Genomic DNA, 112,981 nt, shown 5'->3' with positions numbered 1-112,981 from the left:
GCGGTGCAGGCCTATCGCGCCGAGGGCGCGCACGAGATCGGGCTGGTGGTGAACATCGAGCCCAAGTACCCGGCCAGCGATTCGGCCGAGGACGTCGCAGCCGCCCGCCGTGCGCATGCGTACATGAACGAGCAGTTCCTGCATCCGGCCCTGCTCGGCCGCTACCCGCCCGAACTCAAGGAGATCTTCGGCGAGGCCTGGCCCGAGTTTCCGCAGGACGATTTCAGGCTGATCACCCAGCCGCTCGATTTCGTCGGCATCAACTACTACACGCGCAGCGTCACCGAGGCCAACGACAGCTACCCGCTCAAGGCCGGTGCGGTGCGCCAGCCGCGCGGCACCTATACCGAAACCGGCTGGGAAGTATTCCCGCAGGGCCTGACCGACCTGCTGCTGTGGTTCAAGCAGACCTACGGCGACCTGCCCGTCTACATCACCGAGAACGGCGCCGCGTTCTTCGACCCGCCCGTGGCCGACGCAGGACGCGTGCGCGACCCGCTGCGAATTGATTACTTGCGAAAGCATCTGACCGCGATCCACGACGCGATCGCAGCCGGCGTGGATATCCGCGGCTACATGGCGTGGTCGCTGCTGGACAATCTGGAGTGGTCGCTGGGCTATTCGAAGCGGTTCGGTATCATCCACGTGGACTACGGGACGCTCGAGCGCACCCCGAAGGACAGCGCCCGCTGGTACTCTGGCATCATTCGGAGCCACGGGCGTGGCCTGTCCGAACCCCTTCCCTACTGATCGCAATGCGGGCGTCAATGCACGACTCACTCCTGTTGTTCGGCGCCACCGGCGACCTGGCCCAGCGCTACCTGTTCCCCTCCCTGCTGCACCTGCTGCGCGACCGGCTGCTGCCGGATGATTTCCGCGTGGTCGCCATCGGCCGCACGCCGCACGATGACGACGGCTTCCGCGCCTGGCTGCGCGAACGCATCGGCGGCGACGCGCGCAGCAACGGCGCGCTCGACAACCTGCTTGGCCGCATCCACTACCACCCGCTCAACCTCAACGACGTCGAGGGCATGGCGGCGACGCTGTCGCGCTATGCCGACCGTCCCGCGGTGAGCTACCTGTCGACGCCGCCGAACCTGTTCGAGTCCGCCTGCCTGGGCCTGAAGGCCGCAGGCCTGCTCGAGCCGCCCTCGCGCCTGGTGCTTGAGAAGCCGATCGGCCACGACCTGGCCTCGGCACGCGAGATCGATGCCACGCTCAAGTCGGCGCTGGACGAATCGCGGATCTTCCGCATCGACCATTACCTGGGCAAGGCGCCGGTGCAGAACCTGCTGGCGCTGCGCTTCGGCAACACCCTGCTCGAGGCGGTGTGGGACAACCGCTGCATCGAGTCGGTCGACATCCTGGTTGCCGAGACCGCCGGCGTGGACGGGCGCGAGGGCTACTACGCCGACTACGGCGCGCTGCGCGACATGGTGCAGAACCACATGCTGCAGCTGCTGGCACTGATCGCGATGGAGCCGCCGGCCGCGCTCGATGCCGACAGCATCCGCGACGAGAAGCGCAAGGTGCTGCGTGCGCTGCGCCCGATGACCGCCACCGATGCCGCCACCGACAGCATCCGCGGCCGCTACACGGCGGGCGTGGTGGACGGCTCGGCTGCGAAAGGTTTTTTGGCTGACAGCGCTGTCGAAACCTTTGTCGGACTGCGCGCATGGATCGACAACTGGCGCTGGGCCGGCGTTCCGTTCCGGCTGGTGACGGGCAAGCGCATGCCGTCGCGGACCACCGAGGTGCTGGTGAACTTCAAGCCGGTCACGCACTGGGTGTTCGACCGCCCGGACCGCGAGCAGGCGCGCCCCAACAGCCTGCGCATGCGCCTGCAGCCGGAGGAAACCATCGAGCTGGGCCTGATGGGCTCGCTGGCCGCGCCCGAATGGGGCGCGACCGAGCTGCTGCCGATGTCGCTGGACCTGGCCTTGCTGCCGCCCAAGCGCCGCATCGCCTACGAGCGCCTGATGATCGACGCGCTCAAGGGCGACCAGACCCTGTTCGTGCGCGACGACGAAGTCGAGGCGCAGTGGCGCTGGATCGACAGCATCAGCGCCGCCTGGAAGGAAGCCGGCACGCCGGTGCAGGACTATCCGGCCGGCTCCTGGGGCCCCGCCGGCGCCGCGGGCTTCCTGCCGCGCACCGTCGGCAAGGCCGGCAGCCGCGGATGAGCGCCCAGGCCCGGATCCTGCTGGCGGACATCGGCGGCACCAACGCCCGCTTCGCCCTGGCCGACCCGTCGGCGGACGCGCCGCTGCTGACCGACAGCGTGCAGCGCTTCGCCGTCGCCGACTTTCCCTCGCTGGCCGATACCGCGCGCCACTATCTGGTCGAGACCGGACAGATCGATGCGGGCATCCGCCACGGCGTGTTCGCCGTGGCCGGCCGGGTCGACGGCGACGAAGCACGCATCACCAACCATCCATGGGTGATCTGCCGGCGCCGTACGCTGGCGCAGCTGGAGTTCGACCGGGTCAGCCTGGTCAACGATTTCGCAGCGCAGGCGATGGCGATCCCGCTGCTGCAGGCCAGCGACGTGGTGGCGATCGGCGGCGCGAGCTGGACGCCGGAGCGCAATCCGCACAATCGCACCTACGCCATCCTCGGCCCCGGCACGGGCCTGGGCGTGGGCGCGCTGATGATCCGCGAGGGCCGCCATTTCCCGCTCGAGACCGAGGGCGGGCACGCCAGCTTCCCGCCCGGCACGCCGGAAGAACTCGCGATCCTCGAACGGCTGTCGGCGCAGTTCGGGCGCGTGTCCAATGAACGCCTGATCTGCGGCCCGGGCCTGGTCAACATCCACCGCGCGCTCAGCGAAATCGCCGGCGAGGACCCCGGCCCGCTGCAGCCGGCGGACGTGACCGCGCGCGCGGCGGCAGGCGATCCGCGCTGCATGCGCGCGGTCGACGTGTTCTGCGCGGTGTTCGGCGCGGTCTCCGGCGACCTGGTCCTCACCCTTGGCGCCTGGGACGGCGTGTTCCTCACCGGCGGCGTGGTGCCGAAGATGCTGGACGCACTGCAGCATTCGGGCTTCCGCCAGCGCTTCGAGCACAAGGGGCGGTTCTCGCCCGCGATGGCGAGCGTGCCCTCGCTGGCGGTGCTGCATCCCAATGCCGGCCTGCTCGGCGCCGCCGCCATCGCGCGCCGCGAGGCGCTGGAGACGCAGACGACATGAGCACCCACGACACCCGCCCCGAAGCCACCGAGTCCGCGCCGGCGCCAAACGTGCATATGCACGCCTACGAATCGGCCACCCAATGGACCTGGGGGGCGGCCGTCGCGATCTCATCGGTCCTGTCGCGCGAACTGCAGGCCAAGCCGCGGACGCGCCTGCTGCTGTCTGGCGGCAGCACTCCGGCACCGGTCTACGAGGCGCTGGCCAAGGCGCCGCTGGACTGGGAGCGAGTGGATGTCGCCCTGGTCGACGAGCGCTGGCTGCTGCCCGACGACCCCGACAGCAATTCCCGCCTGATCCGCGAATCGCTGCTGCACGACCGCGCCGCCAATGCGCGCTTCGAGAACATCACCCGCCCCGGGCGCAGCATCGAGGAAGCCGTCAACGCCGCCAACCTGCATGCGCAGGCGCCACCGGGCGTGGTCGTGCTGGGCATGGGCGAGGACGGCCATACCGCCTCGCTGTTCCCGCGCATGCAGCACCTGGAAGCGGCGCTGCAGGCGCGTGCGCCCTACGTGTCGGTCGACGCGACCGGCTGCGCGGGTGCGGGCAAGTTCCTGCGCCGGATCAGCCTGACGCCGGCCGGCCTGGCGCCGGCGCACACCCGCCTGCTGCTGATCCGCGGCGAGAGCAAGCGCAAGCTGCTCGAGCGCGTGCTTGGCGGCGACGATCCGCTCGAATACCCCGCGCGCATCGCGTTCCTGACCCCGGGCGCGCCCCTGCACATCCACTGGTGCCCGTGACCCGCGGTCGCGACCCCACAGACACGCACAGCAATGAGCCCATGAACCTGCATCCCGTACTGCACGACGTCACCGAACGCATCCGCCAGCGCAGCAGCGCCTCGCGCGCGGCCTATCTGGCCGGCATCGAGGCGATGCGGGCGGCCGGCCCCAGCCGCTCGCGCCTGAGCTGCGGCAACCTCGCCCACGCCTTCGCCGCCTGCGGCCCCTCGGACAAGTCGCGCCTGCGCGGCGGGGTTTCGCCCAACCTCGGCATCGTCACCGCCTACAACGACATGCTCTCGGCGCACCAGCCCTACGAGCCTTACCCCGGCCTGATCCGCGCCCACGCAAGCCGCCTGGGCGCAACCGCGCAGGTCGCCGGCGGCGTGCCGGCGATGTGCGACGGCGTCACCCAGGGCCGCGCAGGCATGGAACTGTCGTTGTTCTCGCGCGACGTGATCGCGCAGGGCACGGCGATCGCGCTCTCGCACGACATGTTCGACAGCACCGTGCACCTGGGCATCTGCGACAAGATCGTGCCCGGCCTGCTGATCGGCGCGCTGGCCTTCGGCCACCTGCCGGCGGTGTTCATCCCGGCCGGGCCGATGACGCCGGGCATCCCGAACAAGAAGAAGGCCGAAGTGCGCGAGCGCTACGCCGCCGGCGAGGCCACGCGCGAGGAACTGCTGGAAGCCGAGTCCTCGTCCTACCACTCGCCTGGCACCTGCACCTTCTACGGCACCGCCAACTCCAACCAGGTGCTGCTCGAGGCCATGGGCGTGCAGCTGCCGGGGTCGTTCGCCAATCCCGAAACCGCGGTGCGCGAGGCGCTGACCCTGGCGGCCACCGAACGCGCGCTCGAGATTTCCGGGCTGGGCGACGACTACCGTCCGCTCGGGCGCCTGATCGACGAGCGCGCCATCGTCAACGCGATGGTCGCACTGATGGCGACCGCCGGTTCGACCAACCACACCATCCACTGGCCGGCGGTCGCCCGCGCGGCCGGCATCCTGCTCACCTGGGACGATCTGGATGCGCTGTCGCAGGTGGTGCCGCTGCTGGCCCGCGTGTACCCCAACGGCGACGCCGACGTGAACCGCTTCCAGGCCGCGGGCGGGATCGGCTTCGTGTTCCGCGAACTGCTCGACGCCGGCCTGATGCATGGCGACGTCGAAACCGTCCTGCCTGGCGGCATGCGCGCCTGGTGCGAGGAACCCACGCTCGCAGGCGGCACGCTCGGTTTCGTTCCGGCCCCGGCCGCAAGCGGCGACGAGGACGTGGTGCGTCCGGCATCCGCGCCGTTCGAGGCACAAGGCGGCCTGCGGCTGCTGCGCGGCAACCTGGGCCGTTCGCTGATCAAGCTCTCGGCGGTGAAGCCCGAGTTCCGCACCATCGAGGCGCCCGCCGTCGTGGTCGACGACCCGCGCGCGCTCAATCGCCTGCACGCGGCCGGCGCGCTGCCGCGCGATTTCATCGCCGTGGTCCGCTACCAGGGACCCAAGGCCAAGGGCATGCCGGAGTTGCACTCGCTGGCGCCGCTGCTGGGCATGCTGCAGAACCAGGGCCGGCGCGTGGCGCTGGTGACCGACGGACGCCTGTCGGGCGCCTCGGGCAAGATTCCCGCGGCCATCCATCTCACCCCCGAAGCCGCGCGCGGCGGCCCGATCGCGCGCCTGCGCGAGGGCGACATGCTGCGCCTGGACGGCGAGGCCGGCACCCTCGAGGCGCTGGTCGACGCCGGCGAATGGGCCGAGCGCGACATCGCGCCCGACACCTCGCACTGCGCCTGGGACATCGGCCGCAACCTGTTCGCCTTCAACCGCGCGATGGTCTCGCCTGCCGACCAGGGCGCGCTCTCGATCTCCTGCGGCCCGCCTGCGCGCGACGGCGGCCAGTGGGAGTACGACCAGGAATACCAGCTGGGCGACGACCCGAAGGCGGCCGCGCTGGCGCCTCACGAGCATCGCGACGCTTGAGAGGCCGGGACCCCGAACACCGAAGCAATTATCCCGGTGCCGGGTTCCATCGCGATAACGGATTCTCATCCTGACAATGACTGTCATCCCGAGCGCAGCGAGGGATCTGCCCTTCAGCGACGAGTCCCGATGCCCGCTCCACCGAAAACACCCATCGCCCGTCCCCGCCATCCGGACAGCCATCCGCCCATGACCATCGAATCCCTCCAGAACCGCGCCGAACAGTTCCTGCGTGAGGCCGGCATCCTGCCCGTCATCACCGTCGACAGCGTCGACCAGGGCCGCCGCATCGCCGAGGCCCTGCTGGAAGGCGGACTGACCTCGCTCGAGCTGACCCTGCGCACGCCCGCCGCGCTGGAAACGCTGGCGACGCTGAAGAAGGAACTGCCGCACATCGTGATCGGCGCTGGCACCGTGCTGACCGAAGAGCACATCCGCCAGTCGGTCGACGCCGGCGCCGACTTCCTGGTCACGCCGGGTACGCCTGCGCCGCTGGCCGAAGCGCTGGCTCGAGCATCGATCCCGGCGGTACCCGGCGGCGCCACGCCGACCGAGTTCCTGCAGCTGATGGCGCACGGCTTTCGCTGCTGCAAGCTGTTCCCGGCCAACGCGGTCGGTGGACTGGCGATGCTCAAGGGCCTGGCCGGTCCGCTCGCCGGACTGAAGCTCTGCCCCACCGGCGGCATCAGCGAAGCCAACGCCGGCGAGTTCCTGGCGCAGCCCAACGTGCTCTGCATCGGCGGCTCGTGGATGGTGCCGAAGGACTGGCTGGCCGCCGGCGAGTGGAACAAGGTGCGCGAAAGCGCGGCGAAGGCAGCCGCGATCATCGCCCAGGCGCGCGCATAACGCGGCGCGCCGGAACCGCTGCCTCGTTACTCGAGTACCAGTTTCGCGCGCACGCGCCGCCACCAGGCCGCGTGCAGCAGGTACCAGGCGGCCAGCAGCCAGCCCAGCTGCCATTCCAGCGCGTTCTCGATCCGGTCCTTCAGCCAGGCATCGTCGACCACGGCCGTCGCCGCGACGTTGCCCACGCCGAGCAGCAGCATCAGCGCGCTGACCACCGTCATCGCGCGGATGATCCGGCGAGTCTCCGTGCCGCGAACCGCACCGTGCAGGAACCGCAGCTGCGCGAGAAAGCCGAAGCCGAAGAAGCACACCACGCCGTAGCGGCGCAGGAAGCGGTAGGCCTCGCCATCGGTGCCGAGGAAGGTCGCATATACCGCCAGCGCGAGCGCGGCGATGGCACCAAGCCAGGCCACGTCGCGCCAGCCACGTCCGAGCCAGCGCGCCACCATCCACCAGTGCACGCCCACCAGCAGCGCACAGGGCAGCACCAGCAGCCGGAATATGTGGTTGGCAAGACCATGGCGCGCCGCGCGGCTGATCGACGTGCAGCCTTCCAGCACCGGCACGCAGGCTTCGATGTAGCCGTCACGGATCGACAGCCACAGACCCAGGTGCGCGGCGCCGGTGAACAGGACCGCGATTGCGACTGGCAGCGGCCAGATCGGAAACGGTTGTGCGGGTGAAGTGGGCATGCGCTCGAGGTGGGCAAGCTTCGCACGGCAGGCTACACACCTTGACGCGAAGCGACCGTCAGATCCCTCACTGCGTTCGGGATGGCAAGCGTGTCGGCGCCGCGAGGTCGCTGTCCTGCCACTCCGAGTGTTGCGCCTGACACTCCGAGTGTTGCGCCTGTCATCCCGAGCGCAGCGAGGGATCTTTCGAAGCGGCAGCGAGTCCGCCGCATGCCGCGCACAGGGCACAGGCATACCTCCTGCGTCCGGGTGCCAAGCCCTCTACCGCCGTGCCTCGACACGCACGCGCGCAGGCAGCGCCCTCACCCTCAGCTCGGATCCATCGAGGCCGGCCTCGCCAGACTCGACCGTCACCCCGGCCGGTTCCCCCGCCAGCGGCCAGGGAAGTACCAGCCCGCCTGCCGGCAGCTGCAGGCCGGTGTCATCCACTTCCAGCAACAGTCCCTCGCCGTCGCGCCGCAGGCGATAGGCCAGCGTGCCCGACGCGGTACGCAGGCCGGAGATCCCCACGCCAGCGCCATCGAGCCATTCGGCGGGCACGCCAGCGGCGAGTACCAGGCTGTCGTCGCGCTCGCGGGCGTAGGCGAACATGTCCAGCGCCGAGCGCACGAAGTCCGAGGCCACCCAGGCATGCGGCAGGTCGCCGAGGAAGAACGGCTTGCGCGGCGTGCGCGAGACCACCTCGCCCCACTGGTTCCAGGCCGGCGGCGCGCGGTCGGCGAAGAACCAGTCAACCGCCTCCTGCGCCCGCCCGCGCCAGCCCAGGCGCACGAACGCGCCGACGTTGCGCCATTCGTAGGGGGTGTAGTCCTTCCACTTCAGCGTCCCGTCGCGCCGCGCCACGAAGCGCTCCCAGTACTGCTCGAAGGTGTTGTGCAGCAGGTCCTGCGGCAGCCGGTCCAGCTCGCCGCCGGGCGCCAGCGCGATCGTGGTCGAAGTCGGGTCGAAGTCGCCCAGCTCGGCCGCGCCGGGCAGGAAGTCGATGTCGTGGAGCCTGGCCGCGGCGCGCAGCGAATCCATCAGGTCGCCATGGAACTGGTCGCGGGAGGCTGCCATCCGTCGCGCGTCCTCATCGCGGCCCAGTGCTTCGGCGATCTGCACCGCATCCTTGTACCCGCGCAGCGCCCAGAAATTGTCCCAGTACGAATGCATCGGCTTGGCCGAGTAGCCCTCGTGGCTGATCGAGGCCGGCATCATCCCGTAGAAGGCTCGGTTGAGGCGGCGGTTGGCGGCGGTGCGCTCGGACAGGCGCAGCTGCTCCATGTAGCGCCAGGCGGCTTCGACATGCGGCCACATCTTCTCCAGGAACACCTGGTCACCGCTGTAGCGCCAGTATTCGGCAATATTGAAGATCAGCTGGCCGTGGCTGTCGTTCTCCGGCACCGGATCGCTGCCGCGGTCGTCGACGCAACACGGCACCTTGCCGCTCTCGAACTGGAACGGCGCGTACCACTCGACGTACTCGCGCACCACCTCGGGCCGGCCCATGCGCAACAGGCCCTCGGAGATCATCGCGCCGTCGCGGATCCAGCTGCGCGAATACGAACGCGTCCCCGGCTGCAGGCGCGGGCCGACGCGCGAGATCAGCATGTGCGCCAGCGAGGTGCGCAGCGTATCGGCCAGCGCCTGTCCCTGCGGCGGTACCTGCAGCACCACGCGATCGAGCCGCTCGCGCCACAGCGCCGCGGTCTCGTCCTGCAGTTGCCCCGCATCCCACCAGCGGCGCGCGAGCGCCGCGGTGCCGGTCATCGGCACCATGATGTCGATGGTGCGCGTCTCCCACGGCGCCAGCCGCATCCGGTACAGCAGCGCGCCGCTGGCCAGTCCCGTGTCGTCCACGACGCTCTTTGCCGCAGGCGCGCGGCGCGCGGCCAGGTGCGTGACCGCCATGCCCGCGTCGAAGCCGGAGACGAACGCGGCGCCGGGCAGCTGCTTGGCGAACACCCTGGGCCGTCCCTCCACCGACACCGTGCCGCCGTCGACGGACAGCGCGCGGATCGGGCTGACGCCGCCTCGGGTATTGAGGAACTGGCTCGGCGGATTCACCTGGAACGGCTGCACCGCCAGCGCCAGTGTGTAATCGCGCGCGGTGCCACCCGGGTTGGTCAGGCGATAGCGCGCGACCAGGCGCGAGTCGGCGGGTTCGCCGTGCGCAAACGCGGTGATGTCGAGCTGCAGATCCTCGCGCGCCCAGTGCACCGATGGGATCGGCAGGTAGCCGTCCTGCAGCGACTGGCGCGTGCGCACGTCGTTCCAGGTCGCCAACGCGCCGTCGACGAGCACGAAGGGCTCGATGCTGAAGCCACCGCGCGCGACCTCGATCGCGCCGTCCTCGCCGATCAAGCCCTGCTGGGTGCCGCCATCGAGGCCGAGAATGGTCCAGTACGGCTGCTCGCCGCTGAAGCCGCGCGGAAACAGCCCCTTGCGCGCCTGCGCGGCGATCGAGCCGATGAAGTCGTTGGGCGTGGCCGCGAACGCCAGCGGCTCGACGGTCACCTCGGCCAGCGCGAAGCGGCGGCCGGGACCGTCGATGAAATCAAACGCGATGTAGCGCGCTTCCGACTCCGGCAACGCGATCCAGTCATCGCCGCCATTACCCTGCTCCACGCGGCGCACGTCGCGCCAGGCCAGGCCGTCATCCGACAGCCCGACCCGGTAACGCGATGCATGCGCGCCGCTGTCCCAGCGCAAACGCAGCCCGCCGAACTCGCGCACGCTACCCAGGTCAAGCACCAGCCGCTGCGGCAACGCCAAGACATCGGCGCTCCATGCGCTGGCGATCCTGCCGTCGACGGCAAGCGCCGCGTCACCGGCCGTCGCCACTGCCGTGGCCGCCAGCGGGCTGTGGTCCTCTGGCGCCAGCGCCTCGAACGTCAGCGTGTCGAAGCACACGCTGCCGCGCCCGCCCGCATTGTTGTAGATCGTGAACTCGAGCTTCGCGCTGCTGCGCAGGACCGGGTCCGGTTCCGGTCCCCAGGCCTTGTCGATATGGCGGCGCCGGTACTGCACGGGAGTCCACTGCCGCGGGAAGTCGTAGCGCGGCCGGTTCACCCACCAGACGTTGTCGCCGCTCGCGTCGACCAGCTTGAACTGCAGGTCGTTGTCCGGCGAATCCCCACGCAGCTGGAACGAATAGCGGTAGTTGCCCGGGTACTCCATCGCCAGGTCGCGCTGGATGCCGGCGTGGCCCGACACGCCGTTGAAGTCGTAGTCCAGGCACAGCGCGCTGCCCTGCTCGCCCGCGACCATGCGCAGGCTGCCGCTGACCTGGTCGGAGGTCACCACGCGCCAGGCCGAGGCATCCTCGAAACCGTCGAGCAGGCGCGGGGGTTCTGCGAACGGCTCGACGTGCATGGCTGGCTGCGCGCCTGCGGAGATCGGCAAGGCCAGCACCATCGCCAGCGCCCCGGCAGCGCTCCACTTGCAGGGACTTCTCATCAGCCTTTTACACTCCCCAGCAGCAACCCCTGGATGTAGTAGCGCTGCAGCAGCAGGAACAGCAGCAGCACCGGCAGCACGGTCACCACTGCGCCGGCCATCATCATCTCCACGTCCATGATGTGTTCGCGCGACAGCGACGCGAGCGCGACCGGGAGCGTGTAGTGCTGCTGGTCGGTCAACACGATCAGCGGCCACATGAAATCGTTCCACGCGGCCATGAACGTGAAGATCGCCAGCGTCGCCAGCACCGGCTTGAGCATCGGCAGCACGATCTGGAAGAAGATGCGCAGCTCGCCGGCGCCATCGATGCGCGCGGCCTCGATCAGCGCGTCGGGGATGCTGCGCGCGTACTGGCGCACCAGGAAGATGCCGAACACCGTCGCCATGCCGGGAAGGATGACGCCCCAGTAGCTGTTGACCAGCCCCAGCTGCTTCATCAGCAGGAACAGCGGCAGCATCGCCACCTGCGCCGGCACCACCAGCGCCGCCAGCAGCAGCTGGAAGATGCGCTCGCGGCCGGCGAAGCGCAGCTTGGCGAAGGCGTAGCCGGCCATGGTGTTGACCAGCAGAGACAGCGCGGTGATCGCGGCCGAGATCAGCAGGCTGTTGGCGAAGTTGCGGCCGATGCCGGTCGTCGCGAACAGCGCGCGATAGCTGTCGAGCGTGGCTGCCGATGGCAGCAACGGCGGCGGGAAATGGCTGGCCCCGCCGCGCGGCATGAACGAAACCGACAGCATCCACAGCAGCGGCGCCAGGCTGAGCACGGCCAGCACGAGCAGCGCGCCGTTGACCTGCAGCGCCCGCCAGCGGGAATGGCCGATCCGGCTCATACCAGGCCTCGCTTGCGCCCGGCGCGCAGCAGCAGCGCGGTCACGCCCAGGATGACCAGGAAGAGCAGGAAGGCCACCGCCGAGGCGCGGCCCAGGTTCCACCATTTGAAGCCTTCCTCGAACATGTAGTACAGCACGCTGACCGTGCTCTGCAGCGGATCGCCGCGGGTCATGACATAGGGCTCGGCAAACAGCTGGAAGTAGCCGGAGACCGTGATCACGCCTACCACCAGCAGCACCGGCCCCAGCTGCGGCAGGGTGATGTGCAGGAACTGGCGCCAGCGCGAGGCACCATCCATGCGCGCAGCCTCGTACAGGTCCTGCGGGATCGCCTGCAACCCGGCCAGGAAGATCACCATGTTGTAGCCGAAGTTCTTCCACACCGCGAACAGCATGATCGTCGGCATCGCCCAGCGCGGGTCTCCCAGCCAGTCGACCGGCGCGATGCCGACGTGCCCCAGCGCCCAGTTCACCAGCCCGTAGCCGGTGTGGAACAGGTAGCGCCAGATCACCGCCACCGCGACCAGCGTCGTCACCACCGGCGCGAACAGCGCGGTGCGGAACAGCGCGCGCATGCGCGCCAGCGGCGAGTTGAGCAGCAGCGCCGCACCCAGCGAGACGGCGATCGACAGCGGCACGCCCACCGCGACGAAGTAGGTGGTGTTGCCCAGCGCCTTCCAGAACATCGGCGTGCGCAACAGGTCGAGATAGTTGCCCAGCGCGACGAAGCGCAGATTGGCCGGGTCGGCCAGCGCATAGAGATCGAAGTCGGTGAGGCTGAGCAGCAGCGCGGCGACCACCGGCAGTCCGAAGAACACGCCGAGCACGATCAGCGCCGGCGTCACGAACGTCCAGGCCGCCAGCCGCGCGTTCGGACCGGACATCATTCCATGCGCTCCTGGTCGCGCACCCAGCGCCGCTTCTCCAGGATCGCATCCACACGCGCATCTAGTTCCGTCACCGCCGCGTCCTGCGACTGTCCGCCGCGCACCACGCGCTCGGTCGCCAGCCGCATCTCCTGCGCAATGCGCTCCCACTCCAGCACCTGCGGGGTCGGGCGCACCCGCTCGAGCTGTTCGCGGAATGCACGCGACAACTCGTCCTCGGCCAGCGCCGGATGCTCCCAGGTGCTGCGACGCGGCGGCAGGTCGCCGATCATGCCGTGGAAGCGCTGCTGGATGTCCGGGCGCGACAGGAACTCGACCAGCTTCCAGGCGGCATCCTTGCGCTCGGACGAGCGGAACAGCACCAGGCTGGTGCCGCCGGCGATGCCCGCGCCGGGCCCGTCGGGCCCCGGCAGCGGCATCGTGCCCCAGGCGTCGGCCAGCTCCGGCGGCTGGCGATCGCGGAACTCGCGGATGTTCCAGGGCCCCGACAGGTAGAACGCGTAGGAACCGCGGAAAAACTCATCCCACACGTTGGAGATCTGCGTGTCCGATACCGCCGGCGCCCAGCCGCGCTCGAAGATGCCGGCGTAGAAGGCAAGCGCCTTGCGGAAACCGGGACCGCTGAAATTGCCGCGCCCGTTGTCGTCGCGGAGCAGCGGCTCGCCCGTCTGCAACGCCAGCGACAGCTGCGGCTCGAACTCGTTGACCGGCAGCAGCACCGCATGCCGTCCGGGCGGGCCGGTGCGGACGATGGCCTCCATCGCCCGCTCCCACTCGACCCAGGTGCGCGGTGGCGCGGCGATGCCAGCCTCCGCCAGCAGGTCCTTGCGATAGAACAGCAGGCGCGTGTCGACATACCAGGGCACGCCGTACAGCACGCCATCGACGACGTTGGTGGCCCAGATGCCGGGGAAGTAGTCGTCCTGGTCGATGATCCGGGATGCGTCCACCCTGCCCTGCACCGGCTCGAGCGCATCGAGCGTCGCGAACTCGGCGATCCAGGTGTTGCCGAGCTGGCAGATGTCGGGCAGCCCGTCCGCCGCGAACGCGGTCAGCAGCTTTTCGTGCGCGGCGGTCCACGGCACCTGCTGCAGCTCCACGCGGATGCCCGGATGTTCGTGCTCGAACTCGCGCAGCAGCTCCGCCACCACCTCCGCTTCCCGGCCCATCGCCCAGAAGCGGATCGTGGTGGTGCCCTCGTCGCGCGCACAGGCGGTCAACACGAGGCACAGCAACAGCGGCAGCAGCATGAGGAAACGGGGGCGCATCGGTCTGTTCGCGGGCGTGACTGCGGCGACCTGCATTGTCGCAGACACTATTGCGGCGGATCCGAAGCCCTCGCCTCCGCTGGCGGTTTCTCCTCGTCATGCGGGCGTGACTGCGCCATGCCGATGTCGCTGGCCGCCGCAGCTTCCGGATCCGGCTCGCCCGAGGTCGTCGGTTCGCCCGGAGGCGCCAGCCAGCCGCCGGTGAAGCCGGCGCGCTCCAGTCCCTTGCGGATGTGCGCGTTCTCGCGCATCACCTTCCACACGAATTCGTTGCGGTAGTTGGCGATCATGGTGAGGATCGGCCCCTGGTCGATGCCGATGTAGTCGCTGGCCACCCAGCCACGTCCGGGGACGAGGCGCCCGGTCTTGAGCGGCACGTCGTACTTGAAGCTCGGGTTGACCGCATCGAGGAAACCGTAGCTGGAATACAGGTACTCGCCGTAGCGCTCGTACAGCTCCTCGGTGGCGGGAATCACGATCTCGGGCGCGAAGGCGATCGAGCCGATCGACGCGGTCGGTGCGATCGTGCCATCGTCGAAATGGTCCGACAGGCCCGCACCCCGCGCACTGTAGTGGCGGAATTCGCGCTGATCGCCCTTGAACTGCTGCGAGGTGCGCTGCGGCCCGTCGCTGGCGGTCAGGCCCCAGATGTTGGGGCCGTAATCGTCCCAGCCCATCGGGTTCTCGATCGCGTAGGCGCGTTGGGCGTAGGTCGCGCGGCGGCTGTTCTCGAAGTAGTCGATGCCGCGGTTTTTCATGTATTCGTCGCGGATGCCGCGGAAGTCGACCCACACGTGCGTGTACTGGTGGCCGAAGTGCGGGCCGAAGCTCAGGTACTCCTGGCCCTGGAAAACGCCCCAGTCACGCTCGTATGTGCGCGTCCACGCCTCCCACGCATCCGGCTCGATGGGATGCGTCGGCGAGCCGAGCGCGAGGATGTAGACCAGCATCGCCTCGTTGTAGCCACGCCAGTCATGGCTGATGAAGCCGCTTTCGGGATACCAGCCCATCGAGATCAGCGGCGCGCGCTGCTGCAGCCACGGCCATTCGATGCGCGCGTAGATGCTGTCGGCAAGCTTGCGGATCTCGACCTCGCGCGGGTCATCGCCCGTGTAGTACGACTGCGCGAACAGCACGCCCATGATCAGCAGGCCGGTGTCCACGCTCGACAGCTCCACCCACGGGGCGTAGCGCGCCCCGCTCTGCATGTCGAGGAAATGGTAGAAAAACCCCTTGTGGCCGCTGCGCCCGGTGGCCTGTGGCCCCATCCGCGCACCGTCCAGGAACTGAAGCGTGGTCAGGGTACGGTCCACCGCCTGGGTGCGGCTGACCCAGCCGTTCTCGATGCCGATCGGATAGGCGGTGAGCGAGAAGCCGACCGACGCAATGCTCGCGAAGGGGCGCGACGGAAACCGGTCGGGCGTCAGTCCGTTGACCTCGCTGGAGGTGTCCCAGAAGAACTGGAACGTGCGCCGCTCGATGTCGCGGAACAGCGGCGGCAGCTCCGGCGGACCCGGCGGCTCCTCGGTGCGCGGATCCGGCTCGGGCAGCACCACCTGCGGGATGGGGCCGGGCTTGGGCGGCGCGACCGCGGACTCGGCCGGCTGCGGCGCTTCGCGCTGGCAGGCGGCGAGCAGGAGCAATGCCACTGCGATCGACCATAAGGGTCGGCCCCTCGGAACAGAGCTGGATCGCATGGCTGTCAAACAACTCCGAGAGCGCCGGCGGCGCGCTGTTGGGCCGGGCGGCCGCCTGGGCGACCACCCGCGGGCAAGATCACCAGTTCAGACCGAACGACAGCTTGAAAGTTCGGGTCGGCAGCAGCTGGCTGTTTGGCTGGCCAAGGTTGGGATTTGGGTTACCGGGCTCCCCGAACCAGTCATTGCGGCCATCGTAGTTGACCCAGTTGAACACGTTCAACACGTCGCCCCGCACGTAAAACGACAGATCCGTGCCCGTGTCCCACGTCTTGCTCGCCGCGAGGTCGACCTGCTTGAATCCCAGCGTGTCGTCGGGCGTGTAGTAGTCGAAGTAGCAGTCGTCCCAGCCGGGCAGGCAGTTGTCGCCGTATCGCGGGCTGGGAGTAGCCAGGGAAACCTTGCCGGACAGCACGATGCCCCACGGGGCATCGTAGATGCCGGTGGCCACCAGCCTGTGTTCCGGCACGCCTTCGGTCGGCACCCACCCGTAGTAGCCCAGGTCCGGATACCGGAACGCCCCGCCGGACGTGGTGTCCGCATTCTGCTCGGCATCCGTGTACGTGTAGGCCACGGTGACGCCCCATCCGGAGTTCTCCGTATAGGGCTTGTCGAACTTGATGGCCAGGGTGTTGGCGTGGGTCTCGATGCCGTTGGTACCGATGATCAGGCGACCAAAGCCCGGCACACCGAACGCGCCGTCGTCCCAGGGCTGCCCCCACGTAGTGCCGGGCGCGAAAAAGTCACCCCCGGGCCGGCGGTTGCCGAGGTGGAACACGAGTCCGTCGTGGCTTTCGATGCGGGACAGCGTGACTTCCGTCATCCAGTCGCCCAGCGCATTGCGCATGCCAATGCTGAACTGGTCGGAGTACGGTGTCTTGAGATCGTTGTGCAGGATGTAGCGTTCGGCGCCAAGGTTCGGATTGGCCGCGGTGAGCGCGTACAGCGCCTCCGGGTCGTAGTACGCCGGGTCCCATGCCAGGCAGCTCGGCGCCGTCGGATCGCAGGGGTGCCCGGGCGCATCGAACGAAAAGGTATAGGGCGGGAACGTGTAGCGGATCGACTCGAGCGCCAGCTGCGAGAACAGGTTCCGGTCGTAGGCACGGCCGGCGCCGCCGAAGATGACGTGGCGCTGGTCGCCTTGGAGATCGTAGGAGAACCCGACCCTCGGCTGCCAGGCATCCTTGAAGTTGCTGCGCTCGGATCCCGTGCTGATGTAGTCACCCACCGCGATGCCCGAGCCCGGCGCATTGATGTTGGGCCAGCTCTGCAGGGCGGTGACGAAGTCGCCTGGCGTGACGTAGTCGGTATAGGCCGGATTGGTCTCGTAGTCCCAGCGGATGCCGAGGTTGAGCGTCAGCTTCTCGTTGACCTCCCAGTCGTCCTGGATATAGAGGCCGTACTGCTTGCCGGACGTGGTGATGCTGCCCGTTCCGTCGCCGGCCAGCGGAGCGCCGAAGCGGACCTGGAAGGGGACGGTGAGGCTCTGGCCGATGTCGTAGCGGAACTGCGGGTTGTAGGGGTCCTGCTGCAGGGAACTGATCTCGATGTCCTTGAACTTGACCCCCGCCTTGATCGTGTGGGCACCGGCGTAGAACGTGAAATCGTTCTGGATGGCGATGCCCTTCTGCCCCTTGTCCTGGTAATCGGGCCCGCCGCCCGCCTGCAGGATGACATTGTCCGGGTTGCTGGTCGTCAGGATGTAGCCCGGCGCAAGCGTGGCCGGGCGCGGCCGCCAGAACGCGTCCTCGTACGTCACATGCATGTCGTTGAGGAAGCGCTCGGCGCTGTACTGGTAGCGCAGGTCGAAACGCTTGTCGGTGTTCTCCTTCAGGCTGCCGTACTGCGCAGTGCGGGTGCCGTCGAAGTTGCCGAGCTCGTCCTCCTCGCGGATCTTCGTGGTGAGTTCGACCAGATGGGCGTCGCCCGGCGTCCATGTGAGCTTGCCGAAGAACATGTCCTGCTTGAACGGCGAGCTGAACGTGCCCACCAGTGGCTGCAGTGCGGCCGGCAGCTCCTCCACGCGGCTTTCAAAGCCCTGCCCCGGCGTCACGACGCGCGGCGACATGTACTCCTTTGCCTCGTAGGCCAGGAAGAAATGCAGGCGGTCCCGGATGATCGGGCCTTCGAACGAAGCGCCGTACTGCTCTTCCTTGAATTCCGCCTTCTCGCCGCTCTCGTTCTCGGACTCCGAGGCCGCCCGCCAGTCCGTGCTGGTCCGATCCCAGAAAAAACTGCCGCCGAACTCGTTGGATCCCGATCGCGTCGCGGCCACGATGGCCGCGCTGCTCAGCTGGTCGAATTCGGCCTTGTAGTTCGAGGTGATGACCTTGTACTCACCAATGGCCGACTGCGGGAATGGATTGCCCCGGGTCGAATCCTGGCCGCTGACGCCACCGGCCAGCACGTAGTTCTTCTGGCCGACGCCATCGATGAACACGTTGATCGCATTGGCGGTCTGCGCGCCCGACCGCAGCCGCGTCGAGCCGTCGCCGCCCTGCGTGAACTGCATCCCCGGCACGGTGTCGGCGAATGCCAGGAAGTTGCGGGTTCCCTGGGGCAAGGATTCGATCTGCTTCTGCGATACGTACGTGGCCACCTCCGAGGTCCTGGTCTCCACGAGCGCCTGCGCGGTCACCACCACCGCGTCCAGGTCAGTCGCCTCGCCTACCCGGCCGGTCTCGGCAACGCCGCCGACGCCGAGATCGAGGGTCGCGGTCTGGCCGACCGCCACGGTGACGTTCTGCGAGCTCGCCTGGCCGTTGGCGTTGACGTCGATGCGATAGGTGCCCGGCGGCAGGCCGACGAGGTTGTAGCTGCCCTTGGCGCCGGTCTGCACGCTGCGGGTCAGGCCGGTGGCGAGATTGGTGGCGGTGACCTGCGCCTGCGCGGCAGGCGTGGAGTCGACCATCACCTCGCCACGGATGGTGGCTGCGGTGGACTGGGCGAATGCGGGGGCCGACAGCAACAAGCCGGCAAGGGCCGCGCTGAGCAGGCTGCGTTCCAGCGTGCGTGACGGGAAACAGGGCTTGCGCTTCATCTTGATGCCCCTCCCAGGGCGGTCCTTTCGTCGTTGAAACGGGGGATGACGCGGGCTTTGCAGCGTCGTTTTCAACTCCAGCAACGGACGGGCGACTGCTTTGATCACCTCATCCGGTAGTCCCTGGCACCCGGCTCGACTTGCGGACCACCAGGCGTGGCTGCAACAGCTCCGGCGACACCGCGAGAGCCGCCGCACCGGACTCAGCTTCCAACAACAGCTGGATGGCCCGCGCACCAAGCGCGGCGATCTCGACACGCATGGTCGTTAAGGGCGGGTGTACATAGCGCGAAAGGGGAATGTCGTCGAAACCCGCAAGCGCGATGTCGTCCGGCACGCGCAGGCCACCTTCGTTCAGCGCGAACAGACAGCCCAGCGCCATCATGTCGTTGGCGGCGAACACCGCGTCGGGACGCTGCGCGCTTTCAAGCAGTGCCTGCCCGGCGTCGTGTCCGGAGGCCTCGTCGAAGTCGCCGGGCAATATCCACGGATCGATCCCCGGCGCGCCCTGCGCGAGCGCGTCGCGATAGCCGCGCAGGCGCTCGCAAGCGTCGAAGTTGTCTTCTGGCCCCGCGATGAAGGCGATGCGCCGGTGCCCGGCCGCGAGCAGGTGGCGCATCATCGCCATCGCGCCGCCGTGGTTGTCGACGCCGATCGACGCATGCCCGGCAGCGGCCAGCGCCGGGTTCATCAGCACCACGGGCATCGGTGGCAGGTCGGCGGCCAGGGCTTCGGCGCCGGCGACGAAGGGCGACATCAGCAGCAGGCCGTCCACGCGCCCGCGCATGGTGCGCAGCGCGGCGCCCTGCTGCTGCGGGTTGCCGTGGTAGCTCGACACCAGCAGATGCAGGCCGCGCTCGCGCGCGACCTGGTCGATGCCGCGCATGAGCTCGGAAAAGAACTCGCCGTACAGGTCGGGCAGCACCACGCCGATGGTCTGGGTGCGTCGACTGCTCAGGCTGCGGGCGGCGTGGTGCGGGCTGTAGCGCAGCTGCTCGGCCACGGCCAGGATGCGCTGGCGCACGTCTTCGGCCACGTTGGGGTGGCCATTCAACGCACGCGAAACAGTCGCCACCGACACGTTCGCGTGTCGTGCCACGTCCTTGATCGTGACGCTCACGGCGCCACCACTTCGAAGCGCGCCGACTGCGCCGCATCCGAGCTGCCGCCCGTGAACACCGTGAATGTGCCGGGCTCCACCACGCGCTGCATCTGCGCGTCGTACAGCGACAGATCATCGAATCCAAGCGTGAACTCGACGTCGCGCGACTCGCCCGGCTGCAGGTCGACGCGTTGGAAGCCGCGCAGCTCGCGCACCGGACGGGTCACGCTGGCCACGTCGTCGCGCACATACAGCTGCACGACCTCGGTGCCGGCGCGCTGGCCCGTGTTGGTCACTCGCACATGGACCTGCTGGCGTGGTTCGCCGACGGCCACCTTCGCGTCCGCGACCTGCGGCGTGCCGTACTCGAAGCTGGTGTAGCTGAGCCCATGTCCAAACGGATACAGCGGCGTCCACGGCACGTCGATGTACTTGCTGCTGAACTTGTTGTCCTTCGCCGGCGGGCGCCCGGTGTTGCGGCGCGCGTGATAGATCGGCACCTGGCCGACGTTGCGCGGCACCGTCACCGGCAACTTGCCCGAAGGATTCACGTCGCCAAACAGCAGGTCGACGATGGCGTTGCCGCCCTCGATGCCGGGGAACCAGGCCTCCAGGATCGCCGGCACCCTGCCCTGCAGCGCACCGGTCGACAGCGGCCGGCCGTTGAGCAGCACCACGACCATCGGCTTGCCGGTCGCGGCCACCGCCAGCGCAAGCTGCTCCTGCACGCCCGGCAGATCGAGCGAACTACGGTTGTTGGCCTCGGCGCTCATCTCCGGATGCTCGCCAAGGAACATCACCACCGCGTCGGCCTGGCGCGCGGCGCGCATAGCCGCGTCGAAGCCCGACCGGTCATCGTCATCGATCGCCGCGCCCTTCGCGACGATCAGCTTCGTCTGCCCGCCGATGGTCTCGCGCAGCGCGGCCAGCGGCGTCACCGCATCCTCGGGCCGGCCGATCCCGACCCAGTTGCCGAGCATCGCCCAGGGCTCGTTGGCCAGCGGCCCAATCACCGCCAGCGAGCGCAGCGATTTGGGCAGCGGCAGCACGTCGTCTTCGTTCTCCAGCAGCACCATCGACTTCTGCGCCATGCGGCGCGCGGCCGCGCGATGCTCCGGCGTGAGCGTCAGCGCCTGCTGCCGGGCGCTGTCCTTGCAGTAGCGATACGGATCCTCGAACAACCCAAGCCGGAACTTGGCATTGAGCACCCGCCGCACCGAGGCGTCGACCTCGGCCAGCGGCACGCGCCCGGCTTCGACCGCAGCGGGCAGGTCCTTGAGGTAGATCGCACTGACCATGTCCACGTCCACACCGGCGCGCAGGCCCAGCCGGCCCGCCTCCTCGCGGGTGCCGGCCACGCCGTGCGGCATCAACTCCATCACGCCTGTGTAGTCGCTGACCAGCAGCCCATTCCAGCCCCACTGGCCGCGCAGCAGATCCTGGATCAGCGGCTTGTGGGCGTGCATCGGCACGCCGGCGACCTCGTTGAAGCTGGCCATGATCGACTGCGCGCCGGCGTCGATCGCAGCCTTGAACGGCGGCAGGTAGACCTCGTGCAGCGTGCGCTCGGAGATGTCGGCCACGTCGTAGTCGCGTCCGCCCTCGGCCGCGCCATAGCCGACGAAATGCTTGGCGGTGGCGAGCATCGTGTCGGCTGCGGCCAGGTCATCGCCCTGGAAGCCGCGCACGCGGGCCGCGGCCAGCACCGAGCCCAGGTAGGGATCCTCGCCTGCGCCTTCGACGACGCGGCCCCAGCGCGGGTCGCGCGCGATGTCCACCATCGGCGCATAGGTCCAGTGCACGCCGTGCGCAGTGGCCTCGATCGCGGCCACGCGCGCGGCGTTGCGCACTTCGTCGGGGTCGAAGCTCGAGGCCTCGCCCAGCGGCACCGGGAAGATCGTGCGCATGCCGTGGATCACGTCGTAGGCGAACAGCAGCGGGATGCCCAGCCGCGAATCCTCCACTGCGATCCGCTGCATCCTGCAGGTCAGCGCGGCGCCGTGGGTGCCAAGCCAGGAACCGATCTGGCCCTGCCGCACCTGGTCCTCGCTGCCCGACATCGCCGCCGGGCCGGTGTTGTTGCCCACGCCCGGCGGCTGGTTGAGCTGGCCGAGCTTCTCGGCCAGGGTCATCCGGGCCATCAGCGCATCGACGAAAGCCCGCTCGGCGGCCAGGTCGCCGGCCGACGTCTGTGCCGGCGCGGGCGCGGCCCAGGCCCCCGGGATGGCCATCGCAATCGCCAGCAGGCCGGTCAGGACGGGGACGATACGCATCGTCAGCGAGCGCGAAGCAATCATGGCGTCGGCCGGAATACGCGGGAGTTGGCCGAATGTAAACGTTTCCAGCGAGGCGCGCATGGCACGCCGCAGCATCGCGCGCGGCGGCTACGTGGCCGGCTGCGGCAGTACCGGCCGGAACGGACGCACGTCCACCCGTACGTAGACGCCCGCCTCGACGTAGGGGTCGGCCTGCGCCCACGTGCGCGCGTCCTCGAGCGATTCGAACTCGGCGATCACGATGCTGCCGCTGAAGCCGGCCGGCCCCGGATCCTCCGCGTCGATCGCCGGGCACGGCCCGGCCAGCAGCAGCCGGCCCTCGTCGCGCAGCGCGGTCAGCCGCGCCAGGTGCCGCTCCCGCGCGGCCATGCGCCTGTCCAGCACCGCTTCGCCGTCATGTCCCTCGATCGCGTACCACATGTGCGTGCTCCAGCCTGACCGCCGCTGATTCTAGCCGCCATCATCGCTGGACAGCCCGCACGCCCTGCGCTTACCCTAGGCCCAAGGTTCCGCAGCCGAACGCCGCTCACGTCGCTCAAGGACGCATAGTCGCGACCCTTCGGCCAGACCCGACGCCCCCTTCGCAGTTTCCTGCCGGTTTCCGGCATGGCCTGCACGTGGCGCCCGGTCGCAAGACGCTTTGACCAGTGCTGGTGTTCGGACCCCTGCATGCCGGGTAGCCCGCCCGCACGTGCAGCACTTGGCCGTTCGCCGGCCTTGCACCACCCGCTACGCAAGACGGCCCGGAGGGGGCCGCACCCCGAATGAGCCAACCCGCCCAGGACAACGCCGCGCAGGCGCAAGCACATCCGCAGCAGCAGGAAATGCCGCTGGCGGTGGTGCACGGCCAGCCCGTGCTGCAGATCCCACAGGACCTGTACATCCCGCCCGATGCGCTGGAGGTGATCCTCGAGGCCTTCGAAGGCCCGCTCGACCTGCTGCTGTACCTGATCCGCCGCCAGAACGTGGACATCCTCGACATCCCGGTCGCGGAGATCACGCGCCAGTACGTCGACTACATCGGGGTGATGCAGGATCTGCGCTTCGAGCTGGCGGCCGAGTACCTGGTGATGGCCGCGATCCTGGCCGAGATCAAGTCACGGATGCTGCTGCCGCGGCCGCCCAGCGAGGAGATCGACGAGGGCGATCCGCGCGCGGACCTGGTGCGTCGGCTGCAGGAGTACGAGCGTTTCAAGCAGGCGGCGGAAGACCTGGACACCCTGCCGCGCATGGAGCGCGACACCGCACCCGCGACGGCCTTCGTGCCGGACCGGGCCGCGGTCAGGGCGCCGCCACCGGTGGAGCTGCGCGAGATGCTGCTGGCGCTGCACGATGTGCTCAAGCGCGCCGAGCTGCTCACCAGCCACGAGATCCGTCGCGACGCGCTGAGCGTGCGCCAGCGCATGGGCGAGCTGCTGGGCAAGCTGGAGGACGGCGCGTTCCACCGCTTCGAGGCGCTGTTCGACCCGAACGAGGGCCGCCCCGGCGTGGTGGTCACCTTCCTTTCGGTGCTGGAGCTGGCCAAGGAACAACTGCTGGACGTGGTGCAGGACGCCCCGCTGGCGCCGATCTACGTGAAGTCGCTCGCCGCCGGCCGCGCGGCCGACGAACCGCTGGAGTTCTCCAGCGAGTTCGACGATGAGCCGGCGGAGGGATCCGACGGCTGAGCAAGGGGCGGCCATGGCAGCTGCCCGCCGCTACGCCAACGACCCGGCCCCGGATCCGCACCATGACGCGTCGCCCGCAAGGGACGCCGCAGCAAGACCCACCCGACACACAACCACACACAACCGACAGCCGATGGATCAATCGCTCATCAACCGCATCGTCGAGGCCGCGCTGCTGGCATCCAGCCAGCCGCTGACGGTCGTCCAGCTTGCCGGGCTGTTCCCGCTCGACGAGCCGGCGCCGGACGGCAGCATCCAGTCCGCGCTCGAAGTGCTGCAGGCGCAATGCGCCGAGCGCGGCGTGGAACTGGTCGAGGTCGCCTCGGGCTGGCGCTACCAGGTCAAGGCCGACGTGCATGCATGGGTGGCCCGGCTGTGGACCGAGCGCCAGGTCAAGTACACCCGCGCCACGCTCGAAACGCTGGCGCTGATCGCCTACCGCCAGCCGATCACCCGCGGCGAGATCGAGCAGGTGCGCGGCGTGGCGACCAACAGCAACATCATCAAGGCGCTGGAGGAGCGCGAGTGGATCCGCGTGGTCGGCCATCGCGACATGCCGGGCCGGCCGGAGCTGCTGGGCACCACCAGGGCCTTCCTCGATTACTTCGGCCTCAAGCGCCTGGATGCGCTGCCGCCGCTGTCCGAACTCAAGGATTTCGGCGAGCTGGAACCGCAGTTCGAGTTCGGGGGCGAGCGCGCCGTGGGCGGGATCGCCGCGGACGGCGGTACTGAGGTCGACGGCGACATCGCGGCCAACGATTCGGATGTCGCGCAGGACGAGGCGGGCGATGAGGCCGCCGATAGACAGGCAGGCCACGAAGCCGGAAGCGAGTCCGGCGACCCGGCGGATGCGGATGAAGATGAAGGTTCCGGCGTGATTGCCGGCACCACCACCGCCGACCACATCGACACGGTCGACGACGAGCTGACGGATACCGCACCCGGCGAGACCGGGGACGACACCCTCGAATACGAACACGACACAGACACCCCCCACCACCCCGCCGGCAACGATGCCGCGGCCGAACAGCAGGACGCCCTCGCCGAAGACGGCGACAGCACCCGGAGCAGACATGAGTGAGCAACACCCCACCGGCAGCCGCAAGCTGTCGCTCAAGCGCGGCGAAGAGAAGACAGCCGAAATCACATCCCGGCTCGAGGAGCGCCTGCACAAGGTGCTGGCCCAGGCCGGACTCGGCTCACGCCGTGCGCTGGAACAGCGCATCGCCGACGGCCTGGTCAAGGTCAACGGCGAGGTCGCGCAGACCGGCATGTCGGTCAAGGGCGGCGACCGCATCGATATCGACGGCCGCCAGTTCGTTGCCAGCGCGCTGAGCGAACCGGCGCGCGTGCTGATGTACAACAAGCCCGAAGGCGAAGTCACCACGCGCGAGGACCCCGAACGCCGGCCGACTATCTTCGAATCCCTGCCTGCGCTCAAGGGCGCACGCTGGATCGCGATCGGCCGCCTCGACATCAACACCACCGGCCTGCTGCTGCTGACCACCGATGGCGAGCTCGCCAACGCGATGATGCATCCGTCCTACGAGATGGAGCGCGAATACGTGTGCCGTGTGCGTGCGCCCGAAGGCGAGGAAACGGTGTCGGACAAGATCATCGAGCGCCTCGCACGCGGCGTCACGCTGGAGGATGGCCCAGCCAAGTTCGACGAGATCAAGCGCATCGGCGGCACCGACTCGAACGAATGGTTCCAGGTGCTGCTCAAGGAAGGCCGCAACCGCGAGGTGCGCCGCCTGTGGGAGTCGCAGGGCTGCCAGGTCAGCCGCCTCAAACGCATCCGCTACGGCAAGGTCGCGCTGCCACAGACGCTGCTGCGCGGGCAATCGCTGGAATTGGCCGACGCGCCGGTCGAGGCGCTGCGCAAGGAGCTCAAGCTCGAAGAAGGTCCACCGCCGGCGCTGACCCTGCTGCCGGTGATCGGCCAGCGCAAGGCCGCCAAGTCGACCGTGCACGTGGGCGACGACCGTCGTCCCCAAGGCTACGTCAACGGACACAACACCGCCGACGAAGGGCGCGAACTACGCCGCTTCGACCACGTGCGCGAGGATCGTCGCGGCCGTGGCGGCCACAAGCCGCATGGCGGCCTGACCGTCAGCGGCGAACAGGCGGCCAAGCAGTCGCAGAAGCCGTTCAAGCCGCGCACCCAGAAAGGCGGCCCCAAGCCGCTGCCGGACGGCAACCCGGCGGCGTTTCGCAGCTGGTATGTGCCTGACGGCGTCGACACCGGCCCGGCCGGCCATCGCAACGCCGATGGCCGCGGTCCCGGCAAGCCGGGCGGGCCTGGGAGGAAGCGCGGCCCGGGCGGCGGACAGGGCCGTGCCAAGGCCGCGCATCCCTACGGACATCCGGGTGGCGCGCCGAGCTTTCCCTCCGACCACGCCTCGCCGGGCCACAACCCCAACGCGGCACGTCCGCGGGGTCCGCGCCCGGCCGGTCCGCGTCCCGGCGGCAACGCCCGGCCGAAGGGCCCGCGTCCCGCAGGTGGCGGCGGCCCTGGCAACCGCAGCGGCGGCGGCAACCGCGGTCCGCGCGGTGGCAATCGCTGAAACGACGGCCCGCGCCGACTGCGCGCGGGCGTCAGGACGGCTCTCCCGCGCGATGAGCGGGATGCGAGGGGCATCGCCGCTCGAAGGCCGGCCCGGTCGAAGGTCAGAGCCCGCCCTCCGCAGCTGTCACACGCAGCTGTCATCCCGAGAGTAGCGAGGGATCTGATCCGGCCGGGCGACTTTGGCCCGCGGAGAGATTCCTCACTTCGTTCGGAATGACATCTTCGTCCGGAATGACATCCCGGGGACCAGACGAGGGAGCGTGCCGCTCAGGGAAGTAGACGTTCGCAGCCGGCGCACGCGACTGTCGTCCCGAACGCAACGCGGGATCTGCCCTGGCGCGCCGGACGCCAGCCGGCCAAGGCAATGTTGGCGGTGCGTCAGACCTCGTCGCGTGCGACTTCCCGCAGCCTGCCTTCATGCAGCTCGACCACCCGGTCGAGCTTGCGCGCAAGGCGGCGGTCGTGGGTGACCAGCGCCAGGCTCGTGCGCTGGGCGCGGTTGAGTTCCAGCATCAGTTCGAACACGGTCGCGGCGGTGCGCTCGTCCAGGTTGCCCGTCGGCTCGTCGCCGAGCACGCAGGCCGGGCGGTTGACCAGGGCCCGCGCCACCGCCGCGCGCTGGCGTTCGCCGCCGGACAGTTCGCCGGGCTTGTGTTCGAGCCGGTGGCCAAGACCAACCGCTTCGAGCAGCTCGCGTGCACGCGCCGAGGCCACGTTCGCCGCGGTGCCGCCCAGCAGCACCGGCATCATCACGTTCTCCAGCGCGGTGAATTCCGGCAGCAGGTGGTGGAACTGGTAGACGAAGCCCAGCGCCCGGTTGCGCAGCTGGCCGCGCGCCGCGTCCGACAGCGCGCTCATCTTCTGCCCGGCCACGTACACCTCGCCGGTGGTCGGCGTGTCGAGTCCGCCCAGCAGGTGCAGCAGGGTGCTCTTGCCGGCGCCCGAGGCGCCGAGGATCGCGACCGTCTCGCCAGCGTCGACATGGAAGTCCAGCCCGTCGAACACCGGCGTGTGCATCGTGCCCTCGGCGTAGGTCTTGCCGAGCTGCTCGGCGCGGATGACGGTCGGATCGTCGGGCGTCCGCTCCGTGTCGACCGGATCCAGGACCATGCGCTCGCCATCGATTCCGGCGACGACCGGGATCTTGCGGTCACTCATAGCGCAGCGCCTCCGCCGGCGCCGTGCGCGCCGCACGCCAGGCCGGATAGATCGTGGCAAGGAAGGCCATCAGCAGGGCGACGGCCGCGATCATGACCACGTCGCCCGCCTGCAGGTCGATGGGCAGGCCGGTCACGTAGTACACGTCCTCGGGCATCAGCACCACGTCGAAGGCGCGCTCGATCGCGCGCAGGATGTGCTCGAGGTTGAAGGTCAGCACCAGCCCGCCCACCACGCCGGCCACCGTGCCGATCAGGCCGATCAGCGTGCCCTGCACGACGAACACCTGCATCACCCCGCCGGGCGTCAGCCCCAGCGTGCGCAGGATGGCGATGTCGGCGAGCTTGTCTGTCACCAGCATCACCTGCGAGCTGAGCAGGGAGAACGCGCCCATCAGGATGATCAGCGACAGCAGGATGCCGATCATGGTCTTCTCCAGCTTCAGCGCGCGGAACATGTTGGCGTTTTCCATGCTCCAGTCGCTGACCCGGTAGTAGCTGTGGTTTTCGGTCGCGAGCGCCTGGGCCAGGTCGGCCGCGACATTCCAGGCCTGGTCCATGTCGTGCAGCTTCAGGCGCACGCCGGTGACGCCGTCGCCCATGCGCATCAGCCGCTGGGCATCCTGGATGTTGACCACCGCCAGGCGCCGGTCGAAGTCCTGATAGCCCGCCTCGAAGATGCCGCTCACGGTGAAGCGCTTGAGCTGCGGCACCGCGCCCATTGGCGTGACCTGGAAGTCGGTGGTGACCACGACCTTGTCGCCGACGCGCGCGCCCAGCCACTGCGCCAGCTCCTTGCCCAGCACGATGTTGAATTCGCCCGGCGCCAGGTCCGACAGCGCGCCCTGCACCATCCATTCGGCCAAGTCGGACACCTGCGCCTCGTCCTGCGGCGAAACGCCGCGGATCGCGGCGGGCTCCTGGCGCGCGCCGCGCAGCAGCGCCTGCGCATCGATATAGGGCGCCGCGCCGGAGATGCGCGCGTCGCGCTTTGCAATCTCGATCGCATGCGGCCATCCGCTCATGGACTCGCCATCGGCGCTGACGGTGGCGTGCGCGACCATGCCGAGCATGCGGTCCTTGATCTCGCGCTGGAATCCGCTCATCACCGCCAGCGTGGTGATCAGCACCATCACGCCGATCGCGATGCCGAGGATCGAGGCCAGGGAGATGAAGGAAATGAAGCCGTTGCGGCGCTTGGCGCGCAGGTAGCGCAGGCCGATGGCGACGGGGACCGGTTTGAACATGCGACGCGGTCAGCGTGCGCACGCGCGGCAAACGCCGCGGGGCCGGGCATAGCGGGACAGTCGCGGCATGGGCGGCATCGAAGCGGTGGCTCGTCGCGGAACGGACCGCTATGGTGCCATCGAAGCCCCGCGGCTGGCATCCTGCGCGGTCGGAGCGGCCAGTCGCAGTTCACGTCGCTGCGGCGCCGGCAACGTGTCCGGCCACCAGGCACGATGCTGCCTGCGCCCCAGCGCATCGCACCAGCTGGCGAAGGCCAGCGGGCCGCGCCAGTGCAGCTGGAAGTCCACGGCCGGTTCGCCGTCCACCAGCGGCGCGGCGCCTGCGCGGAACACGAACGCATGGGGGCTGCGGCGATGCTCACGCCAGAGCAGCCAGGCGCCGTAGACCCAGGCCAACACCGCCGCAGGCCAGGCCAGCCGCGCGGACAGGTCCGAGGCCAGCAGCGCACAGCCAGCGGACGCGCCAAGCAGCATGATCGCGCCGGTCAGCCAGCGCGACGGCCACCAGTCGATCCTGGCGGCGCCGCTGCAAGCGGTGCGATCACGCGGGAGGGAGCGCGCGGATGCGGCGGACGAGCACGTCGAGTTCGGCATCGCTGGCGGCCTCATGGCCCATGAACCAGTGCCAGAGCCTATCGTCCTCGCAGTCCAGCAGGCGTAGGAAAACGCCCCGCTGGGCTTCGGAAGCCGCCGCCCATTCGCGGTCCAGCCAGCGCTCGAACAACTGGTCGAGTTCGCGCATGCCGCGACGGCAGCGCCAGCGGACGCGTTTGAACTCGGGATCTGGCGCAGCGTGATTCATTGGAGGACCGATCCCCTGGGCAGCGCGTGGGCATCGCCTGACCGGCACGCCAGGCGGCACAGAGACGCATGCTTCCTTTGTAGGAGCGGCTTCAGCCGCGACCACGGCGTCCACACCATCGCCGCGGCCGCACCGCCAGCAGTCCTCAGCCGTGTCGCGCCAGCATCAGCTGCTTGATCGAACCGATCGCCTGTGCCGGGTTCAGGCCCTTGGGGCAGGTCCGGGTGCAGTTCATGATGGTGTGGCAGCGGTAGAGCTTGAACGGATCCTCGAGGTCGTCCAGGCGCGCGCCGGTGTCCTCGTCGCGGCTGTCGACGATCCAGCGGTAGGCCTGCAGCAGTACGGCCGGGCCAAGGTAGCGCTCGCCGTTCCACCAGTAGCTCGGGCAGGCGGTGCTGCAGCAGGCACAGAGGATGCACTCGTACAGGCCGTCGAGCTTGTCGCGGTCGGCCGGCGACTGCAGGCGCTCGCGGTCCGGCGGCGGCGCGCTCTGGGTGCGCAGCCAGGGCTGGATCGATGCGTACTGCGCATAGAAGTGGGTCATGTCAGGCACCAGGTCCTTGACCACGCTCATGTGCGGCAGCGGATAGATCGGCACTTCCGACTTGGCACAGTCGCCAATCGCGCGCGTGCAGGCGAGGGTGTTGGTGCCGTCGATGTTCATCGCGCACGAACCGCAGATACCCTCGCGGCAGGAGCGACGGAACGCCAGGGTCGGGTCGACCTCGTTCTTGATCTTGATCAGCGCGTCCAGGACCATCGGCCCGCACTTGTCGAGGTCGACCTCGTAGCTGTCGGTGCGCGGGTTCTGGCCGTCGTCCGGGTTCCAGCGGTACACCTTGAAGGTGCGCACGCGGGTTGCACCGGCAGGCGCCTTGAAGTGGCGGCCCTTGCCGATCTTCGAGTTCTTCGGGAGGGTGAATTCGGCCATCTGATCAGTTCCGGAAATCGGGAGTCGCGGATCGGCAATCGTGGTTGCGGTGCGTGGTCCCCGTCACGATCACAGGCAGGCGCCTGTGATCTTTCCGGTTACCACTCCGGACCCGATCCTCAATACACACGTGCCACGGGCGGCACCACCTCGACTTCGTCGTCGAGGGTGTACATGTGCACGGGGCGGTAGTCGATGCGGGTGTTGCCCGCCTCGTCCATCCAGCACAGCGTGTGCTTGTGCCAGCTCGTGTCGTCGCGGTCCGGGAAGTCCTCGCGCGCATGCGCGCCGCGCGACTCCTTGCGGTTCTCGGCCGAGACGATGGTCACCAGTGCCTGGCCCAGCAGGTTCTGCAGCTCCAGGGTCTCGATCAGGTCGGAGTTCCAGACCAGCGAACGGTCGCTCACGCGCACGTCGGCGAAGGAGTCTCGGATCTCGCGCACCTGCTGCACGCCCTCGGCAAGCGTTTCCTGGGTGCGGAACACCGCCGCGTGGCCCTGCATCGAACGCTGCATGTTGTCGCGGATCACGGCGGTGGGCGTGTCGCCGCTGGCGTTGCGCAGGCGGTCGAGGTTGCCGATCGCCTTGTCGGTGGCGTCGCTGGCCAGGCGCTTGTGCGGCTGGCCCGGCTTGATGGTCTCGGCGCAGCGGTTGGCCACAGCGCGGCCGAACACCACCAGGTCGAGCAGCGAGTTCGAACCCAGCCGGTTGGCGCCGTGCACCGACACGCAGGCGGCCTCGCCGATGGAGTACAGGCCCGGCACGATCGCATCGGGATCGCCGTTCTTCAGCTGCACCACTTCGCCGTGGTAGTTGGTCGGCACGCCGCCCATGTTGTAGTGCACGGTCGGGATCACCGGGATCGGCTGCTTCTCTACGTCCACGCCGGCGAAGATCTTCGCGCTCTCGGCGATGCCGGGCAGCTTCTTGTGGATGTCAGCGGGGTCGAGGTGGGTCAGGTCGAGGAAGATGTGGTCCTTGTGCTCGCCGACGCCGCGACCCTCGCGGATTTCCATGGTCATCGAGCGGCTGACCACGTCGCGCGAGGCCAGGTCCTTGGCGTTGGGCGCGTAGCGCTCCATGAAGCGCTCGCCGTTGGCGTTGCGCAGGATGCCGCCTTCGCCGCGCACGCCCTCGGTGATCAGGCAGCCGGCGCCGTAGATGCCGGTGGGATGGAACTGCACGAACTCCATGTCCTGCAGGCCCAGGCCGGCGCGCAGCGCCATGCCACCACCGTCGCCGGTGCAGGTGTGCGCGGACGTCGCGGAGAAGTACGCGCGACCGTAACCACCCGTTGCCAGCACCGTGCCGTGCGCTCGGAACAGGTGCAGCGTGCCCTCGGCCATGTCCATGGCCAGCACGCCCTTGCAGGCGCCCTCCTCGTCCATGATCAGGTCGAGCGCGAAGTATTCGACGAAGAATTCCGCCTGGTGCGCCAGCGACTGCTGGTAGAGCGTATGCAGGATCGCGTGGCCGGTGCGGTCGGCCGCGGCGCAGGTGCGCTGCGCGGTGCCCTTGCCGTAGTGCGTGGTCATGCCGCCGAAGGGGCGCTGGTAGATCTTGCCCTCCTCGGTGCGCGAGAACGGCACGCCCTGGTGCTCGAGCTCGATGATCGCGGGGATGGCCTCGCGGCACATGTACTGGATGGCGTCCTGGTCGCCCAGCCAGTCCGAACCCTTGATGGTGTCGTAGAAATGGAAGCGCCAGTCGTCCTCGCCCATGTTGCCCAGCGCAGCGGAGATGCCGCCCTGCGCCGCCACGGTGTGCGAGCGGGTCGGGAAGACCTTGGTGATGCAGGCGGTCTTCAGGCCCTTGTGCGCGAGCCCGAAGGTCGCGCGCAGGCCGGCGCCGCCGGCGCCGACGACGATCATGTCGTACTGGTGTTCGGTAATGGGATAGGCGGACGTCATCGCAGGCTCACGAGGCAAAGGCGATGCGGGCGATCGCATACAGCGACGCGATGGCGCCCAGCCCGCAAAGGAAGTTGTTGAGGAAATGCGCGGTGATCTCGATCGAGCGCGTATGCACGTAGTCCTCGATCACGATCTGCAGGCCAAGCTTGGCGTGCCAGAACATGCTGACCAGGAACACCGCGAAGATGATGGTGTTCCAGGGCCGCGCGATGATGCCGCGGGCTGTTTCCAGGTCCGCGCCCACCAGGGTGACCAGCGTCCAGACAAACCAGATCGCCAGCGGCGCGAGGACGATCGCGGTGACCCGCTGCGTCCAGAAGTGATCGGTGCCGGACTTGCCCGCGCCAAGCCCACGTGCGCGCTTGAGCGGCGTGCGGAACTGCTCCGCGCGCGAAGTTTCTCCACCACCGCTCATGACGTTCCCCTCATGCCAAAGAACCAGATCAGCCCGGTGAGCACGGCGCCAACCGCGAACACCGCATAGCCCGAGGCGTAGACCTTCGGGATCTCGAAGCCCCAGCCCGCATCCCACAACAGGTGGCGGATGCCGTTGAGCAGGTGGTAGACCAGCGCGAGCGTGAAGCCGAACAGGAAGGCCAGACCCAGCGGCGAGGACCACTGGCGCGACGCGAACTCGTAGGCATCGCCACCGATGGCGATGGACATCAGCCACCACACCAGAGAAATGCCGCCCAGCGCCAGCGCGATGCCGGTGATGCGATGCAGGATCGACATCAGCGAGGTGATCTGGAAACGGTAGGTCTGCCCGAGCATGAAGGGCGACGTGGGGCGTTTGCGGTATGCCATCGCTGGCTGGTCTCCTCGCTGGCGGCGTGGCCGCGTGGCTGGATCGGGGTGACCGACCCGGCGTCGGCCCCGCAGGTAATCAGAAATCGATGCAGCGGCCGTTCTTTTCCCAGTCTCCGTACCGGGTGGGGTCGAGGCCATCGCGGCCGTTGACTTCGGATGTCCCGGGCGAAGCCGGCACCGTGGTCGGGGACGTCTCGGCAACGGGAGGTTGCGTCGCTGCCGAAGACCCGTCGGTGTCTGGTTCGCCTAAGATGTCCTGACCGTTCACGAATGAAAGTTTAGTCGCGCGCCCCATGTCCGACAAGCCAAACAACAACGCTGGCACATTTTTCGCCATTCCAGGCTGGAGCGTGGTCAGCCTCCAGGGCGTGGATGCGCGCCGTTTCGCGCAGGCGCAATTCATGGGCGACGTCGACGCGCTGGCCGACGGGCACTGGCAGTGGAACGGTTGGCTGACGCCCAAGGGCCGCGTGATTGCCCTGTTCGCGCTGCTCCGGCAGGACGCGGACAACCTGCACCTGCTGCTGGCAGATTCCGACCCGGCGGCGTTCGTGGCGGCGCTGTCGCGCTTCGTGTTCCGCAGCAAGCTGCGGATCGCGCACGAGGCGGACCTGCAGGTGAGCGGGCGCTTCGAAGCGCCGAACCTGGCCCGCGACGCCTCGTTTGCCGGCACGACCGACCCGCTGGCGCTGCAGCTGGACCTGGGCGGAGCCGGCGGCGCGCGCACCCTGGCGGTGGGCACCGCGCAGGCGCCCGAAGACACCGCGGCCGCCGCACGCTGGCGCGCCCTCGACCTCGCACACGGCCTGCCGCGGCTGGAGCCGGACCAGGTCGAACAGTGGACACCGCAACAGCTGTCGCTGGATCGCCTGCGCGCCTACAGCGTCAAAAAGGGCTGCTACCCCGGCCAGGAAATCGTGGCGCGCACACACTTCCTCGGCCAGGCCAAGCGCGGGCTGGTGCGGCTGGGTGCCGCGGCCGGCATCCCCGCTGGCGATGTCTTCACCGTCGATGCCCCGGACCGCGCTGCCGGCCGGATTGCCAGCAGCGCAGGTGCCGAGGCACTGGCCGTGCTGCCGGTGGACGCCGGCGACGGCGCATACCTGGTGGGCGGCATGGAGTGCCGGCGGCTGCCGCTGCTGGATGGACTGGCGCGCTGAGCGATCTGCGCTAGCCCGCCAGCGCGCCGGCAGCAGCCACGATCTCCGTCTCGGACGGAATCACCAGGAACGCCGCCCCGGCCAGCGGGGTGAACGTGTCGGCCCCCACCACGCGCCGCAGTGGCTTCGCGCCCAGGCCCGCCTCCACGATCGCGGTGATGATGCCCTCGCCCACGCCGGCGCTGCGCCGGCCCTCGTCGACGACCAGGATACGGGCGCAATCACGCGCATGGCGAGCGATGGCGGCTTCGTTGAGCGGCAGCAGCCAGCGCAGGTCGACCACGCGCACCTTCCAGCCGTGTGCCGCTTCGATGGCGCGAGCGGCACGCAGGCTCATCGGCACGCCGTTGCCGAAGGTGAAAACGACCAGGTCGTCAGCTTCGGCGCCGTATACGCGCTCCTCGCCGAGCGGCATGGCCTGGTGCGGCGGCGGATACGCGGTCAGCCAGCCGCCGTCGCCGGCCGCGTGCAGATCCTTGGTCATGTACAGGGCGATCGGCTCCAGGAAGGCGCAGACGCGTCCGTCCACCTTCGCCAGCGCCATCAGCGTGCGCAGCATGGTGGCCGCGTCATCGCCGCGGCTCGGACAGCCGATCACGAGCCCGGGGATGTCGCGCAGCGCGGTGATCGAGTTGTCGTTGTGGAAGTGCCCGCCAAATCCGCGCTGGTAGCCCAGCGAGGCGATGCGCATGACCATCGGGTTTCGGTACTGGCCGTTGCTGAAGAACTGCAGGCTGGCCGCCTCGCCGCGGATCTGGTCGCAGGCATTGTGGAAATAGGCCAGGTACTGGATCTCGGGCAGCGGCAACATGCCCATGTTGGCAAAGCCCTGTGCCAGGCCAAGGATGATGGTTTCGTCGAGCAGGGTGTTGAACACGCGGCGCGGGCCGAACGCCTTCTGCAGGCCCCTGGTGACCGTGTACACGCCGCCCTTCTGCGCCACGTCCTCGCCGAACAGCAGCGCTTCGGGGTATTTGGCGAACAGGTCGTGCAGCGCTGCGTTGATCTGCACCGCCAGGTGCTTGGGACCCTGCCTTTCGGGAAGCTTCGCCTCGCCACCAAACGCCTTCGCGCGGGCCTCGCCGCCGGCAATACGCGCGGCTTCGGCCTGCACCGCGTCTGGCGTGTGCGGCGCAAGCGGCGCCATCACGTCCTCCAGCGTCGACAGGCGCGGACGACGGTCGGCATCTTCGGCGGCGGCGAAACACTTCACGCGCGTGGACTCATACAGCGCGAGCACCTCGTCCTTCGACATCAGCCCTGATTCGAGCGCGATCGCAGCGGAACGCAGCAGCGGGTCGCTCGCCTCCACCGCGCACAGCTCCTCGATGCTGCGCCACTCGATCTCGAAGTCGGTGCCGGCGTGGCCCATGATCCGGGTGGTGCGCAGATGCAGGAAGGTGGGTCGCCGCGTGCGCCGGCAGTGTTCGACGGCGCGCTGCACGTCGCCGTAGCCATTGGCCAGGTCGAGGCCGTCGGCGTGGAAATAGTCGAGGTCGGGTCGATGGCGGAAGTTGCGCGCCACCCAGCCGTCCGGCGTCCTGACCGAGATGCCGATGCCATTGTCCTCGCAGACGAACAGCACCGGCGCCGGCAGTTTCTGGTAGGCCGTCCAGGCCGCCGCGTTGAACGCCGTCTGCGCGGTGGCGTGGTTGCTCGAGGCATCGCCGAAGGAGCAGATCGCGATGCTGTCGTCGGGAATCGGTAGCGCATGTCCGATGCGACGCGCCTGCTCGATCGCCACCGCAGTGCCGAAGGCCTTGGGCAGGTGCGATGCGATGGTGGACGTCTGCGGCAGCACCCACAGCGGCCTGCTGCCCCAGACCTTGTGGCGGCCGCCGCTGGCGGGGTCGTCCTTCGAGGCTGCGAACGACAGCGCCGAATCCATCACCGGATCCATGCCCGGCAGCTTGCGGAAGCGCTCGGCCATGAAGGCGCCGCTGCGGTAGTGCAGGAACGCCGGGTCGGTATGGCGCGTGAGCCGCGCGACCATCGCGTTGCCTTCGTGGCCGCTGGAACCGATGGTGTAGAAGACCTTGTCCTGCACGCGCAGCACGCGCGCCATCAGGTCGAGATGGCGGCTGGTCAGCTGCGATTCGAACAGCTCGCGGAAGCCGCGCGCATCCAGGGCGCTACCGTCGAGGACAGCCTCGCCGTCGGCCGGCTTCGCGTCGACGTGGCTGTCCCAGCCGCGCACGAACTCCTGGAAGTTGAGGTCGCAGATCTCGGCGCGGTTGAGGCCCTTCATGCGCGACGGGATGGGATTGGGAACAGTGGCGAACATGCGAAAACTCATTCCATCGCGGGCAGGCCCGCCGTCATTGCAGCGGCCTCAGCCTCTGCGGTTCGATTGCGCGATCCACTCGCTTGCCTGGGCCGACGGCGCAGGCATCGCGACAAAACCGGGCGTTGCACGCACCCGCGCCAGCCAGTCCCGCAGCGCCGGATACCCCGACAGGTCGAAACCACCATCGCCGGCCACCGCGGTATAGGCGACCAGCGCGATGTCGGCGATGCCGTAGTCCGGACCGGTGAACCACGGGTGCGCGTCCAGGTGCCGCTCCATCACCGCCAGCGCGAGGTGACCGCGCTCGCGCAGGCGCGGCAGCTCCGCGCGGCGCGGCGAGTCGGGCGGCGTCCAGCCGCAGATGAAGCGGGCCACGGCGATGCAGGGCTCGTGGCTGTACTGCTCGAAGAACATCCAGCTCAGTGCCTGCGCCCCCTGCCAGGGATCGGCCGGCAGGTAGGGCGTGCCTTCGGCCAGCCAGCACAGGATCGCGTTCGACTCGACCAGGATGCGACCGTCGTCGAGCTCCAGCATCGGCACCTTGCCGTTGGGATTCTTCGCCAGGTAATCGGGACTGCGGGTGGCACCGGCGAGGATGTCGACCTCGATCCACCGGTAGGGCCGGCCCAGTTGCTCGAGCAGCAGGCGCAGCTTGTGGCAGTTGCCCGACCAGGAGACGCCATGGACGGTGGTCATGCCGCCTTCTCCCGGTTGCGCAGCCATTGCTCGCGCGTCTGGCCCCAGATGTCGTTGGCGGCGTCCTGGTGGGGCGGCGGCAGCGCACCCGGTCCGCGCAGGCGCGAACCCAGGCGCTGCGCGACCTTCTGCGAGGCGGCGTTCTCCGGCGCGATGCAGTGGATGAAGTCGTCCCAGCCGAGGTGGGCCAGTGCCCAGTCGATGGTCGCCGGCAGGGCCTCGGTCGCGTAGCCCCTGCCCCAGGCGTCGGGATGGAGCATGTAGCCGATCTCGTTGCCCGGCCAACCGTCCGGCTTCCAGGGCCCGCCCTGGCCGAGCCAGCGGCCGCTGTCGCGGTCGATGAAGGAGAACATGCCAAAGCCCTGGATCAGCCACGCGCCCGGCTGCTGCAGGAACTTGCGCCAGGCCGCTGCCCGCGGCAAGTGGCCGCCGATCCAGCGCGCCGCATCCTCGTCGGCCAGCACCTCGGCGAAGCGGTCGAAATCGCCGGCCTGCGGCAGCCGCAGGAGCAGGCGTTCGGTTTCGATGCGGATATCCGGAAGCGACATGCCAAGGTCTCCTGGGCCCGATTGCAACATGACGAAGTCCCGCAAATGCAGCGCCAACCGCCGGATCCCGGATCATGCGTCCGGGGTGCACGCGGCGATCAGAACGCGTTGATGCCTGTCAGCTCACGCCCGACCACCAGCTGGTGGACGGTTTCCGTGCCCTCGTAGGTGATGACCGATTCCAGATTGAGCGCGTGGCGGATGGGGCAGTGCTCGGTGGTGATGCCGGCGCCGCCGAGCAGGTCGCGCGCCTCGCGCGCGATGTCGATGGCCATGCGGCAGTTGTTCCACTTGGCCAGCGACACCTGCGTGGGCTGCATCTTGCCCGCATCCTTCAGGCGCCCGAGCTGCAGGCTCAGCAACTGCGCACCGGTGATGCGCCGCGCCCAGTCGGCCATCTTGATCTGCGCGCTCTGCGTCGCCGCCACCGGGCGGCCGAATAGGATGCGTTGCTTCGAGTAGTTGAGGGCTTCATCAAGACAGGCGACCGCGGCGCCGATCGGGCCCCAGGTAATGCCGTAGCGGGCCTGGGTCAGGCAGCCCAGCGGACCCTTGAGTCCCTTGACGTTCGGCAGGCGATTGGCTTCCGGCACCCGCACGTTGTCGAAGAACAGCGCGCTGGTCACCGACGCGCGGAGGCTCATCTTGTGCTTGACCTCCTGCGCCTTGAAGCCGGCGAAATCCTTCTCCACCACAAAGCCCTGGATGCCGTCGTCGGTCTGCGCCCAGACGATGGCGATGTCGGCCAGGTTGCCGTTGGTGATCCACATCTTGGAGCCGTTGATCAGCCAGTCGTCGCCGTCGCGCTTTGCGTGCGTCTTCATATTGGCCGGGTCGGAGCCGCCGTGCGCCTCGGTCAGGCCGAAGCAGCCGATCACCTTGCCCGCCGCCATGTCGGGCAGCCAGCGTTGCTTCTGCTCCTCGGTGCCGTAGGCGAAGATCGGGTACATGCACAGCGACGACTGCACGCTGGCGAAGCTGCGCAGGCCGGAATCCCCGCGCTCGAGCTCCTGGCAGATCAGGCCGTAGCTGACGTAGTTGAGTCCGGAACCGCCGTACTCCGCCGGCAGGGTCGCGCCCAGCAGGCCCAGACTTGCAATCTCCGGGACCAGTTCGACCGGGAAGCGGCCCTGGTCGAAGCAATCGCCGATGATCGGCAGCACGCGCTCGTCGGTGAAACGGGCCACGCTGTCCTGGACCGCGCGCTCCTCGTCGCTGAGCAGGGAACGGACGTCGTACAGGTCGCAGGGGTGCAGGGCCATCGCGCGGCTCGGGGCGGGAGTAGTTTCATATTGTACGGTCGGGACCGCGCCGTGGGGCCCAACGCAAACGGGCCGGCAAATGCCGGCCCGTTCGGGTAACGCTGGCTCAGGTCAGCCGCGATCCGGGACCGCCGACCCGGCCACGCGCGCCATGACCTCGCCATCGATCACCGGCAGGCGATCGCCCGGATCGTCCTGCAGGCGCACAGTCTGCTGGCTGCCTTCGTAGCGATAGGTCACGTCGTAGGCGATGGTCCGGTCCTCGGTGCCCAGCGAGATGCGGTCGCCGGGCTTGTCGCCGGTGCGCATCGTGCCGGTGGTGCCGTCCGGGTTGCGGTAGGTCACGTTCCAGGCGACGACCTGCGAGGACTGCGAGGTGTCCTGCACGGTCCGGCACTGGCGGTCCACCCGCTCGACCACTCGGCCACCGACGTGGTTGCGGTCCACGCGGTTGCCGATCACGCCGCCCGCGGTCGCGCCCGCAGCCGTCGCCAGCTTGCGGCCGTTGCCGCCGCCCACCTGGTTGCCGACCAGTCCGCCGATCACCGCGCCGGCCACCGTGCCGCCGACATTGCCGTCGCGCTCGGGCAGGCGTTCCTGCACCACGACGTCGTTGCAGACCTGTCGCGGCGAGGACGAAGTGGTCGTCTCGCGCACCGCTTCGGAACCGATCACGGTGGCGAACAGCTCCGCCTTCTCGGTCACCGGCGTCACGCCGATGACCTCGGCATAGTCGAGTCCCCGTGCCTCTTCTTCGCCAGCGGCGCCGGCGGCTGCAGTCGGGTCCGTATCGCGGCTGTTGTGGTAGGCGCCGATGGCGACGCCGCCCACCAGCAGGGCCGCCAGTGCCACGGCCAGGGTATTGCTTTTCATGATGCTCTCCTTCGGGGTCGACGCCCACTGCATGTGCGGTCCGATTGCAGCACTACCAAGCTGAACGCGGGCTCGAAAAGTTCCGGAAGACTGACAGCGCCATGAATTCCGCCTTCAGCCCGCCGTGATAGCGTGACCCGGTCGCCACTCCCGCCGGGTGCACACCGCAATGGCCAATCCCCTGCTGCTGCCGCTGCTCAACTGGGCGCGCGGACTGCGCTACCCCACCTTGTTCAAGGTCACCGCTTTCGCGTTCGCGATCAGCGTGCTGTTGCCGTTTGACCCGATCCCCTTCATCGACGAGATCGTGCTGGGCCTGGGCACCCTGCTGCTGGCGAACTGGAAGCATCGCAAGGCGCCTCGCGAGCGTCCGATCGACGGCGACGTACGCCACCGCTGATCGGCGGCGACGCAAGCCGATGCTGCTGGCCGACAGCCATTGCCATCTGGACGCCGGCGAATTCGACGCCGACCGCGATGCGGTCATCGCCCGCGCCCGTGCCGCCGGCGTGCAGCTGCAGGTTGTGCCGGCCACCCATGCGGACGCCTGGCCCGGGCTGCGCGAGGTCTGCAGGTCGGCGCCCGGGCTGTACCCGGCCTACGGCATGCATCCGGTGTTCCTCGACCGACATCGGGCCGGCGACCTTGAGCGCCTGCGCCAATGGCTGGAGAGCGAGCGCCCGGTCGCGGTTGGCGAATGCGGGCTGGACCATTTCATCGAGGATCTGGATCGCGACGCCCAGCAGCACTGGTTCGAAGGCCAACTGCGGCTGGCGCGCGAGTACGACCTGCCGGTGATCGTGCACGCGCGACGCGCGGTGGACGCGGTGATCGCGGCGCTGCGGCGGGTTGGCGGGCTGCGCGGGGTGGTGCACAGCTACTCCGGCAGCGAGGAGCAGGCGCGGCAACTGTGGAAGCTCGGCTTCATGCTCGGCCTGGGCGGCCCGGTCACCTACGAGCGCGCGCGGCGCCTGCGGCGTCTGGCCGCGTCGATGCCGCTGGAGTACCTGCTGCTGGAAACGGATGCACCCGACCAGCCGGATGCCGACAATCGCGGCCAGCGCAACGAGCCGGCGAAGCTGGTGACCGTGCTGGACGTGATCGCGCGCCTGCGCGATGTCGATCCGGCGCAGATCGCCACGGCGACCACGGCGAACGCGCGCAGGCTGTTCGCCCTGCCGTCCACCTAGGACTCGTTCGCGCACCGAACGGTCGGGTTCAGGGCTTTGTCTGCGGCTTGAGCAGGATCTCGAGCGCCTTGCCCGCCGCGGCAAAGGCGAAGGCGCCGGTGATATGGGTGGCCGCGCCCAGGCCCGCGCCGCAGTCGAGCTTGAGCGCGGCGTCGGGTCCCGCGGCGGGACGCAGGCCGCAGACGCTGCCGTCGGGCTGCGGATACTTCACGTTCTCCAACGAGTAGATCGCCGGCACGCCGAAGTAACGGTCGCGATTCTTCGGGAAGTTGAACTCGACCCGCAGCTTCTTGCGGATCAGCGCCAGCATCGCGTCGTGCTCGGTGCGCGAGAGGTCGCGCACGCGTACCTGCGTGGCATCGGTGCGGCCGCCGGCGGCCCCCACCGTGATCACCGGCAGCTTGCGGCGCCGGCACCAGGCGATCAGTTCGACCTTGCTTCGGAAGCTGTCGCAGGCATCGACCACCAGGTCGAAGCCGCGGTCGAGCAGTTCGGCGAGATTGCCGGGCGTGAGGAACATCTGCACCGCATCGAGCGAGATCTCCGGGCTGATCGCGCGGCAGCGTGCGGCCATCGCCTCGGCCTTGTTGCGTCCGTACTCGCCGGCCAGGGCCGGCAGCTGCCGGTTGGTGTTGGACAGGCACAGGTCATCGGCATCGATCATCGTGATGTGGCCGACCGCACTGCGCGCGAGCGCCTCGACCACCCAGGACCCGACACCACCGAGACCGACGACGGCCACGCGCCGTCCGCGCAGGCGTTCGACCGCACCCCGCCCGTACAGGCGGTCGATGCCGGCAAACCGTTCGCTCCAAACCGTGTCGTCCATGGCGACAAGTCTAACGGGGCGGTGCGTGGTATCGTCGCCGGCCACGCCAAGCCACGCAGCCAACGCCATGTCAGCCACGCCGACTTCCGGGCCCAGCCCCGCACGCAAGCCGCCGTCCGCCGCTTCGCGCTACCTGTTCGTGTTCCTGCTCGGGCTGGTGATCGGCGTGGTGGTGGTGGTGATGCTGCTGCGCACGCTGGAGTCGCGCAAAACCTGGCGCGACCACTATCCCGAAGCGCTGATGCATGTACTGTCCGCGCAGACCGCACAGATGCGCGACAACGCCGTCGCCAACCGCTGCAGTCCGACCGACACCCTGCCCCACCTGCAGTCTCTGCGCAGCCTCGGCAACGATTTCGAGCGCGCCTTCCCCGAACTGCGCGACGATCAGCGCTTCGTCCAGCATGCGGCCCAGTTCCGCGGCACGCTCGACGCGGCATTGGCCGCACCGGCCGTGGGCTGCGAGGGCGTGCAGCGCGCCGCCGCCAGCATCGGCGACGCGTGCAAGGCCTGCCACCAGGACTTCCGCTGAGAGGGCGGTCGCGCACGCCGCGCGGCTGAACCGCGACTGCATCGTCCCGGCACGCGTGCCTCGGCCTGCGTGCGTATTGCCGTGATGTTCACCCCGCTGCTTCCAGTATCCGGACCGTGCCGCGCAACGCTGCGGTGTCGCTAGTCCCCTGAGCTCGAGGAGCCCCGATGAACATTCGCATGTGCATGACCTGTGTCGCCACGATCGCCACGCTCGCACTGGCCGGCTGTGCCAGCACTTCGCCCGGCTACGGCTCCGGCTATGGCTCCAACTCCACGGCGCCGCCGTCCGGTCGCTGCTTCGACTGCGGCACGGTGGTGTCGATCCAGGGCGCATCGGGGGACGGTGGCAGCAACGTCGCCGGCCCGGTGCTGGGCGGCATCGTCGGCGCAGTCGCGGCCAAGGAACTGGCGCGCCGCAACACCGACAGCGATGGTCGCCGCAACGTCGCGATCGCTGCGGGCGCCGCCGGTGGCGCCGTGGCCGGCAACGCGATCCAGAACCGCGTCGAATCCAACCGCAGCGGCTATACCGTCCACGTCCGCATGGACGACGGCCGCACCACCTCGGTGCAGCAGGCCGACCTCGCCGGAATCCGCGAGGGTTCATATGTCCGCGTGCAGAACGGGCGCGCCTGGGTGTATTGATTGCAGCTCCCGGTCGCTTGACCTGCCGCTCCTGCCGACTGATTGCAGCTTCCTGTCGACGCCCGCATATGCGGGCGTCGCTTATTCCGCGAGCTGACGCGGCGGTCCCACGTCCCGATTGAAGTCACGGTGCCGGTGCTTCTGTGCCGATGCCGTGCCGCTGTTTCGGAGCGAAGGAGCGAATACGAACCCGTCATCCCGGGATTTCCGCTGTAGGAGCGGCTTCCGCCGCGATATGGAAATCCGAAGCACAGCAAGCGCGCGCCACCCGGCACGTTGTTCGTTTAGAAGACAGATTCGCCAAGCGTAGCGGTAGTGCAGCTGAGTCCTCGTCGGTTTCACTCAATCATCACCCACTTTTAACTTCCGCTGTTTCATCGTCAAACCCGCTAGGGGTGAAGTCGAGCCCGCTCTCCGACTCAATTGGGGAACACCATGCGGAACGTCTTTGCCAGTCTCGCGATCCCGGCACTGATTGGGCTCGTGCTTTGCACCGCCTGCAACCGCCCTGATGATCCGGGCGACGGGCCGGCCAGCGCGACCGCGCCACCTGCAGCAGCGGCCGAGGCCACTGCTCCCACTGCTCCCACTGCTCCCGCTGCGGCCGCCGCCCGGAAACAAGGCGTGCCCGTCACCTTGTTCCAGAACGTACGGGTGTTCGACGGCAAGAGCAGCACGCTGTCGGAATCGCGCAACGTGCTGGTGCGCGGCAATGTGATCGAAAGCATCTCGGCCGAAGCGATCAACGTCCCGCCCGGTGAAGGCGTCACCGTCATCGATGGCAACGGGCGCACGCTGATGCCCGGCCTGATCGACAACCACTGGCACGTCATGTTGGCAAGTATCTCGATGCAGGAGCTGATGAAGTTCGACGTGGACAGCATGACCCGGCTGGCCAACGTAGAGGCCGAAGCCACGCTGATGCGTGGCTTCACCACCGTGCGCGATCTTGGTGGGCCTTCGTTCGCGCTCAAGCGGACCATCGACGCCGGGCAAGTGGTCGGCCCGCGCATCTATCCCTCCGGCGCCATCATCACCATCACCGGTGGTCACGGCGATTTCCGCAGTCTCAGCGAGTTGCCACGGCAGCTCGGCGGACCTTTGTCGCCCATGGAACTCACGGGCGGCGTCATGGTGGCCGATTCGCCCGACGAGGTGCGGGTGCGAGCGCGCGAACAGCTGACACTCGGCGCCTCGCAGATCAAGCTGACGGCCGGCGGTGGCGTGGCATCGCCGCACAGCCCGTTGGACGTGTCCACATTCAATGAAGACGAGTTGAGAACCGCGGTACAGGCCGCCGAGAACTGGGGCACCTACGTCGCCACGCACGCTTACACACCGGCGGCGATGCAACGTTCGATCGCTGCGGGCGTCAAGGTCATCGAACATGGCCACCTGATGGATGATGAGACCGCCAGGCTGATGGCCGAGAAAGGCGTCTGGCTGAGCTTCCAGCCCTTCACCGACCTCACCCCCGGTGCACAGATGGCGCCCGCCAATCGCGCTCGGCTGGCGCAGGTGGTCACCGGGACCGAACGGACCGTGGAACTGGCGAAACAATACGGATTCAAGATGGCCATCGGAACCGACATCCTGTTCTCGGCGGCCGATGCCGCCGGGCAAGGAGCGGTTCTGACCAGGATGGGCAAGTGGTACAGCGCACCGGAAGTGATGAACATGCTCACCGCCACCAATGCCGAACTGCTGAAATTGTCGGGCCCGCGCGATCCCTATCCCGGCAAGCTGGGCGTGGTGGAAGAAGGCGCCTTGGCGGACCTGTTGCTGGTTGAGGGCAACCCGCTGGAAAACCTCAAGCTGATCGAAGACCCCAAGAAGAACTTCCTGGTCATCATGAAGGATGGCGGGATCTACAAGAACAGCCTCGAACCATAAGGTTGGCGGCGCGAGTCCGGGTTGAACCCTTGTCCGCGAACTTGTTCGTGCGCCCTTGGATCTTCCGGCTCTGTGCCGGGGTCGGCCCGCTCATCAGCGCGACGTCCCCCCGGTTTTGAGTAGCGTGGCGACCTGGAGTCCAATTCCCCAAAGCGAGGAGATTGGACGCGAAGAAGCGCGCTTTGACCAGACATCCGTCTGAAGACGGCGCTTGATCCGGCGGCCTCAGAGTTGCGATTCGATCGGCAGCACACTCGCCAACCAGGCCAGAATTCGTCGCGACACATCCGCTTGCGGATCGCGCGTCCAGACGTGGTACCCGTCGCTCCAGCGCAGGCGGTTGCCGTGCAGCGTGACCTTCCAGGCGCGCTCGCCCTGCAGCTTCGCGTCGAACAGACGCGTCAGTTCTGCAGCCAGCACGGGGTCGGTCACCAGGATGCCCTGTTCGGTGTTCAGCGACTTCGAGCGCGGATCGAGGTTGTAGGAACCGACGAAGATCTGCTGGTCGTCGACGATCATCGCCTTGGTATGCAGGCTGGTGCCCGACAAGCCCATCAGGCTGTATCCGGGATCGGACGTGCCGACCGGCCTGAGCTCCCACAGTTGCACCCCGCCGCGCAGCAGCGGGCGTCGCGATCGCATGTAGCCGCCGTGCACGATAGCCACGTCGGTGGCGGCGAGCGAGTTGGTGAGGACCTGCACCTCCGGGCCGCGTTGCGCGGCGGCGACCAGTTCCGCGGTGCCGCTTGCAGCGGGTACGAAGTAGGGCGTAAGGATGCGCAGATTCCGCTGCGCCTGACGCACAGCGGGCAACAGCACGCGCAGCACCTCGGATCGATCCGTCATGTCCAGCCGCTTCTTCAGCGGATCGTCGCTGACGAAGCGCCAGGCGGAATGCCATCGCAGGTAGGTCTCGCCGGCAAGCAGCGCCTGCACCTGCGGATCCTCGCGCAGCACTTGCGCGAAGTCGCTGGCCCTGAGCTCGGCCGGGCTGTCGTCGAGCACGCCGCGCAACCGCCGCAATGCCTCGGGCGAAACGGATCGCGACGAGAGTTGCGCGATCGGGAAACTGGATGGCGAGTTCCAGAACCGGTCGAACGTGGCGCTCACTTCCCGCACCACGGGCCCCACCATCAACATGTCAAGATCGATAAAGTTGCCCACCGGTCTCGCGTCGAAGTATTCGTCGCCGAGGTTGCGCCCGCCGACCAGTGCGATGCGGTTGTCGGCGATCCAGCTCTTGTTGTGCATGCGGTGGTTGAGGCGGCGAAAGTCGGTGGCGAACTCTCCTGCCTTGCGCGCCAGTCCGCTGCGGCTGACCAGCGGGTTGTATATCCGCACCTCAAGATCGGGGTGCGCGTCCAGCGCGGCGAATCCAGCGTCATTCGCACGCGCCGGGAAGTCGTCCACCAGGATGCGGACGCGGACGCCGCGGTCGGCCGCCAGCAGCGCCTGCCTGGCCAGCAGCTTGCCGGTCAGGTCCGCATTCCAGATATAGGCCTGGATATCGAGGCTGGTAGTCGCAGCCTGCGCGCTGTACGCGCGCAGGGCATAGGCATCGGAGCCGGTGGCGACCAGGCGGAATCCGGACTGGCCGGGATGGCGTGCCTCCATCGGGACGACCCGCTCGGCGATCGCACCGTCGGTTGCCGGCGCAGGCGCGAATTCCTCCGGAAGTTCGCCGCGCGGCGGCAATTGCGCGCACGCAGTGGGCAGCAGGCATAGCGCAAACGCGACGGCTCCACGCACGGCGACCTCCTCAATCCTCACAAGCGATGTTACGGCACTCAAGTGAAAGAGAGAGGCCGTCCCTCTTCAGCTGGACCGTCTGGATACGGCACTGTGGTCCGTCCAGTGCACGCACGGTCGCTGTCAGAAACTTGCCTCCAGGTAAGCAATGACAGCCTTGACCGGGACATGTTCCTTGACTCGATAGAAGCGCTCGCATCTTGACGAGGCGCTTCACACCGTTTTTACCCGCCAGGGTTAAGCATCCGAATCTGCGGCTTGGCAATTTGCGCCGGCTGAATCGGCTTCGATCGCGTGTCTGAAACTTTGGAAAGACACGCGGCTCATTGACGAGGTCACCTAGGAAGAACCGACATGGCACAGGGAATCAAGTCCGCCGTTGTAAAGGTAGCGACGCCTGCAGGCCACATGGGGCTGTCAGCGAATCGACGTGTCGTGGTGGCGCTGTGGTTCGTCGCGATCGCGGTGGTCTGTGTCGGGTGCGCTGGGGCTCGCGTCAAGAACGTGCAGGCGGATCATTCGCTCGCGCTGCCGCGGCCTGCGCGGATCGTCATATACGATTTCACCACCGGCCCGACCGATGTCCAGATGCTCTTTTCACCTCGCCAGGAGGGAGAGCACGCGGTATTGACGCAAGAACAGCCCGACCTGCTCGCCGAGGCGGTGGCGGACAGCCTCGCGACCAGGCTGGTCGAGGGTATCCGTTCGCTCGGTCTCCCCGCCGAGCGCGTCGCCGGTGCCGCCCAGCCCGAGATGAACGATCTGGTGATCGAGGGCGACTTCGTGCGCATCGACACGGGATCGCGAGCGCGGCGGTTCGTGATCGGATTTGGCATGGGGGCGAGCGAGTTGCGCACGCGGGTCCGGGTCTTCCAAGTGACTGCGGAGGGGTGGAAGCCAGTACAACAATTCGAGACGGTGGCCACTGGCTCCAGACTCCCCGGGGCGGCATTTGGCACCGCGGTCGCTGGCTCGGCGGCGATCTCCGCTGGCATCGCCGGCGTGAGGGAACTTCGCACCGCCATTGATGCCGATGCCGGGCGCACAGCTGAGCAAATCGCGGGGAACGTGTCGGAGCTTAAGACTGCCCAAGGCTGGTAGCCGCCACGCTTGCGTCGTCAGGACCAAGGTGCGCATTGAACGCATGCGTCCAGGACCGACCCGGATGCCCGTCTGTATCATGACGCAGAGCTCGGATTTCTCTCTCCCGTCGACATGACGCAGGGTCCGGATTCCTGTCTCCGGTCGACATGCCGCCCGCGCAGACGCCCGCTTTTTGCCAGAATGCCCGGACGGCGGCGTCCCGCCGATTCCGGAGCGTCCATGGAAGCGCAATCGATCTACTACGCCCTTGCCCTGCTGCTGGTGCTGGTCGGCATCGCCGGCACGGTGCTGCCGGCGTTGCCCGGGCTGCCGCTGGTCTTCGCCGGGATGCTGCTGGCCGCGTGGGCCGGCGGGTTCGAGCTGATCGGCGGATGGACGATCCTCGTACTGGCGATACTCACCCTGGTTTCGATCGGGGTGGACTTCCTTGCTTCGGCGGCGGGCGCCAGGCGCGTCGGCGCCAGCCGGCTGGCGGTGATCGGCGCGCTGGTGGGAACGGTGGTGGGGCTGTTCTTCGGCCTGGTCGGCGTGTTCGCCGGCCCCTTCGTCGGCGCCGTGATCGGTGAACTCATCGACCGGCGCGGCCTCGCGCATACCGACCTGGGGCGCGCCACCAAGGTCGGCATCGGCACATGGTTCGGGATCTTCGTCGGGATCGTGCTCAAGCTCACGCTGGCGTTCGCGATGATCGGCGTCTTCGCCCTGGCCTGGTGGACCGATTGACGCCGCCTTGCCATCGCGACGATAGACTGCCGCTTTCCCCACGATCCTTCCGCATGTCCGCATCACCGTCGCGCCCCCGGCGCACGTTCGGATACTTGCTGCTGTCGCTGCTGCTGCTCGCTGCGATATCCGCGCCGGTCGCAGCGATGCAGGCCGTTACGGCGCCGCAGCCCGTTGCCGCTCCAGCAACGAACGCGTCCAGCGAGGCGGGAGATGGGCAGGATCCGTCGGCGGGACCGACGACGCTTCCGCCACCGCAAACCGACATCCGCGGCCGCTTCGATTACGCCTTCGACAAGCTCGGCGCCGGCCTGGGCGACTTCCTTGCCTGGCTGCCGCTGCTGGCGGTTGCGCTGGCGATCGTGCTGTTTTCCACCTGGCTTGCCGGCTTCATCTCCCGGCGCCTGCACCTGCTGCGATTGCGCACCGACAACCCCTACATGAACGGGTTGATCCGCAACGTGGTGCGCGTGGTGATCATCCTGTTCGGCGTGGTGATCGCGCTCAACCTGCTCAATGCCACTGCGCTGGTCACCGCGGTGCTGGGTTCTGCCGGCGTGGTCGGCCTGGTGCTCGGCTTCGCGTTCAAGGACATCGCCGAGAACTATGTCGCCGGGATCCTGCTGAGCCTGCGCCAGCCGTTCTCGCCGGGAGACCACGTGGTGGTCGACGGCAACGAGGGCAAGGTGGTGTCGCTGCATTCGCGCACCACCGTGCTGATGACGCTGGAAGGCAACGAGCTGCGCCTGCCAAATGCGCTGGTGTTCAAGGCGATCATCCTCAACTATTCGCGCAATCCCAATCGCCGCTTCGACTTCACCATTCCGATCGACGTCAGCCAGTCGATCAGGACTGCGCAGTCGCTGGCGCTGGAGGAGATCTGCGGGGTCGAAGGCCTGCTGCTGGACCCCGGCCCCTCGTGGACTGTCCACGAGTACGGCACGGCCGGCATCGTGCTGCGCTTCTTCGGCTGGGTCGACCAGCGCGAAAGCGACCTGGGCAAGGTGCGCAGCGAGTCCATCCGCCTGGTCAAGGTCGCCTTCGCGCGACAAGGCATCGAACCGCCGCGCTCCACCCATCACATCCTCACCGCACACCAGCCCGCCGACGAAGCACCCGCGACGCAGCCCGAGCCGGTCCACGGCACCGAGACCGACACGTCGGTCAACCGCGACATCGACCGCCAGCTGGCGCGCGCGCAGGAAGCCGCCGCGGCCGACACCAACCTCCTCGAACCGCCACCTGCCCACCATGACCCGCAATCACCTGCGTGACGCACTACTCGCCGCACTCGCCATGGCGAGCGCCCCCTGCCTGGCGCAGACACCCAGCTCGCTGGAGGCCTGCGCTGCGCTGCAGGTCGACGCGGCGCGCCTGGCCTGCTACGACGCCTTGGCCGGGCGCAGCACGGCGGATCCCCTGGAGGCCGACCAGACCGCAGTCAGGGCGAGACAAGCGCTGGACGCCGCGCCGGACGCGGCCGATCGCGAACACGATGCGGATGGCAGCCTGTTCGCGCATGAAACGCGAGCCGTCGCCGCGCTGGCCAACGCCGGCCGCGGTTCGCTGCTCGACAGTCGCTGGGAGCTGGCGCGCGACTCCAAGCTCGGCATCTTCAATTTCCGCGTCTACAAGCCGGTCTACCTGATGCCGATGTTCTGGACCTCGGACGTCAACGACATGCCGTCCTCGGCCAATCCGGACAACACCGCCACCTCGCCGACGGACCTGGACGCGCTGGAGACCAAGTTCCAGCTCAGCTTCAAGACCAAGGCGGTGGAGAACCTGTTCGGCGACAACGGCGACATCTGGATGGGCTACACCCAGAGCTCGCGCTGGCAGGTCTACAACACCGAGGAGTCGCGCCCGTTCCGCGAAACCAACTACGAGCCCGAAGTGCTGCTGGTATTCCGCAACGGCTACAGCATCGGCGACTGGAAGGGGCGCATGGCCGCGGTCGGGATCAACCACCAGTCCAACGGCCGCGGCGATCCGCTGTCGCGCAGCTGGAACCGGGTGATCTTCAACATCGGCCTTGACCGCGACAACTGGGCGCTGATGCTGCGGCCCTGGATCCGCGTGGGCGACGGCAGCGACGACGACAACCCCGACATCGAGGACTACGTCGGTCGCGGCGACGCGACCCTGACCTACCTGCGCGGCCGCAACGAATTCTCGCTGATGGCCAGGCATTCGCTGCGCGGCGGCGACCGCTCACGCGGCGCGCTGCAGTTCGACTGGGGTTTTCCGATCCACGAGTCGCTGCCGATGCGCGGCCGCCTGCAGGTCTTCCACGGCTATGGCGAGAGCCTGATCGACTACAACCACAAGGCCAGCTACGTGGGCCTGGGCATCTCGCTGCAGGAGTGGTTCGCCCCGCGCGGGAATTGACCAAGACCAGCCGGGTCGCCCGCGCCGTGGCCGCCACGGACCAGTGCACCGACGCAGCCCGATACCCTGGCATACGCTTTTCCGGAGCCGCCGCATGAACTGGATGATCGCGTTGACAATCGTGGCCACGATCGTGGCCGCCGTGGTGGCGATGAACTTCGCCACGCCCGAGAAGAAAATCGAGCGCAAGGTCGAACACCGCCACGGCGTGCCCGATCCGCAGTTCAAGCGCGAGATGTCGGTGCTGCTGGGTCCCGCCATCCTGCGCGGAAACCGCATCCAGGCCTTCCACAACGGCGACGAGATCTTCCCCGCCATGCTCGAGGCGATCCGCGGCGCCCGGGCCAACATCACCATGGAGACCTACATCTACTGGTCGGGCGAGATCGGACGCGCTGTCGCCGAAGCGCTCAGCGAACGCGCGCGTGCCGGCGTCTGCGTGCACCTGGTGGTGGACTGGGTGGGCAGCCTGAAGATGGACGACGAACTGCTTGGGCTGATGGAGGACGGCGGCGTGCGCGTGGAGCTGTATCGCCCGCTGCGCTGGTACAACCTGGGCCGCATGAACAACCGTACCCATCGCAAGCTGCTGGTGGTGGACGGGCGCATCGGTTTCACCGGCGGCGTGGGCATCGCCGACCAGTGGACCGGCCACGCGCAGGACCCGGAGCACTGGCGCGAAACACATTTCCGCGTCGAGGGGCCGGCGGTGGCGCAGATGCAGGCCGCCTTCAACGACAACTGGATCAAGACCACCGGCGAACTGCTCAACGGTGCGGACTATTTCCCCGCTCTGGAGCCGGCGGGGGATGCCGATGCGCACCTGTTCGTCGCATCGCCCGCCGGCGGCAGCGAAAGCATGCACCTGATGTACCTGACCTCGATCGCCGCGGCCTGCCGCAGCATCGACCTGTGCGCGGCCTATTTCGTCCCCGATCCGCTGATCGCCAGCGCGCTGCTGGGCGCGCGCGAACGCGGGGTACGCGTGCGGGTGCTGCTGCCGGGCAAGCACATCGACTCGGAAACGGTGCGCCATTCCTCCAGGGCCTCGTGGGGCGAGCTGCTGGCGGGCGGCGTGCAGATCCACGAGTACCAGCCGACGATGATCCACGTGAAGCTGCTGGTGGTGGATGGCGAGCTGGTGTCGGTGGGCTCGACCAATTTCGACATCCGCTCGTTCCGCCTCAACGACGAGGCCAGCCTCAACGTCTACGACCGGGAATTCGCCGCGCGCATGACCGAAGCCTTCGAGCGCGATCTCGAACAGACGATCGAGTACGACTACGCCATGTGGGAGCGCCGGCCGCTGCGCCACAAGCTGGTCGAGAAGCTGCTGCGTCCAGTGCGCTCGCAGGTCTAGACGGCGCGCGACCTCAGGTCCAGTCGGTCAGGCCCTCGCGCCGGCAGACCTCTACAAACGACGGCAGCGCCTTCATGCGCGCCGCATGCGCGACCAGCGCCGGCCAGCTATCCGTGGGCCGCGGCATGTTGCGCGACCAGCGCATCAGCATGGTCAGCACGAAGTCGGCTGCACTGCGTTGCGCGCCAAGCAGGTAGGGGCCACCGAGGCGCAGGTGATCCTCGACCTGCTGCCAGGCGGCTTCCAGCTCCGCCAGCGCGCGCGCCTGTACCTCGGGGACCTGTCCTTGCCCCGCCGGCTCGTCGGGGTAGAACCAGCGCCGGTACGCCGGCATCAGGCTGTAGGCGCAGAAGAACATCCAGCGGTAGTACGCCGCGCGCTGCGGCGTGCCCGGTTCGGGTGCCAGGCCGCCGTCCGGATGCAGGTCGGCCAGGTGCATGGCGATCGCGGCGGACTCGGTCAGCACCTGGCCGTCGATCACCAGGGTCGGCACGCGACCCTGCGGATTCAGCGCCAGGTAGTCGGCGGACTTGTGCTCGCGTCGGCCGAAATCGAGCATGCGCAGCTCGTGCGCGATGCCCAGTTCGATGAGCAGCCAATGCACGACCAGGGAGGCCGTGCTCCTGGACCCGTAAAGGACGACAGCCATGGCGCGGACCTGAGGATGCGGGAGGCGAGTATGTCCTGTCGCCCGACACGCGGCACGCGACGCGTCTCAGGCGACCTCGACCACCGGGATCTTGCCGATCCGGGCCTGCCACTGCCTCGGGCCGGTCTGGTGCACCGACTCGCCGGTCGAATCGACCGCGACGGTCACCGGCATGTCCTTGACCTCGAACTCGTAGATCGCCTCCATGCCCAGGTCCTCGAAGCCGACCACCCTCGCGGCCTTGATCGCCTTGGACACCAGGTAGGCCGAACCGCCGACCGCCATCAGGTAGACCGACCTGTGCTTGCGGATTGCCTCCAGCGCCACCGGGCCGCGCTCGGCCTTGCCGATCATGCCCAGCAGGCCGGTCTGGCTGAGCACCTGCTCGGTGAACTTGTCCATGCGCGTTGCCGTGGTCGGGCCGGCCGGGCCCACCACCTCGTCGCGCACCGGATCAACCGGGCCGACGTAGTAGATGAATCGGCCGCGGAGATCGACCGGCAGCTTCTCGCCCTTGTCGAGCATGTCGACCATGCGCTTGTGCGCGGCATCGCGGCCGGTCAGCATCCTGCCGTTGAGCAGCAGCACTTCGCCGGGCTTGAAGGTGGCGACGTCTTCGCGGGTGACCGTATCCAGATCCACGCGGCGCGCGTTCTGCGGGTTGTAGGTGAGCTTGGGCCAGTCTTCGAGCGACGGCGGATCCAGTGCGACCGCGCCGCTGCCGTCGAGGGTGAAATGCGCGTGGCGCGTGGCGGCGCAGTTGGGGATCATCGCCACCGGCAGGTTGGCCGCGTGGGTCGGGTAATCCTTGACCTTGATGTCGAGCACCGTGGTCAGGCCGCCCAGGCCCTGCGCGCCGATGCCCAGCGCGTTCACCTTTTCGTACAGCTCCAGCCGCAGCTCCTCGGCGCGGTTGGAGGGGCCGCGCGCGATCAGGTCCTGGATGTCGATCGGCTCCATCAGCGACTCCTTGGCCAGCAGCATCGCCTTCTCGGCGGTGCCGCCGATGCCGATGCCGAGCATGCCCGGCGGGCACCAGCCGGCGCCCATGGTCGGCACGGTCTTCAGCACCCAGTCCACGACCGAATCCGACGGATTGAGCATGGCGAACTTCGACTTGGCCTCGGAGCCGCCGCCCTTGGCCGCCACGATCACGTCGACCTTGTCGCCGGCGACGATCTTCATGTTCACCACGGCCGGGGTGTTGTCCTTCGTGTTCTGGCGCTTGCCGGCCGGATCGGCCAGCACGCTGGCGCGCAGCTTGTTGTCCGGATGGCGGTAGGCACGGCGCACACCCTCGTTGACCGCATCCTCCAGCGAGCCGCTGAAGCCCTCCCAGCGCACATCCATGCCCACTTCCAGGAACACGGTGACGATGCCGGTGTCCTGGCAGAGCGGGCGGTGCCCTTCGGCGCACATGCGCGAGTTGATCAGGATCTGGGCAATCGCGTCCTTGGCCGCTGGGGATTCCTCGCGCTCGTAGGCGGCGGACAGGTTCCGGATGTAGTCGACCGGGTGGTAATAGCTGATGTACTGGAGGGCGTCGGCGATCGACTGGATCAGGTCGTCCTGCTTGATCGTGCGGGTAGAAGCGAGGGTCACGGCTTGCTCGGCGGCTTGCGGGAAACGGCCAGTTTAGCTGCGCGGAGCGCGCTCGCCCCCGTTCCTGCGGGTCCATGGGCGCATCGATCCTTTCCGCCGGCGGGAAGGGAGCACGGCATCCGGCGCCCACGCCCCTGCTGCTCGCCCCCGCGCTGCGGGAAAGTTCTGGGGGGGGGGCGGCCCCCGAGCCTCGCGGCTACCCTTGCACCATCACCATGCGTCAGACGCGTCCATGCGGCGGCGCGGCGGTGGACCCGCGCAGCATCAGGCTGAAGTCCAAGGTCTGCTGATGCGGCACGTCCACGGACTCGATGATGGCAAGCAGGAGCCTGGCCGCGCGGACGCCGATCTCCCGCATGGGCTGACTGATGGTCGTCAGCGGCGGGCTCAGATAGCGCGAGGATGCCAGGTCGTCGAAACCGACCACCGAGAAATCCTCCGGCACCCGGATGCCCAGGTCCCTGCAGGCCGCGAGCACCCCCAGCGCCATCTGGTCGCTGAAACAGAATGCGGCGGTGGGCGCGGGCGCCTGGCCCAGAAACCGCGTCGCGGCCACGTAGCCGGATTCCACCGTGAAGTCCCCCGGCACCGGCATCAGCAACTCCAGGCGGCCGTGCGCCAGGGCCGCGGCCCTGGCGCCTTCCAGGCGCTGGCGATGCAGCGGATTGTCGGGCGGACCGCCGACCACGGCGATCCGCGCGTGCCCCAGCGTATACAGGTGCTCCATCGCCGTGCGCGACGCGGCCGCGTTGTCGATGTGGACGCTGGGAATCCCCAGCGTCGGATCGAACTCGCATCCATTGACCACCGGCGCCGTCGCGCCGAGCCGCCTGACGATCTCCCGCGCGGTCGGCGGAAGCCGATGCCCGAGGACGATCATGCCGTCGGCCTGGTTGCGCGGCAGCATCTGCGCGTAGCGCTCCTCCCGCTCCGCCTGGTGCTCGGTATCGCCGAGCAAGACCGCGTAGCCAGCCGCCTGCGCGGCGTCCTCCGCACCCTTGAGGACCTGGGCAAAGAACGGGTTGCCGATGTCCGGGACCGTGATCAGGATCTTGCCGCTGCGCTGGGTCTTGAGCGTCCGGGCCACCGCATTGGGCACGTAGCCCAGCACGGCGGCAGCCTGCTCGATGCGCTTGCGCGTGTCCGGCAGGACCTTTTCGGGCCGCGAGAGCGCGCGGGACACGGTGCCTGCCGAGACGCCGACGTACCTGGCGATGTCGTAGATGGTGGCCATGTCCCCGTCCCGGATGCGCCCGATGCAGTGCACAACGCGTGCCCCGATCATCGCATGCTAGGATCGAATGCAATCGATTGCATCAGGTGGCTCGGCATGCGGACACTCCAGGGCCCGGCGCTGTTCCTGGCCCAGTTCATCGGCGACGAGGCTCCGTTCAATCGCCTGGATACCCTGGCCCAGTGGGCCGCGGGCCTCGGCTATCGCGGCGTCCAGGTGCCGACCAGCGCGCCGCACATCTTCGATCTCGCCCAGGCTGCGCAAAGCCAGGCCTACTGCGACGATCTGGCCGGCATGCTGGCCGACCACGGGATCCGGATCACCGAACTGTCCACCCATCTGCAGGGACAGCTGGTGGCCGTGCACCCGGCCTACGACGCGATGTTCGACGGCTTCGCGCCGCCGGACAGGCGCGGCGATCCCGCGGGCCGGCAGGCCTGGGCCGTCGAGCAGCTGACGCTGGCGGCACAGGCCAGCCAGCGCCTGGGCCTCAAGGCGCACGCCACCTTCTCCGGCGCGCTGGCCTGGCCCTATCTCTATCCCTGGCCACAACGCCCGCCCGGCCTGGTCGACGAGGCCTTCGCCGAACTCGCCCGCCGCTGGCGCCCGATCCTCGATGCTTTCGACGACTGCGGCGTCGACCTGTGCTACGAGATCCATCCGGGCGAGGACCTGCACGATGGCGCGACCTTCGAGCGCTTCCTCGACGCCGTCGACCACCACCCGCGCGCGAAAATCCTCTACGACCCCAGCCACCTGCTGCTGCAGCAGATGGACTACCTGGGCTTCATCGACCGCTACCACGCGCGCATCGGCATCTTCCATGCCAAGGACGCCGAGTATCGTGCCGATGCGCGCAGCGGCGTGTATGGCGGCTACCAGGACTGGATCGACCGCCCGGGCAGGTTCCGCTCGCTCGGCGACGGCCAGATCGACTTCAAGGCGATTTTCTCGAAGCTGGCCCAGTACGACTTCCCGGGCTGGGCGGTCGTGGAGTGGGAGTGCTGCCTGAAGCACCCGGAGGACGGCGCGCGCGAGGGGGCGGCCTTCATCCGCGAGCACCTGATCCGCGTGACCGAACACGCGTTCGACGACTTTGCCGACGGCGGCGCCAGCCCACAAGAGCTGCGCGGCATGCTGGGGTTGTGAATCCACACCGTTTGATCCGGACACCGACCTGGGAGGAGAAGTGATGACGTCCACGATGTCGCGCCTTGGCGTGATGATGTTCCTGCAGTTCTTCATCTGGGGCGCGTGGTTCGTGACCCTGGGCACGTACCTGGTCAATGGGCCGCTGCAAGCCAGCGCAAGCCAGGTGGCGACGGCCTTCCTCAGCCAGTCTGTCGGTGCGATCGTCGCGCCGTTCCTGGTCGGGCTGATCGCCGACCGCTACTTCGCCGCCCAGCGCATCCTGGCGCTGCTGCACCTGGCCGGCGCTGCGCTGATGTGGGGGGCGTCGACGGCTACCAGCTTCAATGCGTTCTCCGGGTTCGTCTTCGGTTACATGCTGCTGTTCATGCCGACGCTGGCGCTGGCCACCAGCATCGCGATGCGGCACATGCAGTCACCGGAGAAGCAGTTCCCGCCGGTGCGCGTGGCCGGCAGCATCGGCTGGATCATTGCGGGCGTGCTGATCGGCTGGCTGGGCTGGGAGCAGACCCAGCGCCTGGACCTGACCTTCAGGATGGCCGCCATCGCCTCGGCGGTGCTGGGCCTGTACGCGCTCACCCTGCCACACACGCCACCACTGGCGCGCGAGCGCGATGCGAAGCTTGGCGAGATCCTGGGGCTGGATGCGGCGCTGCACCTGCTCAGGTCGCGCGCCTACCTGGTGTTCTTCCTGGCCTCGATCGCGATCTGCATCCCGCTGTCGTTCTACTACAACTTCACCAACCCCTTCCTCAATGACGTGGGCGTACGTCGCGCGGCCGGGCTGCAGTCGCTGGGCCAGGTGTCCGAAGTGCTGCTGATGCTGGCCATGCCGTTCCTGTTCGTGCGCCTGGGGGTGAAGGTCATGTTGGCGGTGGGCATGGCCGCGTGGGTGCTGCGCTACGTGATGTTCGCCTTCGGCGACGCGGACGCGGGCTTCGCCTTGCTGGTGATCGGCATCGTGCTGCACGGCATCTGCTACGACTTCTTCTTCGTCACCGGCCAGATCTACACCGACGCCCATGCAGGACCGGGCTTCCGCAGCAGCGCGCAGGGCTTCATCACCCTGGCCACCTATGGCGTGGGCATGCTGATCGGCACCTTCCTGTCGGGCGCGGTCGTGGAGTACTACACCACCGACGCCGGCCCGGACTGGGAGAGGATCTGGCTGTTCCCGGCCGCGGTCGCATTCGTGGTGCTGGTGGCCTTCCTGTTCCTGTTCCGCGAAGGGCGGGTCGCCGCGCCTGCCGCTTCCTCCGCGCACTGAGGCCTGCACGATGAGCACCCTTGGAGTCGCCATCGTCGGCACCGGCATGATCGGCGCGGTGCATCGCCGCGCGGCGGTGCTGGCCGGCGCCGTGGTCCGCGGCGTGGCCGCGTCCTCGCCTGCACGAGCGCAGGAAGCGGCTCGGGCCTGGGGCGTCGCGCGTGGCTATGGCGGCATCGAAGACGTCATCGCCGATCCGCAGGTGCAGGTCGTGCACGTGTGCACGCCCAACCACCTGCACCGGGCGATGGCGCAGGCGGCGCTGGAAGCGGGCAAGCACGTGATCTGCGAAAAGCCGCTGGCGACCACGCTTGAAGACGCCCGCGCGCTGGCCGCGCTGGCCAAGTCCACCGGGCAGGTGGCCACAGTGCCCTTCGTCTACCGCTACCATCCGGTGGTCCGCGAGGCGCGTGCGCGCATCGCCGCAGGCGAGCTGGGTCCACTCCGGCTCATCCACGGCAGCTACCTGCAGGACTGGCTGCTGGATCCGGCCAGCAACAACTGGCGGGTGGACCCGGCCCTGGGCGGTGCGTCGCGCGTGTTCGCCGACATCGGCTCGCACTGGTGCGACCTGGTCGAATGGGTCGGCGGCGAGCGCTTCGCCGAAGTCAGCGCGGCGTTCGAAACGGTGATCGCCGAGCGCGGCGTGGCCTCCGGCAAGAGCTTCGCCACGCCTGCGGCCGGCGGTGACACCCGCGCGGTGTCCAGCGAGGACGTGGCCGCGGCCATGTTCAAGACCGGCAACGGCACCCTGGCCACGCTCACCGTCAGCCAGGTCTCGGCCGGGCGCCACAACCGCCTGTGGTTCGAGATCGACGGGGCGAAGGCCAGCGTGGCGTTCGACCAGGAGGACTGCGAGCGGTTGTGGATGGGCTATCCGGACCAGCGCGAGGAAGTGTTCGTGCGCGGACCGGGCGCCGGCAGCGCCGAGCAGCGGCGGCTGTCGGTGCTGCCCGCCGGCCATGCGCAGGGCTATGCCAACTGCTTCGAGGCCTTTGTCGCCGACACCTACCGGGCCATCGCGGGCGAACGCCCGGAAGGCCTGCCGACGTTCGAGGACGGCCTGCGCTCGGCGCTCATCGTCGATCGCGTCATCGCTTCGGCCAGGTCGCGCGCATGGACGCCGATCGGCTGAGTTCCCGCGGCGCGGCCGGCTGCGTGCCGATCCGCGCCGGTGCATCCACCTGCCATGCCTCGTGCCTGGCGTGGGTTCCGTTCCGTCACCCCGATTCCCGGAGGACATCATGACCATCCGTACCCTGCGCAGGATTGCGGCCGCCGCACTCGTGCTCTGCACCGCCCTGCCCGTCTGCGCACAGCAGGGCGATGCCGCCAGCCCCCTCGCCGTGCAGATGTACACGCTGCGCAACGTCGGCTCGCTCGAGGAGCAGCTGAAGATCGTCCACGACGCGGGCATCCACGCGGTGGAGACGGTCGGTGCGCAGAATGTCCCGGCCGCGGAGCTGAAACGGCTCCTGGACAAGTACTCGATCGAGGCGATCGCGAGCCACGTGGCGCTGTCCGAGCTGCGCGGCGACCTGGACGAGGTGGTGGCGTTCCACCGCGCCATCGGCAACCGCGTACTGGTGGTGCCGTACCTGCAGGAAGTCGAGCGGCCGACCGACGCGGAAGGCTGGCGCGCGCTGGGCCGCGAGCTGGGCGCCCTGGCCGAACGCCTGCAGCCGATGGGCATGCAGCTGGCGTACCACAACCACGAGTTCGAGCTGGTCGAATTCGACGGCGTGACGGGGCTCGAGCTGCTGTTCGAAGCCGCCGGCCCGGCGCTCGCCGTCGAGCTGGACCTGGCTTGGGTTGCGCGCGCCGGCCACGATCCGGCGGCGTTCCTCGGCAAGTTCCCCGGACGTGTGTACTCAGTCCACGCCAAGGACAACGCGCCGGAGGGCCAGGCGAAGGAAGAACAGGGCTTCGCTGCCGTGGGCAAGGGCGTCCTCGACTGGAAGGCAATCCTTCCCGCCGCCGCGGACGCGGGCGTGAAGTGGTACATCATCGAGCACGACCTTCCACGCGACCCTGCCGCCGTCATCGGGACGGGCGCGGCCTTTCTCGGCGACCACCTCGCCCCCGACAACCAGCTGAGCAGGCAGGAACAGGACGACGGCTGGCAACTTCTGTTCGATGGCAAGGACCTGTCGCAGTGGCGCAACTTCAAACAGGACGGGCTGAGCGACAAGTGGGTCATCGAGGATGGCGCCATCAAGCTCACCGGCGCAGGCGGCGGCGACATCCTGACCAGGGCTCAGTACCAGGACTTCGACCTCACGCTGGACTGGAAGATCGCAGAAGGCGGCAACAGCGGCATCCTGATCCTGGCGGATGAAACCGGCGAACACATCTATTCGCACGCACCGGAAATCCAGATCCTGGACAACGAACGCCATCCCGACAACAAGCTGGACACCCATCGGTCCGGCTCCCTGTACGACATGATCGCCTCACCTGCGGCCTCGCACAGGGTCGCCGGCGAGTGGAACCAGGTGCGCATCCTTCTGGACCAGGGCCAGCTGACCGTCTGGCAGAACGGCGTGCAGACGGCATCGTTGGAAATCCACGGTCCGGAGTGGCAGCAGTTGGTGGCGGCAAGCAAATTCGCCAACTGGCCGGGGTTCGCCGCCAACAGCAGCGGCCATATCGGCCTGCAGGATCACGGCGACGTGGTGTGGTTCAAGAACCTCAAGATCAAAGAACTGAAGCGATGAGCGATCCCGCCTATTCCGTGCTGGTTGTCGGCTCGGGCGCCGGCGGCGCCATGGCCGCCTACGAGTTGACCCGACAGGGCCACAAGGTGCTGCTGCTGGAAGCCGGCCGCAACTACGACCCGAGAACGGAAACTCCGATGTTCAGGCCCAACTCTGTCGCACCGCTGATGGGCGCCTCTACACCGGACAAGGACTTCGGCTTCTACGATTCCACCGTCGGCGGCGGTTGGCAGGTGCCGGACGAACCCTACACCACCGCCGAAGGCACCGAGTTCCTGTGGTGGCGAGCCCGCATGCTGGGCGGCCGCACCAACCACTGGGGACGCTACTCGCTGCGTTTCAGCGAACATGATTTCAAGGGAAAAAGCCGGGATGGCCTTGGCGCCGACTGGCCTATCGACTACGACGATATCGCCCCCTGGTACGACAGGACCGAAGCCCTGGTTGGCGTTTGTGGCACCAATACCGGCCTGGATGACATGCCACCGTCGTCCGATGGGGTGCTGCAGCCCCCACCCGTACCACGGGTACCGGAGTTGCTGATTGCCGCTGCGGCGAAGAAGCACGGCATTGCGTCAGTGCCGATGCACCGGGCCGTGCTGACCAGGCCGCTGGATGACCGTGCTCCTTGCTTCTATGCCACGCCCTGCGGTTACGGCTGCTCGATCGGTGCCGCCTTCCAGACCACCACCTCGCTGCTGCCGATGGCGCAGGCCACCGGCAACCTGCAGATCATCACCGATGCCATGGTCAGGACCGTGACCACCGATGCAGGCGGCCACGTCACGGGCGTGATCTATGTCGACAAGAAGACCGGTACTGAACGGCAACTGGGCGCGAAAGTGGTGGTCCTGGCAGCCAGCGCCTGCGAGTCGGCGCGCATCCTGCTCAATTCAAGAAGCGCCAGCCACCCGGACGGACTGGCCAATTCCAGCGGCCAGGTCGGCCGCAACCTGATGGACTCCACCGGCGCGAGCCTGTCGGCGCTGGTCCCGGCACTGATGAACCGGCCCCGCTACAACGAGGACGGCCACACCGCCAACCACCTGTTCATTCCCTGGTGGGGACACAAGGCACACGCCAACAAGGAACTGGATTTCCCGCGCGGCTACCACTTTGAACTTGGCGGACGCTTCGCCGAGCCGGGTGCCTATGTCAGCGGCGACCTGCAAGGGTATGGCACCGCGCTGAAACAGCAGGTGCGCGCGCATTACGGGGCTTACGTTTCATTCGCTCTACGCGGCGAGATGCTGCCGAACGAGCATTGCTACATGGACATCGATCCACGGGTCACGGACAAATGGGGGATTCCGGTACCCCGTTTCCACTGGCGATGGTCGGAAAATGAACTCAAGCAAGTAGAGCATGGCCTGAGAACCGCCAAGGCCATCCTGGAAACCATGGGTGCGACTGTCGGCGAGTTGCCCGCTGCAGAAGATGCGATCAAGAAAGGTGGCGAGATCATTCACGAGGTGGGCACCACCCGGATGGGCGGCTCGAGCAAGGACTCGGTGACCAACCAGTGGGGGCAAAGCTGGGACTGCCCGAACCTGTTCGTGATGGACGGCGGCGTGTTCGCCTCCAATCCGCACAAGAACTGCACCCTGACCATCATGACGCTGGCGATGCGCAACAGCGCCTGGCTGTCCACCCAACTCGAGGCGGGGGCGCTGTGATGCAGAAACCTCCGCAGGACCCGGGCATGGCTGTCCATGCAGACGGCGACGCACCTGCCTATGCGAACAGGTTGAGCCGGCGCGACTCGCTGAAGCTGCTGGCCGCACTGGCTGCAAGCGCCATGCTGCCTGCACTGTCCGCTTGTGATTCGACATCGACGGAAGATGCCGCCGGTGGCGTAGCGGACCAAGGGCATTGGCCGGAGCTTGAACTGCAGCCTGTGACGGCCAAGGGTTATGGCAAGGATCCGGACCTGATGGTTCCGCCGGAAGCGCCCTGGCCGCTGACGTTGACGCCGGCCCAGCTGTCGCTGCTGGCATTGCTGTCGGACATCATCGTGCCAACGGAAGGCCAGTCGCCGTCGGCGTCCGCGGTGCAGGTGCCGACAGTGATCGATGAATGGGTGAGTGCACCCTATCCCGACCAGCAGCAGGACCGGCTGACCGTCCTATCGGCCCTCGCCTGGCTCGACGACGAAGCCGCCCTGCGCTTTTCGCAGCCATTCACGGCACTGGGCACGCCGCAGCAGCTGGCGATCATCGATGACATCGCCTACGACAACGAACAGACCCCACGGCAGTTCCAGCGCATTGCCCAGGCCTTCGGCAGGATGCGCAACCTGGTATTGGCAGCCTATTTCTGCACGCCGGAAGGCATGGAAGATATCGGCTACCTGGGCAATGTGGCCATTGCCGGGACTTACCCCGGCCCGACGCCAGAGGCCTACAGCCATCTGGATACGGTACTGGCAGAGCTCGGGCTGAGCGAGTTCTCCTATCCGGTGGGCTAGCCGTCATCCCCGGCCGCACGGGCAGCGCGCGCGACCGCACCTGCGTCGTCGCACGCTGCCGGATGGGCGCAGGGCTCCACGCGTCCCTACAGCTCCCGCACCCAGATGTTGCGGAAGCTGATTTCCGAATCGTGGTCCTGCAGGTAGATCGGCGCGCAGCCGTGCGGAGAGTACGAAGGCGGGCCGCGGTACTCGGTGGTGCCGGCGATGACGGTATCGTCCTGCGCCAGCACGCCGTTGTGCAGCACGGTGATGCGCGCGGGCGCGAGCAGCCCGCCGCCTTCGGAGAAGCGCGGCGCCTTCCAGATGACGTCATAGGTCTGCCAGGCGCCCGGCGCGCGCGAGGCATTCACCAGCGGGATGGCCTGCTTGTAGATCGAGGCCGCCTGGCCGTTGGGATAGGTGGCGTTGTCGTGGCTGTCGAGCACCTGCAGTTCGTACAGCTCCTGCAGGAAGATGCCGCTGTTGCCGCGGTTCTGGCCGTCGAGACCGCTGGTCTGGATCGGCGTGCGCCACTCGACATGCAGCTGGATGTCGCAGAAGCGCTGCCGGGTGCGGATGCCCTTGCTGCCAGGCAACACGGTGACGGCGCCATCGGCCACCGCCCACAGTGCCTCGCCACCCTGCTCGGATTCCCACGCCGTCAGGCCGCTGCCGTCGAACAGCACCACCGCATCCGATGGCGCCGCGCCTGCGGGCGTGGCCACGACCGCCGGCACCGGAGCCCAGGCTTCGGTCTTCGCCGGATCGGCCGATGGATCATGGGCCAGTGCAACCGCGCCGGCCAGGACGCCGCCGGCCAGCAGGATCGCGCGTGTGGCCAGGACGTGACTCCGCGAATGGCGGAAGGGGCCGCGCATCACCGTGTCGCCCATGCCGGCGTCCCCGGCTCGTAGGGCAGGTCGCCGTCGTAGTGCCCGGGCACCGGGTCGTAGCGCAGCACTTCGGTGGCGCCCACCTTCGAGGTGAAGAAGCTGAAGAGGACCAACTGCTTGATCATCGTGAAGTAATGCACCCCGCCCCCGCTGCCCGAGCCATCGGCGGCCACCCACGCCCGGCGGGCCTGTTCCCCCGCCTCCTGGTCCAGTCCGGTCACCATCTGCAGGCGGACCGCCGGCGGCAGGGCCAGGAAACTTCCAGCGGCGCGCCTGTCCAGGTCCATCAATCCGGCACGGAAGGCGGCCTGGTCCTCGCCGCTGTAGCAATCGGTGACGAAGCGCGCCATGAACGCGCCCACCTCCGCATCCTTCGCCCCGGGCGTGTCGGTGCGCGGGATGATCGCCTCGGCGATCTCGTCCAGCAGGGCCACGTCGTCCGCGGTGAAACCGGCGGCGCCCTGCGCGACGGGTGCCTGTCCGAGGACGAAGGCCGGCATGCCGAGCATCGCCACGCCGGTGGCGGACGCAATCATCTTCAGCAGTTCACGGCGTTCCATCACAGGTTCCCCGCCTTGAGCTCGCGCACCGCATGGTCGGCGGCGCGCGCGGTCAGCGCCATGTAGGTCAGCGACGGATTGACGCAGCTGCCCGAGGTCATGCAGGCCCCGTCGGTCACGTACACGTTCGGGGCGTCCCACACCTGGTTGTGCGCGTTGAGCACCGAGGTCTTCGGGTCGCGGCCCATGCGCGCCGTGCCCATCTCGTGGATCGCCATGCCCGGCGCGTAGTCGCCATCGTAGCTGCGCACGTCGCGCACCCCGGCCGCCTCCAGCATCTCGGCGGCGTCGGCGCCCATGTCGCGGCGCATCGACTTCTCGTTGTCACGGATCGAGACGTCCATCGCCAGGACCGGCAAGCCCCACTTGTCCTGCGTGCCGTGGTCCAGGCGGATGGTGTTGTCGTGGTAGGGCAGCATCTCGCCGAAGGCGGTCATGCCGATGCTCCAGTCGCCCGGCATGCTCGCGGCTTCCTTCAGGCCGGCCCCGATGCCCATTTCGGCGACGCTGCGCGACCAGTCCTGGCGGCTCGCGCCACCCTGGTAGCCGAAGCCGCGCAGATAATCGCGCCGGTCGCCGCCGACGTTGCGGAAGCGCGGAATATAGAAACCGCAGGGACGCCGGCCGGAGTAATACCTGTCTTCAAAGCCATCGACGATGCCGTGCGCGCCGACCTGGAAGTGGTGGTCCATGACGTTGTGGCCCAGCTCGCCCGACGACGAGCCCAGGCCGCCTTCCCACACGTCGGTGGCCGAGTTCATCAGCACCCAGGTCGAGTTGAAGGTGGATGCGTTGAGGAAGATGACATTGGCCGTGTAGAGGTAGGTCTGGCCATTCTCGGCATCGACGATCTCCACGCCGCGCGCGCGCCGGCGGTCCTTGTCGTACACCACTTCCTTCACGATCGAGAACGGACGCAGGGTGAGGTTGCCGGTCTGCATCGCCGCCGGCAGGGTGGCCGACTGGGTCGAGAAGTAGGCGCCGAACGGGCAGCCCAGGATGCACTTGTTGCGGTACTGGCAGTTGGCCCGGCCCTGCTCTGGACGCGGCTCGGTGATGTTGGCGGTGCGCGAATGGATCATCCGCCGCGTGTCGCCGAAGGCCTTGCGGATGCGCGCCGCTACATCCTTCTCGACCACGTTCAGCGGGATCGGCGGCAGGAACTTGCCATCGGGCAGCACGTCCAGGCCCTCGACGGTGCCGGCGATGCCGGCAAAGGTCTCCACGTGGTCGTACCAGGGCGCGATGTCGGCGTAGCGGATCGGCCAATCGGCGGCGATGCCCTCGCGCGCGTTCGCCTCGAAGTCCAGGTCCGACAGGCGGTAGCTCTGCCGGCCCCACAGCAGCGAGCGCCCGCCGACGTGGTAGCCGCGGAACCAGTCGAAGCGTTTGGTTTCGTTGTACGGACATTCCGTCTCGTCGGCCCACATCCCGTGGGTACTCTCGGACAGCGGGTAGTCGCGGCGCAGGACCGGATGCGCTTCCTTCATCGCCTGGGTGGGCACGTTGCGATGCGGGTAGTCCCAGGCCTCGTTGCCCGCGTTGACGTAGTCCTTGATGTGCTCGATGTTGCGACCGCGCTCGAGCATCAGCACCTTGAGTCCCTTTTCAGCCAGTTCCTTGGCGGCCCAGCCACCGCTGATGCCCGAGCCGACGACGATCGCGTCGTAATGATTGTTCGCCATTGAGACTGCGTTCCTGGTTGAGGCGGGGGTTACACGTCGCAGAGGCGGATAGCCTCGCGCAGGGAGGCCACCGGGTCCGGCGCCGACGGCATGAATTCCTGTGCGATATACCCGTCGAATCCGGTGTCGCGGATCGCGCGGCAGATGGCCGGATAGTTCAGCTCCTGGTCCTCGCCGAGCTCGCGCCGACCAGGCACGCCTGCAGTGTGGTAATGCAGGAAGTGCCGGTGGTGGCGACGGATGGTGGCGATGATGTCGCCCTCCATGATCTGCATGTGGTAGATGTCGTAGAGCAGGCCGAAGTGGTCCGAACCCAGCGTCTCGCACAGCTCCACACCCCATGCGGAGCGGTCGCACAGATAGTCGGGGTGGTCCACCCGCGAATTCAGCAGTTCCATCACCAGCCTGACGCCACGCTTCTCGGCATGGCCGAGGATGCGTTTGAGGCCGGCAGCCGAATTGGCCATGCCTTCGCCCGGGTCCATGCCGTTCCGGTTACCGGAGAAGCAGATCAGGTTGCGATAGCCGGCATCGGCCACCAGGTCGATGTGGCGGGTGTAGCGCGCCACCAGCTCGTCGTGGAAGCGAGTATCGGAAAAACCCTTCTCCAGCCCGAGCTCGGCGCCGTTGCACATCGAACTGTCCACGCCATGCGCCTTCAGCGTGGGCCAGTCGTCCGGGCCGACCAGGTCGATGGCGGAAAAGCCGATCTGCTTCACTGTCCGGCACAGCTCGGCGATCGACATCTGTCCGAACGTCCAGCGCGCCACGGAATGCTTCAGGTTGGCCTTCAGCGGCTGCGCGGCAGCAGCCGCTGCGGGAACGAGCGCGGACGCGGCCAGCCCTATTCCGCCGACCATCGTGGCGCGCAACGCATCGCGTCTGGTGAAGGTGTGGTTCAAATTAGGCCTCCCCGGGATTGCCGATGCCGCCGTCCGGGCAAGCACCTGCGGCGGCCGACTGCACGGCGGCCGGGCGACGCTGCGGGGCCATGGCGAGTCCTCGAAGATACGTCGCGCGTCACCCGGAGCAACCGCCGGCGGACAGGTTCATGAATCGTGGTGCCCGTGGCGTGCGCTGTTGCCGCGCCCGCCGCATTCGGCCTGCTCGAACTGATGCCCATCCATCCACCGGCCTCCCAACCGGTACAGACACGCGAATCCGCATGGATGCAATCGATTGCACGATAGCAATCGCGTGCCCGATTGCAAGACCCCGGATGGATTCCCTTCGCCCTCGCTGGCGTATCGGGCCTCGACAAAAGCAGCATGGAGGACCAGCGCCATGCCCTGTTGAAGAACGCGCCGCTTCCGGGCGCGGCAGGCCGGTCGTCGGGCGCGCATCGCAGCTTCCGGCTGGCGGGTGCGGCCACTAATCCGCTTTAAACCCTGCCCCGCGCCCCCGCATCGGACTCGATATGCTGATGGCGACGATGAATGCTTCCCTCGACGAGGCCGCAACTGCGGCCGACGTGGACCACGCCCTGGCGCGGGCCTCGGCCGGCGGCGACGCGAGCGCATTCGAAGCCCTGTACCGGCGCCACGCGGGCCGGGTCCACGGCGTGATCCTGCGGCTGGTCGGCCACCAGCACAGCCGCGCCGAAGACCTGACGCAGGAGGCCTTCGTCCGCGCCTGGCAGGCGCTGCCGGGGTTCCGCTTCGAAAGCGCCGTCGGTACCTGGCTGCACCGGCTGGCCGCGAACACCGCGCTGATGGAGCTGCGCAGCCGCCGCAGCGGGCCGATGATCGACAGCGGCGAGGACGTGCTGGACCAGATCGGCACCGGCGACACCGCCGGCCATCGCACCGCCCTGTCGATGGACCTGCAGCAGGCCATCGACAGCCTGCCGCCGCGGGCGCGCGCGGTGCTGGTGCTCTACGACATCGAAGGCTGGACGCACGAGCAGATCGCCACCGCGCTCGAGATGGCGGTCGGCAGTTCCAAGGCACAACTTCACCGCGCGCGCCGGCTGCTGCGCGCGAAGCTGGGAGATCCCGCATGAACGACCGTCGCCACGATCACGACCTGCCCGCCGCGCTGCGCATGCAGCTGCGCGCGTTGCGCACCCCCGAGCCGCCGGCGCGGGAACTGTGGCCGGACATCGCTACGCGCATCGCGGCCCAGCCGCAAGTCCCGGAGGCTTCACCGCGCCGGCACCCGCGCCTGTTCCCCGCCCTGGCCGCAGCCGCTGTTCTCGCGCTGGCCATCGGCCTGGGCTGGCAGCTTCAGCCGTCCGGTGCGGAGCCCGCGCAGGCTTCCGCGGTCGCAAACGCGCTGCCGGCCGCCTCGCCAGCCCCACTCGTCATCATGGCGGACGCCATGACGCGCGAGTACCGGGGCGCGCTACGCGAAGTGCCTGCGCCGCGGCCAGCCACGGCCGGCTACGACAGCCTGATCGAACTCGACGCCAGCGCTGCCGCCGTGCGCGAGGCGCTGGCGCAGGATCCCGATGCCGTCTTCCTGCTGCAGCGCCTGCAGCACATCCATGCGCGGCGCCTGGCGCTCACCCGGCAACTTGCCAGCGCCTGAGCGCCACCCATCCTTTCCAGGAGAACTCCATGAAAACCCTGCCCCTGTCCCTCGCCCTGCTGTCGGCCCTGTGCATCGCACCCGCCTTCGCCGCCACTCCCATCAACGAAACCCGTGCGCTGGATCCGCGCGGCAGCATCGACGTGTCCAACCTCAAGGGCCGCATCCAGGTGCGCGCCTGGGACAAGCCCGAGGTCAGGATCACCGGCAGCCTCGGCGACGGCGTCGAGCGCCTGCAGATCGAAGGCGACCGCAACAGCCTCGAGGTCAAGGTGCGCTACCCGCGGAGCAGCAACCGCGCCGAGGCGACCACGCTGATCCTGGACGTGCCGCAGATGGCGGTGCTGGAGATCGACGGTGTCGCGGTCGACATCGACGTGCAGGGCGTCGCCGGCAGCTCGCTCGACATCGAAAGCGTGAGCGGCAGCATCGTGGCCGTGGGCGCACCGCGCGAGGCCGACATCAGCAGCGTCAGCGGCAACCTGCAGCTCAACCTCAACAGCCACAAGGTCGACGTGGAAAGCGTCAGCGGCAACATCGCGCTGCGCGGGCGCATCAGTGGCGAGATCAAGGCCGAGACGGTGTCGGGCGACATTCGCGTCGATACCCGCGGCGAGCCGGCGCGCCGCCTCGACACCAGCAGCGTCTCGGGCAGCGCCAGCTATGTCGGCGGCCTGGCCGAAGGCGGCCGGATCAGCGCCGAGTCGGTCAGCGGCGACATTCGACTGACGCTGCCAAAGTCGCTGTCGGCGCGGGTGCATGGCGAGAGTTTCAGCGGCGGCCTCAGCGCTCCCGGTGCGGCCATCGACAAGCCCAGGTACGGCCCCGGTTCGAGCTTCGAACACACCTACGGGAATGGCGCCGGCGAGATCCGGATGGAGACCTTCTCGGGCCGCGCGGAGCTGGTGCTGGAGTAGTCGCGCGCCTGCGTGGCCACCGGCGTTCGTTGTCTGTCGCATTGTCGTTGGAGCGAGAGATCCCGCCTTCGTCAGATTCCTCACTTCGTTCGGAATGACAAGCCGTTGTGTCGCGCCGCCGTCGAATTTGTCATCTCGAGCGCAGTGAGAGATCCCGCCTTCGTCAGATTCCTCATTTCGTTCGGAATGACAAGCCGTTGTGTTGCGTCGCCGTCGAATTTGTCATCTCGAGCGCAGTGAGAGATCCCGCCTTCGTCAGATTCCTCACTTCGTTCGGAATGACAAGGCCTTGTGTTGCGTCGCCGTCGAATTTGTCATCTTGAGCGCAGTGAGAGATCCCGCCTTCGTCAGATTCCTCACTTCGTTCGGAATGACAAGACCTTGTGTCGCGTCGCCGTCGAATTTGTCATCTCGAGCGCAGTGAGAGATCCCGCCTTCGTCAGATTCCTCACTTCGTTCGGAATGACAAGCCCTTGTGTCGCGTCGCCGTCGAATTTGTCATCTCGAGCGCAGCGAGAGATCCCGCCTTCGTCAGATTCCTCACTTCGTTCGGAATGACAAGCCCTTGTGTTGCGTCGCCGTCGAATTTGTCACCTCGAGCGCAGCGAGAGATCCCGCCTTCGTCAGATTCCTCACTTCGTTCGGAATGACAAGCCCTTAGTGTTGCGTCGCCGTCGAATTTGTCATCTCGAGCGCGGCGAGAGATCTCGTTCCGGCAAGTCATCGGCAAGTCATCGGTGAGTCATTGGCGGGCCATTGAGGGGCCATTGGGAGAGTCCCCAGCCTCACCCAGTCGCTCTCGACCCAGCGCGACAGCAGTACGCATGACACATCAGGCCCCGATGCTAGTATCCGGCGACCGTCGCGGCCCGCCTGTCGCGACGGTTTTCGGGGGAAGATGCATGGTCCGTTCGACGTTCGCGGTGCTGCTTGGCCTGCTGGCTTCGCTTGCAGCGATCTCGTTGCTGGGCTTCGTTGGCCTGTCGTTGTTCGTGCCCGAAGCGACCGTCCCCGGGACTGAAGAGGAACTCGCGCAGGCGATCGCCTCCCAGAGCGCGGCGGAACTCTTGTGGAAGCTCGCCAGCTGGCTCGCCGCCGCCTTCGCAGGCGCATGGATCGCCGCAAGGATCGCGCGCGCCAATCCGCTGGCGGCAGCGATGGCAGTCGGCCTGCTGCTCTTGGCAGGGCTGGCGTTCGAAACGACATCGCTGCCGTACCCGGCATGGGTGACCGTCGCTGGCGTGCTGCTGCCGCTGCCCGTCGCCTGGTTCGCGGCACGCCTGGCGCGACCGCGCCAACGAACGCCATCCCCCTGACCGACGCTCGCACGGAACCACGCCGATGCAGTCTTCGCCGTTGACCACCCTGCTGCTGCCGCTTGCGCTGGGCGTGATCATGTTCGGCCTGGGGCTGGGCCTGGCCATCGACGACTTCAGGCGGGTCGCACGCTATCCGCGCGCGGTGCTGACCGGGCTCGTGCTGCAAACCGCCGTGCTGCCCTGGGTGGCACTGGGGCTGGCACTGCTGTTCCGCCTGCCGCCGGAGCTGGCGGTGGGACTGATGCTGCTGGCGGCTTCGCCCGGCGGCGCGACGGCCAACATCTACAGCCATCTCGCGCATGGCGATGTCGCCCTCAACATCACCTTGACCGCGATCAACAGCCTGCTGTGCCTGGTCACGCTGCCGGTGATCCTCAACCTCTCGCTCGAATATTTCCTCGGCGCGGGCCAGTACGTGCCGCCGCCGGTGCGCAAGATCGTCGAGGTGGCGCTGATCATCGTGCTGCCAGTGGCGATCGGCATGGCGGTCCGCCGCTACGCACCCGGGTTCGCCACACGCATGGAAAAGCCGGTGCGGCTGCTGTCGGTACTGGTGCTGGCGCTGCTGATCGTGGCCGCCGTGGCGCAGGCATGGAGCACCCTGCTGGCATGGTTCGCGGTGGTCGGCCTGGCCTGCCTGCTGTTCAACCTCGTCAGCATGGGGCTCGGCTACTGGGCGCCGCTGGCGCTGCGGCTGCCGAGGAAGCAGGCGATCGCGATCGGGATGGAGATCGGCATCCACAACGGCACGCTGGCGATCTTCATCGCGCTCAACGTGCTGGGCAACGCGGCGATGTCGGTGCCGGCGGCCGTGTACAGCTTGCTGATGTTCTTCACCGCAGCCGCATTCGCGTTCTGGCTGAACCGGCAGGGCAAGGGCGACGCCGCCGTCGCCTGAGTACGCAGCCGCGGCCGCAACGCAGCGTTGCGCACTGACGCGTGCGCATCCACGCCCGCAGCGAGGTCGCGGCAGTACCCTGTCGACCCGCCCAACGAGGACCGCCGCCCTGGCCACCTATCGCCTTGCCATCGTCGTCGGCAGCAACCGTCGCGCCTCCATCAACCGCAAGCTCGCCGAAGCGATGGCGCGGCTGCTTCCGGACACGTTCGAGGTCAGCTACCCGCGCATCGACGACCTGCCGATGTACAACCTCGACCTGGAGGCAGAACGCCCGGCCGAGGTCGACCGCTTCACCACCGAGATCGCCGCCGCCGATGCCGTTGCCGTGGTCATGCCCGAGCACAACCGCTCGCTGCCCGCGGTACTCAAGAACGCCATCGACTGGGGCTCCAAGCCGATCGCCAGCAACGTCTGGCGCGGCAAGCCGGTTTCGATCACGGGCACCACGCCGGGCGCGATCGGTACCGCGGTCGGCCAGCAGCACCTGCGCCAGATCCTCGGCATCCTCGGGGCCCTGGTCCAGGGCGGCGAGGCCTACATCCAGTTCAAGCCCGACCTCATCGGTGCCGACGGCGACTTCACCAGTGCCGACACCCGCGCCTTCCTGCAGGCCTACGTGGACGGTTTCGTCGACCTGGTCACCCGCCTCGTTCCGCGCTGAGCCCGGGGCCGCCTCGGCGACTCAGCCGGGATCCTGCCCGGGCACGTCCTCGATGCCGACATTGCTGGACGCGCGCTCAAAGATCGCGCGGTCCAGCAGCCCCGTCTGCCGGGCCACCAGCACCGGCACCAGCACCTGGCCGGTGACGTTGGTCATGGTGCGCATCATGTCGAGGATGCGGTCGATGGCGTAGAGGATGCCGATCGCCTCCAGCGGCAGACCCGCCGCGCTGATCACCACCGTGGCCATGATCACCGCCGTGCCCGGCACCCCGGCGGTGCCGAAGCTGCCCAGCACCGAGGCCAGCGCGATCAGGACGTACTGCCCGGCCGACAGTTCGATGCCCATGAACTGGGCGATGAACACCGCCCCCAGCGCCGGATAGATCGCGCCGCAGCCGTCCATCTTGATGCTCGCGCCCAGTGGTACGGCGAAGCTGGCGTAGTCCTTGTCCACGCCCAGGTTGTGGGTGGCCGAACTGAGCGACAGCGGCAGCGCGGCGAAGCTGCTCGATGCGACGAACCCGATCTGCATCGCCGGCGCGGCGCCACGCAGGAACTTGAGCGGACTGAGCCCGTGCGCCAGCAGCAGGCCGCCGTAGACCACGATGATGTGGAAGGCGCAGGCCGCGTACAGCGCGATCACGAACTTGCCCAACGGCACCAGCTGCTCGAAGCCATAGCTGCCCACCAGCGCCGCGATCAGGCCGAAGGTGCCCAGCGGCGTGGCCTCCAGCACGAAGCGCGTGACCTGGATCATCAGCTCGCGGCCCTGGTCGAACAGCGAGCGCAGGCCCACGGTCTTCTCGCCCAGCTTCACCAGCGCGAACCCGAACAGGCCGGCGAAGAAGATCACCTGGAGGATGGTGAAATTGCTGGGCACGATCACGTTCTGGCCATCGCTGCTCTTGCCGGCGCCCAGCGCGGCCAGCGCGCGGAACGGATTCTCCGGAACGATGTTGATCAGCACGTCGAGCGGCCCTGGCACCTCGCGCGGCCGGTAGGTCTCGGCCACCTTGAGGCTTGCCGCGTCCACGCCCAGGCCGGGTTTGAACAACCAGCCGAAGGCCAGGCCCACCGCCACCGCCAGCACCGCGGTGATCGCAAACCACAGGAAGGTGCGCCCCGCCAGTCCCGCGATCGAGCGCTGGCCGGCGAGCGAGCCCACCGCACTGACCACCGCGAAGAACACCAGCGGGATCGCGATCATCTTGATCAGGTTGACGTAGACGGTGCCCAGCGGCCCGAACCAGGTCTGCGCCGCCGGCCCCATCAGCCAGCCCGCAAGCGCACCCAGCACGAAGCCGGCGGCAACCCGCTGCCAGAACGGAATCTTGAGCCAGCGATGGACGAGAGGCATCTGGAGGTACGGCAAACAGCGCCTGGCGGCGAGTGCGCCACCTTATCCGACCGGCCGGGCGGGCGCGACGCGCCGGCTGGAACGCCACGCCGACATTGGCGGGACAGCGGGCGCCGGAGGCAATGACCGTAGTCATGGCCCGGACTTGGCCCCACGGCATAATGACGGGTTACGGGTTGGCGCCGCTTCCCCGCCGTCATCGAGCGACGGGCCCGGAAGCGCTGCCAACCGCTTGGACCCCTGCCCTGCCCCACCGGAGCCGCCATGCCCCGCCTGCTGCCCATCGTTCCCGCTCTCCTCACCACCCTGCTCGCGGCCTGTGTCGCCACGCCGCAGCGCGCCACCGCGCCGACCACCTGGACGGTCGACGTTCCCGTGGTCGAGCACCCCGAAGGTGAGACCCCGCAGTGGTGGTACCGCAGCGGCGCCGCCCGCGCAGCGGCGAACGGCGCGATGGCAGGCCGCGCGAAGAACGTGATCGTCTTCCTCGGCGACGGCATGAGCCTGACCACGGTCGCAGCGGCGCGCGTGCTCGAAGGCCAGCGCGCCGGCGGCCCGGGCGAGGAGAACCTGCTGGCCTGGGAGCAATTCCCGCACACCGCTTTTTCCAAGACCTACAACACCGATTCGCAGACCCCCGACTCGGCCGGCACCATGACCGCGATCGCGGCAGGGGTGAAGTCGCACATGGGCGCGATCGGCGTCGCCGCCGGCGCACGCGACGACTGTGCCGGCAGCCTGGATCGCCGCCTCGTGTCGTGGCTGCAGCTGGCCGACAACGCCGGCCTGGCCACCGGCATCGTCAGCACCGCGCGGCTCACCCACGCCACGCCGGCCGCCACCTACGCGCACGCGCCCGACCGCAACTGGGAGAACGACACCGACCTGCCCGAGCCCGCGCGTGCCGCCGGATGCCGCGACATCGCGCAGCAGCTGCTCGACTTCCCCGCCGGCCGTGGCCCCAGCGTGGTGCTGGGCGGCGGTCGCGGTGAGTTCCTGCCGGTGTCGGTGCGCGACCCCGAACTCGACGACAAGGTCGGCCAGCGCCTGGACGGGCGCAACCTGGCGGACGAATGGGTGCAGCGCCGCCCCGACGCCACCTGGGTGTGGAACACCGGCCAGCTGCACGCCGCCAGCGACGCCAGTGCGGTGCTGGGCCTGTTCGAGTACGACCACATGCAGTACGAGCACGACCGCGACCGCAGCGCGGCCGGCGAGCCCGACATCGAGGAAATGACACGCTTCGCGATCGAGCGCCTGTCGCGGGATCCTGGCGGCTACGTGCTGCTGGTGGAGGGTGGCCGCATCGACCACGCCAACCACGAGGGCAACGCCTACCGCGCACTCGACGAAACCATCGCCATGTCGCGCGCGGTGCGCGCCGCGGCGGAAATGACCTCGGCCGACGACACCCTGATCGTGGTCACCGCCGACCATTCGCACACATTGAACTTCGTCGGCTATCCGCGGCGCGGCAACGACATCCTGGGCAAGGTGCGCGGCCGCGTGAACGAGGACGACGACCCCAGCCACTACGCCCGCGACGCCCTCGGCCTGCCCTACACCACCCTGGTCTACGCCAACGGCCCCGGCTACAGCGGCGCCAGCGCGCGCCAGCCGGCCGGTCCCAAGCGCCACCTGCACAGCCCGGGTGGTTTCGAGCCGGCGAGCGGGCGCCCGGACCTGTCCGCGGTCGATACCGCGCATCCGGACTTCATGCAGGAGGCCCTGGTACCGTTATCGTCCGAGACCCACGGCGGCGACGACGTGGGCATCTGGGCGCGCGGCCCCGGCAGCGACGCGTTCCGCGGCACCCTGGAGCAGCACGTGATCCACCACGTGATCGTCCAGGCCACCCCGGCGCTGCGCGGGCGGCTGTGTGCCGCCGGCGCATGCAACGGCGACGGGGTCCCGGTCGAACTGCCTGATCCGGCGGCCTTCGGCGCGCCCTGAGCCACATCAACCGCCGGACGCGGTTGCAGTCCTTCTCCAAGGGACGCTGTCCGCCAGGCAGGCGACAGCCCCGGACATGCCCCACGAGGTGTTGGCAGTGCAATCGGCAGGAAAATCCCGCTGGCACCACGTAATCGGCCTGGTGCTGGCCTGCCTGGCCGGCATCGCCACCGCCGGTGAAGCGCCGCCTGCACGCGACGGCTTCCTGCTGGCGGGCGCGCCCTCGGCCGAACAGACGCCGATGCGCACCTGCACCCCACTGATGCGCGAGGGCCTGCGCGAGCGGCGGATCGAGGCGCCACCCGGCGGCTGGCCCGGCACGCCACAGGCGATCAACGTGTTCAACGTGCTCTCCGGCGAAGTCATGGTCGCCCTGGGCGACCGCGAGGTCTGCGGACGCATGCATGACGCGCGCACCCGCGACTCGCGCTTCCGCGCCAGCGTGGGCATGGTCGCGGTGCCGCCGGCGGGCAGCCGCGAACCTATCCGCGTCGCCTGGGCCGACCCGCTGCAGCCGGACTGGCATCCGACCGTGGTGCTGGGCGCGCCCAGCCCGGTACAGCAGATGGACACGATGCGGCTGCTGGTGCGCGTGTCGTGTATGGCGATCGGTCTGGCGCTGGCGATGTCGGCGCTGATGGGCTTCGTCGGCACGCGCGACCGCACCTTCCTGCGTCACGCGGGCGTGTGCGTGGTGCTGGTGGCGGGCCAGGCCATCCTCAGCGGCATGAGCGGATATCCGCGGCCCTGGCTGCCGGTGGGCCACCACGAAGCCTGGTGGCTCACCGCATCCAGCGCCTTCACCATCGCTGCGCTGACACATGGCATCTGGAAGCAGTCCGGCGTGGTCGGCGCGCAGCCGCTGCCGCGCACCGCGGTGACCTGGCTGATGCGTGTCGCCATCCTCGCCGGCCTGCTGGTGCCGGTGCTGCCCCTGTCCGCCTTGCGCTGGACCATGTCGGGGCTGGACATGGCCTTTGGCCTGGCCTGCGTGGGCCTGCTGGCGGTGTCCAACCTGTCGCTGCGGCGCGGCGATCGCAGCGCCGTCCTCGGCGCGGTTTCGATCGTCCCGTTCCTGGCGATCATCGTCGCGATGCTGCTCGGCAGCCGGCTGCTGGCCTCCTACCGGATCGAGGTCGTGCAGCTGGCGGTGACCTGGTTCCTGATCGCGATGGGCTACGCCCTGACCCGGCGCTTCGGCCACCTGCGCCGGGCGCACGACGCGATGCGGGTGCTGGCCGCCACCGACGAACTGACCGGACTGCCCAACCGGCGCAGCGGACTGGCGCGGCTGGAGGAACTGTTCCAGCACTCGCGCGACAGCGGCGAGCCGCTGACCGTCGGCTTCCTCGACATCGATCTGTTCAAGCGCATCAACGACGTGCACGGCCACCATGTGGGCGACACGGTGCTGGTGGCGGTATCCGGGGCGCTGGCCGCGTCGATGCGCGGGCACGAGGACGTGGTGCGGATGGGCGGCGAGGAATTCCTGGTGGTGATGCCGGGCGTCCAGCTGGCGGCTGCTGGTCCGCGGCTGGAGCTGATGCGCCGGCGCGTACGCGAGGCCGGCGACTCGCTGGGCATCGAAGGCCTGCAGGTGACCGCAAGCATCGGCCTGGCCAGCCTGCACGACGACGACGAGGATCCGGCCTCGCTGCTGCGCCGCGCCGACGGCGCGATGTACCGCGCCAAGCAGGCCGGACGCGACCGGGTGCTGCTGGCAAGCCAGTAGCACCGCGCTGCCGCGTCGCTCAGAACGGTTTGGCCAGCACCAGCCAGATCACGCCCAGCAGCAGGAACACCGGCACTTCGTTGAACAGCCGCAGCGCCTTGCCCGTGGGCAGCGCGCGCGTATCGGCGCGCCGCAGCCAGCGTCCGCCAACGATGTAGTGCGCCAGCATCAGCGCCACCAGGGTCAGCTTGGCGTGCAGCCAGCCGCTGCCGCTGCCCACCATGGTCGGCAAACCAGGGATCACCCGGTAGCCCAGCCACAGCACCACGCCGGTCAGCAGCGCCAGCCCGAACATCACGTGGCCGAAGCGGTACAGCCGCCTGCCCATCAGCATCAGCCGTGCCCGCACGGCGCGCTCATCGCCGGCCTCGACCAGGTTGATCAGGATGCGAGGCAGGTAGAACGCGGCCGCCACCCAGGCCATCACGAACAGCAGGTGCGCGGACTTGATCCACAGATAGGTTTGCATGTCGGCGCTCCGTCGGATGCCGCCAACGTCGTCGACGCGGGCGGCGGCGCGCTATTGTAGCCGCCGCTTCCACAGCCCCGACCTCATGCACAAACGCTACGACCAGCACTATTTCGACACCTGGTACCGCCGCCGCGGCATCGGCGGCGCGCAGCGGCTGGCGCGCAAGGTGGCGCTGGCCGTGGCCACCGCCGAATACCATCTCGAGCGTCCGCTGCGCAGCGTGCTCGACATCGGCTGCGGCGAAGGCGCGTGGCGCGCGCCACTGCTGCGGCTCCGGCCCAAGGCGCGCTACCTGGGCTTCGACAGCAGCGAGTACGCCATCGCCCGCCATGGCGCGCGGCGCAACCTGCACCTGGCGCGCTTCGCCGACTTTGCGACGCTGCGGCCGTGTCCGCCGGTCGACCTGCTGGTGTGCAGCGACGTGATGCACTACCTGCCGCTGAAGGAACTCGACCGCGGCCTGCCCGGTCTTGCCGAGCTGTGCGGCGGCGTGGCCTTCCTCGAATGCTTCAGCCGCGAGGACGAGGCCGAAGGCGACAACGTGGATTTCCAGGCGCGGCCAGCCACGTTCTACCGCCGCCGCTTCGCCGCGCTGGGCTTGCGCCAGGTCGGTTCGCACTGCTGGCTGGCACCGGACCTGGCCGACAGTGCCGCCGCCCTGGAACTCGCGCCGCGTGGTGCCTGAACGCGAGTGCCTGAACGCGCCGCCTGAACGCGGCGCACGTCCTCCGCCAGCCCTCGCACAGCCTTGACTGGGGGCCCGTCCCGATCGGTTATGCTGCGACGCAGCAGCCGCCACACACGTGATGCCGATGTTCCTTTACCAGTTCCATGAATTCAACCGCTCCTGGATGGCCCCGCTCACCTACTGGGCCGAGGCGAACGCGAAGGCGTTCTCCACGTCCGGAAGCTGGCTCTCGGGCATGCCCGGTGCCGGGCGCATCTCCGCGGCCAACGAGCTGGTCTACCGCATCGGCAAGGACTACGAGAAACCCGCCTTCGAGATCCATTCGCTCGAATGGGAAGGCGAGGTCTATCCGGTGGTCGAGAAGACGGTGCGTTCGACGCCGTTCTGCAACCTGCTGCGCTTCAAGCGCTACACCGACGACGCGGGCACCATCGGCGAGATGCGCGGGCAGCCATCGGTGCTGATCGTGGCGCCGCTGTCGGGCCACCACGCCACCCTGCTGCGCGACACCGTGCGCACCATGCTGCGCGACCACAAGGTCTACATCACCGACTGGGTCGACGCGCGCATGGTGCCCAAGGACGCCGGCGCGTTCACGCTCGACGACTACGTACACACCATCGAGGACTTCATCCGCCACATCGGTGCGAAGGACCTGCACGTGATGAGCGTGTGCCAGCCCACCGTGCCGGTGCTGGCGGCGATATCGCTGATGGCCGCGCGCGGCGAGCCGGTGCCGCGCTCGATGGTGATGATGGGCGGGCCGATCGACACGCGCGAGTCACCGACCTCGGTGAACAACCTCGCCACGACGAAGCCGCTGTCGTGGTTCCAGAACAACGTCATCCACCGGGTGCCGCAGAACTTCCCCGGCGCCGGACGTCCTGTGTATCCCGGCTTCCTCCAGCACACCGGCTTCATGGCCATGAACCCCGAGCGGCATTTCATGTCGCACTGGGATTTCTACCAGGACCTGGTCAAGGGCGACCTGGACGACGCCGCGTCGCACCGGCGCTTCTACGACGAATACAACGCCGTGCTCGACATGCCGGCCGAGTACTACCTCGACACCATCCGCGTCGTGTTCCAGGAGCACCTGCTGCCGCGCGGGCTGTGGGACGTGGGCGGCGAGCGGGTGGACCCTTCCGCGATCTCCGGCACCGCGCTGATGACTATCGAGGGCGAACTCGACGACATCTCCGGGCTCGGCCAGACCCGCGCCGCGCACGAGCTGTGCACCGCCGTCGCCGAAGACGACCGCCACCACCTCACCGTCAAGGGCGCAGGCCACTACGGCATCTTCAGCGGCCGCCGCTGGCGCGAGCAGGTGTATCCGAAGGTGCGGGATTTCATCGCCGCGAACGTGGCGGGCGATGGCAAGCGCGCACCGGGCGGGCACAAGAGCCGCGCCGGCAAGGCCGCACCGCGCAGGAAGGCTGCCTCCGCGCGCTGAGCGCGCCTCGGCACTTTCCCACTCAGTGCCGCAACGGCACGCGGATCATGCTGTCCGTGTGCCAGTCGACGACCAGCGGTTCGCCTCCGTCCGCAGCGGATTCGTCGCTCACGTCCTTGCCCGTCCCCATGTTGACCTGGTGGTGGCCGTCTTTGAGGACGTCCAGAACCACCAGCAGGCGACTGCCGGCCTGCATGCGCCGGGCCGTCATCCGCGTGCGCTCAAACGGCAGCGTGGTCCACTGGCCCGGCACCAGCAGCTCGCGACGGGTCATGTCGCGCGCGTGGCTGGCGCGGCCGACGTAATACGACAGCTGCATCGCGCTGCCGTCCGGCCGCAGCTCATACAGCAGCACGCTGAAATCGAAATCGCGCTTGCTGCTGCGCACCTTGAGATCGCCTGAGAAGCTGCCAACCACCGAGGTCGGGCGTTCGAAGGGCGCGCTGGCAAACGCGTAGCCGCCGTCGACGTCGATCCGGTCGAGGACGACCGGGTCGGGATAGTAGCCACCGTGTTCGCCGGAGCGGTCGGCGAGATCGACGCGCCTGCTCATCCAGGTCACCCGCTCCGCGGGCGCATCCGACAGCAGCAGGTAGCTGCCAACGGGCGCATCCGACAGATGGAAGGCCACGGGATCTGCCGCGTCCGCGAGCGAGGGTGCATGCCCCCACGCGTCGGCCCCCATCAGCTGGTAGTTGACGCGGTCCCGCAGCAGCGCCGGGCGCTCGCCGCCGCGCAACACGTGGTCAAGCCACTGGAACGTCAGCTCGCGGGTGTCGAACTGCGCGGATGGGTCGAGGTCGTAACCGCGCAGGGACCGGGGCTTGAACGTCGCCTGCGCGCCAAAGTGGTCGTATGGGCCGATCACCAGGTAGTGCGGCGCGTCCGGTCGATGCCGCAGGTGCTCCTTGAAGTACTGCAGCGCAGAGACCTGCCCGTCGTCGTAATAGCCGGTGATGCTGAGGACCGGAATGTCGATCCGCGCGAAGTCTTCGCCGTAGGGCACCATCGCTTGCCAGTACTCGTCGTACGCAGGATGCGTCAGCCAGCGCTGCAGCCATGGATTGGGCGTGCCATCGACGCGGTCGATCTCGCGGTACGGCCGCCCGCTGGCGTACCAGGCCTCGGGCAACCGCTGCCAGCGCTCGCGGTCGAAGTAGGTCGCGGTGTCGAGCAGGCGGTGGTTGGCGACGTAGAACGGCCACGCGTAGTTGGCACTGAGGAATACATTGTTCTCCATCGGCAGGCCGAGTCCGGGAATGGCCGCCACGTAGGGCACGATCGTCTTCAGCGCCGGGGGCATGCGTTTGGTCGCGCCCAGGCCGCGAATCCGGAGTAGCTGCCGCCGTACATGCCGACGCGACCGTCGCTCCAGGGCTGGCTGGCGATCCATTCCACCGCGGCGGCAGCATCGTCGGCCTCGGTCTCGTACGGCCGGATCGCGTCGACGCCCAGGCGCTTGCCGCGCGCATCGACCACCACGCCCGCATAGCCGCGCGCGGCGGCTTCAACTGCGGTGGCGCGGTTGGCATCGGGATCGGCGTAGATGGTGAACAGCATGGCCGCCGGCTGCGGCACCTGCACCTTGCGGCTGCGCGCGACCACAGCCGACAGCGTCGCGCCCTGCGGAGTGCGGATCAGCGCGCCTTCGTCGATCAGATAGCGCTCATCCTCGTCGGCCCCAACCAAGGCTGGCGCAAGCGTCGTCGCGGCACTGTAGGTCGTGACAAACGCCTGCCTGCGCGCCAGATCCAATGCTTCGTCCAGCCCGATGCGGCTCCTTCCGTGGAGCTGCGCCAGTGCGGCGCGCAGGCTGGCCCGCGCGCCCTCCACATCCGCCACGAACCAGTAGGCGGTGCGCTGCGCCTCCGGATCTTCGAGCCCTCCGAAAAGTTCGCGGAAGGCGTCTGCATAGGCGTCATCGAATTCCCCGTCCACGCCGCCCGCCCGCGCGTACAGGAGGTAGGGCGCCCAACGCCTCGCGCGATCGGCATCGCCGGCAGCCGCCAGCTCGCGCATGACTGCAGCGACCGCCTGCGCCGCTTCCGCCGACTTGCCGGACGCGATCCGCAGATGCGCCAGGCCAGCCGAGGGTACGTCGACCACGCCACGCGCGGCGGCACCGAGCACGTCGCGCGCCAGCACGGCGACGGCCTCAGCATTCGCCTCGTCGTCCCCCGGAACCACGACGGCCATCGGGAACTCGGGGGCGGACGCCCACGCCAGCCATGGGGCGAGCAGCAGCCACAGCATCAAAGCCTGCCCGCGCATGGTCAACCGAAACGGTCCTGCCATCATCGTTCCCTCGCATATATCTCTACTGTGGCCTGCTCAGTCTGCGAGTCGGGCTGCAGCAGGCCAGGCGGCACGCCAGCCAGCCTCATGCGTACTGCGCGGTCTTCACCAGCAGGTGCTTCGCCAGCAGACCGTGCATGCGGCCCATACCGCGCGCGATGTGCAGCGTCGACACCAGAACAAGTGCCCCGATTGCAACCAGAATCGGCAGCAGCCACGGCGCCTCGGCCGGGATGTCCAAGCCAAACAGCCAGACGTTCATGTGCACGCCCGGCAACAGCGCGAACGGACTCAGGATCAGCGACAGCGCGAAGGCCAACAAGCTGATCGTGACGCTGAAGTAGACAATGCCCAGCGGCAGCATCAGCACGAAGTACAGCAACGTGCTCCAGGTGCGCGGATCGGTGAACATGTCGCCGATGCGCTGCCAGACGCTGCGGCCGCGCGCGGTGTACAGCGGCCGCCGCGGCATGCGCTCGCCCAGCATCACCTCGACGATCCTGCCCTCGACCAGCGACAGCACCCGCACCGAGCCGAAGAACAGGATCAGCAGCGGAATGCCGACGATCGTGACCGACAGGCCCAGCGATGTGGAGAAGCCGGCCACCACCCAGGTGAAGTAGAAGATGCCCGTGGCCAGCGACAGCACCATGTAGAACAGCGAGGCGTAGGCGCGCGGGTCGGCGAACACGCCGAAGAAGCGGCCGAGCGCTGACCGGCGCGGGCGCGGCGGTGGTGCACGCAGCGCGGTCTGCACCGTCACTTCGGTGTCGCGATAGATGTCGGCGACCTCGTCCGGCGCGCCGTAGCTCGATGCCACCGCGGCGATGACCTCGGCCTCGCTCCTGCCGGGATTCTCGGCCAGCTCCGAGCGCAGGTATTCCTCGGCGTCGTACAGCGCGTCCTGCACCAGCGCCGGGTCGGCGCCGGCCAGTGAGCGGCGCAGGTGCTCGAGGTATTCGGGAATGGTGGTCGGCAAGCGTTCGCTGTTCATTCGCAGGTCCCCTCCAGGACGGCGTCAACGGAATCGCGGGTTGCACGCCAGGCGGCGGCCCGCACGCGCAGGGCGACGCGCCCTGCTGCGGTGATGCGGTAGTAGCGGCGGGGCGGGCCGGCATCGGACGGTTCGATCGAACTGTCCAGCAATCCGGCAGCCTCCAGGTTGCGCAGCACCGGGTACAGCGCGCTCTGCTTGCCGCTGAGCACGCCGTCGCCGAAGCGCTCCAACCTCTTGGCGATCTGGTAGCCGTACATCGGCTCGCCGGATGCGCCCAGCACGGCCAGCAGCGCCAGCGACACGGTGCCCGCGCTCAGCTCCTTCTGGAACTTGCGCAGCTGTGCCTCTTCCTGTTCGTCGCCGGCCGCCATGCGGTCCTCCCGCCATCTGGAACAGATGCTATTGCGAACTTCGCTATAGCGGATGTGCCATTAGTCCGGGTCGCAGGCGATCGGCCACAATCGCCGCCTCACCCACCCGGGAATGCCGCATGCCCAGCTTCCATCCAGCCATCGCCATCCTTGCCGCCACCCTGGCGCTGCCGCTGACCGCGGCCGAGCCTGGCGCCGTGGCCAAACCGCGCACCACGCAGGAGGTCCTCGATGCCTCGCAGCCGTCCGACTGGCGCACGCCGGCCCCGGAGAACACGCTGTACATGGACCTCGACGCGGGTCGCGTGGTGATCGAGCTGGCGCCGTCCTTCGCACCCGGGCACGTCGCCAACATCCGCACGCTGGCCAGCGAGGGTTTCTGGAACGGCACCAGCATTTACCGCTCGCACGACAACTTCGTGGTGCAGTTCGGCGATGCCGAGGCCGACGACCCGGCGAAGGCGAAGCCGCTCGGCAGCGCGAAGCAGACGTTGCCGGCGGAGTTCGAACGCAGCGCGCGCGGGCTGCCCTTCCATGCCCTGCCCGACCGCGACGGCTGGGCCGCGCAGGTGGGCTTTGCCGACGGCTTCCCCGCCGCGCGCGAAGGCGCCGAAGGCCAGGCCTGGATGGCGCACTGCTACGGCGCGCTCGGCGCCGGCCGCAACATCGCGCCCGACAGCAGCATCGGCGCGGAGCTCTACGTGGTCACCGGGCAGTCGCCGCGCCAGCTCGACCGCAACATCACCGTGGTCGGGCGGGTGCTCAGCGGCATGGAGCTGCTCAGTGCGATCGACCGCGGCCCGCCGCCGATGGGTGTCTACGAGGACGCGGCGCAGCGCACCCCGATCAAGGCGGTCACGCTGGCATCGCAGCTGCCCGAAGCGCAGCGCGAGCGCATCGAGGTGCTGCGTACCGATACGCCAACGTTCGACGCGCTGGTGGAATCGCGTCGCAACCGCAGCGACGATTTCTACCACCGCCCGGCCGGCCACATCGACCTGTGCAACATCGCGGTCCCGGTGCGCACGCCGGACGGCGACCAGGGCTGACGCGAAGCCGGGAGTGGCGTCAGCGCCAGGCCGGGTTCGGGATGCGGCGCCGGTCGGCGGGATGTATCGAACGCCGCATCCTCACGCCGCGTTTGCCAAGGCCTGCCTAGTCTGCCTTCGCCCCCTACAGCCGAGAGATCGTGATGGCCCTGCTCCGCCTCCGCATCGTCAGTTCCGAAGACAACGTCCGCGCGATCATGAACCTGCTGCAGAGCCTGGAGGGGATCGAGCACGTCGAGGAAGTGGCCGACCTGATGCCGCGCATGGACGATCCCGATTCCAGCTCCGCCGGCCTGCACGATTCGCGCGGTGCCGATACGCACGAAGTGGAGGTCGAAGTGCCCAATGCCGCCACTGCGCGCAAGGTGCGCGATGCGGTGGAAGCGATGGCTTTCGACCTTGATGCCTTCGTCGAGATCGACGACCAGGAGGAGGGGCGGGAGTAGCCTGCCGCTGCGGTGGCGGCTCAGGCCGCGAACATGGCGTCGGGGGCGTGCATCGCTGCGGAGGTCGCGGCTGAAGCCGCTCCTGCAGAGGAGGGACCACGCGGGCGATTGATTCATCGCCCGCGGTCCACATTCAGCCCGCCGCCGGCAGCGCGTCGATGTATTCGGCCATGCGCTGGCGCTGCGCCGCATCGGGCAGGCGCCCGCGTCCGGCGCCGAGATTGTCCGCCATGTGGCGTGCCTTGCTGGTGGCCGGCGTCACGCAGGTCACGGCCGGATGCGCGGCCACGTATTTGAGCATGAACTGCGCCCAGGACTGGGCGTCGAACTCCGCCGCCCAGTCCGGCAGCGGACGCTCGCCGATGCGTTGCCACAGGCGCGTGCGGCCGAACGGCAGGTACACCAGCACGCCGATCTTCCGTTCCTGCGCCAGCGGCAGGATGGTTTCCTCGACGTCGCGATTGTCGACCGCGTAGTCGACGCCGATGAAGTCGATCTCCTCGTTGCGCATGATCTCGACCAGACGCGGATAGGCCGGCTTGCTGGTCGAGGTCACGCCGACATAGCGCACCCGCCCTTCGGCCTTGAACTCCCGCAGGATCCCGAGCTGCGTCGGCACGTCGGCCAGGTTGTGCACCTGTACCAGGTCCAGCTGCTGCTTGCCGAGGCGCTTGAACGAGGTCTCGATCTGCTCGCGCGCCTTGGCGGGATCGGCCTTCGCGTCGGCTTCGCGGCCGGCGACATTGACCTTGGTCGCCCAGAACACGCGCTCGGTGATGCCGAGTTCACGCGCGAGTTCGCCGGCGACTTCCTCGGATGCGCCATAGGAGGGCGCGGTATCGAACACCGTGCCGCCGCCGGCGACCAGCGCCTGCAGCACTTCGCGCAGCGCCGAGGTGTCCTCGCTGCGCGCGATCTGCGAGAAGGTGGCCGAACTTCCCAGGCCGATCAGCGGCAGTTGCTCGCCCGAGGACGGGATCGCACGGGTGAGCAGCTTGCCCTCGTCGGCGGCCAGCAGGCGACCGTGCGGAAGGGTGGCCGCCAGCGCGGCGGCAATCGATAATTTCAGGCAATCGCGGCGCGTGGTCATCGTTGGTTCCTCGGCGGTGCAGCTGGCTGTGACGCGAGTCTGGCGCGTTGGGGACGATGGTTCAAACCCGGGGACGGCGAAGCCTATCCCCCTTCCCCGCACGGGCCCGCGGGCGAGCGCGCCGGCCTGAAACGATGCCTGCGCCGGGTCAGTGGCTCGCGCCGTCCACGGCCAGCACCTGGAGCGTGGCCAGGTCGACCTCCGGCAGGCAGCGCACGTTGACCATGGTCATCGCCGCGCCGTCACCGCCCTTGCCTTCGCTGAAGGGCGCGATGCCGCAGTGCGCGCAGAAGTGATGGTCGATCGCCTTGCGGTTGAAGCGGTAGGTGGACAGGTTGTCCTCAGGCGTCGTGAGCGTCAGCGCCTCACGCGGGAACGCGGCAAGCAGTGCGCCACGGCGCCGGCACATCGAACAATTGCAGTCGATGACCTGGCCGATCTCGCCGTCCAGCTCGAACGCGATCCTGCCGCAGTGGCAGCTGCCCTGGTACTTCGCCATGGTGCGCACCTCGTTGGGAACCGGCCACGAGGATACGCGCGCCGTGCAAGGCTGTCGTGACCGCGCGTGCGTCGATGAGGCCGCAGGATGCTTTGCAGGATGCCTGTGTAGGAGCGGCTTCAGCCCCGATCGACGACGCGTCGCCGCCCGTTCGCGGCTGAAGCCGCTCCTACAGGACGGTGAGATCGCGGATGCGATTACGAACGCAGTCGTCAGCCACTGCGCCACGCTTCCACGGCATTATCAGCCGTCATCCCGGCGAAAGCCGGGATCCATTGTGCTTTCCCGCAAGCAGCGGAGCAGGATCAAGATGGATCCCGGTGTTCACCGGGATGACGGGGGACCTCCCCCCGTCTACCGGCCCGCTCGCCGCCAGGCCCACGCGCGAGCGCTCCAGCCACCAGGCGAGCCCGGCCAGCAGCAGCCACAGCAGGAACCATGGCCATGCCGGCCCAGGCTGACCTGGAGCCCGCACTGGCGAAGCAGACGTGGTCTTCGCGTCTGTCTTCGCGTCTGTCGCCGATGGAGACGCAGCAAGTGCAAGCGTGGCATCGCGCAGCGCGGCAAGGCGCATGGGTTCGTCCGCGTCGGCGGCAGCGACATGGAACCACCGCTGCGCATCGTCCAGCCGCAGCTGGTGCCAGCCGTCGACGCTCGGCCAGATGCCGGCGCAGCTGCGGCTGCCGCTTGCCGGGTCGACGAGCGGCCGCAACACGCTGCCGTCGGCTACCTCGACGGTCGCGCCGGGCGGCCAGCCACAGACGCTTATCCGCTCGCCAACCCGGGCGCCTGCATCGATCACCGGTAAGTTGTCGGTACGCGCCCGCGCAAGCGTGGCGACGACCGGGCTCCAGATATCGTCGTACAGATCCGCGCGGCCGTGCAGCGGCAGCACGTAGCTGTCGAGCAGGGTCCACAGGCCGATCCGACCGCGTCCCTCGGCGCGCCACCAGCCAGGCGGCATTCCGTCGCCGGGCGCGAACGCGACGGCCTGCTCGCCCTGCACGCGCCATCCGCGCCGCGCGAGCGCAGGCAGCGGCGCCTGCGCCTGTTCCAGGTCGAAGGGCGCGTCGCGGCTGCCGCTGCCGAGCCGTGCACGCAGCGCTGGTTCGTCATCCACCCGCGCAGGCGGCAGCGCCCAGGGCGCACTGCCCGCGCCGCCGGCGATCGTGAAGCCCTTGCCGTTCACGCCGCGCAGCGACGCCCCGGGCAGCGTGGTATCGGCGCGCAGCAGCAGCCCCATGCCTGCGCGGACCGAAGCCAGGACGCGGACGCGGCCACCCTCGCCCAGGCCGGACCAGGCGCGCGCGTCGGCGATCACCAGATCGGCTTCGGCCAGCGCCGCCTCGCCCAGCGGCGCGGAACCCAGCTGCAGGCCGCCACCCAAGGCGATGCAGGCCTGCACCTGCGCGTCGGCATCAACCAGCCAGCGCCGCAGCGCGCGCGTTTCCGGACCGGGTGCGCCGGCCAGCAACAGCACGCGCGGCGGCGTGGCCGCTTCGATCCACAACGGCGCAGCGACCTGCGAGAGCGTCGCGCCATCCGCATCGACAAGGCGCAGCTCGAACCGCGCCGCGCCGGCTTCCATTGCGATGCCGCGCACCAGGAAACGACCGTCGTCATGCAGCGGCACGGCATCGACGCGTCGACCAGCCGGATCGCGCAGCTCGATGTTGCCGGCAGCAACGGCCTCGACCTGGCCGGCGATCGCGAAACTCGCGCCACGGGTCACGCGTTGCGGCATCGCCAGGTGCACGATGCCCGGCGTCAGTGGCGGCGGCGCGAACGCGATCGACACCGTGCGCGCGGCATCACGGTCGCGCGCGGTCAGGCCCGCACCCAGCACCTGCACGCGCGTGCTGCCGGGATGCCGGCGCAGCGCGGTGGCAAGATCGGGCACGCGCGGCACGTCACCGGCCTCGCCCGCTTCCGGCAGCGCCAGCACGATGCCATCCGCGCGCGCGGCGTCCGCAGCGCTCGCGCCCTCGGTGAGCAGCACCAGCGCGACGGGATCGACGTCGCGTTGCGGCGGAAACAGCGTCAGGTACAGCGCGCCCGCCAGCAGCGGCTGCAGGACCAGCAGCGCGAGCAGGCGCCAGGCGCGCGGCCCGCGCGGATCAAGCCTGTGCGCGTGCCACAGCCGCACCGCGCCCGCGACCACCGCTAGCGCCAGCACCAGCAGCACCCACTGCTGCAGGTTCATGGCGTGTCCTCGCTGGCGTGCAGCGCATCGAGATAGCGGCGCGACATGGCATCGTCCGCGCGCGGTGCGAACCCGCCGGCCGGGCGCGGCATCGCGCTCCACAGCAGGCCGCGCAGCGTTTCGCGACAGCTGTCGCAGCCCGGATCCTGGCGCAGTGCGTCGATGGCGGCGATCCAGGCGAGCGGGTCCTCGAGCCGGTCGCGGCCTGCGTCGGCCCAGGCCTCCAGCCCGTCGAGCGTGGCCGGCAGCGTGTCCGCCGGCGCGCCCTCCAGCGATTGCCAGGCGGCCTCCAGCGCGTCCTCGCCTGCGGGCGCGGTGAGTGCCGGCAGCGGGCGATTGCGCAAGCCGCTGCGATCACCGCCCAGGCGGCGCGATTCGTCGATCGGCGGCAGTTTCGTGCCCACCCGCTGCAGGTAGATGCGCTCTGCCTGCTGCACCTGCTTGATCAACTCCAGCGCGCGATGGGCGTACGGCAGCGCTTCGCCGGGCGCGGCCTGGCGCAGGTGCAGTTCGGACTGCCACATCTCACCGAGGGCCTTGCGCAGGGTTTCCCGCGTTTCCGGATCGAGCAGGGTCGCAGCCTCGGCGATGTCGTGGGTGTGGCCGAACTGCTCGAGCACGTTACCCACGGTGCCGAAGCCACCGGGTTGCGCGGCGCCGGGCTCGCCGTGATCGTGGCCGTGTTCCTGTTCCGGTCCATCGTCCTTCGCGTGCGCACCGTCCGCATCATCCTCATGCCCGTCGGCGGCCGGCAGGTCGCTGGTGGGCAGGTCGCTGGTCGGCAGGGCGTTGTCGCCCTCGCTCTCCTCGCCGAGGAACTGGCCGTAGCGCAGGCGCAGCAGGCGCTGGTCGACGCCGATCAGGTCCGAGCGTCGTTCGAACTCGTCGCTGGCGAGCCGCGCCTTCTCCTTCAGCAGCGCTTCGGCGTCGATGATGATCTGGCGCTGGCTGCGGAAATACGCCGGCAGCACCTGCCGCGCGAGCCCGTCCAGGCCTTCGGCGCCAAGCACCGGCTCCGGCGGCCAGCGCAGGATCACGCTTGCGCTGCGGGTGAGCTGCGGCTGTGGCGCGCGGTTGTCGGTCACCTCCAGCCGCGCGACCAGGTCCTCGCCGCGCTGCAGGCCGAAGTCCGACGGCTGCAGCCGCACCTCGAAGCGTTTGCTGCGCGCGTCGCCGCGGCCCTGCAGCACGCGCACGTGGTCGTGGAAGCGGATGTTTTCGCCAGTGCCTTCGGTGCGCGTGACCAGCAGGCGCGCGCGCGCGGCCACGCCATGATCGTCGGTAGCTTCGAACTGCAGCTGCCAGTCGCGCTGGCCTGGGGCCAGCAATGTCAGGCCGCGCTCGGGCAGCAGGACGCGCACGCGCGGCGGCTGGTCGGGGATCGCATCGAGGCGGTGCAGCGGCAAGGAGCCTGCATCAGCGACACTGGCAGGCACCACGCGATACAGCGTGGAGGCCTGCAGCACGTGGTCGGCGATCCAGGCTTCGCCTTCCCGCCGCAGTGCGATGCGCTCGCCGTCATGGAAGACCAGCTCGACGGCTGCGGGCTGCGGCGCGTAGCGCAGCATCCACTGCAGCGTGCTGCCGGCGGGCGCCTGGGCGTCCAGCGATTGCGTTGTCGCGGGAGCCAGGCCGGTGTAGCCGGGCGGCTGCACCTGCAGCGACTGCGCCAGCAGGCGCGGCTCTTCCGCCGCCTGCGCGCTGCGCAGCGGAATCGCCGCGGCGACGGACGACGGGCGCGATGCCGGCCACAGCGCAACGAAGATGCACACCGCCACCACCGCCAGCCATGCGATGGCGATCGCACGTATCGACCACGATGGGCGCAGGTCGGGCGCGGGACGCTCGCGCAGGCGCTGCTCGAGGCGATCGCGCTGCAGGCGCTGCAGCGCCGACAGCGACGCCGGGTCTGCGAACACAAGCGCGCTGCTGTCGTCGAGGTCGCGACGCGACGCATCCAGTCGCCGCGCCAGCCAGCTGCGGTTGAAGCGGCGCAGCCGCTGCACGACCGATGCGACGATCGCGAGCAGCGCCAGCGTGGCCACGGCGAGTGCAGGCGTCGTCCCAGCCCAGCGCCACAGCAGCGCGGCCAGCGCGAACGGCAGCGGAAGCCAGGCAAGCAGCGCATCGAGCGCGATGCGGCGGCGGACGCGGCGCAATACCTGGTCGAGCGCGGCAGTGGCACTCATGCGGCCGCTCCGCGCCGGCGCGACGTCGCCAGCCAGCGCTCCAGCAGTGCCAGCAGCGCGATCGCAAGCGCAAGCCAGGGCCTCAGGTCCAGCGGCACCGGCGCCATCGCAAGCCCGCCCGTGCCGGGCACGTAATCGGCCGCGGCAACCGCGGTCGGCGCGGGTGCGGGCTGCAGCAGCTCACGCAGCGCATGCGGGAACGTCGGCTCGAGCAGTTGCGGCATCGCCCCGGGTGCAAGCGCGTGCGCCAGCTGCAGCAACCGGCCCTTGCCGGCCTGTGTCGCATGCACAAGCGGATCGCCATCGTCGTCGCGCCAGACAGCCACCGGCGCACTGCCGCCCGCAATCTCCGCATCAGCCGGCAGCAGCACCTGGCCGCCTGCCTGCGCCCAGTGCAGGACATCGTCCGGCAGCGGTCCTGCATGCATCCACGCCAGGACCTCGGCGTTCTCCGCGGGCAGGTTCGTGGACTCGGCCGCATCGATCGTCGCGTCCTCTGCGTCCGCCCACGCCAGCGCCGCCGCGCGCAGGTAGCGCACCCCGTCACGATGCGCGACGTCGTGCCGGATCGCGATCTTCGGCGCCTTGTCCGCCATCGGCTCGGGCCAGGCGCCACCGGCGGCGATCCGCCACTCGACTTGGCGCGTGAGCTGCAGGCGCGCTGCATCCGCACCGGTCATGCGCTCAGGCACCAGCACCGCGAGCGGCGCAGCCGTCGGCAGCGTCGCGTCGAACTCACGCAGCAGGCTTGCGCTCGCGAAGTCGCCCAAGGGCGCGGCCCCGTCCAGCGCTGGAAAGCCGGGCGCCAGCCAGCGCGCATCCACCTCCGGATCGGCGCGCGCGGCCAAGAGCATCGCGTCATCGACACCGGGCGCCACCAGCAGGCGCGGGCGCTTGTCCTCGACGCCCAGCAGTGCGGGCTGCGCGAGCAGCACCGCCAGCAGCGCCACCAGCAGCAGGCGCACCGCAAGCAGCCAGGGTTCGTCGATGCGGACCCGCCGCCGCGGCCGCGGCCGTGCGCGCAGCCAGCGCAGGGCGGCGAACACGGTGGGCCGCTGCTGCTGGCGCTTTGCAAGATGGATCAGCAGCGGCAGCGCCAGCGCTGCGAGCGCGGCCAGTCCGGCAGGCAACAGCAGCATCGGATTCATGCGTCCGCGCCGCCCGGGCCCGCCGCGAACAACTGGTGCAGCGGCTGCAGCAGCGGTTCGTCGAGCACGTGCACGGCGTGGCGGATGCCGGCCTGGCCCAGCCGCGCATGCAGGGACCGCTGCGCCTCGCCAAACCGAGCGAGGAATTCCGTGCGCAGCGCGCGTGCGTCGCCGGGCATCGCCTCGCCGGTTTCCGGATCGATGAAGCGGCGTCCGTCGTCGAACGGAAAGTCGCGCTCAGCCACGGCCAGCAGCTGGATTGCCAGCACTTCGCGGCGTGCGGCAGACAGCCGCGTCGCAAGGCCGGGCACCGCCGGATCGAGGAAGTCGCCCAGCACCACCACCAGGTCGTCGGCGGCGATGCGATCCCAGACCGGGCGCAGGCGTGATTCATCGGGCACGCCGCCACCGGCGCGGATGCGTGCGAGCTCGAACAGCAGCCGCTCGCGCTGGCGGCTGCCCGCCGCCGCAGGTACGAAGGACAGCGCATCCTCGCGCAGCGCGATCAGTCCAACGCGATCGCCCTGGCGCAGCGCAACCTCGGCGATGCAGGCCGCCAGCGCCTTGCCCGCATCCAGGCGCGACCAGTCCGGCCGCGTCTCGTCTGCCTGCGTCATCGAGGCGCTGGCGTCGAGCATGATCCACACCGCAAGCGGGCTGTCGCGCTCGGCCTCGCGCACGAAGAATCGGTCGCTGCGCGCGTACAGCTTCCAGTCGATGCGACGCGGCTCGTCGCCCGGCTCGTAGCTGCGGTACTGCGAGAATTCCAGCCCCGCGCCCTTGTCGCGGCTGCGGTGCTGGCCGCCGCCGCGCAGCGCACTGCTGCGCCGCGAAGCAATGCGCAGCCCGCGCAGTTGCGCGCGCAAGCCCGGCGTGACGGGATCCCAGGCCACGATCGTCGCGACGCTCAGGCGCCCGGATACGGCACGTCGCGCAGCAGCGCGGCGATCACTTCGTCCGGACGCCGCCCTTCCGCTTCGGCCGCAAACGACAGCAGCAGGCGGTGGCGCAGCACCGGCGCGGCCAGCGCCAGCACATCCTCGCGCGTTGCGGCGAGGCGCCCGTGCAGCAGCGCGCGCGCCTTCGAGGCCAGCACCAGTGACTGGCCGGCACGCGGTCCCGCACCCCACTTCACGTAGTCACGCACCACCTGCGGCGCAGCCTCGCCAGGGCGCGTCGCGCGCACGATGCGGGTGATCCACGCCAGCAGTTCGTCGCCCACGTGGACCTCGCGCACCAGCACCTGCAGCGCCAGCACCTCCTCGCCATCCATCACCCGCGGCACCTGGGCGACATGGCTGGACGTGGTCTGCGCGATGATCGCGCGCTCCTCGTCCTCGCCCGGATAGTCGAGCGCGATATGCAACAGGAAGCGGTCGAGCTGCGCCTCCGGCAGCGGATACGTGCCGGCCTGCTCGATCGGGTTCTGCGTGGCCAGCACGAAGAACGGCGCGGGCAGCGCGTGGGTGACGCCGGCGAAGCTGACGGTGTGTTCCTGCATCGCCTCCAGCAGCGCGGCCTGGGTCTTGGGCGGCGTGCGGTTGAGCTCGTCGGCCAGCAGCAGGTTGGTGAACACCGGCCCCTGCTGGAAGCGGAAGTGGCGATGGCCGGTGCCGTGGTCTTCCTCCAGCAGCTCGGTGCCAAGCAGGTCGCTGGGCATCAGGTCGGGCGTGAACTGCACGCGCCGGAACTGCAGTTCCAGCGCCTGGCCCAGGGTGCGCACCAGCAGGGTCTTGCCCAGGCCAGGCACGCCCTCGAGCAGGCAGTGGCCGCCGGCCAGCAGGCCGGTGAGCAACTGCTCGACGACTTCGTGCTGGCCGACGATCGCGGTGGCGATGGCGGCGCGCAGCTCGGACAGGCGCGAGAGGCGCGACTGGATGTCCGGTTCGGTGAGGGTCGTGGTCATGGGCAATCCGGTGGGTACCAAAGCCCTCCCCTTCAAGGGGAGGGTTGGGTGGGGATGGTGTGAATGGATTGACACGGCCGGATCCGGCGCACGCATCCGGAACACCATCCCCACCCCGGCCCTCCCCTTGAAGGGGAGGGAGAAGAGTGCGGCAGATTCCTGCGCCGGACGCTCGACCTGCTCATGCGGTCAGCGCATACACCACGATATTGACCGCGAACTTCGTGTTGTCCTCGGCCAGGAAGCGCTTGTTGCGCCAGTCGTAGTCCCATTCGCAGCCGTAGTCCTTGTTGCTGTAGAGCACGCCCAGGCGGCCGTCGATGCTGATGCCCTTGAGGTAGTCGTGCACCAGGTCGTCGCCCCATCCGTTGAGCTCGTAGCTGGTCGCCGGCGGCCCGTCCGGGAAACTGAAGAAGCTGCTGTAGAGCGGATGCCGGTTGGGCAGCTTCGCCAGCGCGCGCGCACCGAAGATCGATGCCATCTGCGCCTCGAACGATTTGGCGAACAGCCCGTCGATGTCGTGGTTGCAGTCGTCGACGAACACGAAGCCGCCATTGCGCAGGTAGCGCTCGAAGTTGCGCCGCTCGGCCGGGTTGAACTCGACCAGCTTGTGCCCGGCCAGGTAGCAGAACGGCGCCGACAGCATCTTCGGATCGGCCAGCTCGACCACGTGCTCCCTGGGGTCCACGCGCAGGCCGGTGTAGTCGATCAGCGAGGTGATCATGTTCGACGGCATGCGCTCGTCGACGTCCCAATCGCCCGAGTCGTACTTCAGACGCGTGAACCAGAAGTCGTAGCTGGCCGCGCCCGCGGCATGCGCGCCGGAGGACTTCGTGGCCAACCAGGCGCCGGCGGCAGCGCCGAGGCCCAGGCGCAGGAACTGCGCGCGGTTCATGGGCGGGAAGCTCCCGTCCCTGAAGGCGCGACAGGACTGGCCGGAATCTGCGGATGGTGCGATGAAGTGGACATGCGATAAGCGTGTTGCGACCCTGCCCCCACCCCAACCCGTCCGGCCCGGCGCAGCGCGCTGGTCGTTCGGGCGGCCTGCACGGCGGTGCCGCGCAAGCAGGCCACCCTCACCCCCCGCGCGCGGGGGAGGGAGCACGGTGCTTGCGACGCTGCGTCACACCGCGTCGGACAGCGAGGTGAAGGTGAAATCGCGCAGGCGCATCGGCGGGATCATCATCGCGAAGCGCGATTCATCGCCACTCACCCGCACCGGCTTGCCGAGTTCGTCGATGTTGTTGAGCATGATCACCGGCGATTCGTTGAAGCGGAAGTTCTTGACCGGATGCCGGATCCGCCCGTTCTCGATGTAGAACGTGCCGTCGCGGGTCAGGCCGGTGAGCAGCACGGTCTGCGGATCGACCATGCGGATGTACCAGGTGCGCGTGACCAGGATGCCGCGCTCGGTCTCGCGCACAAGGTCGGCGGTGGACTTGGTGCCGCCGGACATGATCAGGTTGCCCGGCGTGGCCACCGCTTCGCGCCCCTGCTGCTGCGCCCAGTAGCGCGAATACAGCATGTTGGCGATCTTGCCGTTCTCGATCACCGGCATGCGCTTGCGCGCCATGCCCTCATCGTCCCAGGGCAGGACCGGGGCGTTCGGATCAGCCGGATCGGCCCAGATGTTCACGCGCGGGTCGTAGACCTGCTCGCCGAGCTTGTTGCCGCCGCCCTTCTTCGACAGGAAGCTGCGGCCTTCGTCGGCCTGGCGCGCGTCGAAGAAGTACATCATGAACGAGATCAGGCCGGCGGCCGCGTGCGGCTCCAGCACCACGGTGTACTTGCCCGGCTCCAGCGCCTTGGCCTCGGCCGATTCGCGCGCCTTGCGTATGGCGATGGCGACGTCGCGCCCGGCGTCGAGCTGCGAGACGTCGGTGACGTTGCGCCCCACCCAGCCCGAACCGCGGCCGTCTTCGGTGCGTACCGTGCAGGTGTAGTCCGCGCCGGTCGAGGTCTGGTAGCCGAAGTTGCCGTTGCTGTTGGCGATCGCGGTGAACGAGCGACTGTCCTCGAGGAAGCCCGCCGCCACCAGCCCGGCCGGGCGGCACGGGGCGATCGAATCGGCCGCCACCTGCGCGCGGTACTCCGGCGTGATCGCCGCAGTCGCAGCGTTGTAGGTGCTGGTCGGGGCGTAGGTCTGCTTGTCGATGGCCGGCACGAACTCCGGGTTTTCCGGCGCCAGCCGAGCCAGGTCCTCGGCGCGGCGCACCACGCGTTCAAGCGAAGCGTCGTCGAACTCGTTGATGGTCGCGGTGCCCACGCGCTTGCCGAACGCGACCGACACGCCCAGCTCGACGTTGTCGACGATGCCGCTGGTGGACACGTCGTTGAGTGCGAAGCGGATGTTGCCGTTGTTGCCGCCCGACAGCGTGGCGGTGCATTCATCGGCCTTGGACAGCGCGATGACCTTGTCGAGGATGGCCTTGGCTTCGGCTTCGGTGAAGATGCTCATGGTGTTCTCCTGTGCCGGTCAGCCGAGCGAACGGGCGGTGTTGATGACGTTGATGCCGTTGAAGCGTGCGGTACTGGAACCGTGCGAGACCGCCGAGACCTGGCCCGGCTGGCCCTTGCCGTCGAAGAACGACCCGCCCAAGCGGTAGTCGCTCTCGTCGCAGACCGCGGCGCACGCGTTCCAGAACTCCGGCGTGCGGATCTGGTAGGCCACGTCCTCGACCATCCCGGTGATCTTCCCGTCCTTGATCTCGTAGAACAGCTGGCCGCCGAACTGCGCGTTGTAGCGCTGCTGGTCGATCGAGAACGAGCCGTCGCCGATGATGTAGATGCCGTTCTCGACGTCCTTGACCATGTCGGCCACCGACAGCTTCTGCTTGCCCGGCGCCAGCGACACGTTGGCCATGCGCTGGAATTGCACGCTCGACCAGGAGTCGGCGTAGCAGCAGCCGTCCGACTCGGTCTTGCCGCCGATGTGCGCCTGGTCGCGGATGGTCTGGTAATCCACCAGGGTGCCGTCCTTGATCAGGTCCCAGCGCTTGCACTTCACGCCCTCGTCGTCGTAACCGACCGCGCCGAGGCTGCCGGGCTGGGTCTTGTCGGCGAAGATCGTGACGCCGTCGCTGCCGTACTGGAACTTCGATTCGCGCTTGTCGAGCGTGGCGAAGCTGGTGCCGGCGTAGTTGGCCTCGTAGCCCAGCACGCGGTCGAGTTCGAGCGGATGCCCCACCGATTCGTGGATGGTCAGCCAGGTGTGCGAGGGATCGAGCACCAGGTCGTACTTGCCGGCCTTCACCGACGGCGCCTTGACCTTCTCCTGCGCCTGCTTCGCGGCCGCGACCGCGTCCTCGACCATGTCGTAGGACTGGCCGTAGTTGACCACGCCGTTGGGCGAGACGAACTTCTGCGAGGCGTCGCCGTCGAGGTACTCGTAGCCCAGCCCCATCGGCGCGGACAGGCCGTCGCGGGTGCGGAACTTGCCGCTGGCCTTGTCGATCGCGGTCACCGTCATCGGCGCCCAGATGCGATGCACGTCCTGGTCGATGTAGGAGCCGTCGGTGGAGGCGAAGTACTTCTGCTCGTTGACCAGGAACAGGGTCGAGTTGACGAAGCTGGCCCCGGCATTGGTCGCCGCCGCGTTGACCGACAGCAGCAGGTCGACCTTGTCCTTGAGCGGCACTTCCATCGCGTTGCGGCGGATCGGCGTCTTCCACGCCACCTCGCCGTAGCCCGGAGCGGGCGCCAGCTGCACCGGCGCGGCCTGCACCCTGGCATTGGCCTTGGCGATCGCGGTGGCACGGCGCGCGGCCTCGGCCACCGATTCGGTGGTCAGGCCGTTGGTGGCGGCGAAGCCCCAGGCGCCGTCGGCGATCACGCGCACGCCCACGCCGGTGGACTCGGTGTTGACCACGTTCTGCACCTTGTCCTCGCGCGTCATCACGAACTGGCGCAGATAGCGGCCGATGCGCACGTCGCAGTAGCTGGCGCCGGCCGAGCGCGAAGCCTGCAGGGCGGCGTCGGCAAGCTGCTTCTTGATCGCGACGTCGAGGGTGGTGACGAGTTGCTCGGCGGCGATCGCCTTGCCGAGCCATGCAGGCAGCGCCAGGCCGCCCATGCCGAGGCCGCCGAGGGCCAGGAAATCGCGTCGTTGCAAGGCCGTATCTCCGTTGTCGTGTCCGCGGCGCTGGCGCCGCGGCTCCGGGTCGCGCGGCGCGCCGGAGGGAATCCCGATTCTCGACGCGACGGTGCGCGTGCGCAAATGACTTTCGGCAGGGTCAAGGTGTCCGCCGCCACGGAAGCGGCCGCGCGGTGGCAAATTTTTGCGTGTCAGCCCAAGGAACGCGCCGTGTTGATCACGTTCTGTCCGTCGAAGCGCGCGGTGGACGAACCATGCGACACCGCCGACACCTGGCTCGGCTGGCCCTTGCCGTCGAAGAACGACCCGCCCAGGCGGTAGTCGCGCGCGTCGCAGATTGCCGAACACGCGTTCCAGAACTCGGGGGTGCGGATCTGGTAGGCGCCATCCTCCACCAGCTCCTGCACCTCGCCGTTGCGGATCGCGAAGAACAGCTGGCCGCCGAACTGCGCGTTGTAGCGCTGCTGGTCGATCGAGTACGAGCCGCGGCCGTGGATGTAGAGCCCGTTCTCCACGCCGCCAATCATCTCCTGCACGCTGAGCGGCACCTTGCCCGGCGCCAGCGAGACGTTGGGCATGCGCTGGAACTGCACGCTCGACCAGGAATCGGCGTAGCAGCAGCCGTCCGATTCGGTCTTGCCGAGGATATGCGCCTGGTCACGGATCGACTGGTAGTCGACCAGGACGCCGTCGCGCACCAGGTCCCAACGCTTGCACTTCACGCCCTCGTCGTCGTAGCCCACCGCGCCGAGACTGCCCGGCTCGGTCTTGTCGGCGCTGAAGTTGACGATGTCGCTGCCCCAGCGGAACGTGCCGCGCTTGTCGAGCGTGGCGAAGCTGGTGCCGGCATAGTTGGCCTCGTAGCCGAGCACGCGGTCGAGTTCCAGCGGGTGGCCAACGTTCTCGTGGATGGTCAGGAACAGGTTGCTCGGGTCGACAACCAGGTCGTACTTGCCGGGCTTGACCGAGGGCGCCTTCAGCTTTTGCTGCGCCTGCCTGGCCGCGGCGATGGCGTCGGCGCGCATGTCGTAGGACTTGCCGTAGGCGACCACGCCGCCGGGCAGCTCGAAGCGTTGCGACGGATCGGCGTCGAGGTACTCGTAGCCCAGGCCCATCGGCGCCGACAGGCCGTCGCGGGTGCGGAACTTGCCGCTGTCCTTGTCGATCGCCGTCACCGTGAACGGCACCCAGATCCGGTGCACGTCCTGGTCGATGTAGGAGCCGTCGGTTGAGGCGAAATACTTCTGCTCGTTGATCAGGAACATGCGCGAATTGACGAAGCTCGCACCCGATTCCAGCGCGGCCGCATTGACCGACAGCAGCAGGTCGAGCTTGTCGCCGATCGGCACCGCCATGCCGTTCTTCGCGATCGGCGTGCGCCACGCCACTTCGCCCACGCCGGGCGCGGGCGCCAGCCGCACCGGTGCGGACTGGATGCGCGCGTTGGCCCGGGCGATGGCCACCGCCTGGCGTGCTGCATTGGCCACCGCATCGGGATCGAGCCGGCTGGTCGCGGCGAAGCCCCAGGCGTCGCCGGCGATCACGCGCACGCCCACGCCCACCGACTCCTCGTTGGCCACGTTGAGCACGAGCGCCTCGCGCGTCATCAGCGACTGGCGCAGGTAGCGCCCGATCCGCACGTCGCAGTGGCTGGCGCCAGCGTCGGTCGCGGCCTGCAGGGCGGCATCGGCCAGCCGCTTCCTGGCGACGGCGTCGACCGGCGCGAGCAGCTGCTCCGCCGCGATCGCGCGGCCCATCAGGAGCGGCGGAAGCATCGCGCCGCCTGCGGCGAGGCCGCCGAGGGCCAGGAATCCACGTCGCTGCATCGTCTTCCTCCGTCATCCGGACAACAGTCGCCAGCATAGTCGGCGCCGTTCTCGCCGCAGGCATGACTTCCGACACGTTCGCCGCCGGCAAGACCGTGCCCCGCGCAGGCACGTCCGCACCGGCCTCGCCACTGCCGCTATGCTGCCGCATCACACTTTCACGCCGGACCACGATGCGCCCTTCCCTGCTTGCAGCCGCACTCCTTGCCGCGACCCTTGCCGCGTGCGGCGGTGACCGCGCGCCCGCGGCCGACGCGGCTACCACGCCCGCCAGCGACGCTGCCCAGGCATCGCAGGCCGACGCCCGCTTCGCGCAACTGTCGCAGCGCTACCTCGACCAGGCCCTCGCGCTGACGCCGGTCGCCGCCACCCAGATCGGTGATCACCGCTTCGATGCCGAACTCGACGACCTGTCCGCCGCCGGCCGTGCGAAGGCCGACGATTTCAACCGGCGCATGCTGGCCGAACTCGACGCGATCGAGCTGGCCACGCTCTCGCGCGAGAACCAGGTCGACGCGCGGATCCTGCGCAACCAGCTCCAGTACGCGCTGTGGAACGAGGGCACCCTGCAGGGCTGGGCCCGCGATCCGCAGATCTACAGCGGCCTGGCCGGCGGCGCGATCTACGGCCTGATGGCGCGCGAGTTCGCGCCGCTGCCCGAGCGACTGGCTTCGGCCACGGCGCGGATGGAAAAGATCCCGGCGCTGCTGGCGCAGGCGCGCGAAAACCTCGACCCCGCGCGCGTACCGCGCACCCACGCCGAGACGGTCGCACAGCAGAACCGCGGCGTGCTCAGCCTGGTCGACACCTTCATCACGCCCAACGCCGGCCTGCTGCAGGGCGCCGACCGCGAACGCCTTGACGCCGCAGTCGCAACCCTGCGCACCGCCGTCGACGAACACCAGCGCTGGCTGGACGAAACCCTGGTGCCGAACGCGAAGGGCGAGTTCCGCGTGGGCGCCGAACTCTACGACCAGCAGCTGCAGTTCGCGCTCAACTCCTCGCTCACCAGGCAGGAAATCCGCCAGCGTGCCGAAGCCGAACTGGCGCGGATCCGCGACGAGATGTACACGGTTGCGCGCGGCGTGCTTGCCGACAAGGCCGGTGCGCCGGCCACGCCCGACGCGCCGACCGAAGAACAGAAGCAGGCCGCGATCGAGGCTGCGATGGAGTTCGCCTACGAACAGCGGCCGGCACGCGACCAGGTGGTGGACTTCGCGAAGCACACGCTGGAAGTGGCGACGCAGTTCGTGCGCGAGAAGGACATCGTGACCGTGCCGGACGATCCGGTGAAGATCATCCTGATGCCCGAGTTCCAGCGCGGCTTCTCGGTTGCCTACTGCGATTCGCCCGGCCCGCTCGACAAGGGCCTGGATACCTACTACGCGATCTCGCCGATCCCGGACGGGTGGGACGGAAAGCAGGTGGACTCGTTCCTGCGTGAATACAACAACTACATGATCCACGTGCTGTCGATCCACGAGGCGATGCCGGGCCACTACCTGGAGGGCGTGCACTCGTCCGGGCACCCGTCAACGCTGCGAGCCGTATTCCGCTCCGGCCCGTTCGCCGAAGGCTGGGCCGTGTATACCGAGCGCGTGCTGGCCGATGCCGGCTACCTCGACAACGACCCGCTGTTTCGCCTGATGCAGCTGAAGTTCTACGCACGCTCGGTCGGCAACGCCATCCTCGACCAGGGCCTGCACGTGGACAACTGGACCAAGGAGCAGGCCATGGACCTGATGGTGCGCCAGACCTTCCAGCAGCAGAGCGAGGCCGACGGCAAGTGGGTACGCGCGCAGCTCTCGTCGACCCAGCTGGCCACCTACTTCGTCGGCGCGCAGGAGCACTTCGACGCGCGCAAGGCGGCCGAGGCCAAGGCCGGCGACGGCTTCGACGTGAAGGCCTACCACGACGGCATCCTCGCCCAGGGCGCGCCGCCGGTGCGCTTCGCACGCCAGCTGCTGCTGGACGAGCCGATCGAGTAACTCTCCTCCAGCACCTGCTTGCGGCCTTCCCGATCGCCGCCAGGCGCACGCCGCGCCTGGCGCGATGATGGGGATTCGGGCTGGCGGCGTTCGACCGCTCCCTCGATGCGCACGGGGATGCGATCGGGCACCGCTCGAGCCATGTCGAGGTGCCGCGCGAACGGGGCAGCGACGCACAGGTGGGCCTGCGGATCGATCCTGCTGCGTAGGGAGGCAACCGGGGCGCCTGCCCTGCACGCCGGTGAGCGCCGCGTGCGTTACCCTGCGCACGGACCCGCCGAGGCATGGCCATGGGATTGATCGTCGTCGCGCCGGCTGCACCGCTGTCGTCGCTTGTCGCGTCGATCTGGGATTGCGACCTGCCGCGGCAGCCGCATGGCTTCGACCGCCTGCTGCCATCGGCACGGGCGCAACTGGTGATCAACCTGGACGAGGACGAGAGCCGCGTCTACGACGAGGCGCTGCGCTGCACGCGCAATGCGGGCGCCGCGCTCGACGCACCGTCCTCCCGCAGTTGCCTGATCGATACGGCCGAGCAGGTCCGCGTTGTCGGCGTCGTGTTCCATGCCGGCGCGGCGGCACCGTTCTTCCGCCAACGCATGGACGCCATCGCCAATGGCCACGTCGATCTCGACGCGATCGCGGCGGGCGAAGCCGCCCCGCTGCGCGAACGCCTGCTGGCGGCGCCCGATGCCGCCGCGCGCCTGCACATCCTCGAGCATTGGTTGCTGCGCCATGCCGGCGCGACTGCTGCGCATGTGCACCCCACGGTCGCGCACGCGCTACGCCTGATCGAGGCCGCGCCCGGCGTGCAGCGCATCGACGACATCGCCGCGCAATGCCGGCTGTCTTCGCGGCGGTTTGGCGAGCTGTTTCGTGAGCAGGTGGGACTGTCGCCCAAGCGCCATGTGCGCCTGCAGCGCTTTCATGCCGCGCTGGCGGCCGCACGCGCCGGTGGGCGCATCGACTGGGCGGGCCTCGCCGCCGACGGTGGCTTCCACGACCAGGCGCACCTGGTGCACGAGTTTCGCGCCTTCTCCGGGATGACACCTACCAGTTGGATGGCTCGGCGCGGCGAGTGGCAGCGACACGTGGCGCTGCCATGAGTGCCGGAATCTACAAGACCCCGACGCGTGGACGCGCCAGATTGCCCCGGCGCCCAGACGCGCGACCTGTCCACACGAGGACCTTATGAGCAACGCCGCCAACACCACCAGCACCATCATTCCCTGCTTGCGCTACCGCGACGCACCCGCTGCGATCGACTGGCTGTGCCGCGCCTTCGGCTTCGAGAAGCACGCGGTGTACGCCGACGGCGACACCGTGCGCCATGCCCAGCTGACCTTCGGCAACGGCATGGTCATGCTCGGTTCGACCGGCAACGACAGCGAATGGGGCCGCCAGATCGCGCAGCCCGACGAAACCGGACTGCGCGAGACCCAGAGTCCCTGCGTGGTCGTGCGCGACGTCGACGCGCACTACGCACAGGCAACCGCCGCGGGCGCGCGCATCGTGCAGGACATCGCCGACCAGGGCTACGGCGGCCGCGGCTATTCCTGCCGGGATCCGGAAGGCCATCTGTGGTGGTTCGGGAGCTACGACCCGTGGGCAGCCTGAGTCTGGACCTGCCCGGCGACGGGGTGCCCGCCGTCGACGGCATCCGCGTCGGCATCGGTGGCTGGACCTATGCGCCCTGGCGGGACAACTTCTACCCCAGGGGCCTGGTCCAGCGTCGCGAGCTGGAGTACGCCAGCCGCGAGCTCTCGGCGATCGAGATCAACGGGACCTACTACGGCGCGCAGAAGCCGGCGACGTACGCGAAGTGGCGCGACGAAACGCCGCCCGGTTTCGTGTTCACCGCGAAGGCGCCCAAGCGGATCACCCAGTCGCGCGCGCTGGACAGGGCCGGCGCGCAGGTCGAGGACTTCGTGGGCGACATCGCCGAGCTGGGCGATCGCCTGGCTGCGCTGGTGTGGCAGTTCGATGCCGGCACCCGCATCGATCGTGCGGCGTTCGGCGCGTTCCTCGAACTGTTGCCTCGGCAGGCCGGCGGCCGGCCGCTGCGCCATGTGCTGGACGTGCGCGACCATGCGTTCGTCGATGCGGAATACATCGCCCTGGTCCGTCGCCACGGCATGGCGACGGTCTTCACCGATTCGGATGAACATCCGAGCTTCGCCGACGCCACCGCTGACTTCATCTATGCGCGGTTGATGCGCTCGCGTCCCGGGATTGCGTCCGGATACCCGGATGCCGAGCTGCATGCGTGGGCGGCACGCGTGCGCACCTGGGCCGGGGGAGGAACGCTGGACGAGCTGCCCATGCTGACCGCGCCGGATGTTGCGCCGCGCAGGCGCGACGTGTTCGTCTTCTTCATCGCTGCGGCGAAGGAGCGCAATCCCGCCGCTGCAATCGCCCTGCTCCGGATGCTGGGCGCGCGACGGGACTGATTGCGTTCACGGGCCTTCCCGCCTGCTCCTTCCCCCGCTTGCTCCTTCCGCGTTTGCTCCTTCCCCTGCTTGCGGGGAAGGTTGGGATGGGGGTGCGCGCCAAAGGCGCGCGTGAATCGCCGTGGCAACCTGCCTGCCCCCACCCCAGCCCTCCCCCGTTCCGCGAGGGAGGGAGCAGAGGGCGTCGCGCGCGCGGCCAGGGAGCAGGAACATTCGCGGCGGATGCCTGCCCCGTCACTGGATTCACATGGCCACTTGTGCCTACCCTGCCGCGCATCGACGCGCCTGTCCTGCCCGCCCCGTCACGAGGAGTCCCGTCATGACCAGCCGCCGCGATTTCATCGCTACTGCCGGCCTCGCCGCCACCGGACTGGCGCTTGTCCCGCTCGCCGCCTGCAGCCAGGAGATGCCGGACCCGGCCTCGCCACGCCCACGTGAGAAGCCCACCGGCGCCATCGCCGACATCGTGCCGCTCGGCGGCGCCCTGCTCACGCGCGCCATCCCATCGACCGGGGAGGCGATTCCGGTGATCGGTGTCGGTACCTCCGGCAGCTACGAGGTGCCGCTGGACTCGGCGGAGTTCGATGCGCTCAAGGACGTCTTGAAGGTGTTCTTCGAGGGCGGCGGTAGCCTGATCGACACCTCGCCCAACTACACCAACGCAGAGGACGTGGTCGGCGCCCTGCTCGCGGAGGGCGGCTGGCGCGAACGCTGCTTCCTCGCCACCAAGCTCGCTGCCGACAGCCGCGCCGAACTTGAGGCGCAATGGGCGGATTCGCTGCGCCGCCTGCGTACCGACCGCGTCGAGCTGCTGCAGGTCCACAACCTGCGCAACATGGCCGAGGCCATGCCCTACGCGCGCGAACTCAAGGCCGAGGGCCAGGTGAAGTACATCGGCATCACCCATTACCTCGAGCGCGGCCATGCCGACACCGCGCGGCTGATGCGCGCGGAGAAGCCCGACTTCGTGCAGATCAACTATTCGGTCAACGCGCCGCAGGCCGCGCAGAGCATCTTCCCGCTTGCGCAGGAGCTGGGCATCGCGGTGATCGTCAACCGCGCCTTCGACGACGGCAAGCTGTTTGCCGCCAGCCGCGACAAGGCGCTGCCCGACTGGGCGGAAGAAGTAGGCGTGGGTTCCTGGGCGCAGATGTTCCTGAAGTTCGCGGTAAGCCATCCGGCGGTGACCGCGGTGATCCCGGCCACCGGCAAGCCCGAGCGCCAGGCCGACAACCTCAAGGGCGGCATCGGCCCGCTGCTCGACGAGGCGCGGCAGGCCGAGCTGGTGGCGATGTTCACCTGATCGATGGCAATGCGCGAGCGGATCTCCGACCTGTTCAACCTGCGGCGCGGCGAGCTCGCGCCGGTGCTCATCGCCGGCGCGTTCTTCTTCTGCATCCTGACCGCGCTGATGATGCTGCGCCCGGCGCGCGACGCGCTGGGCATGGAGCGCGGCATCGACAGCGTGCGCTGGCTGTTCATCGGCACCGCCCTGGTGACGCTGGCGGTCAATCCTCTGTTCGGCTGGCTGGTCGCGCGCCTGCGACGGCTGCACTTCATCAGCGCGACCTACGTGTTCTTCGCGCTGAGCCTGGTCGGGTTCTGGTCGCTGCTGGCGTTCGCGCCCGGGGTGGTGGGTGCGCGCAGCGGACAGATGTTCTACGTCTGGTTCAGCGTGTTCAACCTGTTCGTGACCATGGTGTTCTGGGCGCTGTTGGCCGATCGTTTCTCCAGCGACCAGGGCAGGCGGTTGTTCGCGCTGATCGCGGTCGGCGGCACCCTGGGCGCGATCTTCGGGCCGTGGCTGGCGTCGCGCCTGGCCCAACCGCTGGGCACGCCGAGCCTGCTGCTGATCGCGGCCGGCTTCCTGCTGCTTGCGGTCGGCCTGGCCTGGGCGCTGGTGCATGTGCGTCCGGACCGCCGCGCGCCCGCTGCGGACGCGGCACCGGCAGCAGCCACCATCGCGCAGGAAGAGCAGCGCATCGGCGGCAGCGCCTGGGCCGGGTTGCGCGCGGTGTTCTCCTCGCCCTATCTGATGGGAATCGCCGGCTACGTGCTGACGATGACCATCGTCGCGACATTCATCTACTTCACCCGCCTGCAGATGGTGGCCGCCGCCGAAAGCGACCTCGACGCGCGCACCAGCCTGCTGGGCAACATCGACATGTGGACCCAGGTGGCGGTGCTGCTGCTGCAGCTCACGCTGACCGGACACATCATCCGCCGCTTCGGCCTGGGCTTCGCGCTGGCGGCGCTGCCGGTGGCCACCGCGCTCGGCTTCGTCGGGCTGGCGATCTACGGCTCGTTCGCCGTGTTGATCCTGCTCGAGGCCATGAACCGGGCGGTGCAGCGCGGCCTCACCCGCCCTGCGCGCGAGGCCCTGTTCACCGTGATCGGCCGCGAGGACAAGTACAAGGCCAAAGCCTTCATCGACACCTTCGTGTACCGCGCCGGCGACGTGGTGGGCGCACAGGTCGAGGGCGTGCTCGGGCGCGTCGGCCTGGCGTTGGGCGGGCTCGTCACCGTGGTCGTTCCGCTGGCGCTGTTCTGGGCGATGCTCGGGATCTGGCTCGGGCGCGCGCAGCAGCGACGCTCCGGAGGCAGCGCAGACGGGGTGCCGGCCACGTCGCGTGAGACCGGGGATTCAGCCGCCTGAGTCGGGAGACGGGACGCGCTTGTTCGCTTCCATGAAGTCGAACTGCACGCGCTTCTGGCTCATCGCACCCGCCCCTGGCTGAAGGCCACGCTGCCCAGGATCAGGGCGCCCGCGAGTGCCATCGTCCAGGTCAGCGGTTCGTCCAGCAGCCACCAGGCCCAGGCGACGCCGAACAGCGGCACCAGATAGGTGACGGTGGACGCGCGGCTGGCGCCGACGCGCGCGATCAGCCGGTAGTACATGACGAAGGCGATGCCCGTGCACAGCACGCCGAGCATTGCCGCCGACAGCCAAGAGGCCAGCGGCAGCGGCTGCGCCGGCCAGGTGGCGATCGCCAGCGGCAGGGTCATCAGCGCAGCGACGCCAAGGGTGGCCGAGGCCACCGCGGCCGGCGGCAGGCCGGTCAGGTGGCGGCGCACCAGGTTGATGCCGAGGCCGTACAGCAGCGAGGCCAGGGCACCGGCCAGCGCGGCCGCACCCACGCTCATGCCCGCGACCTTGCCGCTGGCGAGAACGACCACGCCGGCGAAACCGGCCAGCAGCGCCACCGCACGTCGCGTGCCGATGCGTTCGCCGAAAAACAGGAAGCCCATCAGCGCGGTGAACAGCACGGTCATCGCATTGGCTATCGCGCCGATGCCGGCCGGCGCGCGCTGCGCCGCCCAGGCGAACAGCAGGAACGGCACCGCCGAGTTGATCGCGCCGATCAGCGCCAGCTTCGGCCACAGGCGCAGCGGAAACTGCCCGCGCGCGCGCCACAGGAACGGCAGCAGCACGATCGAGCCGAGCGCAAGGCGCACCTCGACCAGCGGCGCGGCCCCGAAGTCCGGCGCGGACACCCGCATGAACAGGAACGACGCGCCCCAGATCGCGCCCAGCACGCACAGCTCGAGCGGCGTCAGCCATGCCGCCTCTGCGCGCGGCGCCGTTGCCGCAGTGACGTTCTGGCAGGACATGGCGGCAATCTCTCTGTGGTGAGCGGTGGATTGTGCTTGTCCGCCCGACAGGCACAAGCGCATACTTTTTGGCCAAGGCACAAACGGGATTTGTGGCTCGCATGACACTGCGCTCCGACCTGCTGCCGGCCTTGGTCGCGTTCGAATCCGCGGCCCGGCACCAGAACTTCGCGCACGCCGCCGAGGAGCTCCACCTCACCGCGAGCGCGGTCAGCCACCACGTGCGCAAGCTCGAATCGCGCCTGGGGGTGGCCCTGTTCCAGCGCCACGCACGCGGCGTTTCGCTGACCGCGGAAGGCCGCCACCTCGCCGACATCGCCAGCGGCGCGATCCACGACCTCGACGGCGCCATGCAGGACCTGCGCAGCCGCGATGACGCGCGCACGGTGCGCATCACCACCCTGCACTCGCTGGCCTACACCTGGCTGATCCCGAAGCTGCCTGCGTTCGCCAGGGCGCATCCCGACCTGCGCCTGCGCGTGGACACCGAGATTGCGCTGACCCGCCTGGACGATGTCGGCCCGGACCTTGCCATCCGCCACGGCCCGGGGCGCTGGCCGGGGCTGGCCGCGATCCACCTGATGGACGAGACGCTGTTCCCGGTGGCTGCGCCTTCGCTGCCGGGAATGGCCGATGTCGCATCGCCTGCCGACATCCTGCGCCTGCCCCTGGTCGCCGACCTGTCCCACCAGGGTTGGCACGACTGGTTCCGCGCCAACGGCGTGCGCAGCAGCCGCATCGACGAGCAGTTCATCTTCAGCGACAGCACCGACATGCTGCGCGCCGCGGCGATCGGGCTGGGCGCCGCGCTGGCGCGCGAACGCATCGTCGCCCCCTGGCTCGCAAGCGGGCAGCTGCAGCGCCTGCCCGGTGCGACGATGCCGGGCCGATACGCCTACCACATCGTCTATCCGGCGCACCGGCGGCCGCGCGCGGCGGTACAGCGCGTGATCGACTGGCTGGCTGTGCAGCCGCCTGGACCGGAGCCCGCGCCAGCGACCGCCGGGCGCGGCTGAAGAGCGTGACGTTTGCGCGGCGCGGAGGCATCCTGCCCGCCCGTCACCCGACCCCGCTTCGATGACCCCCAGCGCCCGCGCCCACTGGCAGATCCACCTGTGCGTCGTGCTGTGGGGCTTCACCGCGATCCTCGGCAAACTGATCACGCTGCCGGCACTGCCGCTGGTGTGGTGGCGGATGGGCCTGGTGGTGCTGGCGCTGATGCTGGTGCCGCGGGTGTGGCGCGGACTGCGCGCGCTCTCGCCGCGGCTGCTGCTCGCCTACTCGGGCATCGGCGTGCTGGTGGCGCTGCACTGGCTGACGTTCTATGGCGCGATCAAGTTGGCCAACGCCTCGGTGGCGGCGACCTGCATGGCCCTCGCCCCGGTGTTCGTGGCGCTGATCGAACCCAAGCTCGCGCACCGCCCCTTTTCCATGCGTGAGCTGGCGCTGGGCGTGCTGGTGCTGCCAGGCGTGGCCCTGGTGGTGGGCGGGGTGTCGGCCGACATGCGCGTGGGCATCGCAGTCGGAGGCTTGTCTGCGCTGTTCGTGGCGGTCTTCGGCTCGCTCAACAAACGCCTGGTCGAGCATGCCGATCCACTGACGGTGACGGCGGTCGAACTCGGCGCCGGCACCATCGCGCTCACCCTGCTGGCGCCGCTGATGCCGCATCTGTTCCCGGTATTCGCCGGGCCGCTGCTGGCACTGCCCTCGGCCAGCGACGCACTGTGGCTGCTCCTGCTCGCAGGTGCCTGCACCTTGTTTCCGTTCGCCCTCTCGCTGGTGGCGCTGCGCCACATCAGTGCATTCTCCGCGCAGATGGCGGTCAACCTCGAGCCGGTCTACGCGATCATCCTGGCCATGCTGCTGCTGGGCGAGCAGCACGAGCTGACGCCGATGTTCTACGCAGGCGTGGCGGTGCTGCTGGTCGCGGTCTTCGTGCATCCGCTGCTGCATCCGCAGCGCCGGATCGACCACCCCGAGGTGCTGGGAACGTCGGAGGCCAAGGGCATCATCGAATGAATCGACCCTCGCGGATGTGACAAACCCTGCCCCGCCGCGTATCACCCCGGCATGACAGGCACATTCTCCCGCAGCCGCGACATGGACGACGCGCCAACGGCCGACGCCCCGGAAAGCCATTTCGACGCGTTGCTGCAGCAGCATCGCGGCATCGTGCTGAAGGTGGCCAACAGCTACGCGTACGCCGCCGAGGACCGCGCCGACCTCGCCCAGGACATCGCCGCACAGCTCTGGCGTGCATGGCCGGGCTACGACCCGTCGCGCAGATTCTCCACCTGGATGTACCGGATCGCGCTCAACACCGCGATCTCGTGGCTGCGCGGCGAAAGCCTGCGCCGCCGCCACGCCGTGCCGCTCGACGAGAGCGTGCACGAACCCGCCGACGAGGGCTCCGACAGCCACGAGAATGCCGAGCGCCTGCGCCTGCTGCGGCGCTTCATGGACACACTCGACCCGCTCAACCGCGCGCTGCTGGTGCTGTACCTGGAGGAGCGCAGCACCCGCGAGATGGCCGAGGTCCTGGGCCTCGGCGAAAGCAATGTCACCACCCGGATCAGCCGCCTCAAGCAGCGGCTGCGCGACTGGGCCGCCGCCGGCGGCTGGCGCTGACACCCCACTGCAGACAGATGGACACGACCATGGAACTCGACGAACTCAGGCAGGCCTGGCAGACCCTGGGCCACCAGCTGGAGCGCCAGCAGGACCTGCAGTGGCAGCTGCTGCGCGAACATCGCCTGGACCGCGTTCGCGGCCAGCTGCGACCGCTGCTGTGGGGCCAGGTGCTGCAACTGCTGCTCGGCATCGCGCTAATCATGCTGGGCGTGGCCTGCTGGACGCGCAACACCGACGTGCCCGGCCTGCTGGCCAGCGGCCTGCTGGTGCATGCAGTCGGGTTGATGACGGCGGTGATGGCGGCAATGACGATCACCTTCTCCGCAAGCATCGACTATTCGGCGCCGGTGCTGAGGATCCAGAAAAAGATGGCGACGCTGCTGCGCCTGCAGGCGCTCAACTCCGGCCTCTGCGGGGCCCCGTGGTGGATCATGTGGCTGCCGGTGGTGCTCGCGTTCGCGGGCCTGGGCGAAGTCGATCCTGCAGCGGGCACACCGGCATGGATCGCCGCCAGCCTCGCCGTCGGTATCGCCGGCCTGCTCGGCACCTGGGCTTGGGCGGCGTGGAGGACAAAGCGTGCGGGTCGCGCCTCTGCCGATGGCACCGGCTGCCGCAGCAACGACGGCAGCGATGGCATCCGCCGCGGCCAGCGCCTGCTCGATGAGCTGGCACGCTTCGAACGCGAATGAGGCTGCGCGCGTCGGACTGCCGCGCAGGGGCGCGTATCATCAAGGTTGCATCGACAGCCGACGCACCACGCATGCCCGTAGTTTCCAGCGCCTGCGCAAGCCGCCCTGCCGCAACGCGCCTCGCCTGCCTGCTCGCCACGTGCCTGCTCCCCGCATGCGCCGACCGGGCACCCGCCGACTCGGCAACGTCAGCGACCACCACGCCCACGCCGGCCACGCTCAGCTGCATGCCGGGCGCGCTGGTCTCGCTGCAGCTCCCGCTGCGTGAGGGGTTCGCGCTGGCGCACGACGATCCCGGAATGGGCGCCGCGGTGGGCCGCTGCGTGCTGTCGCTGTTCGGCACGCGCACGCTGAAATCGCCGGCCGCGTTCGACCGGGCCTACGGCAGGGTTTTCGCCTACCACGAAGAGGACGGCACGCTGGACCTGCGTGCGCTGTCGCCTGCGCAGCTGCAGCTGTTCCGGGTCGGCTCGACGACGGCGGCCGATGTCTGGCTGCTGCGCACGGATATTGGCACCATCCTCGAGCCCGCGCATCGCGACGTGCTGTTCACCGCCGGCCGCGTCGACGGCGCGCTCGTCGACCATCTGCTGGTCGGATCGATGGGAATCCTGTACCGCCGCGACTACGACATCGAGTCGGCCGATGCGTTCGCGATCATCGAGGACACGGGCCGTGGTGCCGAGATCGGACCGGGCTACCGCGCAAGCTACCGGGTCGGGGACGACGGACGCTACTCGCTGGTATCGGGCGAGGTCATTCCCGTGCCCGGCACCACGGAACCGGCAAGTCCGCCGTAACGCCCGGGAGACATCGCGGCGCACGATCCGGAGCGGCGCGGACGGCGCCATCCTCACCGATGAGAAACGACGCGCCGTCATCCGGCGCGTCGTGCACCGGACTCAGCGCAGGCTGTAGCCCGACACCCGCCAGACGCGGTCTTCGTCGAGGCGGAACGACACCAGCTCGCGCACCGGCTGCGCGTTGCTGGCGAAGGTCGTCG

Annotated in this window: 98 protein-coding genes and 3 pseudogenes (2 of these 101 cut by a window edge); 50 read left to right on the top strand and 51 right to left on the bottom strand. The window is 68.8% G+C overall.

The genetic code is table 11. The features are described 5' to 3' along the window. From ACW5DW_RS06050 to ACW5DW_RS06025, 6 genes are all read left to right on the top strand, one after another. Window positions 1-750 carry the 3' portion of a GH1 family beta-glucosidase gene (locus tag ACW5DW_RS06050; protein ID WP_457017855.1) on the top strand. The gene continues 624 nt to the left of window position 1, outside the view, so 750 of the gene's 1,374 nt are visible here — the last part of the coding sequence; its start codon lies beyond the left edge, outside the window; its stop codon occupies window positions 748-750. Between the two features lie 17 nt (window positions 751-767). Further along, window positions 768-2,183, top strand: coding sequence for a glucose-6-phosphate dehydrogenase (gene zwf / locus ACW5DW_RS06045; protein ID WP_457017854.1), 1,416 nt, complete (start codon window positions 768-770; stop codon window positions 2,181-2,183). Beyond that, complete coding sequence (glk, locus tag ACW5DW_RS06040; RefSeq protein WP_457017853.1) at window positions 2,180-3,187, top strand: glucokinase; 1,008 nt, start codon at window positions 2,180-2,182, stop codon at window positions 3,185-3,187. Before zwf ends, glk begins: the two co-directional genes overlap by 4 nt. 56 nt (window positions 3,188-3,243) lie before the next feature. Continuing rightward, window positions 3,244-3,930, top strand: coding sequence for a 6-phosphogluconolactonase (pgl, locus tag ACW5DW_RS06035; protein WP_457018421.1), 687 nt, complete (start codon window positions 3,244-3,246; stop codon window positions 3,928-3,930). A gap of 41 nt (window positions 3,931-3,971) precedes the next feature. After that, window positions 3,972-5,888: a phosphogluconate dehydratase gene (edd, locus tag ACW5DW_RS06030; RefSeq protein WP_457017852.1), complete on the top strand. Its 1,917-nt coding sequence runs from the start codon at window positions 3,972-3,974 to the stop codon at window positions 5,886-5,888. A gap of 189 nt (window positions 5,889-6,077) precedes the next feature. After that, window positions 6,078-6,734: a bifunctional 4-hydroxy-2-oxoglutarate aldolase/2-dehydro-3-deoxy-phosphogluconate aldolase gene (locus tag ACW5DW_RS06025; RefSeq protein ID WP_457017851.1), complete on the top strand. Its 657-nt coding sequence runs from the start codon at window positions 6,078-6,080 to the stop codon at window positions 6,732-6,734. Between the two features lie 26 nt (window positions 6,735-6,760). On the opposite strand, the gene ACW5DW_RS06020 is transcribed toward ACW5DW_RS06025, so the two are convergent. The 10 genes from ACW5DW_RS06020 to ACW5DW_RS05975 form a co-directional block, all read right to left on the bottom strand. Continuing rightward, window positions 6,761-7,426: a hypothetical protein gene (locus ACW5DW_RS06020; RefSeq protein WP_457017850.1), complete on the bottom strand. Its 666-nt coding sequence runs from the start codon at window positions 7,424-7,426 to the stop codon at window positions 6,761-6,763. Between the two features lie 261 nt (window positions 7,427-7,687). Further along, window positions 7,688-10,780, bottom strand: a complete 3,093-nt coding sequence (locus tag ACW5DW_RS06015; RefSeq protein WP_457018419.1) for a discoidin domain-containing protein — start codon at window positions 10,778-10,780, stop codon at window positions 7,688-7,690. Between the two features lie 83 nt (window positions 10,781-10,863). Beyond that, window positions 10,864-11,697 carry a carbohydrate ABC transporter permease gene (locus tag ACW5DW_RS06010; RefSeq protein WP_457017849.1) on the bottom strand — a complete coding sequence of 278 codons (834 nt, stop codon included), beginning with the start codon at window positions 11,695-11,697 and terminating at the stop codon, window positions 10,864-10,866. Beyond that, on the bottom strand, window positions 11,694-12,581 hold the full coding sequence (locus ACW5DW_RS06005) for a carbohydrate ABC transporter permease (protein ID WP_457017847.1): 888 nt from the start codon (window positions 12,579-12,581) through the stop codon (window positions 11,694-11,696). Before ACW5DW_RS06005 ends, ACW5DW_RS06010 begins: the two co-directional genes overlap by 4 nt. Beyond that, window positions 12,581-13,852, bottom strand: coding sequence for a sugar ABC transporter substrate-binding protein (locus ACW5DW_RS06000; RefSeq protein WP_457017846.1), 1,272 nt, complete (start codon window positions 13,850-13,852; stop codon window positions 12,581-12,583). The genes ACW5DW_RS06005 and ACW5DW_RS06000 overlap by 1 nt, the downstream gene beginning before the upstream one ends. A gap of 47 nt (window positions 13,853-13,899) precedes the next feature. Then, window positions 13,900-15,549 (bottom strand): glucoamylase family protein, encoded by a 1,650-nt coding sequence (locus ACW5DW_RS05995; RefSeq protein WP_457017845.1) that lies wholly within the window; start codon window positions 15,547-15,549, stop codon window positions 13,900-13,902. Window positions 15,550-15,628: 79 nt separating this feature from the next. After that, window positions 15,629-18,589: a TonB-dependent receptor gene (locus tag ACW5DW_RS05990; RefSeq protein WP_457017844.1), complete on the bottom strand. Its 2,961-nt coding sequence runs from the start codon at window positions 18,587-18,589 to the stop codon at window positions 15,629-15,631. A 109-nt stretch (window positions 18,590-18,698) separates the two neighbouring features. Further along, window positions 18,699-19,709 carry a LacI family DNA-binding transcriptional regulator gene (locus ACW5DW_RS05985; RefSeq protein WP_457017843.1) on the bottom strand — a complete coding sequence of 337 codons (1,011 nt, stop codon included), beginning with the start codon at window positions 19,707-19,709 and terminating at the stop codon, window positions 18,699-18,701. Then, window positions 19,706-21,964, bottom strand: a complete 2,259-nt coding sequence (locus ACW5DW_RS05980; protein ID WP_457017842.1) for a glycoside hydrolase family 3 N-terminal domain-containing protein — start codon at window positions 21,962-21,964, stop codon at window positions 19,706-19,708. The genes ACW5DW_RS05985 and ACW5DW_RS05980 overlap by 4 nt, the downstream gene beginning before the upstream one ends. 111 nt (window positions 21,965-22,075) lie before the next feature. Continuing rightward, window positions 22,076-22,387, bottom strand: a complete 312-nt coding sequence (locus ACW5DW_RS05975; RefSeq protein ID WP_457017841.1) for a YciI family protein — start codon at window positions 22,385-22,387, stop codon at window positions 22,076-22,078. A 344-nt stretch (window positions 22,388-22,731) separates the two neighbouring features. On the opposite strand from ACW5DW_RS05975, the gene ACW5DW_RS05970 reads away from it, so the two are divergent. From ACW5DW_RS05970 to ACW5DW_RS05960, 3 genes and pseudogenes are all read left to right on the top strand, one after another. Beyond that, entirely contained in the window at window positions 22,732-23,634 is a 903-nt protein-coding gene (locus tag ACW5DW_RS05970) for a segregation and condensation protein A (RefSeq protein ID WP_457017840.1), read from the top strand. Between the two features lie 133 nt (window positions 23,635-23,767). Next, a pseudogene (scpB, locus tag ACW5DW_RS05965) lies at window positions 23,768-24,670 on the top strand (SMC-Scp complex subunit ScpB); the annotation flags it as partial. Window positions 24,671-24,707: 37 nt separating this feature from the next. After that, window positions 24,708-26,201, top strand: coding sequence for a pseudouridine synthase (locus ACW5DW_RS05960; RefSeq protein ID WP_457017838.1), 1,494 nt, complete (start codon window positions 24,708-24,710; stop codon window positions 26,199-26,201). A gap of 380 nt (window positions 26,202-26,581) precedes the next feature. Here ACW5DW_RS05960 and lolD read toward each other — a convergent pair whose 3' ends face one another. The 9 genes from lolD to ACW5DW_RS05915 all read right to left on the bottom strand — a co-directional run bounded on the left by lolD (window position 26,582) and on the right by ACW5DW_RS05915 (window position 33,358). Then, window positions 26,582-27,313 carry a lipoprotein-releasing ABC transporter ATP-binding protein LolD gene (gene lolD / locus ACW5DW_RS05955; RefSeq protein WP_457018418.1) on the bottom strand — a complete coding sequence of 244 codons (732 nt, stop codon included), beginning with the start codon at window positions 27,311-27,313 and terminating at the stop codon, window positions 26,582-26,584. 40 nt (window positions 27,314-27,353) lie between these two features. Continuing rightward, window positions 27,354-28,607, bottom strand: coding sequence for a lipoprotein-releasing ABC transporter permease subunit (locus ACW5DW_RS05950; RefSeq protein WP_457017837.1), 1,254 nt, complete (start codon window positions 28,605-28,607; stop codon window positions 27,354-27,356). Window positions 28,608-28,715: 108 nt separating this feature from the next. Further along, a complete protein-coding gene (locus tag ACW5DW_RS05945) occupies window positions 28,716-29,201 on the bottom strand; it encodes a hypothetical protein (protein ID WP_457017836.1) in 486 nt (161 codons plus the stop codon). After that, window positions 29,149-29,409 carry an FAD assembly factor SdhE gene (locus ACW5DW_RS05940; protein WP_457017835.1) on the bottom strand — a complete coding sequence of 87 codons (261 nt, stop codon included), beginning with the start codon at window positions 29,407-29,409 and terminating at the stop codon, window positions 29,149-29,151. The genes ACW5DW_RS05945 and ACW5DW_RS05940 overlap by 53 nt, the downstream gene beginning before the upstream one ends. Before the next feature lie 145 nt (window positions 29,410-29,554). Then, window positions 29,555-30,340: a succinate dehydrogenase iron-sulfur subunit gene (locus ACW5DW_RS05935; RefSeq protein WP_457017833.1), complete on the bottom strand. Its 786-nt coding sequence runs from the start codon at window positions 30,338-30,340 to the stop codon at window positions 29,555-29,557. A gap of 119 nt (window positions 30,341-30,459) precedes the next feature. Then, complete coding sequence (gene sdhA, locus ACW5DW_RS05930; protein WP_457017832.1) at window positions 30,460-32,250, bottom strand: succinate dehydrogenase flavoprotein subunit; 1,791 nt, start codon at window positions 32,248-32,250, stop codon at window positions 30,460-30,462. Between the two features lie 7 nt (window positions 32,251-32,257). Beyond that, entirely contained in the window at window positions 32,258-32,668 is a 411-nt protein-coding gene (gene sdhD, locus ACW5DW_RS05925; RefSeq protein WP_457017831.1) for a succinate dehydrogenase, hydrophobic membrane anchor protein, read from the bottom strand. Then, window positions 32,665-33,060 (bottom strand): succinate dehydrogenase, cytochrome b556 subunit, encoded by a 396-nt coding sequence (gene sdhC, locus ACW5DW_RS05920; protein ID WP_457017830.1) that lies wholly within the window; start codon window positions 33,058-33,060, stop codon window positions 32,665-32,667. The genes sdhD and sdhC overlap by 4 nt, the downstream gene beginning before the upstream one ends. A gap of 79 nt (window positions 33,061-33,139) precedes the next feature. After that, a complete protein-coding gene (locus ACW5DW_RS05915) occupies window positions 33,140-33,358 on the bottom strand; it encodes a DUF1674 domain-containing protein (RefSeq protein ID WP_457017829.1) in 219 nt (72 codons plus the stop codon). On the opposite strand from ACW5DW_RS05915, the gene ygfZ reads away from it, so the two are divergent. Then, window positions 33,357-34,223 carry a CAF17-like 4Fe-4S cluster assembly/insertion protein YgfZ gene (gene ygfZ / locus ACW5DW_RS05910; RefSeq protein ID WP_457017828.1) on the top strand — a complete coding sequence of 289 codons (867 nt, stop codon included), beginning with the start codon at window positions 33,357-33,359 and terminating at the stop codon, window positions 34,221-34,223. The two genes, ACW5DW_RS05915 and ygfZ, sit on opposite strands and share 2 nt — an antisense overlap. Before the next feature lie 10 nt (window positions 34,224-34,233). Here the strand turns inward: ygfZ and ACW5DW_RS05905 are convergent, their stop codons facing one another. The 5 genes from ACW5DW_RS05905 to ACW5DW_RS05885 form a co-directional block, all read right to left on the bottom strand. Beyond that, entirely contained in the window at window positions 34,234-36,507 is a 2,274-nt protein-coding gene (locus ACW5DW_RS05905; RefSeq protein ID WP_457017827.1) for a thiamine pyrophosphate-dependent enzyme, read from the bottom strand. A gap of 48 nt (window positions 36,508-36,555) precedes the next feature. Continuing rightward, entirely contained in the window at window positions 36,556-37,206 is a 651-nt protein-coding gene (locus ACW5DW_RS05900; RefSeq protein ID WP_457017826.1) for a glutathione S-transferase family protein, read from the bottom strand. Continuing rightward, a complete protein-coding gene (locus tag ACW5DW_RS05895) occupies window positions 37,203-37,754 on the bottom strand; it encodes a GNAT family N-acetyltransferase (protein WP_457017825.1) in 552 nt (183 codons plus the stop codon). Before ACW5DW_RS05895 ends, ACW5DW_RS05900 begins: the two co-directional genes overlap by 4 nt. Window positions 37,755-37,852: 98 nt before the next feature. Beyond that, window positions 37,853-39,016: an acyl-CoA dehydrogenase family protein gene (locus tag ACW5DW_RS05890; protein WP_457017824.1), complete on the bottom strand. Its 1,164-nt coding sequence runs from the start codon at window positions 39,014-39,016 to the stop codon at window positions 37,853-37,855. A gap of 111 nt (window positions 39,017-39,127) precedes the next feature. Next, window positions 39,128-39,889, bottom strand: coding sequence for a glycine zipper 2TM domain-containing protein (locus ACW5DW_RS05885; protein ID WP_457017823.1), 762 nt, complete (start codon window positions 39,887-39,889; stop codon window positions 39,128-39,130). A gap of 169 nt (window positions 39,890-40,058) precedes the next feature. Here ACW5DW_RS05885 and ACW5DW_RS05880 point away from each other — a divergent pair, with 169 nt between their 5' ends. Both ACW5DW_RS05880 and ACW5DW_RS05875 read left to right on the top strand, forming a co-directional pair. Then, window positions 40,059-40,289: a DUF6116 family protein gene (locus tag ACW5DW_RS05880; protein ID WP_457017822.1), complete on the top strand. Its 231-nt coding sequence runs from the start codon at window positions 40,059-40,061 to the stop codon at window positions 40,287-40,289. 19 nt (window positions 40,290-40,308) lie between these two features. Next, the gene (locus ACW5DW_RS05875; protein WP_457017821.1) at window positions 40,309-41,079 is read left to right on the top strand and encodes a TatD family hydrolase; all 771 of its coding nucleotides are present in this window, start codon (window positions 40,309-40,311) and stop codon (window positions 41,077-41,079) included. 28 nt (window positions 41,080-41,107) lie between these two features. On the opposite strand, the gene ACW5DW_RS05870 is transcribed toward ACW5DW_RS05875, so the two are convergent. Further along, window positions 41,108-41,908 (bottom strand): tRNA threonylcarbamoyladenosine dehydratase, encoded by an 801-nt coding sequence (locus ACW5DW_RS05870; RefSeq protein WP_457017820.1) that lies wholly within the window; start codon window positions 41,906-41,908, stop codon window positions 41,108-41,110. 67 nt (window positions 41,909-41,975) lie between these two features. On the opposite strand from ACW5DW_RS05870, the gene ACW5DW_RS05865 reads away from it, so the two are divergent. The 3 genes from ACW5DW_RS05865 to ACW5DW_RS05855 all read left to right on the top strand — a co-directional run bounded on the left by ACW5DW_RS05865 (window position 41,976) and on the right by ACW5DW_RS05855 (window position 44,980). Next, a complete protein-coding gene (locus tag ACW5DW_RS05865) occupies window positions 41,976-42,440 on the top strand; it encodes a hypothetical protein (RefSeq protein WP_457017819.1) in 465 nt (154 codons plus the stop codon). Between the two features lie 167 nt (window positions 42,441-42,607). Beyond that, the gene (locus ACW5DW_RS05860; RefSeq protein WP_457017818.1) at window positions 42,608-43,087 is read left to right on the top strand and encodes a glycine zipper 2TM domain-containing protein; all 480 of its coding nucleotides are present in this window, start codon (window positions 42,608-42,610) and stop codon (window positions 43,085-43,087) included. A 435-nt stretch (window positions 43,088-43,522) separates the two neighbouring features. Then, the gene (locus tag ACW5DW_RS05855; RefSeq protein WP_457017817.1) at window positions 43,523-44,980 is read left to right on the top strand and encodes an amidohydrolase family protein; all 1,458 of its coding nucleotides are present in this window, start codon (window positions 43,523-43,525) and stop codon (window positions 44,978-44,980) included. 225 nt (window positions 44,981-45,205) lie between these two features. Here the strand turns inward: ACW5DW_RS05855 and ACW5DW_RS05850 are convergent, their stop codons facing one another. After that, window positions 45,206-46,729 carry a phospholipase D-like domain-containing protein gene (locus tag ACW5DW_RS05850; protein WP_457017816.1) on the bottom strand — a complete coding sequence of 508 codons (1,524 nt, stop codon included), beginning with the start codon at window positions 46,727-46,729 and terminating at the stop codon, window positions 45,206-45,208. A gap of 354 nt (window positions 46,730-47,083) precedes the next feature. On the opposite strand from ACW5DW_RS05850, the gene ACW5DW_RS05845 reads away from it, so the two are divergent. From ACW5DW_RS05845 to ACW5DW_RS05825, 5 genes are all read left to right on the top strand, one after another. Beyond that, window positions 47,084-47,830 carry a DUF4410 domain-containing protein gene (locus tag ACW5DW_RS05845; RefSeq protein WP_457017815.1) on the top strand — a complete coding sequence of 249 codons (747 nt, stop codon included), beginning with the start codon at window positions 47,084-47,086 and terminating at the stop codon, window positions 47,828-47,830. A gap of 222 nt (window positions 47,831-48,052) precedes the next feature. After that, complete coding sequence (locus ACW5DW_RS05840) at window positions 48,053-48,556, top strand: DUF456 domain-containing protein (RefSeq protein ID WP_457017814.1); 504 nt, start codon at window positions 48,053-48,055, stop codon at window positions 48,554-48,556. A gap of 53 nt (window positions 48,557-48,609) precedes the next feature. After that, window positions 48,610-49,830 carry a mechanosensitive ion channel family protein gene (locus tag ACW5DW_RS05835; RefSeq protein ID WP_457017813.1) on the top strand — a complete coding sequence of 407 codons (1,221 nt, stop codon included), beginning with the start codon at window positions 48,610-48,612 and terminating at the stop codon, window positions 49,828-49,830. Further along, a complete protein-coding gene (locus tag ACW5DW_RS05830) occupies window positions 49,808-50,947 on the top strand; it encodes a phospholipase A (protein WP_457017811.1) in 1,140 nt (379 codons plus the stop codon). The genes ACW5DW_RS05835 and ACW5DW_RS05830 overlap by 23 nt, the downstream gene beginning before the upstream one ends. 94 nt (window positions 50,948-51,041) lie before the next feature. Next, window positions 51,042-52,307 (top strand): phospholipase D-like domain-containing protein, encoded by a 1,266-nt coding sequence (locus ACW5DW_RS05825; RefSeq protein ID WP_457017810.1) that lies wholly within the window; start codon window positions 51,042-51,044, stop codon window positions 52,305-52,307. Between the two features lie 13 nt (window positions 52,308-52,320). On the opposite strand, the gene ACW5DW_RS05820 is transcribed toward ACW5DW_RS05825, so the two are convergent. From ACW5DW_RS05820 to ACW5DW_RS05810, 3 genes are all read right to left on the bottom strand, one after another. Beyond that, on the bottom strand, window positions 52,321-52,956 hold the full coding sequence (locus ACW5DW_RS05820; protein WP_457017809.1) for a glutathione S-transferase family protein: 636 nt from the start codon (window positions 52,954-52,956) through the stop codon (window positions 52,321-52,323). A 66-nt stretch (window positions 52,957-53,022) separates the two neighbouring features. Continuing rightward, complete coding sequence (locus tag ACW5DW_RS05815) at window positions 53,023-54,558, bottom strand: fumarate hydratase (protein ID WP_457017808.1); 1,536 nt, start codon at window positions 54,556-54,558, stop codon at window positions 53,023-53,025. Between the two features lie 220 nt (window positions 54,559-54,778). Further along, window positions 54,779-55,792, bottom strand: a complete 1,014-nt coding sequence (locus ACW5DW_RS05810) for a LacI family DNA-binding transcriptional regulator (RefSeq protein WP_457017807.1) — start codon at window positions 55,790-55,792, stop codon at window positions 54,779-54,781. A gap of 96 nt (window positions 55,793-55,888) precedes the next feature. Between ACW5DW_RS05810 and ACW5DW_RS05805 the strand changes: the two genes are divergently transcribed. From ACW5DW_RS05805 to ACW5DW_RS05775, 7 genes and pseudogenes are all read left to right on the top strand, one after another. Then, complete coding sequence (locus tag ACW5DW_RS05805) at window positions 55,889-56,941, top strand: sugar phosphate isomerase/epimerase family protein (RefSeq protein WP_457017806.1); 1,053 nt, start codon at window positions 55,889-55,891, stop codon at window positions 56,939-56,941. A gap of 43 nt (window positions 56,942-56,984) precedes the next feature. Continuing rightward, window positions 56,985-58,208 carry an MFS transporter gene (locus ACW5DW_RS05800; RefSeq protein WP_457017805.1) on the top strand — a complete coding sequence of 408 codons (1,224 nt, stop codon included), beginning with the start codon at window positions 56,985-56,987 and terminating at the stop codon, window positions 58,206-58,208. 10 nt (window positions 58,209-58,218) lie between these two features. Next, a complete protein-coding gene (locus ACW5DW_RS05795; RefSeq protein WP_457017804.1) occupies window positions 58,219-59,343 on the top strand; it encodes a Gfo/Idh/MocA family protein in 1,125 nt (374 codons plus the stop codon). A gap of 109 nt (window positions 59,344-59,452) precedes the next feature. Continuing rightward, window positions 59,453-60,286, top strand: a pseudogene (locus ACW5DW_RS05790) (sugar phosphate isomerase/epimerase family protein); the annotation flags it as partial. Window positions 60,287-60,301: 15 nt separating this feature from the next. Further along, complete coding sequence (locus ACW5DW_RS05785) at window positions 60,302-60,925, top strand: 3-keto-disaccharide hydrolase (protein ID WP_457018416.1); 624 nt, start codon at window positions 60,302-60,304, stop codon at window positions 60,923-60,925. After that, complete coding sequence (locus tag ACW5DW_RS05780; RefSeq protein WP_457017803.1) at window positions 60,922-62,601, top strand: GMC family oxidoreductase; 1,680 nt, start codon at window positions 60,922-60,924, stop codon at window positions 62,599-62,601. Before ACW5DW_RS05785 ends, ACW5DW_RS05780 begins: the two co-directional genes overlap by 4 nt. 26 nt (window positions 62,602-62,627) lie before the next feature. After that, the gene (locus tag ACW5DW_RS05775; protein ID WP_457017802.1) at window positions 62,628-63,392 is read left to right on the top strand and encodes a gluconate 2-dehydrogenase subunit 3 family protein; all 765 of its coding nucleotides are present in this window, start codon (window positions 62,628-62,630) and stop codon (window positions 63,390-63,392) included. A gap of 86 nt (window positions 63,393-63,478) precedes the next feature. On the opposite strand, the gene ACW5DW_RS05770 is transcribed toward ACW5DW_RS05775, so the two are convergent. Genes ACW5DW_RS05770 through ACW5DW_RS05755 form a run of 4 tightly spaced genes read right to left on the bottom strand, consistent with a single transcriptional unit; the run spans window position 63,479 to window position 67,372 of the window. Then, complete coding sequence (locus ACW5DW_RS05770; protein WP_457017801.1) at window positions 63,479-64,267, bottom strand: 3-keto-disaccharide hydrolase; 789 nt, start codon at window positions 64,265-64,267, stop codon at window positions 63,479-63,481. Next, window positions 64,252-64,827 carry a gluconate 2-dehydrogenase subunit 3 family protein gene (locus ACW5DW_RS05765; RefSeq protein ID WP_457017800.1) on the bottom strand — a complete coding sequence of 192 codons (576 nt, stop codon included), beginning with the start codon at window positions 64,825-64,827 and terminating at the stop codon, window positions 64,252-64,254. The genes ACW5DW_RS05770 and ACW5DW_RS05765 overlap by 16 nt, the downstream gene beginning before the upstream one ends. Further along, window positions 64,827-66,512 carry a GMC oxidoreductase gene (locus tag ACW5DW_RS05760; RefSeq protein ID WP_457017799.1) on the bottom strand — a complete coding sequence of 562 codons (1,686 nt, stop codon included), beginning with the start codon at window positions 66,510-66,512 and terminating at the stop codon, window positions 64,827-64,829. Before ACW5DW_RS05760 ends, ACW5DW_RS05765 begins: the two co-directional genes overlap by 1 nt. Window positions 66,513-66,541: 29 nt before the next feature. Then, entirely contained in the window at window positions 66,542-67,372 is an 831-nt protein-coding gene (locus ACW5DW_RS05755) for a hydroxypyruvate isomerase family protein (RefSeq protein ID WP_457018415.1), read from the bottom strand. 557 nt (window positions 67,373-67,929) lie between these two features. On the opposite strand from ACW5DW_RS05755, the gene ACW5DW_RS05750 reads away from it, so the two are divergent. The 6 genes from ACW5DW_RS05750 (at window position 67,930) to ACW5DW_RS05725 (ending at window position 72,839) form a co-directional block, all read left to right on the top strand. After that, complete coding sequence (locus ACW5DW_RS05750; protein WP_457017798.1) at window positions 67,930-68,514, top strand: RNA polymerase sigma factor; 585 nt, start codon at window positions 67,930-67,932, stop codon at window positions 68,512-68,514. Next, the gene (locus ACW5DW_RS05745) at window positions 68,511-69,041 is read left to right on the top strand and encodes a hypothetical protein (RefSeq protein ID WP_457017797.1); all 531 of its coding nucleotides are present in this window, start codon (window positions 68,511-68,513) and stop codon (window positions 69,039-69,041) included. Before ACW5DW_RS05750 ends, ACW5DW_RS05745 begins: the two co-directional genes overlap by 4 nt. A gap of 29 nt (window positions 69,042-69,070) precedes the next feature. After that, window positions 69,071-69,958 carry a DUF4097 family beta strand repeat-containing protein gene (locus ACW5DW_RS05740; protein WP_457017796.1) on the top strand — a complete coding sequence of 296 codons (888 nt, stop codon included), beginning with the start codon at window positions 69,071-69,073 and terminating at the stop codon, window positions 69,956-69,958. A 902-nt stretch (window positions 69,959-70,860) separates the two neighbouring features. After that, window positions 70,861-71,274, top strand: coding sequence for a hypothetical protein (locus ACW5DW_RS05735; protein ID WP_457017795.1), 414 nt, complete (start codon window positions 70,861-70,863; stop codon window positions 71,272-71,274). A 25-nt stretch (window positions 71,275-71,299) separates the two neighbouring features. Further along, complete coding sequence (locus ACW5DW_RS05730; protein ID WP_457017794.1) at window positions 71,300-72,175, top strand: bile acid:sodium symporter family protein; 876 nt, start codon at window positions 71,300-71,302, stop codon at window positions 72,173-72,175. A 34-nt stretch (window positions 72,176-72,209) separates the two neighbouring features. After that, window positions 72,210-72,839 (top strand): NADPH-dependent FMN reductase, encoded by a 630-nt coding sequence (locus ACW5DW_RS05725; RefSeq protein ID WP_457018414.1) that lies wholly within the window; start codon window positions 72,210-72,212, stop codon window positions 72,837-72,839. Between the two features lie 21 nt (window positions 72,840-72,860). Here the strand turns inward: ACW5DW_RS05725 and ACW5DW_RS05720 are convergent, their stop codons facing one another. Beyond that, window positions 72,861-74,198 carry a dicarboxylate/amino acid:cation symporter gene (locus tag ACW5DW_RS05720; protein ID WP_457017793.1) on the bottom strand — a complete coding sequence of 446 codons (1,338 nt, stop codon included), beginning with the start codon at window positions 74,196-74,198 and terminating at the stop codon, window positions 72,861-72,863. A gap of 264 nt (window positions 74,199-74,462) precedes the next feature. Here ACW5DW_RS05720 and ACW5DW_RS05715 point away from each other — a divergent pair, with 264 nt between their 5' ends. Both ACW5DW_RS05715 and ACW5DW_RS05710 read left to right on the top strand, forming a co-directional pair. Next, a complete protein-coding gene (locus ACW5DW_RS05715) occupies window positions 74,463-76,151 on the top strand; it encodes an alkaline phosphatase (RefSeq protein ID WP_457017792.1) in 1,689 nt (562 codons plus the stop codon). A gap of 97 nt (window positions 76,152-76,248) precedes the next feature. Beyond that, window positions 76,249-77,883, top strand: coding sequence for a sensor domain-containing diguanylate cyclase (locus ACW5DW_RS05710; protein ID WP_457017791.1), 1,635 nt, complete (start codon window positions 76,249-76,251; stop codon window positions 77,881-77,883). A gap of 19 nt (window positions 77,884-77,902) precedes the next feature. On the opposite strand, the gene ACW5DW_RS05705 is transcribed toward ACW5DW_RS05710, so the two are convergent. Continuing rightward, window positions 77,903-78,352, bottom strand: coding sequence for a CopD family protein (locus ACW5DW_RS05705; protein ID WP_457017790.1), 450 nt, complete (start codon window positions 78,350-78,352; stop codon window positions 77,903-77,905). 85 nt (window positions 78,353-78,437) lie between these two features. Between ACW5DW_RS05705 and ACW5DW_RS05700 the strand changes: the two genes are divergently transcribed. Both ACW5DW_RS05700 and ACW5DW_RS05695 read left to right on the top strand, forming a co-directional pair. Then, the gene (locus ACW5DW_RS05700; RefSeq protein WP_457017789.1) at window positions 78,438-79,040 is read left to right on the top strand and encodes a class I SAM-dependent DNA methyltransferase; all 603 of its coding nucleotides are present in this window, start codon (window positions 78,438-78,440) and stop codon (window positions 79,038-79,040) included. Window positions 79,041-79,161: 121 nt separating this feature from the next. Then, the gene (locus ACW5DW_RS05695) at window positions 79,162-80,496 is read left to right on the top strand and encodes a polyhydroxyalkanoate depolymerase (RefSeq protein ID WP_457017788.1); all 1,335 of its coding nucleotides are present in this window, start codon (window positions 79,162-79,164) and stop codon (window positions 80,494-80,496) included. 22 nt (window positions 80,497-80,518) lie between these two features. Here the strand turns inward: ACW5DW_RS05695 and ACW5DW_RS05690 are convergent. The 3 genes and pseudogenes from ACW5DW_RS05690 to ACW5DW_RS05680 all read right to left on the bottom strand — a co-directional run bounded on the left by ACW5DW_RS05690 (window position 80,519) and on the right by ACW5DW_RS05680 (window position 84,159). Continuing rightward, window positions 80,519-82,515: pseudogene (locus ACW5DW_RS05690) on the bottom strand (CocE/NonD family hydrolase). 361 nt (window positions 82,516-82,876) lie between these two features. Next, complete coding sequence (locus ACW5DW_RS05685) at window positions 82,877-83,785, bottom strand: sensor domain-containing protein (protein ID WP_457017787.1); 909 nt, start codon at window positions 83,783-83,785, stop codon at window positions 82,877-82,879. Then, window positions 83,782-84,159, bottom strand: a complete 378-nt coding sequence (locus ACW5DW_RS05680) for a PadR family transcriptional regulator (RefSeq protein WP_457017786.1) — start codon at window positions 84,157-84,159, stop codon at window positions 83,782-83,784. The genes ACW5DW_RS05685 and ACW5DW_RS05680 overlap by 4 nt, the downstream gene beginning before the upstream one ends. Before the next feature lie 119 nt (window positions 84,160-84,278). On the opposite strand from ACW5DW_RS05680, the gene ACW5DW_RS05675 reads away from it, so the two are divergent. After that, window positions 84,279-85,208: a peptidylprolyl isomerase gene (locus ACW5DW_RS05675; RefSeq protein ID WP_457017785.1), complete on the top strand. Its 930-nt coding sequence runs from the start codon at window positions 84,279-84,281 to the stop codon at window positions 85,206-85,208. 143 nt (window positions 85,209-85,351) lie between these two features. After that, the gene (locus ACW5DW_RS05670) at window positions 85,352-85,654 is read left to right on the top strand and encodes a hypothetical protein (RefSeq protein ID WP_457017784.1); all 303 of its coding nucleotides are present in this window, start codon (window positions 85,352-85,354) and stop codon (window positions 85,652-85,654) included. Window positions 85,655-85,787: 133 nt separating this feature from the next. Here the strand turns inward: ACW5DW_RS05670 and ACW5DW_RS05665 are convergent, their stop codons facing one another. From ACW5DW_RS05665 to ACW5DW_RS05615, 11 genes are all read right to left on the bottom strand, one after another. Next, a complete protein-coding gene (locus ACW5DW_RS05665; protein WP_457017783.1) occupies window positions 85,788-86,744 on the bottom strand; it encodes an aldo/keto reductase in 957 nt (318 codons plus the stop codon). A 148-nt stretch (window positions 86,745-86,892) separates the two neighbouring features. Then, window positions 86,893-87,243: a GFA family protein gene (locus ACW5DW_RS05660; protein WP_457017782.1), complete on the bottom strand. Its 351-nt coding sequence runs from the start codon at window positions 87,241-87,243 to the stop codon at window positions 86,893-86,895. Window positions 87,244-87,493: 250 nt separating this feature from the next. Beyond that, window positions 87,494-89,446 carry a hypothetical protein gene (locus ACW5DW_RS05655; RefSeq protein ID WP_457017781.1) on the bottom strand — a complete coding sequence of 651 codons (1,953 nt, stop codon included), beginning with the start codon at window positions 89,444-89,446 and terminating at the stop codon, window positions 87,494-87,496. Next, window positions 89,443-91,635 (bottom strand): hypothetical protein, encoded by a 2,193-nt coding sequence (locus ACW5DW_RS05650; RefSeq protein ID WP_457017780.1) that lies wholly within the window; start codon window positions 91,633-91,635, stop codon window positions 89,443-89,445. The genes ACW5DW_RS05655 and ACW5DW_RS05650 overlap by 4 nt, the downstream gene beginning before the upstream one ends. Further along, a complete protein-coding gene (locus ACW5DW_RS05645; RefSeq protein WP_457017779.1) occupies window positions 91,632-92,783 on the bottom strand; it encodes a BatA domain-containing protein in 1,152 nt (383 codons plus the stop codon). Before ACW5DW_RS05645 ends, ACW5DW_RS05650 begins: the two co-directional genes overlap by 4 nt. Continuing rightward, on the bottom strand, window positions 92,780-93,679 hold the full coding sequence (locus ACW5DW_RS05640; RefSeq protein WP_457018413.1) for a DUF58 domain-containing protein: 900 nt from the start codon (window positions 93,677-93,679) through the stop codon (window positions 92,780-92,782). Before ACW5DW_RS05640 ends, ACW5DW_RS05645 begins: the two co-directional genes overlap by 4 nt. Before the next feature lie 11 nt (window positions 93,680-93,690). Next, entirely contained in the window at window positions 93,691-94,689 is a 999-nt protein-coding gene (locus ACW5DW_RS05635; protein WP_457017778.1) for an AAA family ATPase, read from the bottom strand. A gap of 181 nt (window positions 94,690-94,870) precedes the next feature. Continuing rightward, window positions 94,871-95,584 carry a DUF4159 domain-containing protein gene (locus tag ACW5DW_RS05630; protein ID WP_457017777.1) on the bottom strand — a complete coding sequence of 238 codons (714 nt, stop codon included), beginning with the start codon at window positions 95,582-95,584 and terminating at the stop codon, window positions 94,871-94,873. A 228-nt stretch (window positions 95,585-95,812) separates the two neighbouring features. After that, window positions 95,813-97,147: a TldD/PmbA family protein gene (locus ACW5DW_RS05625; protein WP_457017776.1), complete on the bottom strand. Its 1,335-nt coding sequence runs from the start codon at window positions 97,145-97,147 to the stop codon at window positions 95,813-95,815. 18 nt (window positions 97,148-97,165) lie between these two features. Next, a complete protein-coding gene (locus ACW5DW_RS05620) occupies window positions 97,166-98,800 on the bottom strand; it encodes a TldD/PmbA family protein (RefSeq protein ID WP_457017775.1) in 1,635 nt (544 codons plus the stop codon). 173 nt (window positions 98,801-98,973) lie between these two features. Further along, window positions 98,974-100,608 carry a TldD/PmbA family protein gene (locus ACW5DW_RS05615; protein WP_457017774.1) on the bottom strand — a complete coding sequence of 545 codons (1,635 nt, stop codon included), beginning with the start codon at window positions 100,606-100,608 and terminating at the stop codon, window positions 98,974-98,976. A gap of 173 nt (window positions 100,609-100,781) precedes the next feature. Between ACW5DW_RS05615 and ACW5DW_RS05610 the strand changes: the two genes are divergently transcribed. The 6 genes from ACW5DW_RS05610 to ACW5DW_RS05585 all read left to right on the top strand — a co-directional run bounded on the left by ACW5DW_RS05610 (window position 100,782) and on the right by ACW5DW_RS05585 (window position 107,702). After that, window positions 100,782-102,596, top strand: a complete 1,815-nt coding sequence (locus ACW5DW_RS05610; RefSeq protein WP_457017773.1) for a DUF885 domain-containing protein — start codon at window positions 100,782-100,784, stop codon at window positions 102,594-102,596. Between the two features lie 284 nt (window positions 102,597-102,880). Next, window positions 102,881-103,702 carry a helix-turn-helix domain-containing protein gene (locus ACW5DW_RS05605; protein ID WP_457017772.1) on the top strand — a complete coding sequence of 274 codons (822 nt, stop codon included), beginning with the start codon at window positions 102,881-102,883 and terminating at the stop codon, window positions 103,700-103,702. A gap of 85 nt (window positions 103,703-103,787) precedes the next feature. After that, window positions 103,788-104,213, top strand: a complete 426-nt coding sequence (locus tag ACW5DW_RS05600) for a VOC family protein (RefSeq protein ID WP_457017771.1) — start codon at window positions 103,788-103,790, stop codon at window positions 104,211-104,213. Next, a complete protein-coding gene (locus ACW5DW_RS05595; RefSeq protein ID WP_457018412.1) occupies window positions 104,210-105,046 on the top strand; it encodes a DUF72 domain-containing protein in 837 nt (278 codons plus the stop codon). Before ACW5DW_RS05600 ends, ACW5DW_RS05595 begins: the two co-directional genes overlap by 4 nt. A 319-nt stretch (window positions 105,047-105,365) precedes the next feature. Next, a complete protein-coding gene (locus tag ACW5DW_RS05590; protein ID WP_457017770.1) occupies window positions 105,366-106,349 on the top strand; it encodes an aldo/keto reductase in 984 nt (327 codons plus the stop codon). Between the two features lie 9 nt (window positions 106,350-106,358). Beyond that, a complete protein-coding gene (locus ACW5DW_RS05585) occupies window positions 106,359-107,702 on the top strand; it encodes an NTP/NDP exchange transporter (RefSeq protein ID WP_457017769.1) in 1,344 nt (447 codons plus the stop codon). Window positions 107,703-107,761: 59 nt separating this feature from the next. Here the strand turns inward: ACW5DW_RS05585 and ACW5DW_RS05580 are convergent, their stop codons facing one another. After that, window positions 107,762-108,658, bottom strand: a complete 897-nt coding sequence (locus ACW5DW_RS05580) for a DMT family transporter (RefSeq protein WP_457017768.1) — start codon at window positions 108,656-108,658, stop codon at window positions 107,762-107,764. Between the two features lie 101 nt (window positions 108,659-108,759). Between ACW5DW_RS05580 and ACW5DW_RS05575 the strand changes: the two genes are divergently transcribed. The 5 genes from ACW5DW_RS05575 (at window position 108,760) to ACW5DW_RS05555 (ending at window position 112,778) form a co-directional block, all read left to right on the top strand. Then, entirely contained in the window at window positions 108,760-109,674 is a 915-nt protein-coding gene (locus ACW5DW_RS05575) for a LysR substrate-binding domain-containing protein (RefSeq protein ID WP_457017767.1), read from the top strand. Between the two features lie 61 nt (window positions 109,675-109,735). Next, window positions 109,736-110,677: a DMT family transporter gene (locus ACW5DW_RS05570; protein ID WP_457017766.1), complete on the top strand. Its 942-nt coding sequence runs from the start codon at window positions 109,736-109,738 to the stop codon at window positions 110,675-110,677. Window positions 110,678-110,758: 81 nt separating this feature from the next. Next, window positions 110,759-111,286 carry an RNA polymerase sigma factor gene (locus ACW5DW_RS05565; RefSeq protein WP_457018411.1) on the top strand — a complete coding sequence of 176 codons (528 nt, stop codon included), beginning with the start codon at window positions 110,759-110,761 and terminating at the stop codon, window positions 111,284-111,286. A gap of 17 nt (window positions 111,287-111,303) precedes the next feature. Beyond that, entirely contained in the window at window positions 111,304-111,978 is a 675-nt protein-coding gene (locus tag ACW5DW_RS05560) for a hypothetical protein (RefSeq protein WP_457017765.1), read from the top strand. Window positions 111,979-112,049: 71 nt separating this feature from the next. Next, a complete protein-coding gene (locus ACW5DW_RS05555) occupies window positions 112,050-112,778 on the top strand; it encodes a hypothetical protein (RefSeq protein ID WP_457017764.1) in 729 nt (242 codons plus the stop codon). Between the two features lie 102 nt (window positions 112,779-112,880). Here the strand turns inward: ACW5DW_RS05555 and ACW5DW_RS05550 are convergent, their stop codons facing one another. Continuing rightward, a protein-coding gene (locus ACW5DW_RS05550; protein ID WP_457017763.1) for a DUF4019 domain-containing protein crosses the window boundary here: on the bottom strand, window positions 112,881-112,981 show its 3' portion. 418 nt of this gene lie beyond the right edge of the window; only the last 101 of its 519 coding nucleotides appear in the window; its start codon lies off the right edge, out of view — the gene reads right to left on this strand; its stop codon occupies window positions 112,881-112,883.

The organism is Luteimonas sp. A482, from assembly GCF_054072655.1.
The sequence above is the reverse complement of the archived record's forward strand: the minus strand, read 5'-3'. Positions and strand labels throughout refer to the sequence as shown.

What these genes read in the sequence shown, in the direction of transcription:
- ACW5DW_RS05990 (WP_457017844.1), bottom strand. Translation starts at nt 18,589, where the DNA reads ATGAAGCGCAAGCCCTGTTTCCCGTCACGCACGCTGGAACGCAGCCTG.
- ACW5DW_RS05615 (WP_457017774.1), bottom strand. Translation starts at nt 100,608, where the DNA reads ATGCAGCGACGTGGATTCCTGGCCCTCGGCGGCCTCGCCGCAGGCGGC.
- ygfZ (WP_457017828.1), top strand. Translation starts at nt 33,357, where the DNA reads ATGTCCGACAAGCCAAACAACAACGCTGGCACATTTTTCGCCATTCCA.
- ACW5DW_RS06005 (WP_457017847.1), bottom strand. Translation starts at nt 12,581, where the DNA reads ATGTCCGGTCCGAACGCGCGGCTGGCGGCCTGGACGTTCGTGACGCCG.
- ACW5DW_RS05555 (WP_457017764.1), top strand. Translation starts at nt 112,050, where the DNA reads ATGCCCGTAGTTTCCAGCGCCTGCGCAAGCCGCCCTGCCGCAACGCGC.
- ACW5DW_RS05760 (WP_457017799.1), bottom strand. Translation starts at nt 66,512, where the DNA reads ATGGCGAACAATCATTACGACGCGATCGTCGTCGGCTCGGGCATCAGC.
- ACW5DW_RS05720 (WP_457017793.1), bottom strand. Translation starts at nt 74,198, where the DNA reads ATGCCTCTCGTCCATCGCTGGCTCAAGATTCCGTTCTGGCAGCGGGTT.
- ACW5DW_RS05865 (WP_457017819.1), top strand. Translation starts at nt 41,976, where the DNA reads ATGTCAGCCACGCCGACTTCCGGGCCCAGCCCCGCACGCAAGCCGCCG.
- ACW5DW_RS05945 (WP_457017836.1), bottom strand. Translation starts at nt 29,201, where the DNA reads ATGCCGAACTCGACGTGCTCGTCCGCCGCATCCGCGCGCTCCCTCCCG.
- ACW5DW_RS05610 (WP_457017773.1), top strand. Translation starts at nt 100,782, where the DNA reads ATGCGCCCTTCCCTGCTTGCAGCCGCACTCCTTGCCGCGACCCTTGCC.
- ACW5DW_RS05585 (WP_457017769.1), top strand. Translation starts at nt 106,359, where the DNA reads ATGCGCGAGCGGATCTCCGACCTGTTCAACCTGCGGCGCGGCGAGCTC.
- ACW5DW_RS05695 (WP_457017788.1), top strand. Translation starts at nt 79,162, where the DNA reads ATGCCGATGTTCCTTTACCAGTTCCATGAATTCAACCGCTCCTGGATG.
- ACW5DW_RS06020 (WP_457017850.1), bottom strand. Translation starts at nt 7,426, where the DNA reads ATGCCCACTTCACCCGCACAACCGTTTCCGATCTGGCCGCTGCCAGTC.
- ACW5DW_RS05995 (WP_457017845.1), bottom strand. Translation starts at nt 15,549, where the DNA reads ATGCGATCCAGCTCTGTTCCGAGGGGCCGACCCTTATGGTCGATCGCA.
- ACW5DW_RS05885 (WP_457017823.1), bottom strand. Translation starts at nt 39,889, where the DNA reads ATGAAAAGCAATACCCTGGCCGTGGCACTGGCGGCCCTGCTGGTGGGC.
- ACW5DW_RS05660 (WP_457017782.1), bottom strand. Translation starts at nt 87,243, where the DNA reads ATGGCGAAGTACCAGGGCAGCTGCCACTGCGGCAGGATCGCGTTCGAG.
- ACW5DW_RS05655 (WP_457017781.1), bottom strand. Translation starts at nt 89,446, where the DNA reads ATGAACCTGCAGCAGTGGGTGCTGCTGGTGCTGGCGCTAGCGGTGGTC.
- ACW5DW_RS05635 (WP_457017778.1), bottom strand. Translation starts at nt 94,689, where the DNA reads ATGACCACGACCCTCACCGAACCGGACATCCAGTCGCGCCTCTCGCGC.
- ACW5DW_RS05935 (WP_457017833.1), bottom strand. Translation starts at nt 30,340, where the DNA reads ATGGCCGAATTCACCCTCCCGAAGAACTCGAAGATCGGCAAGGGCCGC.
- ACW5DW_RS05740 (WP_457017796.1), top strand. Translation starts at nt 69,071, where the DNA reads ATGAAAACCCTGCCCCTGTCCCTCGCCCTGCTGTCGGCCCTGTGCATC.
- ACW5DW_RS05765 (WP_457017800.1), bottom strand. Translation starts at nt 64,827, where the DNA reads ATGGAACGCCGTGAACTGCTGAAGATGATTGCGTCCGCCACCGGCGTG.
- ACW5DW_RS05805 (WP_457017806.1), top strand. Translation starts at nt 55,889, where the DNA reads ATGCGGACACTCCAGGGCCCGGCGCTGTTCCTGGCCCAGTTCATCGGC.
- ACW5DW_RS06010 (WP_457017849.1), bottom strand. Translation starts at nt 11,697, where the DNA reads ATGAGCCGGATCGGCCATTCCCGCTGGCGGGCGCTGCAGGTCAACGGC.
- ACW5DW_RS05870 (WP_457017820.1), bottom strand. Translation starts at nt 41,908, where the DNA reads ATGGACGACACGGTTTGGAGCGAACGGTTTGCCGGCATCGACCGCCTG.
- ACW5DW_RS05795 (WP_457017804.1), top strand. Translation starts at nt 58,219, where the DNA reads ATGAGCACCCTTGGAGTCGCCATCGTCGGCACCGGCATGATCGGCGCG.
- ACW5DW_RS06025 (WP_457017851.1), top strand. Translation starts at nt 6,078, where the DNA reads ATGACCATCGAATCCCTCCAGAACCGCGCCGAACAGTTCCTGCGTGAG.
- ACW5DW_RS05840 (WP_457017814.1), top strand. Translation starts at nt 48,053, where the DNA reads ATGGAAGCGCAATCGATCTACTACGCCCTTGCCCTGCTGCTGGTGCTG.
- pgl (WP_457018421.1), top strand. Translation starts at nt 3,244, where the DNA reads ATGCACGCCTACGAATCGGCCACCCAATGGACCTGGGGGGCGGCCGTC.
- ACW5DW_RS05860 (WP_457017818.1), top strand. Translation starts at nt 42,608, where the DNA reads ATGAACATTCGCATGTGCATGACCTGTGTCGCCACGATCGCCACGCTC.
- ACW5DW_RS05645 (WP_457017779.1), bottom strand. Translation starts at nt 92,783, where the DNA reads ATGAATCCGATGCTGCTGTTGCCTGCCGGACTGGCCGCGCTCGCAGCG.
- ACW5DW_RS05715 (WP_457017792.1), top strand. Translation starts at nt 74,463, where the DNA reads ATGCCCCGCCTGCTGCCCATCGTTCCCGCTCTCCTCACCACCCTGCTC.
- ACW5DW_RS05630 (WP_457017777.1), bottom strand. Translation starts at nt 95,584, where the DNA reads ATGAACCGCGCGCAGTTCCTGCGCCTGGGCCTCGGCGCTGCCGCCGGC.
- ACW5DW_RS05750 (WP_457017798.1), top strand. Translation starts at nt 67,930, where the DNA reads ATGCTGATGGCGACGATGAATGCTTCCCTCGACGAGGCCGCAACTGCG.
- ACW5DW_RS05575 (WP_457017767.1), top strand. Translation starts at nt 108,760, where the DNA reads ATGACACTGCGCTCCGACCTGCTGCCGGCCTTGGTCGCGTTCGAATCC.
- ACW5DW_RS05975 (WP_457017841.1), bottom strand. Translation starts at nt 22,387, where the DNA reads ATGTGGTACGCGATCGAGGGACATGACGGCGAAGCGGTGCTGGACAGG.
- ACW5DW_RS05875 (WP_457017821.1), top strand. Translation starts at nt 40,309, where the DNA reads ATGCTGCTGGCCGACAGCCATTGCCATCTGGACGCCGGCGAATTCGAC.
- ACW5DW_RS05665 (WP_457017783.1), bottom strand. Translation starts at nt 86,744, where the DNA reads ATGACCACGCGCCGCGATTGCCTGAAATTATCGATTGCCGCCGCGCTG.
- sdhD (WP_457017831.1), bottom strand. Translation starts at nt 32,668, where the DNA reads ATGAGCGGTGGTGGAGAAACTTCGCGCGCGGAGCAGTTCCGCACGCCG.
- glk (WP_457017853.1), top strand. Translation starts at nt 2,180, where the DNA reads ATGAGCGCCCAGGCCCGGATCCTGCTGGCGGACATCGGCGGCACCAAC.
- ACW5DW_RS05830 (WP_457017811.1), top strand. Translation starts at nt 49,808, where the DNA reads ATGACCCGCAATCACCTGCGTGACGCACTACTCGCCGCACTCGCCATG.
- ACW5DW_RS05770 (WP_457017801.1), bottom strand. Translation starts at nt 64,267, where the DNA reads ATGGGCGACACGGTGATGCGCGGCCCCTTCCGCCATTCGCGGAGTCAC.
- ACW5DW_RS05570 (WP_457017766.1), top strand. Translation starts at nt 109,736, where the DNA reads ATGACCCCCAGCGCCCGCGCCCACTGGCAGATCCACCTGTGCGTCGTG.
- ACW5DW_RS05820 (WP_457017809.1), bottom strand. Translation starts at nt 52,956, where the DNA reads ATGGCTGTCGTCCTTTACGGGTCCAGGAGCACGGCCTCCCTGGTCGTG.
- sdhA (WP_457017832.1), bottom strand. Translation starts at nt 32,250, where the DNA reads ATGACGTCCGCCTATCCCATTACCGAACACCAGTACGACATGATCGTC.
- ACW5DW_RS06015 (WP_457018419.1), bottom strand. Translation starts at nt 10,780, where the DNA reads ATGCACGTCGAGCCGTTCGCAGAACCCCCGCGCCTGCTCGACGGTTTC.
- ACW5DW_RS06000 (WP_457017846.1), bottom strand. Translation starts at nt 13,852, where the DNA reads ATGCGCCCCCGTTTCCTCATGCTGCTGCCGCTGTTGCTGTGCCTCGTG.
- ACW5DW_RS05895 (WP_457017825.1), bottom strand. Translation starts at nt 37,754, where the DNA reads ATGTCGCTTCCGGATATCCGCATCGAAACCGAACGCCTGCTCCTGCGG.
- ACW5DW_RS05855 (WP_457017817.1), top strand. Translation starts at nt 43,523, where the DNA reads ATGCGGAACGTCTTTGCCAGTCTCGCGATCCCGGCACTGATTGGGCTC.
- ACW5DW_RS05605 (WP_457017772.1), top strand. Translation starts at nt 102,881, where the DNA reads ATGGCCATGGGATTGATCGTCGTCGCGCCGGCTGCACCGCTGTCGTCG.
- ACW5DW_RS05755 (WP_457018415.1), bottom strand. Translation starts at nt 67,372, where the DNA reads ATGGTCGGCGGAATAGGGCTGGCCGCGTCCGCGCTCGTTCCCGCAGCG.
- ACW5DW_RS05780 (WP_457017803.1), top strand. Translation starts at nt 60,922, where the DNA reads ATGAGCGATCCCGCCTATTCCGTGCTGGTTGTCGGCTCGGGCGCCGGC.
- ACW5DW_RS05950 (WP_457017837.1), bottom strand. Translation starts at nt 28,607, where the DNA reads ATGTTCAAACCGGTCCCCGTCGCCATCGGCCTGCGCTACCTGCGCGCC.
- ACW5DW_RS05810 (WP_457017807.1), bottom strand. Translation starts at nt 55,792, where the DNA reads ATGGCCACCATCTACGACATCGCCAGGTACGTCGGCGTCTCGGCAGGC.
- ACW5DW_RS05675 (WP_457017785.1), top strand. Translation starts at nt 84,279, where the DNA reads ATGCCCAGCTTCCATCCAGCCATCGCCATCCTTGCCGCCACCCTGGCG.
- sdhC (WP_457017830.1), bottom strand. Translation starts at nt 33,060, where the DNA reads ATGGCATACCGCAAACGCCCCACGTCGCCCTTCATGCTCGGGCAGACC.
- ACW5DW_RS05800 (WP_457017805.1), top strand. Translation starts at nt 56,985, where the DNA reads ATGACGTCCACGATGTCGCGCCTTGGCGTGATGATGTTCCTGCAGTTC.
- ACW5DW_RS05835 (WP_457017813.1), top strand. Translation starts at nt 48,610, where the DNA reads ATGTCCGCATCACCGTCGCGCCCCCGGCGCACGTTCGGATACTTGCTG.
- ACW5DW_RS05650 (WP_457017780.1), bottom strand. Translation starts at nt 91,635, where the DNA reads ATGAGTGCCACTGCCGCGCTCGACCAGGTATTGCGCCGCGTCCGCCGC.
- ACW5DW_RS05680 (WP_457017786.1), bottom strand. Translation starts at nt 84,159, where the DNA reads ATGGCGGCCGGCGACGAACAGGAAGAGGCACAGCTGCGCAAGTTCCAG.
- ACW5DW_RS05880 (WP_457017822.1), top strand. Translation starts at nt 40,059, where the DNA reads ATGGCCAATCCCCTGCTGCTGCCGCTGCTCAACTGGGCGCGCGGACTG.
- ACW5DW_RS05915 (WP_457017829.1), bottom strand. Translation starts at nt 33,358, where the DNA reads ATGGGGCGCGCGACTAAACTTTCATTCGTGAACGGTCAGGACATCTTA.
- ACW5DW_RS05940 (WP_457017835.1), bottom strand. Translation starts at nt 29,409, where the DNA reads ATGAATCACGCTGCGCCAGATCCCGAGTTCAAACGCGTCCGCTGGCGC.
- ACW5DW_RS05705 (WP_457017790.1), bottom strand. Translation starts at nt 78,352, where the DNA reads ATGCAAACCTATCTGTGGATCAAGTCCGCGCACCTGCTGTTCGTGATG.
- ACW5DW_RS05845 (WP_457017815.1), top strand. Translation starts at nt 47,084, where the DNA reads ATGGCACAGGGAATCAAGTCCGCCGTTGTAAAGGTAGCGACGCCTGCA.
- ACW5DW_RS05625 (WP_457017776.1), bottom strand. Translation starts at nt 97,147, where the DNA reads ATGAGCATCTTCACCGAAGCCGAAGCCAAGGCCATCCTCGACAAGGTC.
- ACW5DW_RS05670 (WP_457017784.1), top strand. Translation starts at nt 85,352, where the DNA reads ATGGCCCTGCTCCGCCTCCGCATCGTCAGTTCCGAAGACAACGTCCGC.
- ACW5DW_RS05565 (WP_457018411.1), top strand. Translation starts at nt 110,759, where the DNA reads ATGGACGACGCGCCAACGGCCGACGCCCCGGAAAGCCATTTCGACGCG.
- ACW5DW_RS05825 (WP_457017810.1), top strand. Translation starts at nt 51,042, where the DNA reads ATGAACTGGATGATCGCGTTGACAATCGTGGCCACGATCGTGGCCGCC.
- ACW5DW_RS05730 (WP_457017794.1), top strand. Translation starts at nt 71,300, where the DNA reads ATGCAGTCTTCGCCGTTGACCACCCTGCTGCTGCCGCTTGCGCTGGGC.
- ACW5DW_RS05600 (WP_457017771.1), top strand. Translation starts at nt 103,788, where the DNA reads ATGAGCAACGCCGCCAACACCACCAGCACCATCATTCCCTGCTTGCGC.
- ACW5DW_RS05960 (WP_457017838.1), top strand. Translation starts at nt 24,708, where the DNA reads ATGAGTGAGCAACACCCCACCGGCAGCCGCAAGCTGTCGCTCAAGCGC.
- ACW5DW_RS05890 (WP_457017824.1), bottom strand. Translation starts at nt 39,016, where the DNA reads ATGGCCCTGCACCCCTGCGACCTGTACGACGTCCGTTCCCTGCTCAGC.
- ACW5DW_RS05580 (WP_457017768.1), bottom strand. Translation starts at nt 108,658, where the DNA reads ATGTCCTGCCAGAACGTCACTGCGGCAACGGCGCCGCGCGCAGAGGCG.
- ACW5DW_RS05970 (WP_457017840.1), top strand. Translation starts at nt 22,732, where the DNA reads ATGAGCCAACCCGCCCAGGACAACGCCGCGCAGGCGCAAGCACATCCG.
- ACW5DW_RS05560 (WP_457017765.1), top strand. Translation starts at nt 111,304, where the DNA reads ATGGACACGACCATGGAACTCGACGAACTCAGGCAGGCCTGGCAGACC.
- ACW5DW_RS05775 (WP_457017802.1), top strand. Translation starts at nt 62,628, where the DNA reads ATGGCTGTCCATGCAGACGGCGACGCACCTGCCTATGCGAACAGGTTG.
- ACW5DW_RS05905 (WP_457017827.1), bottom strand. Translation starts at nt 36,507, where the DNA reads ATGTTCGCCACTGTTCCCAATCCCATCCCGTCGCGCATGAAGGGCCTC.
- lolD (WP_457018418.1), bottom strand. Translation starts at nt 27,313, where the DNA reads ATGGTCCTGGATCCGGTCGACACGGAGCGGACGCCCGACGATCCGACC.
- ACW5DW_RS05590 (WP_457017770.1), top strand. Translation starts at nt 105,366, where the DNA reads ATGACCAGCCGCCGCGATTTCATCGCTACTGCCGGCCTCGCCGCCACC.
- ACW5DW_RS05900 (WP_457017826.1), bottom strand. Translation starts at nt 37,206, where the DNA reads ATGACCACCGTCCATGGCGTCTCCTGGTCGGGCAACTGCCACAAGCTG.
- ACW5DW_RS05700 (WP_457017789.1), top strand. Translation starts at nt 78,438, where the DNA reads ATGCACAAACGCTACGACCAGCACTATTTCGACACCTGGTACCGCCGC.
- edd (WP_457017852.1), top strand. Translation starts at nt 3,972, where the DNA reads ATGAACCTGCATCCCGTACTGCACGACGTCACCGAACGCATCCGCCAG.
- ACW5DW_RS05685 (WP_457017787.1), bottom strand. Translation starts at nt 83,785, where the DNA reads ATGAACAGCGAACGCTTGCCGACCACCATTCCCGAATACCTCGAGCAC.
- ACW5DW_RS05745 (WP_457017797.1), top strand. Translation starts at nt 68,511, where the DNA reads ATGAACGACCGTCGCCACGATCACGACCTGCCCGCCGCGCTGCGCATG.
- ACW5DW_RS05735 (WP_457017795.1), top strand. Translation starts at nt 70,861, where the DNA reads ATGGTCCGTTCGACGTTCGCGGTGCTGCTTGGCCTGCTGGCTTCGCTT.
- zwf (WP_457017854.1), top strand. Translation starts at nt 768, where the DNA reads ATGCACGACTCACTCCTGTTGTTCGGCGCCACCGGCGACCTGGCCCAG.
- ACW5DW_RS05980 (WP_457017842.1), bottom strand. Translation starts at nt 21,964, where the DNA reads ATGCGTATCGTCCCCGTCCTGACCGGCCTGCTGGCGATTGCGATGGCC.